We start from the raw sequence: 113,629 nt of genomic DNA on the forward strand, positions 1-113,629 counted from the left end.
ATGGTAGTGTGGGGTTTCCCCATGTGAGAGTAGGTCATCGTCAAGATTAAATTCCGAAACCCCTATCTGCGTATGCAGGTAGGGGTTTTGTTTTGCGCGCTAGAAAAGCACGATGTAGCTAAGGACAAATTTGCACAGTTATTTTCGATTCAGGACACTAGAATAGGTCCAACTTTTTCGGAGCCAGAGCCTTTATGCCAGATCCGGTTGACACCTCAGGGCTGTCAGAATTACCACTGGATGATTTGGTGGCGTGTCATGAGTGCGACTTGCTGATGAGCAAGCCTGAACTCGCCCATGGCGAGAAAGCTTTATGTCCGCGTTGCGGTTACGAGCTCTATGCCCATCGATACAACGTCGTGCAGCGCAGTCTCGCCTTAGTGATAGCGGCACTCTTGTTGTATGTGCCGGCGAACTTTTTGCCCATCATGCAGCTCAACTTACTCGGTCAGTCATCGCAGGATACTGTCTGGAGCGGTGTTGTCGGTCTTTTCAATTCGGACATGCAAAGCGTTTCCGTGATTGTGTTCCTGTGCAGCATGGGCATCCCGCTGCTCAAACTGCTCTGCCAACTCGTCGTCCTGCTGAGTATCCGTTTTGATATTGGACGCAGCTACGGCTTGCTGCTCTACCGTATTTATCACCATTTACGAGACTGGGGGATGCTTGAGGTTTACCTCATGGGCGTGCTGGTAGCGATCGTCAAACTGGCAGATATGGCCGCCATGACCGTAGGTCTCGGGCTTGCCTGCTTCATAGGGTTGTTATTGGTTCAGGTATTGCTGGAGGTTGTGATGTCGCCTCACCAGATCTGGCAGGCATTATCAGGAGAGGATGTCCATGCGGGCGATTGATGCGGGCATTCTGATTTGCACGGAATGCCATGAGTTGAACAGGCAGGAAGCCGATACCGACGAGCAGGTCTGCACTCGCTGTGGGGCACTGGTCCATGCTCGCCGCCCAAACAGTCTGATACGGACCTGGGCGTTGCTGATCACCGCGGCGATTCTCTACATACCGGCTAATGTGCTGCCGATCATGACGGTGAGTTCCCTGGGCAAAGGTGATCCGAGCACCATTATGTCCGGAGTGATTCAGCTGGTTCAGCACGGCATGTTTCCCATCGCGGCCGTGGTGTTCATCGCCAGTATCCTGGTGCCCACCTTCAAACTGGTAGGCATCGCACTGTTGTTGTATTCCGTGCAACGTCGCCAGCCACTCTCGGCCCGGCAGCGCATCTGGATGTACCGCTTTATCGAGTTCATCGGCCGTTGGTCGATGCTCGACATCTTTGTGATCGCCATCCTGGTGGCGGTCGTGAATTTTGGACGACTTGCCAGTGTCGAAGCCGATCTTGGTGCCATTGCGTTTGCCAGTGTGGTGATTCTGACAATGCTTGCCGCAGTAACTTTCGATCCCCGACTGATTTGGGATAACACGGAGTCGGACGACGACCATGACTGATTTGCCTGTAGCGAAAACCCGACCGGCCTCGAACTGGTCTGCCATTTGGGTGTTGCCCCTGATCGCGTTGATCATCGGCGGCTGGCTTGGCTGGCGTGCGTACAACGAGACCGGCATCGAAATTCAGGTGCGCTTCGAAAGCGGCGAAGGCATTCAGGCCAACAAGACCGAAGTGGTCTACAAAGGCATGTCGGTTGGCAAGGTGAAGGCGCTCAAGCTGGATGACGAAGGCGCCTCCAAAGGTGTGATTGCGACCATCGAAATGAACAAGGATGTGGAGCAGTACCTGCGCACCAGCACGCGTTTCTGGTTGGTCAAGCCGAGCGTGAGCCTGGCCGGTATCACGGGGCTGGAGACGCTGGTCTCGGGCAACTACGTGGCGATCAGTCCGGGCGAAGGCGAGCCTACCCGCAAGTTCAAGGCGCTCGCTCAAGAACCTCCACTGTCCGACGCCCAGCCTGGCCTGCATCTGACGATCAAGGCCGATCGACTGGGTTCGCTCAACCGTGGCAGCCCGGTGTTCTACAAGCAAATCAAGGTTGGCCAGATCAAGAGCTACGTGCTGTCCGAGGACCAAAGCACCGTTGAGCTCAAGGTGTTCATCGAGCCGACCTACGCCAAACTCGTGCGCAAGCACACGCGTTTCTGGAACGCCAGCGGCATCAGCATCGATGCCAATCTGTCTGGCGTGAAAGTCCGCAGTGAATCCCTGGCGAGTATCGTTGCCGGGGGGATTGCGTTCGCCACGCCGGAAAACCGCAAGGACAGCCCGCCCACCGACCCGAGCCTGCCGTTCCGTCTTTACGAAGACTTCGATGCGGCCGCCGCCGGGATCAAGGTCAAGGTCAAGCTCAGTGATTTCGAAGGCTTGCAGGCCGGTCGCACGCCGGTGATGTACAAAGGTATCCAGGTGGGTACGCTCAAGGCGCTCAAGATTGACCCGGATCTGTCCGCCGCCAGCGCGGAGTTGACGCTGGACCCGCTGGCCGAAGACTACCTGGTCGAGGGCACCCAGTTCTGGGTGGTCAAACCTTCGATCTCCCTTGCCGGCATTACGGGCCTTGAGGCGCTGGTCAAAGGTAACTACATCGCCGTGCGTCCCGGAGACAAAGGCGCAGCGCCGCAACGGGAATTCGTGGCACGGCCCAAGGCGCCGCCGCTGGATCTGCGCTCGCCGGGACTGCACTTGGTGTTGTTTACCGAAAACCTCGGTTCACTGGAGGTTGGCAGCCCGGTTCTCTACAAGCAGGTCAAGGTGGGTTCGGTTCAGAGCTATCAGTTTTCGCGCAAGAGAAACCAATTGGTAATCGGTGTTCACATCGAGAAGGAATACGAAAACCTGGTCAACGCCTCGACACGGTTCTGGAACGCCAGCGGCATCACGCTGACAGGTGGGCTGACCGGCGGGATTCAAGTCAAGAGTGAGTCGTTGCAAAGCCTGATGGCGGGTGGCATTGCTTTCGAGACACCAGAGGCCAAGGCACCCTTGCAAAAGCGCATTCCTCGTTTCCGGTTGTTCGCCAGCCATGAAGATGCCACACAAAAGGGCGCGATGATCACGATCAAGGTTGACCGCGCCGATGGATTGCGCGCCGGGACGCCGATTCGCTTCAAGGGGCTGGATGTCGGCAAGATTGAAAACGTGGACCTCAGCGATGACTTGCAATCGGTATTGCTGACGGCACGCATCACTGAAGTGCCTGAGCGTATTGCGCGGGTCGGCAGCGAGTTCTGGGTGGTCAAGCCGGAGTTGGGGCTGATCAAGACGTCGAACCTTGAGACGTTGGTGACCGGGCAATACATCGAAGTGCAGCCCGCACCGAAGAATCTGGGTCCGCAGAAGAACTTTATCGCCCTGGTCAATCCGCCAGAAGCTGCAAAACAGGAAGCCGGGTTGAGCCTGGTCTTGAGCGCTCCCCGCCGGGGCTCGCTGAAGGCCGGGGTGCCGGTAACCTACCGCGAAATCACCGTGGGTAAGGTGACGGGATATGAGCTGGGCCAGACCGCGGACCGGGTGTTGATCCGCATTTTGATCGAACCGAAATATGCGCCCCTGGTGCGTAGCGGTACCCGCTTCTGGAACACCAGTGGTTTTGACTTTGATGTCGGCCTGTTCAAGGGCGCGACGATGCGTACCGAATCGCTGGAAACCATGATTCAGGGCGGCGTAGCGTTTGCCACACCGGACGGCGATCGCATGGGCAGTGCGGCACGGCCGGAGCAGACGTTCCCGTTGTTCGACAAGTTTGAAGAGGAATGGCTGACCTGGGCGCCGAAGATCTCCCTGGGTAAATAGCCGGACATTGAGGCTGTCTGTGGCGACGCCTTCGCTGGCAAGCCAGCTCCCACAGTGATCTGGGTGAATCACAGTCTTGTGATCAACCTGGAACCCTGTGGAAGCTGGCTTGCCTGCGAAGAGCCCCTGAAGTTCACCGCACCCCTGAAAGAATGCCCACAAAAAAGGCCGCGATCCCTATTGGATCGCGGCCTTTTTGTTGCCATCAACTAAAGCCAATCAAACCGCATCCAGCTCCGGTTCGTCCGCTTCGACATTGACCGTCGCTTTCACCTGGTCGTGACGACGAATGTACTTCCAGTCTGCTTCGTCGATGTAGATCCCGGCCGGGCCGCTGCCGCCTTCCAGGTCGATGGCGACACTGGCGCAGACTTGCGGCTTCACACTGGCCAGGATCGGCACGAAGCCCAGTTGGAGGCTGGTTTCCAGAAGGGCTGCCTGGTTCTTCTCGTCGATGTCCGCCGCCTCGTCGAGGTAGTACGGCAAGCGCACACGCCCGGCCAGGTCGCGATCCATCACGTGCAGCAACAAGTACATGTTGGTCAGTGCCTTGATGGTCATGGTGGTGCCGTTGGACGCCGCGCCATCGATGTCGGTATGGATCACCGGCTGACCGTTGACCTTGGTGATCTCGAACGCCAGTTCGAACAAGTCTTTGAGGCCGAGCTGGTTGTGGTTGGCGGCCACCAGTCGCGCCAGGTATTCCTTGGCCTCTTCATTCTTGTTGTCCTGCTCCGCGCTCTGACTCAGGTCGAACACCGACAGCGTCTCGCCTTCTTCGTACTGGCCGGCGCTGTGGATGATCTGGTCGATATGCTTGAGCGCTTCCTTGTTCGGTGCAAGGACGATGCGGAAACTCTGCAGGTTGGACACCTGACGCTTGTTGATCTCGCGGTTGAACAGCGCCAGTTGGTGTTCGAGGCTGTCGTAGTCGCTGCGGATGTTGCGCAGGGTCCGGGCGATGTCGGTCACAGCCGCGCGACGGGCCTTGCCCAGGGTCAGGGCTTCATCGGTGCGGTGTGCGTAAGCGTTGATCAACAGTTGCAGGCGACGCTCCATATCGTCTTCGCTGTCGAACTTGGCCACGCCCTTAAGGCGCACCTGAGCGTACAGCGCTTCGATCTGGCCGTCGGCACGCAGCAGGCCTTGCCAACTGTCCTGATAGTCGTTGAGCAGCGGCAGCAGGTTGTCCATGGAGTCGTCGACCGGGTCCATGAACGGCGTGCCGAACGGCAGGTCCGCCGGCAGCAGTTGACGGCGGCGCAGGGCGTCATCGAGGGTACGCTGCTTGGCTTCCATGTCCGCGATCTGCCGGCCAACCAGTTGCAGCTTGGCCGACAGTTGCTGGACGCGCTCGGTGAACGCATCGCTGGAGCGCTTCAACTCTTCCTGTGCGGCTTCCATCTGCGCCAGCTGTTCCAGCTTGTCGCCTTCCTCGGCGCTCAATGTTTGTGTGCGACGGAAATCTTCCAGCGCCTTTTGAGCATCCAGCACCTGCTGGTAGAGGGCTTCTGTCTGGGTCTTGCTCGCGGCACGGTCGGCGGCCACGGCCTGTTGGGTTTTCAGTTGCTTGAGTTCTTTGTCCAGGCGCTCTTTCTGGTCACGCAATGCCGCACGATCAGCCAGGGCTTGCAGGGCCGGTGGCTCAATGTGCGAGAGGTCGATGGACAGGCCCGGCACTTCGAAGCGCTCGCCCTTGAAGCCGTCGAGAATCAGCTCCACGGATTTGACCCAGTCGCCGTTGTCGTCCAGCGCAATACCGTGTTCGCCCAGGGGCAGGCTGAACAGGGCGCTGTTGAACAGGCGCATCAGGCGCTCGACGTCTTGCTGCGAGAACTCTTCGCGCAATCGGGCATAGCTGTTGTTGTCGGCGTGATCGAGTTGCTGCTTGACCGACTTCAGGCGTTTTTCCAAGTCCCGCAGGCGCTCTTCGAGGTCTTCTGCGCTGAACTGGCGCGACTGGGCCAGTGCGCCGGCCAGTTCATCGTGGGCGTCCTTGGCGGCAAGCAGTTGTTGCTCCAGCACCTTGACGTCATCGACCAGGGCGAAACGATGCTTGAGCACCGACAACTCGCCGAGCCAGCGCTGAATGCCGGTGATTTCCCGCTCCAGGCGCATCAGTTCCTGGGTGCCGCCACGCTGGTCGTTTTGCAGGTCGTCCTGCTCGCGACGGTAGTGTTCGGCCTGAATGGTCAGCTCTTCCTTGCGTGCACTGGCGTAGTCCGACCAAGTGCCGAGCAACGAGTCGAGCAGCGGCGACAGGCGATGCAGCTTGCCGCGCAGCACGTCACGCTGCTTCACGCCGTTGGCCAGTGCTTCGACCAACGGGCCGGCAGCGACCAGCGAGTTGTAGTCCTGCTCCATGCGTCGTACGTCACGGAAGGCTTCTTCGCACGCGGCGATGTAATCGACGCTACCGGAACGCAGGCTGTGCTCAAAGGCATCGAGGAACAACTGCTTGAGTTTGGCTGCGGTGATCTCGCGCATGTGCAGCAGGTTGATGAACAACGCCCGGAAGGTCTTCAGGCTCTGTTCGCTGGTGGAGCGCAGCGGGATCAGCGTCAAATCCAGCGGAATGGAGGTGTGACCACCGACCAGCAGACGGCGCAGTTCGTCCGGCTTCAGTTCATAGGCTTTCAGGCCTTCGCGCTCGAGGTTGGTGAACAACTCTTTCTGGCGCAGGCAGGTGTCGTTTTTCTGGTAATGGGCCAGGTCCAGTTTGCCGGCGTAGGCAAAGAACTGGTGACCGAAGCCGCCGCCGGGGCCGCGACCGACCACGCCGATCACGTGCGGACCGTGGGGCAGCGAGACCTCTACCAGGATGTAGCTGGTGTCCGAGGCGAAGTAGAAACGCCGGGATTGTTCCAGGCTGTACTTGCCGAAACTCATGTCCGACATGCGCGCCAGGATCGGGAATTGCAGCGCGTTGATCGACGCGGATTTACCGAGGTTGTTTGCGCCGTAGACCGACAGCGGCTCTTCCAGCGGAAACAGGCCGAGGCTGTAGCCGGCGGTGTTCAATAGGGCAAAGCGGCGGATGCCGTAGCGTTCCTTGCTCATGCGTCGAGCTCCTGTTCTTCGGCAATGGCACGGGCCAGGGCGTCTTCTTCGCTTTCACCTTCAAATTCACTGAGATCCAGCGGGTCGTCGGTTTCCAGCAGTTTTTCGTCACTGTCCTCGTCGATCAGCACGGGCGCCGGTAGCGGCAATACGCTGTGCAGGCTGGCGGCGAGGTCGCGGTCCTGCTGAACCGACAGGCAGACATCGAGGAAGCGGTGCATCGGCGGCAGGAAGCGGTAGATGCCATTTTCCTCGCTGGCAAAACCGAGCTGGGTCATGCGGCGCATGATCTTTTCTTCCAGCTCATCCTGGGTCTGCACTTCAGCCTGGATAAACAGGTCGCGGTACTTTTCCAGCAATGACGGCAACTCATCGCGGCCGAGGCTGCCGCCGTCGAGCACGGAGATCGGGTCGCGACCCTGGTCAGCCAGGTGCTCGACCAGGATGAAAGTGAACAGCGCCAGGCGCTGGGCGGTCTTGTTCACCGCGGCGGCGGCGAGGTCCGGCACGAAGTAGTAGAAACCACGGGTGTCGCATACCAGTTCAAAGCCCAAGGCTTTGAACAACGTGCGGTATTGGTCCTGAAAGTTCGACAACTGTGCGTACAGCTCCGGATCACGGCGGCTGACGTGGTAACCCTTGAACAGCTCGCGAAAGATCGGCGCCAGCTGGGACAGTTCGGATAGATCAAGATGCATGTGGTGTGCTCGCAGAATTCTCGGTGGTATCAGGACCGGCCGAGAGCAGGGCGAAGGAGCGCAGGCTGACCTGGTGCTCGTGTGTGAAGTAGTCGCGACGTTCCAGGCGCTCGCGCTTGAAGCGTTTTTCCCGGGACAGGCGCGAGAACCAGTACAGCAACTCGTCGGTGGCGCCGTCCGGCTCCTGCTCCAGCAGCCAGGTCATCAGGTCTGGCATCGGCAGGGCGTTTTCGCAACGGTCGAGCATCTCCCGAACCGTGCGTGGCGCGCGCGGGGCTTCGCCTTTCTGGGTCTTGTGGGCCTTGGGGAAACGCGCCGGTTTCGGTTCGAAACGGGCCAGGGCGTAAACGTAGGCCTCGACCTGACTGGCGCTGCCAAGAAAGGTGCTTTGCGGCCGGGTGAACATGGGCATTGCCGCTTGTGGCACGGCATCGATGCCCTTGCGACGAATCATCGACAGCGCCAGCGCCGCACCACGGGTCACCGCATTGTGGCGGCGCGCTTCTTCACGCAGCGGCAGCAACAGTTCGCGGGCGTGACGCAGGGTCAGTTGGGCGCTGGTCTGCATTTCAAGGATGCGCGCGTGGGTGCGCAACAGCATGTCGTCGTCGACCAGATGGCCGAGGCGCTGTTGTTCGCTGAGCATCTTCAGCAGAACCGTTTCGACCTTGCGCACGCCTTGCTCGAAGGCGCCGTCGGCGTTGACCAGGTCAATCATCGGTTCGACGTATTCATCCCAGGTCGCCAACACTTCAGCGTAACGCTGGCGCAAGGGGATCTGCCGGTCGCTGGTCTTGGCCCGTTCGGCCACGGCCACCAGCGCCTGTTCGTCATTGTCGAGTTTTTTCAGTACGTCACGTACGCGCATGTCCAGCAGGCGCAACTGGCGGGCCAGATCGTTGCCGTCGCGGATGTCGAAGGCGTCCTGGATGTAACCGGCCAGGCGCTCGAGATGGCGCAGGTAGGCTTCGATTTCCAGGCACAGGCCCAAGCGGTGTTCACGGCGCAGATAGGCGAGGAAGTCGTGAATCTGCGCATTGAGCTCGAAACGGTTCGGGCTTTTCGCCACGGGAACCAGAATGTCGAGGCGAATCCACACGTCCAGCAGGCTGGTGATGTCCTGTGGCGTACTGTCCAGTTGCTGGGCGGCCAACTGTGAACGCAATTCGTTGAGGCTCAGGGTGCCTTGGTCGAAGTGCTCGCACAGAGGCTCCAGAAGTGCCCAGTGTTCAGCGAGGGCGCGCAAGACGCGCTTGGGTTCGATCATCGGAATGGCCGGCTGGTTGGCGATTAAAAGCCGCGATTGTACTGCATCACGCAGGATGCGATTCACTCTCGGGACGGGCTGTCGCTTTTATTCAGGTCAAGTCTATCGATCAACTGCGGGCGATCTTGAGCGAAGGGCGGTAGAATCTCCGCACTTTAGTTATCCACAAGTGGCTGACCTTTGCTTATCGAGTCCCGTCGCCGCGCCTATCTGAGCGCCATGCAGGTAGTCAACTGGCTGCCGCGCACCGAATTGCCCTTTGCTGCGCCGTCGCGGCCCGAGCTGCTGGAGCCGCCTGAGCCATTGGTCGCCACCCCGATAGCGCCGGCGGCAGTAGTCGATGCGCCCGTACAACCGGTGGCCAAACCGGCCGAGCGTGTGAAGGTCGAAGTGCCGCGGCCATCGCTGGCAAGCACCCGCACCGGCGCCAAACCGGCGGATGAGGCCGAAGAGGCACCGGTCGTCGCCAGGGTCGCACCGGTGCCACCCCCGCGTTTTGCCCTGCAATTGCTGCGCGCCGGGCGTTGCCTGGTGCTGGTGGAGTTACCCACAGGCGAAGCCTTCCAGACCCGCGACCCCGCTTATTTACTGCTCAAGGACATGTTGCGCGCCGCCGGTCTGCCGGACAGCCCGCAGATTGTCGGCGAGCCGGTGCGCTGGCCGCTGCTGGTCCGAGGCACCATGGATCAAGGTCCGGAAGCCGCCCGCGACTTCGTGCAGGGATTTCTCTCGGCCCGGCTGGAGGATGCGCCGTGCGTCTGCCTGTGGCTGATCGGCCTGCCGGCGGTGCGTTTTGCCGGTGAGGCGAATGCCGAATCGTTTAATCGCGAACTCCAGGTCGAAGGCCTGGGTTCGGTCTGGGCCTTGCCGGGCCTGGAATTATTAATGGAAGAGCCACAGCGTAAAGCTGATGTCTGGCAAGCCATGCGTCGGCTGATGGCGCGCTGGAAAGAATCGAATGAGTGACGCTGTATCGTTCCGCCCGATGACCGAGGCGGACCTGGAAACCGTACTGAAAATCGAATACGCCGCCTATAGCCATCCCTGGACCCGCGGAATTTTTCTCGATGGCCTGGGCAAGTACCAGATCTGGTTGATGTTTGAAGGTCAGCAGCAGGTTGGCCACGGCGTGGTTCAGATTATTCTCGATGAAGCACATCTGCTGAACATCACCGTGAAACCGGAAAATCAGGGCCGTGGCCTGGGTCTGACGCTGTTGGAGCATTTGATGTCGATTGCCTATAAGGCCGATGCCCGGGAGTGTTTCCTGGAAGTGCGCGACAGCAATACCGCAGCGTTCAAGCTGTATGAGCGCTATGGCTTTAATGAGATCGGCCGGCGACGGGATTACTACCCGGCGGTGGGTGGGCGCGAAGATGCGGTGGTCATGGCCTGCACCTTGGTCGACTGAGCTTGAAAGCTTCGCGAGCAGGCTCGCTCCCACAGGGATTGTGATGAGTACACAAATACTGTGAGCAACCCAAGCCTTTGTGGGAGCGGGCTTGCTCGCGAAGGCGATCTGTCAGGCTCTGAAGATTAACGTTTTTTATCGAGCGGATCGCGCTGCGCCAGTTCCGCTTCATCCAGCCCCTTGCCGCCTCCGATATCCTCTTCATCGACAATGCTCAAGTCCCAATCAGCCCGACTGTCCGCACCGGCTTCATGGGCATCCCGTGCACCATCCTCACGGATCAGGGTTTCAGGGCTCATATCGTCGTCAGTGGATTCATGGTCAGCCGTTGAGCCACCGGTCATGCCCGCTTTACGAACACGCTCACGCGGCATCAATTGTTTGCGTTCACGCTTGGGCAGCTCATCGCCGATTTTTGCGCCGGGCAGTTCGTCGTCGAAATCCAGCTCATGCACCGAACCCATGCGGTCTTCGTTATCATCGATGGGCTCCGGTTGCACCGCATCGTATGGGCGTCGTGAATCAGTCATGGCCATTCCTCATGCTGTAGGCCTCATACTGTAGGCCTTACTACAGTGGACCCACCGGGCACACGAGAATTCCAACGAAAACACCTGCGATCCTTTGGTGACCCCGACGGGCGGTTGTCTGTCAAAGCAGCGAATCATTCTTGAGGCTTCCCAGCATGCACGACTTACAAGACCTGATTGATAACAACGAACGTTGGGCTGACGCGATCACCAAGGAAGATCCGGACTTCTTCGCCAAGCTGGCGCGCCAACAGACGCCGGAGTACTTGTGGATCGGCTGTTCCGATGCGCGGGTGCCGGCCAACGAAATCGTCGGCATGTTGCCGGGCGACCTGTTCGTACACCGCAACGTGGCCAACGTGGTGCTGCACACTGACCTCAACTGCCTGTCAGTGATTCAGTACGCGGTCGACGTGCTCAAGGTCAAACATATCCTCGTCACCGGCCACTATGGCTGCGGCGGTGTGCGCGCCTCGATGCAGGATCGCCAGTTCGGCCTGATCGATGGCTGGCTGCGGTCGATTCGCGATCTTTATTACGAAAAACGCGAAGAGCTCGCCCTGTTGGCCACAGAAGAAGAGCGGGTCGACCGCCTTTGCGAACTCAACGTGATCCAGCAAGTGGCTAACGTCGGCCACACCAGCATCGTGCAAAACGCCTGGCATCGCGGGCAGAGCCTGTCGATTCATGGCTGCATCTACGGCATCAAGGACGGTCGCTGGAAAAGCTTGAACACCACCATCAGCGGCTTCGAACAATTGCCGCCGCAGTACCGTTTGCGTCCGTTCGAGCCGTTGTAAAGCTTGTAGGCGCTGAGCGTGCTGAGTCCGCCTTCGCGCGCAAGCTTCGCTCCTACGGCCGACGCCAGTGTTGTAGAAAACGCTGGCCGTCGGCGTTCGGCGGTTCATCGTGGCCGGTGATCCAGCCCCGGCAGTTGTGTGAGCCACAGCGACACGCGAACTGACGCAGCAGTTTGTCTTCGCTGACGGTGTAATCCATTGTCAGCCGGTCGCCTTTCTGAATGTCCTTCAGCGCCCATAAACACAGATCGCTGAAATCGAGGTAGACATTGGGGTCGCAGGAATGCCACAGCAATCCGCAGAAGTTCGGATCGTAGGCATGTACGCCGGGCGCGAGTTGCCGGGTATGTCGGCAGCGATAAGTCAGCAAATGCCCTGAAACCCGACAGATTCGGCTGATTCGGGGAAACTCCCGTCGCGCTATGACAGCTACCGGCGTGCCCTCGTTGTTCGTGAGGATCTCGAAGTCGGCGAGGGAGGGAAATCCGTGCTGAAGAGACAATCGGGCAAAGGGATAAACACCCGCAGGTGGTGCAGCAAGCGGCTTGCGCCATGCATTGGCTTTCATAACGATCCTTGTCGGCTAGGTGCTGCGACGTCCATCGGCTGACGATCCTGTCAGCGCTGCAGCACATGTGGGCAGTACAAGCCTCTCGCAGATGGAACGGGTGGTCTACTGTCATATTTGACAGTGCGACACCCGTTCATCGTTTTATAGCGGTGGCACCGGGGTCGCGGTGGCAGGTGCTGGCGCCTTCAGTTGTTTGAGCTGGGGCGCGATAGCCGCTGACGCGCATTTGCCCGTGGCCTGTGCGGGCGTCAGGTTGCGGATCGAGGTGTAGAACAGCTCGCAGGTTTTCTCTTTCTGGGCAACTTGCCAGGTTTGCGTGCAAGTCTTCAGCTCAATGTCGGGATTGCTGTCCGGTTGACGGCCCATGGCGGCCTGCCAGCAGGCGACACTCAAGTCCTGACCCATGACTTTCAGACCCGCAGAATCGGCCTTGGCTTTTGCATCGTTGCCGGAATAGTTGGCCGGATCGGCGGCGTACCAGATGTAGCTCGGATGGTTGGAACCCAGCACTGGCACTTTTACCCCGGCATCAGGGCTGATGTTGACCAGGCTCAACACATTCACGGTCGGCCCGTATTGCCGTTTGACCCAGTCACGCACCGGTGCACCGAAAGCGACCATCGGTAGCGCCGCGCCACTGGCGCTCTGGCTGATTTCCTTGACCATCGCCGTCTGGTAATCCTTGAAGTAGTCGTAGACACCCTCCAAGTCCTTGCCGGCGTTGGACGGGGCGGCAATCGGGGCGATATCGATGATCGTCTGGTAGCCCGGCGTCTGCTCGGCCGGGATGCCGTTGATGGTCAACAGCGAGGCCCAGCGATCGGTTGTGGCGGACCTCAGGTAATCCTGGGCCTGGGTCAACGAATAGTCTGGCGGGAAGTGCAGCAGCTCGACGCTTTTACGGTTCTCCAGCGCCATGCCCAGCGGCAGGAACAGGTACCAGCTAAAGGCCCATTTGCCATCGGCATTCAGTTTGCTGGCGCCGTTGTAGGCCAGATCGCCCGCATCGAGCAGCGCGACCAACGGCTTTTCATAACCGTTGGGCACCCCGCTAATTTTCGTGAAGAGCTGACCGTTATCGGTTTTGACCAGCACCTTCGCGTCGCTGTAGCCGTCGCGCTGCACGCTTTGGGTCAGGTAATGTTCGACAGTTTGCTCCAGCGTCCAGTTGCGAAAGCAAATCACGTTGCAGTTGTTCGGATAGGAAAACAGGCGGGTGAGGCGTTCAGGGCTGCCCAGCACCAGGCTGACGTCCGCATGGGCAGTGGCACTCAGGGTAAGGGCCGCGAGGGCAAGTCCAGCAAGTTTGAGCATGCTCAGGTCCTTTTCAGCGTGTAGGTCCAATACCTATTGAAGCAGACATGACCAGACAACGAGTGGGGCCGATAAAAATATCGGCCCCTTTTGCTTCTACGGCATCACCGGTGCCGTATAGGCGAGCGTCGTCCCCAGTGCCCACAGCAGGAACAGCACCACTGGGGTATGCACCAGCAGTTGCACGAACGAAAATCCGATCAGGTCCCGCGCCTTCAGCCCCAGCACGCCCAGCAGCGGCAGCATGTAGAACGGGTTGATCAGGTTGGGCAAGGCTTCGGCGGCGTTATAGATCTGCACGGCCCAACCCAGGTGATATTTCAGGTCGTTGGCCACTTGCATCACGTACGGCGCTTCGATGATCCACTTGCCGCCCCCGGACGGAATGAAGAAGCCGAGAATCGCCGAGTACACGCCCATCAACAGTGCATAGGTGTCGTGGGAGGCGATGCTGACGAAAAAGGTCGAGATGTGGTGGGCCAGGGTCTGGGCATCGGCGCCTTTGACCGTGGTCATCAACGCCGCGATCGAGCCATACAGCGGGAACTGGATCAGCACGCCAGTGGTAGTCGGTACTGCACGGGCCACGGCATCGAGGAAGCTGCGCGGACGCCAGTGCAGCAAAGCTCCGAGCATGATGAACAGGAAGTTGTAGGTGTTCAGGCCGGAAATCGCGCTGATTGCCGGTTTGGTCGAGAACTCATGGAGCAGCCATCCGGCGGCCAGCAGCACCAACAGGATGATCAGTAGCGGGCTGTGCTCCAGCCATTCGCCGGGACGGGTGCGCGGTTGCAGGGGTGGCAGGTTGAAACTCGGGTCGACGCCGCAAGCTTTGGCATCACGTGCCGAATTCGGGCCCGGGGCGGTGGCGTAGGCAATGATCAGTGAGATAACGATCAATGCCAGCAACATCGCACCGGACTGCCAGAGAAAGATCGTCTGGGTGAACGGAATTACCCCGGTGATCGACAGAATCGACGGTGGCAGGCTCGCCGGGTTGGCCTGCAGTTGTGCCGCCGACGACGACAGGCCCAGCGCCCACACCGCCCCCAGCCCGAGGTAAGCCGCTGCACCTGCGGCGCGGTAATCCATCTTCAGGTCGGTACGGCGGGCGAGGGCGCGGACCAGCAAACCGCCGAAAACCAGCGACAAGCCCCAGTTCAGCAGCGACGCGACCATGGAAATCAAGGCGACCCAGGCCACGGCAGAGCGGCCGTTTTTCGGCAGTTTCGCCAAGCGATCGATCAGCTTCACCGCCGGTGGCGAGCTGGCGACCACATAACCGCCAATCACCACGAAAGCCATCTGCATGGTGAACGGGATAAGGCTCCAGAAACCATCACCAAACGCCATGGCGGCATCGGTGGGTTTGGCGCCCATGACCATGGTAGCCACGGCGACGATAATCACCGCCAGGGCGGCAAACACCCAGGAGTCGGGGAACCAGCGTTCGGCAAAGCTTGAACAGCGCAGGGCAAAGCGGGCGGAGCGGCTATCTTCGATATCAGCGGCCACGGGAGTACCTCGGATTTTTATGTTTGTTGTGGTCTTCGGGGCGGCAGAGGCCCGTCTGGACAGGCGTTAACAGTAAATCAAGCGGAGGTTTTTTGCGGGGCTGTTTTGTGGCTATGGGACTTTGGTCTAACGGGTTGTCCGCAGGCGCGTTTGCGTAGACCATGGGCGCCTTGGTTTTTGCCTGTGCCAGAGTTCTTTTCATGACTGTCGATATCGATTCGCGCCCGGCGCCGTTCAGCCGCTCGGACTACAAGACCCTCGGGCTCGCGGCCCTCGGCGGGGCGCTGGAAATCTACGATTTCATCATTTTCGTATTTTTTGCGCTGACCTTGAGCCAGCTGTTCTTCCCGCCGGAAATGCCCGAATGGCTTCGATTGTTGCAAAGCTTCGGCATCTTCGTCACCGGTTACCTGGCGCGACCGCTTGGCGGGATCCTGATGGCGCATTTCGCTGACAGGTTGGGGCGCAAGAGAGTCTTCAGCCTGAGCATTCTGATGATGGCGCTGCCGTGTCTGCTGATCGGGATCATGCCGACTTACGCCCAGATTGGCTATTTCGCACCGCTGTTGCTGTTGCTGCTACGCGTCCTGCAGGGCGCGGCGGTAGGCGGCGAGGTACCGAGCGCCTGGGTATTCGTTGCCGAGCATGCGCCGGTGGGGCATCGCGGTTACGCCCTGGGTTTTTTGCAGGCGGGATTGACCTTTGGCTACCTGCTCGGCGCCTTGACGGCAACGTTCCTGGCCCAGGCCTTTACCCCGGCGGAAATCCTCGATTACGCCTGGCGATACCCGTTCCTGCTGGGCGGTGTGTTCGGTGTGATTGGCGTCTGGTTGCGTCGCTGGCTCAGCGAAACCCCGGTGTTCATGGCCATGCAGGCCCGACGCGACGAGGCGGTCGAGTTGCCGCTGCGGGCGGTCCTGCGTGAACACCGGCTGGCCATGCTACCGGCGATGATTTTGACCTGCGTGCTGACCTCGGCGGTGGTGGTATTCGTGGTCATCACGCCGACCATGATGCAGAAAACCTTCGGCATGACCGCCAGCCACACGTTCGCCTTGAGTGCGCTGGGTATCGTTTTTCTGAACATTGGCTGCGTACTCGCCGGATTGCTGGTCGACCGCATCGGCGCCTGGCGCACTGTCATGCTGTACAGCCTGTTGCTGCCGCTGGGAATTGGCGTGCTCTATGCCTGCCTGATCGGTGGCGGTAACTGGATCGGCCTGGCCTATTCCGTGGCCGGCCTCGCCTGTGGTGTGGTCGGTGCGGTGCCGTCGGTGATGGTCAGTTTGTTCCCGGCACGGATTCGAGTTTCGGGCATTTCCTTTACCTACAACATTGCCTACGCCGCGTGGGCGAGTATCACACCGTTGCTGTTGATCGGTCTGATGCCCTGGAGCCCCTGGATCTGCGTGATGTTCTGCGCGGTGATGGGCGCGGTGGGTGTAGCCAGCGGGGCGTATTTCGGCGCGCGGATGCCGAGAATGGCCAACTGCTCGGCTGCTGGCGCGATGTAAGCAGAAGGGGCTGCTGGCGCGTCGCAATTATTTTTGTAGGACAAAGCTGAAACGCTCTTCAGAAAAGGCTCAAAGGGCCGATGGTTAGGCTGCATATCGCTTTCTATCCCAGTCCATCGGTGCACCCCATGTTCAATAAACGCTTGAAGCAGGAGCTGTCGGCTCTTCGCGAAGAACTCTCCAGCCTTCAGCAAGTGAAGGAAAGTCTGGAAAGCGAGATGCTCGTGCTGACCCTTGATGCTGATGGGCGGGTTCAATCGGTCAATCAGAACTTTCTCAGCGAGATGCACTACAAGAGCAACGAGCTGATCGGACGGCACATCGAAGACATCTTCCCGGATCACGTAAAAACGGACGAATTCCAGCTGCGTTTCAAAACTGCAATGAACCGTGGTGAGCACTTTGCGGGTGCTTTACGCCTGCTGCGGGGCACGGGTCAGGAGGCGTGGTTGCGCTCGATCTTGCAGCCCGTGCGCTCGGCAGACGGCCGGATCAAGCAATTCTCGATTTTCTCCAGCGACCTGACCCGTACCATCGAAGCCTCCCGCGAACATGAAAACCTGATCGGTGCCCTGGTGCGCTCGACCGCAGTGATCGAGTTCGACCTCAATGGCATCGTACTGACCGCCAATGATCGTTTTCTCTCCGGCATGGGTTACAGCCTGGCGCAGATCAAGGGCAAGCATCACCGCACCTTCTGCCTGCCGGAAGAGGCCAACAGTGCCGAGTACCAGAATTTCTGGCGCCGTCTGAACGCGGGTGAGTACGTGGCTGACCGTTTCAAACGTATCGATAGCCATGGTCGTACGGTTTGGCTGGAGGCTTCCTACAACCCGGTACTTGATGCCAACAACAAACTCTACAAAGTGGTGAAGTTCGCCACGGTGATCACCGATCAGGTCAATCAGGAACAAGCCGTTGCCGAAGCGGCGAATATCGCCTACGGCACTTCCCAGCAAACCGACCAAAGTGCCCAGCGTGGCAATGCCGTGGTGACGCAGGCGGTGGATGTAATGCGAAATCTGGCCAAGCACATGCAAACCGCCGGGGATGGCATCGAAGCCCTGAACGAGCAGTCGCTGGTGATCGGCACCATTGTCAAAACCATCAGCGGCATTGCCGAGCAAACCAACCTGCTGGCGCTCAATGCCGCCATCGAAGCGGCCCGCGCCGGCGAGCAGGGAAGAGGATTTGCCGTGGTGGCGGACGAGGTCCGGCAATTGGCCTCGCGCACCAGCCAGGCTACCGATGAGATCGTGCTGGTGGTGCGTCAAAACCAGGACATGGCCCGCAATGCCGTGGCCCTGATGACCGACGGCAAGCTCCAGGCGGAACAGGGCCTGGCGCTCGCGGCGGAGGCAGGCACGGTCATCGTCGAGATCCAGGACGGAGCCCAGAAGGTGGTGAACGCCGTAGGACAATTCGCCAATCAGTTGTCGACCTGAGGCGCTCCCCTGTAAGAGCGAGCTCGCTCGCGATGGTCTTCAACGATAACGCGAGCTGCCTGGGTGCCCGCGTAGTCCAAACGCCCATCGCGAGCAAGCATCGCTCCTACAGGTAGAAGGACCCGCTACAATCGGCTCCTTTCCCCAGGAGCAGACATCCATGAGCGTTTCCCACCGCCGTCCGGTCCCGTTGCCAAAGGCTTATCGTTTGCTCAATCACGGGCCGACCGTGCTGGTCAGCGCAGCCCATGGTGGCGAGCGCAATATCATGGCGGCAGCCTGGGCCATGCCGCTGGATTTCGAACCGCCGAAAATCGCCGTGGTGCTGGATAAATCCACCTGGACCCGGCAACTGCTGGAAGCCTCGGGCACCTTCGTGCTCAACGTTCCCTGCGCCGCGCAGGCGGATATCGTGCAAACCGTCGGTACGACGTCCGGGCTGGAACTGACTCGGGAGCAGGGACGTGACAAGTTCCAGACCTATGGCCTGCCGACCTTCGATGCCGAATTGATCGACGCACCGATGCTCGATGGCTGCGTCGCCTGGCTGGAATGCCGATTGCTGCCGGAGCCCGATAACCATCAACAGTACGACCTGTTTCTGGCTGAAGTGATTGCCGCCCAGGCCGACGAGCGCGTGTTCAGTGATGGGCGTTGGCACTTCGAAGGCCAGGACGCGTTGCGCACCTTGCATCATGTGGCGGGTGGGCACTTTTTAACCATCGGCGAGCCGGTGGACGGCCAGACCTTGCAGCCGTAAGGTGGCGAATACGCGAGCCATAAGCACATTCACATTGGGGGCAGGCAATGAGCAAATTGCGTGTAGGAATTATCTTTGGGGGCCGCTCCGCGGAGCATGAAGTGTCGCTGCAGTCGGCGAAAAACATCGTCGATGCCCTGGATCGTTCGCGTTTCGAACCGGTGCTGATCGGCATCGACAAACAAGGCCACTGGCACCTCAACGACCCTTCGAACTTCCTCTTGAACCAGGAAAATCCGGCCCTGATTGCGCTCAATCAATCCAATCGCGAGTTGGCGGTCGTGCCGGGCAAGGCCAGCCAGCAGTTAGTGGAAACTTCCAGTCAGGAGCTGTTGGGACATGTCGATGTCATTTTCCCGATTGTCCACGGCACTCTCGGTGAGGACGGCTGCCTGCAAGGCCTGCTGCGCATGGCGGATCTGCCGTTTGTCGGTTCCGATGTGCTCGGATCGGCAGTGTGCATGGACAAGGACATCAGCAAACGCTTGTTGAGGGATGCGGGGCTGGCGGTCACGCCGTTCGTAACCCTGACCCGCGCCAGCGCGGCACGCAGCCGATTCGACGAAGTGGTGGGGAAATTGGGGTTGCCTCTCTTCGTCAAACCGGCAAACCAGGGTTCATCCGTAGGGGTGAGCAAGGTCACCGACGAAGCCGAATACACGGCGGCGATCGAGCTGGCACTGGGGTTCGATGAAAAAGTGCTGGTCGAATCCGCCGTCAGTGGCCGCGAGATCGAATGCGCGGTGCTTGGCAATGAAAACGCCATCGCCAGCGGTTGCGGTGAGATCGTGGTGCACAGCGGGTTTTATTCCTACGACAGCAAGTACATCGACGACAAGGCCGCTGAAGTGGTGGTGCCGGCCAACATCAGCGTCGAGGCCAACGAGCGCATCCGTGCCATGGCGGTCGAAGCGTTTCAGGTGCTGGGGTGTTCCGGTCTGGCGCGGGTCGATGTGTTTTTGACCGACAGTGGCGAAGTGCTGATCAACGAAATCAACTCCCTGCCGGGGTTCACCCGCATCAGCATGTACCCGAAACTGTGGCAAGCCACCGGAATGACCTACAGTGAACTGGTCACGCGGCTGATCGAACTGGCCTTGGAAAAACACCAGGCTCGACGGGCTCTGAAAATCAGTCGATAGGCGGGTGCGACATTGCGTCATGCCCATTCGGACAGAATGATGCTGTGGGTTGTATACAAAAATAACCATCAGAGGCTACAAACCAATGAAAGTCAGCGCCCGCAACGTCTTCAAAGGCACCATCAGCCAAGTGCAATCCGGTGCCGTTAACGCGGAAATATCTCTGAAACTGCCCGGTGGCAATGAGCTGGTGGCGGTGGTCACGATGGAAAGCGTGAAGAACCTTGGCCTGGCGGTGGGCAAGGAAGCGGTCGCGCTGGTCAAGGCACCTTGGGTCATGCTGATGACCGACTCCAGCGACATACGCCTGTCGGCGCGCAACTGCCTTGAAGGCAAGGTCACCCACGTCACCGATGGCGCGGTGAACGCCGAGGTCGTCATCCAGCTCGACGGCGGCACCGAGGTCTACTCGATCGTCACGCGCGATGCCGTGGCTGAACTGGGCCTGGCCCCGGGTGTGAGTGCGACGGCGGTGATCAAGGCGTCGCACATCATTTTGGGTGTGCCGGCCTAATTTAAGATTTTCCATGAAAAAGGGCCTACCTCCCGGTAAGCCCTTTCTCACGCCTGCGTACGACTCAATCCCCCAACGCTTCCCCCTCACGCCGAGGGTCCGCGCCGCCAGCCAATGACGCTTTGCCCTGCGCATCCTTGACCCGAACGATTGCCTGGGTACCGCTGGTCATGTCGATCTCGCTCACGCTGTGCCCCTTGTCCTTCAACGCCTTGATCAGTGCGGGGCTGAACTGTCCGCGCTCCAGTTCGGTCGGGCCGTTGCGGCTGCCGAAGTTGGGCAGGTTGATGGCCGTTTGCGCATCCAGGTTCCAGTCGAGCAGGCCGACGGTGGTTTTGGCGACGTACTCGATGATTTGCGAGCCGCCGGGTGAGCCGACGCTGGCGACGAATTCACCGCTCTGGCGGTCGAAGATCAGCGTTGGGGCCATGGATGAGCGTGGGCGCTTGCCCGGCTCGACGCGATTGGCGACTTTTTTCCCGTTCTCTTCGGGGATGAACGAGAAGTCGGTCATCTCGTTATTGAGCAGGAAGCCCTGAACCATCAGGTGCGAGCCGAAGGCGGATTCGATGGTGGTGGTCATGGACACGGCGCCACCCTGGTCATCGACAGCCACCACTTGCGAGGTAGAGATTCGCAGCGGTGAACGATCCGTCGCGTAAGCCACCTGAATGCCCGGTGGCGTACCCGGTTGGGCCGTGCCCATGCTGCGCTTTCCGATCAGGGCGGCGCGGCCGGCCAGGTAGGTCGGCTCCACCAGGCCTTTGACGGGTACCGGCACGAAGTCCGTATCGGCCACGTATTGGGCGCGGTCGGCGTAGGCCAGGCGTTCGGCTTCCGATATCAAGTGCACAGCATCGGGAGACGGTTCGATGCCGGCGGGGGCGTTGGTCTTGACCGGTTTCATCGGCGCCAGGGCAAAGCGTTTGTCGCGTGTCTCCAAGGCCTGCAGGGTACCGAGGATCTGCGCCACGGCAATCCCTCCCGATGACGGTGGCGGCATGCCGCAAACCTGCCAGCGTTTGTAGTCAGTGCACAGGGGCGCGCGCTCCTTGGCGCTATAGCCCGCAAGGTCGTTCAGCGACAGGCTGCCCGGGTTGGCGTGGCCCTGAACCTTGGCCACGATCTCTTGGGCGATGGCGCCTTTGTACAGGGCATCCGGCCCTTCCTTGGCGATGCGCTGGAACACCGCGGCCAGTGCCGGGTTCTTCAGGCGTGTGCCAATGGCTTTCGGGCTGCCGTCGGCATTCAGGAAGTACGCGGCCATGTCGGGTGAAGTGCGCAAGGACGAATCCGAGGCGATCAACCCATACAGGCGCGGTGATATGGCGAAGCCTTGCGAGGCGAGTTCGATGGCCGGTTCGAACAGTTGCGCCCAAGGCAGGCGTCCGTGCTTTTGATGGGCCAGCTCAAGGGCGCGCAATACGCCAGGCGTCCCCACCGAGCGCCCGCCAATCTGCGCCTGGGTGAACGGCATCGGTTGCCCGTCGGCTTGCAGGAAAAGTCGCTCGGTGGCACCCGCCGGTGCCGTTTCTCGACCATCGTACGTGCGCACGGACTTGCCATCCCAGAGCACGATCAACGCGCCACCGCCGATGCCTGACGATTGTGGCTCGACCAGCGTCAGCACCGCCTGCATCGCAATCGCCGCATCGATGGCCGAGCCGCCGCGACGCAGCATCTCCCGTCCGGCCTCAGCCGCCAGCGGGTTGGCGGCAGCCGCCATGTGTTGTGTGGCGTGTCGGGTCTGCAGATCGGTGCGATAACCGGAAGCGCTTTCCGGTGCGAGTGGCAACGTCGACTGGGAAGGTGAAGAGGGCGGGGCGTTGCAGGCAGCCAACGTCAAGGCAGTGGCGATCAGCGACAACGCTGTCAGGCGAAAGCGGCTCAAGTGGAAGGCTGAAAACACGTTGGGCACTCCGTCCGTTGGATAAAGGTTCAGCGGACTTTATCGACCACCACGCAGTGACGCAAACCGGCGCCCGTGACAAAGACGTTTTTGCTCTTCATGAATGGGCGGAATGTCTGTAGGGTCGTTGCCAACAACCAGGCCAGAAAATCAACAAGAGGCAATCATGCACACCGAGTTCCCGACCCAGCCAAGCTACCGCTCCCAGCGTGAACAATTCCTCGCGGTGGCGACCGCGGCCGGGGCGACGCTCACCGAGTACCCACACCCGCTCAAAGGGCCGTTCGGCGAGGACTTGAGCACCGACGTGGCGGTTCTGGGCGATCCTGCGGCCAAACGCCTGCTGATTGCGCTGAGCGGTACCCATGGCGTCGAGGGCTACTATGGCTCGGGTTGTCAGATCAAATGGCTGCAGGAAATGGGCAAGCGCTCGTTGCCGGCGGATGTGGCCGTGGTGATGATCCATTCGATCAATCCCTGGGGCATGGCGTGGTTGCGGCGGGTCAACGAAGACAATATCGACCTGAACCGCAATCACCTGAACTTCGACGGTCCGTTGCCGGACAACCAGGCCTATGACGCGCTGCACGAAATCTATGCGTGCTCGCAGTTGCAAGGTCCCGAGCGTGATCGCGCGGATGCGCTGCTCGACGAGCAAGTCCGCCAACATGGCTGGCCGGCGGTGATGTCGATTGTCGAAGGTGGTCAACACCGGCATCCGGACGGATTGTTTTATGGTGGGCTGGCGCCGAGCTGGTCGAACCGGACGTTGCATCAGATCATTCAGAAGCATGTATCTCATGCCGATGTCGCCCTGTGCTTCGACTTGCACACCGGTGCCGGCGAGTACGGTCATCCGATGTTGCTGACGATTACCCAAACCGCCTATCCGGCGCTGGCCGATGCCCAGGCGATTTATGGCCCGTGGCTCTACACCTTGCAGACTGGCGCGCAGGCGCTGAGCGAAACCGGCGTGGCGGCCACCGCCACCGGCTACACCTCCCAGGCGTTGATCGATGCGCTGCCCCAGGTACGGTTGATGCCGTTCGTCATCGAATGCGGGACCTATCCGGGGGCGGATGTGCATCGTCATCTGCGCGACGACCACTGGCTGCATTTGCATGGCAATCCGAGTGATGCCGTGGGGCGTGAAATCAAACTGAATCTGCTTGAACAGTTCTATCCGGCTGATAGCGATTGGCAGGCGATGGTCTGGCTACGGACCTGGCAGATCTGGGAGCGGGCGTTGTCGGCGCTGCCAACCATTCGCACCTGATACCTGTAGGAGCGAGCCTGCTCGCGATGAACGAAAGGGCGCCGTGGGGCATCAGGCTGCCAGCGTCATCGTTCACGACCATCGCGAGCAGGCTCGCTCCTGCAATGCGGTCGCTTTTCTCGAGGCATAAAAAAACGGCCTACCTTTCGGTAAGCCGTTTTTAGTACTTGGTGGCTACACAGGGACTTGAACCCCGGACCCCAGCATTATGAATGCTATGCTCTAACCAACTGAGCTATGTAGCCAAGTGGCGCGCATTATTCACCGGGAATGCAGATGCGTCAAGCGTAAATCTAAAATATTTCTCTACACTATCAACCGTTTATCAAAATCCCTCGTTCAACAGCGGTGAAGGGCAGCGCTGAAACCAGCGAGTTGCCTGTTCATAAGCGTGGGCCAATTGCAGGACGGCGAAATCGGCCTGGTGCCTGCCGATGATTTGCAGGCCCATCGGCAAACCGTTCGAATTGAAGCCTGCCTGCACGTTTGCCACCGGGCAGCCGGACAAGGTGCCAGGAATCACCACCTCCATCCAGCGGTGATAGGTGTCCATGGCCACGCCTTCAATCGACGTGGGCCATGGCTGGGTTTTATCGAACGGGAACACCTGGGCACTGGGCAGTAGCAGATAATCGAAGTCTTCAAACAGCCGGGAGATCGCCCGGTACCAATTACTGCGATCCACGGAGGCGGCAAACACATCGCTGGCCGACAGTTTCAAGCCGTGTTCGATTTCCCAGCAGGCTTCGGGCTTCAGCAGTGCACGTTTTTGCGGGTCGGCATAGGTCGCCCCCAAAGAGCCGGCGACCATCCAGTGACGCAAAGTGCGCCAACTGCTCCACAGCTGCTGCGGGGCGAATTCGGGCTGCACCGCTTCGATGTGGCAACCGAGGCTCTCGAAGTCGGCGAAAGTCTTTTCGCAAAGTTCGAGAATGCCTTTCTCCATTGGCAGATAGCCGTTGAAATCCCCCAGCCAGCCCAGGCGAGTACCTTTGAAGTCGCGCTCCAGCGGTGCCGTGAAGGCGCTGCCGGATTCGGCGATGGACAGCGGCGCCCGGGCGTCGGCACCCGCCTGCACGGACAGCAGTAACGCGGCGTCGCGCACGCTGCGACCCATAGGGCCCTCGTAGCCAAGTTGATCAATGAACAGATCGGCACTGTCATCGAAGGGCACACGCCCCTGGGACGGGCGGAAGCCGAAGATGTTGTTGAACGCGGCCGGGTTGCGCAACGAGCCCATCATGTCGCTACCGTCGGCCACGGGCACCAGGTGCATGGCCAGCGCCGCCGCCGCGCCACCGCTGCTTCCGCCGGCGGTTTTACTCGGGTCAAAGGCGCAACCGGTGGCGCCGAACAGCGGGTTGTAACTCTGCGAGCCGAGGCCGAATTCCGGGGTATTGCTCTTGCCGATGATGATCGCGCCGGCCGCCTTGAGCCGCTCTACCATGATCCCGTCGCGATCGGGGATAAAGTCCTTGTACAGCGGCGAACCCAGCGTCGTACGGATGCCGCGGGTCAGCGACAGGTCTTTGACCGCATGGGGCAGGCCATGCATCCAGCCGCGGTAGTCACCCCTTGCCAGTTCGGCGTCACGCAGGTCGGCCTGAGCCAGCAAATCTTCCGGCGCTTGCAGGCTGATCAGCGCATTGACCCGCGGGTTGAATCGGTCGATATGGGCCAGGTAAGTCTGCATCACTTCCCGGCAGGAAACCTGGCGCAAGCGAATGCGCTCGGCGAGTTCATGGGCCTGCAGCAGGACCAGTTCGCTGATGTTATTAGAAGTCATTGCAACGCTGCCTTTCGGACGGCTGGAGAAACACCCCGTCACCGGACGGGGCGGTAGAAATCAACGCATCAGGCTGGTCCAGAGACGGTCGGCGAGGCGGATTGCACCTTCGCCGCAGGTCTTGCTGAACACCACCTGGGTGCCTTCGGGAATATGCAGCTCCGGGGCGTCCTTGAGGCTGGCGTCGAGGAATGGTTCCACACCCTTGATCGGGCTTTGGTGTTTGAGGAAGTTCTGGGTCATGGCGGCATTTTCAGGCTGGCTCAGGAACTCGATGAACGCCTTGGCGTTTGCCGGGTTCTTGCTGCCCGTCGGAATCACCATGTTGTCGACCCAGGCCAGTACGCCTTCTTTCGGGTAGAGGTATTTCAGGCCGGGTTTCATTTCCCGGGCGCGCATTGACGAACCGCCCCAGAACATCGACATGTCGACTTCGCCCGCGGCCAGGTTCTCGCGGATCGAGCCGGCCTTGGAGCTGTAGGTCTTGACGAACGGTTTCTGCGCCTTGAGCAGGCTCAGCACTTGCTGCATCTGCTTGGGGTCTTCACTGCACAACGGGATGTTCAGGTACAGGCTGGCCATGTCGATCTCATCGCTGACCGAATCGAACATGTTGATCCGCCCCTGCAACTCGGCCGGTGGCTCGTAAAGCACCTTGTAGCTGTCGGCCGGGCCCTTGTAGCGTTCGGTGTTCAGCACCACGCTGGTGGTGCCCCAGATGAATGGCACGGAATAGGCGCCTTCCGGGTCCCAGGAGGGTTTTTTCAGGTTATCGACGACGCTGGCGTAGTAGGGCTCTTTCGCCGGGTCGAAGCGTTCCAGCAGGTTTTCCTTGATCAGGATCGGAATGAACTGGTGCGACGGAATGGCCACGTCGTAACCCGCGCCGCCCTGTTTCAGCTTGGCCAGCAAGGTTTCGTTGGAGTCGTAGGAATCCACCGTGACTTCGATGCCGGTCTGTTTCTGGAACTTGGCGAGGATCTCCGGCGAGAAGTAACCGCTCCAGCTCACCACATTGAGCTTTTCCGCGGCCTGAACGCCGCCGGCCAAGGTCAACAACAACGAAGTCCCGATGCTTGCAATCAACTTGCTCATGCTATTTCCCCACGGTACGTAGAAGGTTCAGGTGTTCTTTTTGCCCAGCAGCCAGGAGAGGCTGACGAACAGCACCGAGACGCCCAGGATCAGGGTCGACACGGCGTTGACGTCGGGTGTCACGCCCATGCGCAACAGGCCGAAGATAAAGATCGGCAGGGTGGTGGTGCCGGCCTGGGAGACCATCATCGAGATCACGAAGTTATCCAGCGACACGATGAACGCCAGCATCAGCCCGGAGAAAATCCCCGGCATCAGCAGCGGCAGGGTGACCTTGCGAAAGGTTCGCCATGGACCGGCATAGAGGTCGGCCGAGGCTTGTTCCAGCGACAGGTCCATGTCGTTGAGCCGCGCCCGAATCGGCAAGTAGGCAAACGGGATGCAAAACACGGTGTGGGCGATGATCAGGTTGCCGTAGCCCAGGGACAGGCCGAGGGTGGAAAACAGCGCCAGCGTGGCGACGCCCACCACGATTTCCGGGAGTACCAAGGGCAGCATGATTGCGCCCATCGACAGTTGCAGGCCCTTGAATTTCGCGCCACGGGACGTGCCGAGGGCGGCGAGGGTGGCAATCGCCGTGGCGATCATGCTGGCGCATACGGCAATTAACAGGCTGTTGCCGGCCGCCTGGCGCAGGGCCTGATTGGCGAACGCCGCGCGGTACCAGTCCAGGCTGAACCCGGTCCACACCGTGGCAGACTGGTTGGCATTGAACGAGAACACCACCAGCACCACGATCGGCGCGTAGAGGTACAGGTAGAACAGGAAACTGAAGCCACCGAAGCCCGGAAAATCCTGCACACCCAGGCCGTTTCGTTTGAATGGACGCAGCATCATGCACCTCCCTTGGCAATGCGTTGACGTTCGGCGCGCAAGGCATACACCGTCAGGACCAGCATCACCGCAGCCATCAGCACCAGCGACAGCGCCGCGCCGAAAGGCCAGTTCCGTGCATCGCTGAACTGCCGGAAGATCAGGTTGCCGAGCATCATGCGCGTGCCGCCGCCCAACAGTTCCGGGGCGATCATCGCGCCCAGGCACGGCACGAAGGTGAGGATTGCGCCGGCGAAAATCCCCGGTCTGGCAATCGGCAGCACTACCTTGCGCAAGGTACGTACACGTCCGGCGTAGAGATCCTGGGCAGCCTCCAGCAGGCGGATGTCCATCTTTTCCAGCGTCGCGTAAATCGGCAGCACCACGAAGGGCGCGTAGGTGTAGACCAACCCCAGCAGCACTGCGCCGTCGGTGTAGAGCAGTTGCAACGGCTGGTCGATGACGCCAAGGCCTATCAGGCTGTTGTTGATCACGCCCGTGTTACGCAGCAACAGAATCCAGGCGTAGGTGCGGATCAACAGGTTGGCCCAGAACGGCACCGTGATCAGAAAGATCAGCAGGCCGCGCCGATGTGCCGGCTGCATTGCCAGCCACACCGCCACCGGAAAGCCGATCAGCAAGGTAATGAGGGTCGTCAGCCCGGCGATGCCAATGGAGCGCAGGGCGATCAACAGGTAAGAATCGGCGAAGGCCAGGCTGTCATCCAGTTGTCGTTCGAACAGCAACGAGGTGTAGGCGTCGCTGCTGAAGACTTTGTTCACCCCGCCGTAGGGGTTGGCTTCCATCAATGAATAGGCGATGACAATCAGGATCGGCACGATCAGAAACAGGCCGATGGCGATCAGCGCCGGGCTGACCCCGAGAAAGCTCTGGAACGCCCGACGACGCTCCAGGGTATTGGCGATCGGTATCGCGTGCATGGCAAATCCTCGTGCTCAATCGTGCAGGACGCTGGCGCTGCCGCTGTCAAACAACAGACCGGCCTGGGTGCCGACGGCGAAGCGCAGTTTGCGGTCGACGCAGTTGGGCGTACGCACGGTGAGGCGCGAGCCGTCGCTGAGGCTGACTTGATATTGCAGGTCGGTGCCCAGGTAAATCTGAGCATCGACCCGGCACGGCAATGCGCCTTCGGTGCTGGCAGGCGTCAGGTGCAGGCGCTCGGGACGCACGGAGAGCGCAACGCTGGCGCCGACCTGAACATCGCTGCAGGGCTGCGCCGGCAACGGATGCCCGGCGGGGCCGGCGAACCAGGCCAGGCCGTCTTCGACGCGAGTCACGGTGCCCTCGATGAAGTTGGTTTCGCCAATGAAGTCCGCCACGAAGCGATTGCGCGGCCGCTCGTAGATGTCTTCCGGGCGCCCGACCTGCTGCACTTCGCCTTCGGACAGCACGGCGATGCGGTCGGACATGGTCAGCGCTTCTTCCTGGTCATGGGTGACGAAGATGAAGGTGATGCCGGTCTTGGCCTGGATGGTTTTCAGCTCCTCGCGCATGGCCTGGCGCAGCTTGAGGTCGAGGGCCGAGAGTGGCTCATCGAGCAGCAAGACCTTGGGATGCGGCGCCAGCGCCCGTGCCAGTGCAACGCGCTGTTGCTGGCCGCCGGACAGTTGCGCCGGTTTGCGTGTGGCGAAGCGCTCCATCTGCACCAGCGCCAGCATTTCGCGTACGCGCTCGGCGACTTGGGCTTTGGTCATCACCTTGCCCATCGGGTGCGATTCGAGGCCGAAGGCCAGGTTCTCGGCGATGGTCATGTGCGGAAACAGCGCGTAGTGCTGAAACACCGTGTTGACCGGACGTTCGAAGGGCGGTCGATCGGCGATGTTTTCGCCGTAGAGCAGAATCTCGCCTTCGGTGGGAAATTCGAACCCGGCGATCATCCGCAGGAGGGTGGTTTTGCCGCAGCCGGAAGGGCCGAGCAGGGTGAAGAATTCGTTGTCGCGAATGTCCAGGTCGATGCTTTTCAGCGCCACCGGGCCGGTCTTCGGATCACCGTAGACTTTGCGCACCGAGCGGATGGACACCGCCAGTGTTTGCAGCGAATGCAGGGCATTCATGCGTTACCTCCGATTCCCCCATCGCCTGCGGATACGCTGAAATCAGCTGTGCCGTCGGGCCATGGATATTATTTTTTTGGGCAGGATCGAGATGTGTTCGGGTGTATTGAGCCAGCTGTTTTTTGTTTTGCTGTGCGTCGATTATCAGTGAGGGGTTGCGGGGGCGAAACTTCAATTTTAACATACGAGCTGTTAAATAATTTAACAGCAGAGGGTGCCCGCAACCATGCCTGATCACCGTTTACCGCCGCTGAACGCGGTGCGAGCCTTTGATGCGGCGGCCCGTCTCGGTAGCTATGTCGAAGCCTCCAGGGCGCTGCACGTGACCCAGCCTGCAATCGGTCGGCATGTGAAGTTGCTGGAGGAATGGCTGGGCACTCAACTGTTTGAGCGCACGTCCCGTGGCGTGACCCTGACGCTGGCAGGTGAGAAATATCACCGCAAGATTGCGGCGGCCCTGCAGCTGATTATCGAGGCGGGCAAGGAGGCGCGGCCCAAGGACGCCGAGCGATGGCTGCGCATCATGGTGGTGCCGGGGTTTGCCAAGCGCTGGCTGATGCCGCGCATTGAGGTCATGCGTCATTTGCGGCCCGGCCTGAAGTTCGCCATCGAGCCCAACTCCACCTTCACCGATGTCGACGGTAAAAGTGCCGACCTCGGCATTGTCTACGGCCTGGACGGACAATATGCCCATTCCCGCGCCAGCCTGATCCGCCCGCGGGTGTTCCCGATCTGCACCCCGGGTTATCTGGCCGGCATCGCCCCCATCAACAGTCCCGCTGACCTGGTGAAACACAACCTGATTCACGTCGATGATGGCGAGTGGTGGAACCTGTGGTTTGCCGCCCATGATCTGGATGTGCACCTCAACTCGGACATGCTGTACGTCAACAATGACCACGCGCTGTCGGTGGCCGAAAGCGGGCAGGGCATCGCGTTGGCCAACGAAGTGCTGGTGCGTGAAGAGCTCAGGAGTGGCGCGCTGGTGCGGGTGCTGGACGCGGAGGTCAAACTGGAAAGCTATCGCGTGTTGACGCCATCCGCCGAGCTCTCGGCGGACGTGTCGTGGTTTATCCAGTGGCTGAAGACCGAGCTGGAGCAGGACTTTCCGGAGGCGGTGATCTGAGGCCACCAGGCGTGAAGGTGCCTGGTTCCGCTTTTCCTGTAGGAGCAAAGCTTGCTCGCGATGGGGGTCCAGACGACGCGATCTTTAAGACAGGGCGCGTTATCGTTCACGATCATCGCGAGCAAGCATTGCTCCTACAGGGGAACAGGGCTTGCTCGCGATGGCTTCAACTCAGACGAAACCGCCCCGTATTTTCGCTCAACGCCTTGCTGCCCTGACTCAAGGTATCGGCTGCCTGATTCACTGCCCGTGCGCCTTCGAGCAAGCGGACCGCCGCCTGATCCACCTGCTGGATATTGCCGCTGACTTCATCGGCGGTGCTCGCTTGCTCGTCGACGGCCGTGGCGATTTGCGACAGGGTATCGGTGACACCCTGCACCGCAATGGCAATTTCCCCCAGGCGCTCACCGAGGCCGGTGACGGCTTGTGCATCGGATTGTGCCTGGCCGCAGGCGGCCTCCATCAGGCTAACCGCTTCGTTCACAGTACTGCGCAGGCTATCGACCGTGCCGGCGATCTGGGCGGTCGAGGACTGGGTGCGTTGCGACAGGCTGCGCACCTCGTCGGCCACCACCGCGAAACCGCGACCCTGCTCGCCCGCGCGAGCGGCCTCAATGGCGGCGTTGAGCGCCAGCAGATTGGTTTGCTCGGCGACGCCACGAATGGTGTCGACCACCAGTTGAATCTGCTGTCCTTGCTCACTGACCCGACCCAGGGCGGCTGCGGTATCGTTCAAGCGTTGGTTGAGCTGCTGGATACTCGCCGTCGTGATCTGGCTGTCACGGCTGCTGTCGGCGGCTATGCGTTGGGTGTGCTGAGCGCTTCCGGAGGCCCGCTCGCAGCTTTCGGCCACCCCTTGGGAAGTGGCGGCCAATTGCGTCGCCGCTGCGGCGATCTGGCTGATTTGCAGCTGCTGGGCTTCCACTTCACCGAGGGCATCGCTGGAGTGATGATTGAGGGTTTTCACCGCGTTGCTCAATTGCGACGTCTCGTGATCGACGTCCAGTAGACTGGTACGCAGTTGCACGACGGCGACATTGAGAGCGGTGCTGATGGCTGCCAGTTCGTCCCTTCCTTGTACCGGTACTTGCAGACTCAGATTGCCATCGCGCAGGGCTTCGGCCAACAGGGTGATGCCGCTGGCACTGCGGCGGATCGACGCCTGCAAACAGATGAACAGGTACAGCGCGGCCAGCAGCAGGCAACCAAAAATGCTCGCCACGACGATGAACTGGCGAATCGCCGACCCCTGGTAGTCATCCAGGCGGTGATCGAGCGACACCAGCGACTGCTGACGCAGCGCGGCGAGGTCGGTGAGCAGGGCGTCGAGACTGCGCTCGAAATCTTCCGGCTTGAGGGTGATGCTGCCGCCGAACACACCGTCATCGATGACTTTCAAGCCTGAATCAAGGCGTTTCAGGCTTTCGTGGTACTGCCCGGCCCAGGTTTGCAGGGCGCTGGGTAAACGCGATTCGAGCAGGCCAGCGGTTTTGACGAGCTGCTCCCGGGCATCGCCGATTCGACTGCGAAGGTCGCGCAATTGCAGACGGCTTTGCAGAGTGAATTGTCCTGACACCACGGATGCCTGGCCAACGGCTGCAAGGCGTCCGACCCGTTCGATCAGGTCCGGCGCATGCTGTGTGGAGATCTGTGTCAGCAGGTAGGTTTCCAGCCACGGTGCCAGTGTCAGGCGATTGTCCATGGCAATCTGCTCTCGCAAGGCTTGCAGGGCACTCAGGGCGCTGGTGAAGCGGTCGTAGCCGTCCGGCCACCAGCCGACGCTGCCCAGGCTCTTGGAGTCCAGACCGTTAAGGGCATTTTGCAGCGCCTGATAACGGGTCAGGGTTTGGCCCTCGGCGCCTTCCTGTTGCAGGGCGTTGTTCAACTCCGCGGTGGCTTGGGCGACCACAGGTTGAACGGCATCGAACGCGGCCATGGCGGCAAGGGTAGCGGGCGTCGGTTGGCGGTTGGTTTCGGTCGCGCGCCAACGCGCTGCGCGGTCACGTTGCGCAGCCAGCAGGTTATCGAGTGCATCGAGGGCAAGGAGTTGACGAACCCCGGCACGTTCGCCGGAGATCAAATTCAATTTGTCGCGATAGTCCTGACCGATCATCCACAGGCTGCCGGCCAGTGGCAGGATAAACAGCAAGAACAACAGCTGGAATTTACGCGCAAAACCAAAACGCCCCAGCAGTCCGATCCCCGGTGATAGAAAAGCCTGCATGCCCCATGACTCCTTTGGACACCACGCACTGTCGGCGTGCATCAGGGTGCGTATGACCCCGAATTGTGCCCCTTTAAAAGGCCTCGAAAGTTCACCCTCGCCAGCTCTGTAGGCCGACTCTGTGGCGAAACTTCCCATTCTCGGTCCCCTTTGTAAGGGGGCCGCGTTGAAGCGGATAAGCAAGGCAAGATTCAGACCATGGCTATGCGCTATCACTTATTTGGCGATGAACATCAAGGTCGTTAGCAGGCTAAGGGGATGGCGCGGCTGCACTGAAAAATGGCACATTGGCGAACCTGCCCGTGTGCACCCCTCTGTTGTCCGGAATTTCTCATGACTATCAGCAACGTTCAGTCCGCGCCTGCCACTTCACAAAGCAGTCCGCTGGTCATGCGCATCATCGGCGCAGTGGCGCTGGCGCATTTGATCAACGACCTGATTCAATCGGTACTGCCCTCGATTTACCCGATGCTCAAGGCCAGTTATGGCCTGACGTTCACCCAGGTCGGCCTCATTACTCTGACCTTTCAGTTGACGGCCTCATTGCTGCAGCCCTGGGTCGGTTATCACACCGACCGCCATCCAAAACCGTGGCTATTACCCGCTGGCACGATCTGCACCCTGGTCGGGATTGTGATGATGTCGGTGGTGGGCAGCTTCCCGCTGATTCTGTTGGCGGCAGGGCTGATTGGCATCGGTTCCTCGACCTTTCACCCGGAAGCTTCACGTGTGGCGCGACTGGCCTCGGGCGGACGTTTCGGGCTGGCGCAATCGACCTTTCAGGTCGGCGGCAATGCCGGCTCGGCTTTCGGTCCGTTGCTGGCGGCGGCGATCATCATTCCCTTCGGTCAGGGGCACGTGGCCTGGTTCGGCCTGTTTGCGGTTTTCGCGCTGTTCGTGCTTTACCGGATCAGCCGCTGGTACGCCAACCACTTGAACCTGTTCAAGCTCAAGCAAGGTCAGGCGGCGACCCACGGCTTGTCCAGGGGGCGGGTGATCAGCGCACTGGTGGTGCTTGGGCTGTTGGTGTTTTCCAAGTATTTCTACATGGCCAGTTTCACCAGTTACTTCACCTTTTACCTGATCGAAAAATTCGACCTGTCGGTGGCCAGTTCGCAGCTGCACCTGTTCCTGTTTCTCGGTGCGGTAGCGGCGGGGACCTTCTTTGGCGGGCCGATCGGCGACAAAATCGGGCGCAAGGCCGTGATCTGGTTCTCGATCCTCGGCGTCGCACCATTCACCCTGATTCTGCCGCACGTCGACCTGTTCTGGACCAGCATTCTCAGCGTGGTGATCGGCTTTATTCTGGCGTCGGCGTTCTCGGCCATTGTGGTGTACGCCCAAGAGCTGGTGCCGGGCAATGTCGGGATGATCGCCGGGGTGTTCTTCGGTCTGATGTTCGGCTTCGGCGGGATTGGCGCGGCACTGCTGGGGCATTTGGCGGATATTCACGGCATCGAATACGTGTACTTCCTGTGTTCGTTCCTGCCGTTGCTGGGCGTGCTGGCGATATTCTTGCCAAGAACCAAGAAAGCCTGACGATCCGCTACCCTGTAGGAGCAAAGCTTGCTCGCGATGGCCGTTACGCGTTTTGTCAGAAGCACCGCGTTATCGTTCATCGCGAGCAAGCTTTGCTCCTACAGGTTTTCATCATGTCTATTCATCAGGCACAAAAAAGCCGCGTATCAAACGCGGCTTTTTCTTGGGCGGGTGCTTCGTCTTGAAAAACTTAGACGTTGAAGCGGAAGTGCATCACGTCGCCGTCTTTAACGATGTAATCCTTGCCTTCCAGACGCCATTTACCGGCTTCCTTGGTACCGGCTTCACCCTTGTACTGGATGAAGTCGTTGTAGGCGATTACTTCGGCGCGGATGAAGCCTTTTTCGAAGTCGGTGTGGATCACGCCTGCGGCTTGCGGTGCGGTGGCACCGACGCGGACGGTCCAGGCGCGGACTTCTTCGACACCGGCGGTGAAGTAGGTCTGCAGGTGCAGCATTTCGTAACCGGCGCGGATCACGCGGTTCAGGCCAGGCTCTTCGAGGCCCAGGGCTTCGAGGAACATGTCTTTCTCTTCGCCGTCATCCAGCTCGGCGATTTCCGCTTCGATCTTGTTGCACACCGGAACAACCACGGCGCCTTCTTCTTCGGCGATGGCCTTGACCACGTCCAGGTGCGGGTTGTTTTCGAAACCGTCTTCAGCCACGTTGGCGATGTACATGACCGGTTTGGTGGTCAGCAGGTGGAAGCCCTTGATCACCGCTTTCTCGTCCGTGCCCATGTTCTTCATCAGGCTGCGCGCCGGCTTGCCTTCGGTGAAGTGAGCAATCAGTTGCTCCAGCAGCCCTTTCTGGACCACTGCGTCCTTGTCACCACCCTTGGCGTTACGCGCGACTTTCTGCAGTTGCTTCTCGCAGCTGTCGAGGTCGGCGAAGATCAGTTCCAGGTCGATGATTTCGATGTCGCGTTTCGGGTCGACGCTGTTGGAGACGTGAATCACGTTCTCGTCTTCGAAGCAGCGGACCACGTGGGCGATGGCATCGGTTTCACGGATGTTGGCCAGGAATTTGTTGCCCAGGCCTTCACCTTTCGACGCGCCGGCAACCAGGCCCGCGATGTCGACGAATTCCATGGTGGTCGGCAGGATGCGTTTTGGATTGACGATGGCAGCCAGGGCTTCCAGGCGCGGATCCGGCATCGGCACGATACCGCTGTTGGGCTCGATGGTGCAGAAGGGGAAGTTCTCGGCCGCGATACCGGATTTGGTCAGGGCGTTGAACAGGGTGGACTTGCCGACGTTAGGCAGGCCGACGATGCCGCAATTGAATCCCATGGTGTTTCCCCTCGGATAAGAGTCAGGCCTTCTGGCTGTGCAGGTTTTTCATCGCGCGGTTCCATTCACCGGCGAGGATATCCGGCAGCACGCCGAGGGCAAAGTCGATGCTGGCATCGAGTTTTTCCTGTTCGGCGCGTGGCGCACGACCCAGGACGAAATTTGAAACCATACTGGCGACGCCCGGGTGGCCAATGCCAAGCCGCAAGCGGTGAAAGGTATTCTGATTGCCCAGTTGCGCAATGATGTCGCGCAACCCGTTGTGACCGCCATGGCCACCGCCAACCTTGAGCTTGGCGACGCCCGGAGGCAGATCGAGTTCGTCGTGCGCCACGAGGATTTCTTCAGGCTTGATGCGGAAGAAACCGGCGAGTGCCGCCACGGCCTGGCCGCTGCGGTTCATGTACGTGGTGGGAATCAGCAGACGAACATCCTGACCCTGATGCGAATAGCGCCCGGTCAGGCCGAAATATTTGCGGTCCGCCACAAGGTTCACGCCTTGTGCGTTCGCGATGCGCTCAACAAAAAGGGCCCCTGCGTTATGCCGGGTCTGTTCGTATTCAGCGCCTGGATTTCCCAGGCCAACGATCAGTTTGATGGCAGTCACGATAGGGGCCCTTCATTGGAGTGGTGGAAAACATCGCCGCAATCAGGGAAAGCGGCGAAAGTGGACGAAAGTTGCTCATTTACCATGATGTAAACTCCGCGTTCTCGCCCGCTTTCTCGCTACGCTCTAGTCCGCGATGTTTCCGGTCACTCCGGCGTACAGAGTGAAATTACTCTGCAGCGCCTTCTGCAGCTTCTGGAGCAACACGTGGAGCGTGGACGTTGGCAACAGCCTTGTCATCGCCGTGTGCCAGAGCAACGAACTCAACGCCTTTAGGGGCGGTGATGTCGGACAGGTGAATGATCGAACCGATTTCGGCGTTAGCCAGGTCGACTTCGATGAATTCAGGCAGGTCTTTCGGCAGGCAGGAAACTTCGATCTCGGCAACAACGTGCGAGATTTCGCCGCCTTTCTTGACCGGTGCTTCTTCGTTGATGAAGTGCACTGGAACGATAGCGGTCAGTTTCTGGCCAGCGACTACGCGTACGAAGTCAGCGTGCATCACGTGGCCTTTGGCCGGGTGACGTTGCAGGGCTTTGATCACGACGTTTTGCTTGGTGCCGCCAACGTTCAGCTCGATGATGTGGCTGTAAGCCGCTTCGTTTTCGAGCAGTTTGGCAACTTCTTTGGCCAGCATGCTGATGGATTCAGGGGCTTTGTCGCCACCGTAAACTACAGCTGGAACCAGGCTTGCGAGACGACGCAGGCGGCGGCTCGCACCTTTCCCCAGGTCGGAACGCACTTCAGCATTCAGAGTAAAATCGTTCATGTTGTATCTCCAAAATAGCCATGACCGAGTGGCGTTTGCGACCAGCGCCGAACACGGTATGGGCAAAAAAGCCCCGCCCCGACAGGAATGCCGGGGCGGGGCGCTTTTCGTCAACGAGACATTTCGAGAAGGGCAGGGCCCTTAGCGGAACATCGCGCTGATCGATTCTTCATTGCTGATGCGGCGAACCGCCTCGGCAACTACCGGTGCGATATCCAGTTGACGGATACGCGCACAGGCTTGTGCTGCAGCGGACAGCGGGATGGTGTTGGTCACCACCAGCTCGTCCAGCACGGAATTTTCAATGTTTTCGATCGCCCGACCCGACAGCACAGGGTGCGTGCAGTAGGCGAAAACCTTGGCAGCGCCATGCTCTTTCAAGGCCTTGGCCGCATGGCACAGAGTGCCGGCGGTATCGACCATGTCATCGACCAGGATACAGGTACGCCCTTCGACATCACCGATGATATGCATCACTTCAGAGTGATTGGCTTTCTCACGGCGTTTGTCGATGATCCCGAGATCCACGCCCAGGGATTTGGCAACGGCACGTGCACGCACGACGCCACCAATGTCCGGGGACACGATCATCAGGTTTTCGAAGCGCTGATCTTCAATGTCATCCACCAGAACCGGGGAGCCGTAGATGTTATCTACCGGAATATCGAAGAAACCCTGAATCTGGTCAGCATGCAGATCAACCGTGAGAACACGGTCGATCCCGACTACGGTAAGCATGTCAGCAACGACTTTCGCGCTGATAGCCACACGTGCGGAACGCGGACGGCGATCCTGACGGGCATAACCAAAGTAAGGAATAACAGCAGTGATACGAGTAGCCGAGGAGCGGCGGAAGGCATCAGCCATCACAACCAGTTCCATCAGGTTATCGTTGGTCGGAGCGCAAGTCGGCTGAATAATGAAGACATCTTTACCGCGGACGTTTTCATTGATCTCGGCTGTAATTTCGCCGTCGGAGAATTTACCGACAGAGATGTCACCGAGAGGGATATGCAGCTGACGTACGACACGCCGAGCCAGATCGGGGTTAGCGTTCCCCGTAAAGACCATCATCTTGGACACGCGCAGTACCTGAAGGCTGAGGGTAACCTGGATGAGTATAGGAAAATGGCAGGGGCGGCTGGATTCGAACCAACGCATGGCAGGATCAAAACCTGCTGCCTTACCGCTTGGCGACGCCCCTGTATCTGTTGCAACGATTACCCTGTAATCGGTTCCTTTAGAGCAGACTTTGCAGCTTGCGATGCAACATCGAAATGTTGCTTCCTTTTGCTACAAACCCTGTAAGGGTCTCTGTAAGAAGGGCCGAGACTTTATCAGCTTCAGCTTTGCTTGGGAAGCCCCCAAACACACAACTTCCAGTTCCGGTGAGTTTTGCTTCGGTAAATTTACCTAACAAATTCAAAGCGTTACGTACCTCTGGATAACGCCTTGTTACCACCGGCAAGCAGTCATTACGACTGTTTCCCTTGGGAACGGGGCGCACTTTAATGGGAGGAGTGTTACGTGTCAACAACGGATCTGAAAAAATTTCTGCCGTACTTACAGAGACTTGCGGTACCAGCACGACATACCACGGTTCTTCGGGTTCCACCGGCGTCAGTTTCTCTCCCACGCCCTCCGCAAAAGCCGCGTGGCCACGCACGAAAACCGGGACGTCGGCGCCCAGGGTCAGGCCCAGAGTGGCGAGCCGATCGGCGTCCCAGCCCAGCTGCCAAAGATGATTCAGACCGAGCAGGGTTGTTGCGGCATTCGAACTTCCGCCGCCGATCCCGCCGCCCATGGGCAGGATTTTGTCGATCCAGATATCGATACCGAGCGAGCAGCCGGATTGCGCCTGAAGTTTTTTTGCGGCTTTTACGATCAGATTGCTGTCGTGGGGGACGCCTTCGAATTCGGTATGCAGACGAATGACGCCGTCATCGCGCACGGCGAATGTGATTTCGTCGCCGTAATCGAGAAACTGAAAAAGCGTCTGCAGCTCATGGTAGCCATCTTCACGGCGACCGAGAATGTGCAGCATCAAGTTGAGTTTGGCCGGGGAGGGCAACGTCAGGCGGTTGGCGTCCATGTCACATCCCCAGTTTGCGCGGTTGCCAGGCCTTGATCACCAGCGTGACATCAAGGTCGGTGCCGTGCAGCTTGATTCGCTCGGGCAACCAGTAACCGTTTTGCTCGGTATATGCGGTGTATTCGACCTGCCAGCCGTCTTGCTCGAGCGTGGCCAGGCGACTGTCGCCATCGAGCGTCAAACGGCTTTTGCTATCTGGTGCCGGGAGCCCGCGGACCCACCAGGCCAGATTGGAAACGGGGAGTTTCCAGCCCAACTGCTCTTCAAGCAGCACATCCGGGGACGGTGCTTCGTAGCGCCCCTGGTTGGCGACTTCCAGGGACACCTTGCCAGGCCGGCCGGTCAAGCGTGCGGCGCCGCGGCCCAGGGGGCCGGAGAGGCGAATGTCGTAGTAATCCTGGCGCTGCAACCAGAACAGCGTGCCGCTGCCCGAATCCTTTGGCGCTCGAATGCCAATCTTGCCGTCGATCTGCCAGCCGTCGAGGTTGGTGAGTTGCTGCTTGTGTTCGCGCCATTGGGCGGGGTTGCCCTGGCCTTCGACCGATTCACGGGCGCCAAAACCCGCGCAACCGGCGAGCAGGGCGATGAAGCTGAAAACAATGAGGTGGCGCAAAAACATAATCTTAAAGAGTCTCTGATCCGGTCAGGCGCTTGACGGTACTGCGCAGGGTAGGGCTGTCAGGTTGTTCCTTGAGGAACTTGCCCCAGATTTGTCGGGCTTCGCGTTGCTTGCCATTGGCCCACAGGACTTCGCCCAGGTGAGCGGCGACTTCCTGGTCGGGAAAACGCTCCAGCGCCTGGCGCAGCAGGCGTTCCGCTTCGTCCAGATTGCCCATGCGGAAATTCACCCAGCCGAGGCTGTCGAGTACCGCCGGGTCTTCCGGATTGATCTGATGAGCCTGTTCGATCAGGGCCTTGGCCTCGGCATAACGCGTCGTCCGGTCGGAGAGGGTGTAGCCGAGGGCGTTCAGTGCCATTGCATTGTCGGGGTCGCGTTTTATGATCGTTCGCAGGTCTTTTTCCATCTGCGCCAGGTCATTACGCTTTTCCGCCAGCATGGCCCGGGTGTAAAGCAGGTTGAGGTCGTCCGGGTATTGCTGCAGGGCTTTTTCCAGGACATTCCAGGCTTTGTCGCCCTGTTTGTTGGCAGACAGGGCTTCGGCTTCAATCAGGTACAGCTGGATCGCGTAGTCAGGTTGCTCGTCACGTTCGGCTGCGAGTTTGCGCTGGGCTTCGGCGGTCTTGCCGTTGTTCATCAGGATATCGGCCTGACGCAATTGTGCCGGCAGGTAGTCGTTACCCGGACCGACCTGGCCGTACTCGATCAACGCGCCTTGCGGATCGTTGCGCTCTTCGGCGATGCGCCCCAGGTTCAGGTGCGCCGAATCGACATGGCTTTCGCGGGCGATCAGGTCCTCCAGATAGCCTTTGGCTTCATTCCAGGCCTTGGCTTCCAGGCAGACCAGTGCCAGGGAATAACGCAGCTCGTCGTCTTCCGGGTATTGCTGGACCAGGCTTGAGAATTCGGCCTTGGCGTCGCCCATGCGGTCCTGTTCAACCAACATGCGCGCGTAGGTCAGGCGCAAGCGCTTGTCGTCCGGGTATTTCTTGATGCTTTTTTGCAGCAGCGGCAAGGCTTCATCGCCACGATCAAGGGTTTGCAGCAGGCGCGCGCGAAGCAGGATCGGAGCGATTTCGCCGTCGTCCGGGGGATTGTCTTCCAGTAGTTTCAGCGCGCTTCGGGAATCCCCATCCTGCTGCAGTAACAAGGCCTTGCCGAAAATCAGCTGGCCATTGTTCGGATGGCGCTGCAGCAAGCGGTCGAAACTCTTCATCAAACCGTTGCGTGTGTCCTGATCGGTGTCAGCCGCGGACAGGGCGAGGAAGTCGAAATGGGTGTCGCCCTTGCCTTGCAGGACTTTTTCCATATAGGCCATGGAGTCGTCATAGCGCCCGGCGCGCGCCAATTGCACGGCTGCGGCGCGTTGCGCCTCAAGGTCGTCCGGGGCGTTTTTCGCCCAGATCAGCGCGGTGTCCAGGGCAGCCTGATCGGCGCCCAGGTATTCGGCGATGCGGAATGCCCGTTCGGAGATGCCCGGATCCTGGGTATTGATGGCCTGGGTCACATAGTTATCCAGGGCAATGTCGAAACGATTGCGCTGGCCAGCCAGTTCGGCGCTCAACAGGCTGAAGATGGTGTCTTCACTGAATGAGCTGTAAACCTTGGGCTTTTCAGGTGCCGGGGTGCTGTCTTCGGCCGGCGGCGTACCGTCCGACGACCTCGGCATCAAAGCCTGGCAGCCGCTGAGGAAGACAAAAGCGAGAAGCAACGCGGAAGATCTATTCATATAGGAAGAGGACGACTAACCTGCGGTCGGATCATCATGACACAAGCCTTCGGCCAAACATAACCGGCCGGCCATTTTCCGGTTTATAGCGCCCTCCGTAGGCGCTGGCTTGCCAGCGAAGGCGCCCATTCGATCGCTACAGGACCTGAAACCTCTTCGCTGGCAAGCCAGCTCCTGCAGGTCTTTGCCCCTTTCATAGCCGTCAGCTACCAGGACAATAGTCAGCGGTAGTTGTTCTGAATCTGACGAAGTAGGACAATTGCCGGCTTCACGTCACCATCAGCGACTTTGAATGGCCTTCCTCGCACTCGGTATTAACCACAAGACTGCTTCAGTAGACGTCCGCGAGCGCGTGGCCTTTACCCCTGAGCAGCTGGTTGAGGCCCTGCAGCAGCTCTGCCGACTCACCGACAGCCGCGAAGCTGCGATCCTCTCCACCTGCAATCGCAGTGAACTCTATATAGAACAGGATCACCTGTCGGCGGATATCGTGCTGCGCTGGCTGGCCGAATATCATCATTTGAGCCTCGATGAACTGCGCGAAAGCGCTTATGTGCATGAAGACGATGCGGCAGTTCGTCACATGATGCGGGTCGCTTCAGGGCTCGATTCGCTGGTGTTGGGCGAGCCGCAGATTCTCGGCCAGATGAAGTCGGCCTACGCCGTGGCTCGCGAGGCGGGCACCATCGGTCCATTGCTCGGGCGGCTGTTCCAGGCCACGTTCAACGCGGCCAAGCAAGTGCGCACCGACACCGCCATCGGCGAGAACCCGGTGTCGGTGGCGTTTGCCGCGGTCAGCCTGGCAAAACAGATTTTCAGCGACCTGCAACGCAGTCAGGCTTTGTTGATCGGCGCCGGTGAGACCATCACCCTGGTCGCGCGTCACCTGCATGATTTGGGGGTCAAGCGCATTGTGGTGGCCAATCGCACGCTGGAGCGCGCGAGCACCCTGGCTGAACAGTTCGGTGCTCACGCGGTGCTGCTGTCGGATATTCCGGCCGAACTGGTGCGCAGTGACATCGTCATCAGTTCCACCGCCAGCCAATTGCCGATCCTCGGCAAGGGCGCCGTGGAAAGTGCCCTGAAGCTGCGCAAGCACAAGCCGATTTTCATGGTGGATATCGCCGTTCCGCGGGATATCGAACCCGAAGTCGGTGAGTTGGACGACGTTTACCTGTATAGCGTCGACGATCTCCACGAAGTGGTCGCCGAGAACCTCAAGAGCCGCCAGGGCGCAGCGCAGGCCGCTGAGGAAATGGTCTCGATCGGTGCCGAGGATTTCATGGTCCGCCTGCGCGAACTGGCGGCAGTGGACGTGCTCAAGGCCTATCGTCAACAAAGCGAGCGTTTGCGCGACGAAGAGTTGCAAAAGGCCCAGCGCATGCTGGCCAACGGCGGCAGCGCCGAAGAAGTGCTGGTGCAACTGGCCCGTGGCCTGACCAACAAACTGTTGCACGCACCGAGCGTGCAGTTGAAAAAGCTCTCTGCCGAAGGTCGCCTCGATGCGCTGGCGATGGCCCAGGAACTCTTTGCCCTCAATGAGGGCTCATCGGAAAGCTTTTCGGATAAGAAACCGCAATGAAAGCGTCACTGCTCAATAAGCTGGACATCCTCCAGGACCGTTTCGAGGAATTGACCGCCTTGCTTGGCGATGGCGAGGTCATTTCCGATCAAAACAAATTCCGCACCTATTCCAAGGAGTACGCGGAAGTCGAGCCGATTGTCGACACCTATAAACAGTTGCTCAAGGTCCAGGGCGACCTCGAAGGCGCCCAGGCCTTGCTCAAGGACAGCGACCCGGACATGCGTGAAATGGCCGTGGAAGAAGTCCGCGAAGCCAAGGAACGCCTGGTCGAACTGGAAGCCAGCCTGCAACGCATGCTGCTGCCCAAGGATCCGAACGACGGACGCAACGTGTTCCTCGAAATCCGCGCCGGCACCGGTGGTGACGAGGCGGCGATCTTCTCCGGCGATCTGTTCCGCATGTATTCGCGTTACGCCGAACGTCGTGGCTGGCGAGTGGAGATCCTTTCGGAAAACGAGGGCGAACATGGCGGCTATAAAGAAGTCATCGCCCGGGTCGAAGGCGAGAACGTCTACGGCAAGTTGAAATTCGAATCCGGCGCCCACCGCGTACAACGGGTGCCGGCGACAGAATCCCAAGGGCGTATCCACACCTCAGCCTGCACCGTGGCGGTATTGCCCGAGCCGGACGAGCAGGAAGCGATCGAAATCAACCCGGCGGACTTGCGGATCGACACCTACCGTTCCTCCGGTGCCGGCGGCCAGCACGTCAACAAGACCGACTCGGCGATCCGTATCACCCACTTGCCGTCCGGAATCGTGGTCGAGTGTCAGGAAGAGCGTTCGCAGCACAAGAACCGTGCGCGGGCGATGTCCTGGTTGTCGGCCAAGCTCAACGACCAGCAAACCAGCGCTGCCGCCAATGCAATCGCCAGCGAGCGCAAGCTGCTGGTCGGCTCCGGTGATCGCTCCGAGCGCATCCGTACCTACAACTTTGCCCAGGGGCGGGTGACCGATCACCGGGTCAACCTGACGCTGTACTCCCTCGACGAAATCCTCGCCGGTGGTGTCGATGCGGTGATCGAGCCGTTGCTGGCCGAATACCAGGCCGATCAATTGGCAGCAATAGGTGAGTAAATGACGATCATTGCCAGTTTGTTGCGCGCCGCCGATTTACCCGACTCGCCCACGGCGCGCCTGGATGCCGAATTGTTGCTGGCGGCGGCGTTGGGCAAGTCCCGCAGCTTTTTGCACACCTGGCCGGAGCGCATCGTCCCGAGCGAAGCGGCGTTGACCTTCGCCGAGTATTTGCAGCGTCGTCGCAGTGGTGAGCCGGTGGCCTACATTCTCGGTCAGCAAGGGTTCTGGAAGCTCGACCTGGAAGTGGCACCACACACGTTGATCCCGCGCCCCGACACCGAGTTGCTGGTGGAAACCGCACTCGAACTGTTGCCGGCCACGCCCGCAAAGGTGCTGGACCTTGGCACCGGTAGCGGCGCCATCGCCCTCGCGTTGGCCAGCGAACGTCCGGCGTGGAAGGTCACTGCGGTGGACCGTGTGCTCGAAGCCGTGGCCCTGGCCGAACGCAATCGTCAGCGCCTGCACTTGAACAACGCCACGGTGCTGAGCAGTCACTGGTTCAGCGCTCTGCAAAACCAGCGCTTTGAACTGATCATCAGCAATCCGCCCTACATCGCTGCAACCGATCCGCACCTGGTGGAAGGCGATGTGCGCTTCGAGCCTGTCAGTGCATTGGTAGCCGGTATCGACGGGCTCGACGATCTGCGCTTGATCGTCGCCCAGGCACCGGATCATCTGGAAGCCGGTGGCTGGTTGATGCTTGAACACGGTTACGATCAAGCCGAGGCTGTGCGCGATCTGCTGTTGACCCGTGGTTTTGAAGATGTCCACAGCCGCACGGATCTGGGCGGTCACCAACGCATCAGTCTGGGGCGCCTGCCATGCTGAATGATCAGGAATTGCTGCGCTATAGCCGACAGATTCTGTTGCACCACATCGATATCGACGGGCAATTGCGCTTGAAGCAAAGCCGCGTGCTGATCGTCGGTCTTGGCGGTCTCGGTGCGCCAGTGGCGCTGTACCTCGCGGCGGCGGGCATAGGTGAGTTGCATCTGGCGGACTTTGACACGGTCGATTTGACCAACCTGCAACGCCAGATCATTCACGACACCGACAGCGTCGGCATGAGCAAGGTCGATTCGGCGATCAAGCGCCTGACGGCCATCAATCCCGAGATTCAGCTTGTCGCCCATCGCGCGGCATTGGACGAAGACTCCCTGGCTGCTGCCGTGGCCGGAGTGGATCTGGTCCTCGACTGCTCCGACAACTTTGCCACCCGTGAAGCGGTCAATGCCGCTTGTGTAGTGGCCGCAAAACCGTTGGTCAGCGGCGCGGCGATTCGTCTCGAAGGGCAGTTGTCCGTGTTCGACCCGCGCCGCCCGGAGAGCCCGTGTTACCACTGTTTATATGGGCACGGAAGTGAAGCCGAATTGACCTGCAGCGAGGCCGGGGTGGTCGGCCCGTTGGTGGGGCTGGTCGGTAGTTTGCAGGCGCTCGAAGCGCTGAAGCTGTTGGCGGGATTTGGCGAACCTCTGGTCGGACGCCTGTTATTGGTCGATGCATTGGGCTCGCGCTTCCGTGAGTTGCGGGTCAAGCGTGATCCGGGTTGCAGCGTCTGTGGGCCGAAGGATGCGTGAAGCGCCGATTGGCGTGTTCGACTCCGGTGTCGGCGGACTTTCGGTGCTGGCCGAGATCCGGCGTTTATTGCCCAACGAATCCCTTTTATATGTCGCCGATTGCGGGAATATTCCCTACGGCGAGAAGACTCCGGGATTTATCCGACAGCGTTGCAGTGTCATGGCCGAGTTTTTTCAACAACAGGGCGCCAAGGCCTTGGTGCTGGCCTGCAATACAGCAACCGTCGCCGGCGTTGCAGACCTGCGGCACGATTACCCCGAGTGGCCCATCGTCGGCATGGAGCCCGCGGTCAAACCGGCAGCGGCCGCTACCCGCAGTGGCGTGGTTGGGGTGCTGGCCACGACCGGCACCTTGCAGAGTGCCAAGTTCGCGGCGTTACTCGACCGCTTCGCCACCGATGTGCGGGTGATTACCCAGCCATGTCCCGGGTTGGTGGAGTTGATCGAGGGGGGCGATCTGCACAGTCCCGCCCTGCGCCAGCTACTGGAAAGTTACGTTGGGCCGCTGCTCGGTGCTGGCGCTGACACCATTATTCTCGGGTGCACCCATTACCCCTTCCTCAAGCCGCTGCTCAAACAGATGATCCCCGACGACATCAGCCTGATCGATACTGGCGCTGCGGTCGCACGGCAACTTCAACGTTTGCTGGCAGAGCGTGAACTGCTCGCTGACGGACCTGCCTCTACGGCGCAGTTCTGGACCAGTGCCGATCCGGAGCATTTCAGAAATATATTGCCGATTTTGTGGAATAACGCTGGCGTTGTGCGAAGCTTCGAAGGGTAAGCAAGTTCCGGGGGGCGTTGTATTAATAGGGGTGAACTTCTGATAAATCGCCGACTTCTATAGCAGTGTGTGTCGAGCAACAAAAATTCCAATAGAAATCGTTTGGAAAAGGAAGTTTCTAATGAAGCGACTATTTTGCTTGGCCGCGATTGCGGCCGCACTTATGGGGCACAGTTTTACCGCACAGGCGGCAGGCGTGGAGTTCGGGATCGGCCAGACCAGCGATTCGACCATGACTTATCGACTGGGCATGCAATTCGATTGGGACAAGAGCTGGTGGCAGGCAGACGTCGGTCGTTTGACCGGTTACTGGAGCGGCGCTTACACCTATTGGCAGGGTGATAAAACCTCCAGCGATCACAGCCTGTCCTTTTCGCCCGTGTTTGTTTACGAGTTCGCCGGCCAGAACGTCAAGCCGTACGTCGAACTGGGCGTTGGCGTAGCGTTATTTTCCAGCACCGAAACCGAAAGCAACAGTCTAGGCAGCGCGTTTCAGTTCGAAGACCGCTTCGGTTTCGGTCTGCGCTTTGCGGGTGGACATGAAGTCGGAATACGGGCGACGCACTATTCCAACGCAGGGATGACCACGCCTAACGACGGTACGGAAAGTTACGCGCTTCACTACACAATGCCGTTGTAATCAACACTGCTCAGCAAGTTGCCAATGCCCCTGTAGGAGCGAGGTTGCTCGCGATATTGACCTCTAGTCCAACATTTATGTTGACTGGTAAATCGCAATCGCGAGCAAGCTTGTTCCTACAGGGGGAGAGGTGTTCCCGGGCTTAGCGATACGCCGTCGAAATACCTTGGCGCTCATCAATGCATTCCGGCGCGCCCATCTCGAACTCCCGGCAAATCAGTGGGCGTTTTTCATAGATGGTGCACATCATCGTGTCGCGATCCAGCGCGGCACACCAGCCGTCATCCAGGCGCAACATGACTTCCCCACCCCAATCATCGGTATCGATATACCGTTCGGGCACGCCTGTGTCGGTGATCAACATGACTTCGAGCTGGCAGCAGCAGGCGGCACAGGTCGAGCACGTGACGGCGGTCTCGGCGATTTGCAGATGGGGGATGGTTTTCATGCCGCGCAGTGTAAGGCAGTCGCCCGGTGCTGTGTAAAAGCTCGGACGGACGCTTTACCCCAAGTGCCAGGCTCTAATCGAGTGCTCGTCATCGCAATGCACCTGGTCAGTCCTTGTTTGGAGGACTGCTGCGTACCATGGGCTTGCCGATTGCCAACTTTACCTGGTCGGGCATTTGCGAGAGCGGCCATAGGGCAGCCATGAACAACCCCGAAAAGGCGATTTCCAGCGGACGCTCATTGAGTTTGGCGAAAATGTGCCGTGCGGCTTTATCAGCCGGCCAACTGAGCGGCATCTGGAAATCGCTATTCTCCGGCAATGGCGTGTGGACGAATCCCGGGCCGACGACGGTAACTTCGATACCGTCTGGTGCCAGTGCAATGCGCTGGGACTCGAAAAGACTTCGCATCCCGGCCTTCGAGGTGCCATAGGCTTCAGCCCGGGGCAGTGGCAGGTAGGTCACCGAACTGGCCATGCCAACCAGATGCGGGGCGATGCCGGCCCGCAAGAGCGGCAAGGCGGCATCGATGCAGTAGCTGCTGGCGAGCAGATTGGTGCGCACCACGTGCTCGATGATCGAGGCGTCGAACTGCTTGGCATCCACGTATTCACAGGTGCCGGCATTCAGGATCAATGTATCCAGCGAGCCCCATTGCTCGGCGATCTGTTCACCGATTTCACGCACGGTTTGACTGTTGGTCAGGTCACCGGCCATCACCAGTACTTGGCCTGGGTAGCGCTGCGACAAGATTTTCAGCGGCGCCTCCGAGCGTGAACTCACGGCCAGGTGGGCGCCGGTTTTCAGTATTTCTTCAGCCAATGCCGCGCCAATGCCACTGCCGGCGCCCGTCAGCCAATATCGTCGTGGAGGCGTAAGGCTCATTCCATTCTCCCTTTCAGCCAGAAATTCGTCCGGCTCAGCCAATTACTCATAGTCGCCCCCGGCGCTTTGCCGTGGTCGCAGGTTCTTGAACGCGGCGAGGGCCCGTGCACGTGAAGTGTGCAGGTCGACAATCGGGGACGGATAATCCGCCACGCCGAACAGTCCACCGAGACTCGCCGGATTGTGCACTTCTTTTTTATTCAGTCCTGCCAATTCCGGCAGCCAGTGCTTGATGAACACGCCCTCGGTATCGAATTTTTCCGACTGGCTCAGTGGATTGAAAATCCGGAAGTAGGGCGCCGAGTCCGTGCCGGTGGATGAACTCCATTGCCAGCCACCATTGTTCGCTGCCAGGTCGCCATCGATCAGGTGGCGCATGAAAAAACGTTCGCCTTCGCGCCAGTCGATCAACAGGTTCTTGGTCAAAAACATTGCAACAACCATGCGCAAGCGGTTGTGCATCCAGCCGGTTTCCAACAGTTGACGCATGGCGGCGTCGATGATCGGCAAACCGGTGCGGGCCTGTTGCCAGGCTGCGAGTTCGTCGGGCGCGTCGCGCCAGGCCAGCGCTTCGGTTTCCGCGCGGAAAGCGCGGTGGCGGGAAACCCTTGGGTAGCCCACCAGAATGTGTTTATAGAACTCACGCCACAGCAGTTCATTGATCCAGGTCACGGCGCCGACCTTGCCACTGTCGAACTCCCCCTGATTGCTTTGTAACGCGGCGTGCAGGCATTGGCGTGGGGAAATCACCCCGGCAGCGAGGTAAGCCGAAAGTTGGCTCGTACCGGGTTTCGCCGGGAAGTCCCGTTCGCTTTGGTAATAATCGATTTGTACGTCGGTAAAGGTGTCGAGGCGGCGCCGTGCTTCGGCTTCTCCGGCCGGCCACAGGGCGCGCAAATGCCCGGTGGGTGGGGCGAAGCACTCGATGTGGGTCGGGATCTCGTCGCTGGCGATGCTCAACGGCGCTTGCGCCATGGGGGTGCTGACCAGGCTGGGTAACGAGCGGTACAGACGTTCATGGCAGGCTTTGCGGAACTGACTGAAGACCTGGAAATACGTGCCGGTTTTGGTCAGTACGCTTCCAGGTTTGAACAGCAACTGATCCAGGTAGCGGTGAACGTCGATTCCCTGGGCCTTCAATGCTTCGGTCACCGCTGCGTCCCGACGGGTTTCATGAATGCCGTATTCCTCATTGAGGTGCACGGCATTGATGTTCAGCCGTTGGCAAATATCCAGTAGCACATTGGGCGCATCCTCCCAGCGCGGAGCATGGCGGATCAGCAGGGGAATATTCAGTTCACCCAGTGCCTGTTTCAGTTCATGAAGGTTGCGCAGCCAGAAGTCCACCTTGCACGGTGCATCGTCGTGTTCCAGCCATTGCTGCGGGCTCAACAAATACACCGCCACGCTCGGGCCGACCGCTGTGGCGGCGCAGAGGGCGGTGTTGTCGGTTACGCGTAAATCACTGCGCAGCCAGATCAATTGCATGGTGATGCCCATTAAATCAGCCCGCGCTGAACGAGTGCCTGGTGTGCCAACAGCGGATCTTCAGCCAGGTACAAATCAGCGATGACGAAGGTTCTTGCGGACAACTCGGTGTGGTGAATGCGCACCGTTGGCCCGACCATCATTTTTGGGCAACTGACGCCGTTCAAAAGTTTCGTCAGATGCGAAAGGTTTATGGCGTTGCTGGAATACAACAGTACGCCCCGGGGTTGCAGATAATCGACCGCCAGCGCCAGCTCGCCGGCAGGCAGCGGCCAGTCGAACACGTGCACTGGACAATCGGTACTGCTGATCAGCCACGCGGTAAGCCACAGATAAGGTTCCAGTGGCACGTCCGAGTGATTGATCAACAGCAGCGGCGCGGTGTGCAGCTGACGGTTGTTATGGTAGATGCGTGCGCCGAATTTGCTGCGTAGCCAGGAATAAAAAAACACTTGCTCCATGTGTGCACCGAATTGGCCCTGCCAGCGTAGCTCCAGTTCAGCCAGCAATGGCATCAGCAGTTGCTCGCACAAGGTCCGTGGCGGGTACAGCGCCATGGCCTGGTTGACAGTGTCGTCCAGCTCGCGCTCGTTCAGTAATGCGACCGCCTGCAGCAGCCTCTGGCATAGCGGTTGCCAGTCGTTTTCCACAGGTTCGCCAGAGGCCAGTGGCGTCTCGAGCAATTGTTTGACCTGGCTGACGGCAACACCGCGGTTCAGCCAGGTGAGGATCGTCAGGATTCGTTGCACATGTTCGGCCGAGAACAGTCGGTGCCCCTTGGGTGTGCGTTGCGGCACGATAAGGCCATAGCGCCGTTCCCAGGCGCGCAAGGTGATGGCGTTGACGCCGGTCTGCCGGGCCACTTCGCGAATCGGTAGCCAGCCCTCGTCGAGGGCTTTGCTGAAGTCCGTGCCGAGTCCTTCGCTGGCGCTGCTGTCGAGTCGGGCTTTCATTAGAGGGCGTTTCGCAAGCTGAGATTTTCCGGGTGCGGTTGCAGGTAAACCTGTTGCGCAATGTAAGGGGCGGGGTGCTGGCGAAAGTGGTGCTTGAGCAACGTCAGCGGCACCACCAGAGGCACGATGCCGTGGCGATACTGGCCGATAACCTGTTGCACTTCCTGCTTGTCTTCGGCGCTGATCGCCTGTTTGAGATAACCGCTCAGGTGCTGCAAGACGTTGGTGTGGGTGCGGCGTGTGGCGCATTTTTTCAGGGCGGTCATCAGTTCATGGAAATAACGCGGGCCGAGTTCCCGGGGATCGGTGCGGCCCATGCTGCCCAGCAGGTTGCCCAGGGCTTTGTATTGCACCGGGTTGTGAGCCATCAGCAGGTACTTGTAGCGCGAATGAAAATCCGTCAGGCCGCGCCGGCTCAGGCCTTCTTGCAGCAGTTGTTGCCAGGCGCTGTAGACGAATACGCGGGCGAGAAAATTTTCCCGCAGCACCGGGTCATTGAGTCGACCGTCTTCTTCCACGGGCAAATCAGGGTGCAAGGCGCAGAACGCCCGGGCGTAAATGCCCTGGCCGCCGCCGTCCACCGGTGCGCCGTTGGCGTGGTAGACCTTGACTCGCTCCAGGCCACAGGACGGAGACTTCTGCATAAAGATGTAGCCACAGATATCGACCAGATCCGCCGCCATCTGCTGGCCATACTCGGTCAGTGGCCGGGTGACGTCGAGCTGGTGATTGACCGTGCCGACGGCTTGAGGCTGTTCCGGATCGCCAACCAGCCGGATCGGCTCGCGAGGAGTGCCCAGGCCAATGGCGACTTCCGGGCAGACCGGCAGGAAATCGAAGTACTCGGTAAGAACGCGGCTGCACAGTTGCGATGCCTTGTGCCCGCCGTTGTAGCGCACCTGCTCACCCATCAGGCAAGCGCTGATGGCGATTTTCGGTTTGGTGGCGAGCGGAAGCATCAGAGCACCTCGAATCGGAACCTGTACAGAAATTTAAATCTGTACAACATAAGTTCATCTTAGATTCAAAGGTGTACAAGTCAAATTTTTTGTATAGGACTTATCGGTAGGGCTGAGCAGAATCCTGCGGGTGGGCTGCTGCCCAATTCGACAGCAGCAATTTTGCTCGGATGGATGCAATTCACTGCAAGTGTGCATGCAGGCGGCGGGCGGCTTCCTGACCGCTGAGCCAGGCCCCTTCGACACGTCCGGACAGGCACCAGTCGCCACAGGCATACAGCCCCAGGTCGGCATCGGCCAGCGTGCCCCATTCATGACTGCTGTTCGGGCGGGCATAGAGCCAGCGGTGGGCGAGGCTGAAGCTCGGCGCGGGCATGGAATCGTGCAACAGTTCGGCGAAGGCACCGTGCAATTGCTCGATGACCGCTTCCTTGGGCAAGTCGATGTGCTGCCGGCTCCAGGCGCTGGTGGCGTGCAATACCCAGGTGTCGAGCGTGTTGTCGCGTCCCGGTTTACTGCGGTTACGTGCCAGCCAGTCCAGCGGGCTGTCCTGCACGAAGCAACCTTCCATGGGCGTATCCAGCGGGGTTTCGAAACCCAGTGCGACAGCCCAGGTAGGGTCCATTTTCACGCCGGCGGCGGCGCCGGCGAGCTTCGGTGCAGAAGCCAGCAATGCAGTTGCTTGCGGTGCCGGCGTGGCAATCACCACGTGACTGAATGGCCCATGGGTGAAGCCTTCGGCGTCCTGCAGGTGCCAGTGCTCTTCACCGCGATAGACCTCGGTGATCCGGCAGGCGAAATGCACTTCGAGGTCGCCGATCAAGGCGCGGGTGATGGCACTCATGCGAGGCGTGCCCACCCAGCGCGTCTGCTCGTCCGGCGACATGCTGAGCTGGCCGCCATGGTAGGTGTACAACTGCGGGGTCCATTCGGCGACCCAGCCGTTGGCTTGCCAGCGCTGGACTTCGGTGACGAAGCGGCGGTCGCGGGCAGTGAAATATTGCGCGCCCATGTCCAGGGCACCCGCATCGCTGCGTTTGCTCGACATGCGTCCGCCACTGCCGCGGCTTTTATCGAAAAGTTGCACGACATGCCCCGCATCTGTCAGGGCTTGTGCGGCTGAGAGTCCGGCAATGCCGGTGCCGATGATTGCGATAGGTACAGTCATAAGGGCCTCGTTTACCTTTCTGTACAGACTACGCCGGGGTTGAAACCTGTACAATATTGTTTTTTGGTACAACTTTTAGCGTTCTTGTTCCGACAGCTTGGCCTATTGTTAAACACAGAGCCTGCCCGATATCAAAGATCCCTTGCTTATAAAAATAGACTAGTGATTAGGGTAAAACGCCACGCGAGGAAGAAGTCATGCACATATTGCTGACCGGCGGTACTGGTTTGATAGGACGTCAGCTCTGCCGGCACTGGTTGAGTCAGGGGCATCGCCTGACGGTCTGGAGCCGGACACCTGCAAAAGTCGCCAAAGTCTGCGGCGCTCAAGTGCGTGGTATCGCTCGTCTCGAAGACGTGGGACAGGAGCCCGTCGATGCCATCGTCAATCTCGCCGGTGCACCGATCGCCGATCGCCCCTGGACCTCCAGACGCAAAGCGCTGCTCTGGAGCAGTCGCATCACCCTGACTGAAACCCTGCTCGCCTGGCTCGAAAGTCGCGAGCAGAAACCACAGGTCATGATTTCCGGTTCTGCGGTCGGTTGGTACGGTGACGGCGGCGAACGTGAACTGACCGAGGACTCGCCACCGGTCATCGATGACTTCGCCAGCCAGTTGTGCATCGCCTGGGAGGAAACTGCCCAACGCGCCGAAGCCCTGGGCATTCGGGTGATACTCATCCGTACCGGGCTGGTGTTGTCTGCCGAGGGCGGCTTTTTGTCGCGGCTATTGCTGCCGTTCAAATGTGGGCTGGGCGGGCCTATCGGCAATGGTCGGCAGTGGATGCCGTGGATCCATATCAACGATCAAATCGCCCTGATTGATTTTCTTCTGCATCGCAATGAAGCCAGCGGTCCATATAATGCCTGCGCGCCGAAGCCGGTGCGCAATCGCGACTTTGCCAAAACGTTGGGCAGCGTGTTGCACCGCCCGGCGTTCATGCCGATGCCGGCACTGGTGTTGAAGGTCGGCCTGGGCGAATTGTCATTGTTGCTGCTGGGTGGCCAGCGGGCCATGCCGGCTCGTTTGCTTGATGCGGGTTTCACTTTCCAGTTCACTGATTTGCGCGCGGCCCTGGACGATTTGTCCAGCCGCCTCTGAAATAGGACGTTGCATGACCGATCACGCGTTGCTTCTGGTCAACCTGGGCTCACCTGCTTCCACCTCGGTGGCGGATGTGCGCAGTTACCTCAATCAGTTTCTGATGGACCCGTATGTGATCGACCTGCCATGGCCGGTGCGGCGTCTGTTGGTGTCTTTGATTCTGATCAAGCGCCCCGAACAGTCGGCCCATGCCTATGCCTCGATCTGGTGGGAGGAAGGCTCGCCACTGGTAGTGCTCAGTCGACGCCTGCAACAGGCCATGACTTCCCGATGGCATCACGGCCCGGTGGAGCTGGCGATGCGCTACGGCCAACCGTCCATTGAGTCGGCACTGCTGCGCCTGGTAGCCCAGGGCTACAAGCGGATCACCCTGGCGCCGCTTTATCCACAATTCGCCGACAGCACGACGACGACGGTGATTGAAGAGGCCAGGCGCGTATTGCGCGAGAAGAAACTCGACGTGCAGCTGTCGGTGCTCCAGCCTTTTTACGATCAGCCGGAATACCTCGATGCCCTGGTAGCGACGGCCAAACCCTACCTGCAACAGGATTACGATCACTTGTTGCTGAGCTTCCACGGACTGCCGGAGCGGCACCTGAAGAAACTCAACCCCGGCCACAGCTTCGAAGGCGGCGGCGATTGCTGCGCCGATGCGCCACCGGAAGTCGTGGCGACCTGTTATCGCGGCCAGTGCCTGCGTACCGCAAAGGAGTTTGCCAAGCGCTTGGGCTTGCCGGATGGCAAGTGGTCGGTGTCGTTCCAGTCGCGTCTGGGTCGCGCCAAATGGATAGAACCTTACACCGAAGCACGCCTCGATGAATTGGCCAAAAGCGGGGTGAAGAAAGTATTGGTGATGTGCCCGGCATTCGTTGCCGATTGCATCGAGACATTGGAAGAGATCGGTGATCGCGGGCTGGAGCAGTTCCGCGAAGCGGGAGGCGAGGAGTTGGTGTTGGTGCCGTGCCTTAACGATGATCCGCAGTGGGTGCGGGCGTTGAGCACTTTATGTGAAAGGGCACCGTTGGCCCTTTAAAAGCATCGCGGGCAAGCCTTGCTCCCACAGGATTTGTGCAATACCTGTGGGAGCAAGACTTGCCCGCGATGGCGTCTTCGAGACCTGCTTAGATCAGCGGCTCATCCGCTTTCTTGTGCTTCCAGCTGTCATTGCCCGGCAGGATCAGGTTCAGCGCAATCGCCACCACTGCGCACAGCGCGATACCTTTGAGGCCGAAGTCATCGGGGCCGGTGCCGGTACCGACGAGTACACCGCCAATCCCGAACACCAGGGTCACCGAAACGATCACCAGATTGCGCGCTTCACCCAGATCGATCTTGTGGCGAATCAGCGTGTTCATGCCGACTGCCGCGATCGAACCGAACAACAGGCAGAGAATCCCGCCCATCACCGGCACCGGAATGCTTTGCAGCAGCGCGCCGAACTTGCCGATGAACGCCAGGCTGATGGCGAAAATCGCCGCCCAGGTCATGATTTTCGGGTTGTAGTTTTTGGTCAGCATCACCGCGCCGGTCACTTCGGCGTAGGTGGTGTTGGGCGGACCGCCGAACAGGCCGGCTGCGGTCGTGGCAATACCATCGCCCAGCAAGGTGCGGTGCAGGCCGGGTTTCTTCAGGTAATCGCGACCGGTCACGCTACCCACGGCAATCACGCCGCCGATGTGCTCGATGGCTGGCGCCAGCGCCACCGGAACGATGAACAGAATCGCCTGCCAGTTGAATTCCGGCGCAGTGAAGTTCGGGATGGCGAACCAGGGTGCGGCGGCAATCTTCGCCGTGTCGACCACACCGAAGTAGAACGACATGCCAAAACCCACCAGCACGCCGGAAATGATCGGTACCAGGCGGAAAATGCCTTTGCCGAACACTGCGACGATCAGGGTGGTCAGCAATGCCGGCATCGAGATCATCATCGCCGTCTGGTAGTGAATCAGCTCGGAGCCGTCGCCAGCCTTACCCATCGCCATGTTGGCGGCAATCGGCGCCATGGCCAGGCCGATGGAAATAATCACCGGGCCGATCACCACCGGCGGCAGCAGACGGTCGATGAAACCGGTGCCTTTGATCTTCACCGCAAGGCCGAGGAAGGTGTAGACGAAGCCGGCCGCCATCACGCCGCCCATGGTCGCGGCCAGGCCGAACTGACCCTTGGCGAGAATGATCGGGGTGATGAAGGCGAAACTCGACGCCAGGAACACCGGCACCTGACGGCCGGTGACGATCTGGAACAGAATCGTCCCCAGGCCTGCGGTGAACAGCGCCACGTTCGGGTCGAGGCCGGTAATCAGCGGCATCAACACCAGGGCGCCGAAGGCCACGAACAGCATCTGTGCGCCAGACAGCACCGTGCGCCAGAGCGGATCGTTGAACTCATCCTGCATGGTCACGCGTCCTTCTGCTTGGTGCCGAAGATCTTGTCACCGGCATCGCCCAGGCCCGGGATAATGTAACCGTGTTCGTTGAGTTTTTGATCGATGGAAGCGGTGTAGATGGTCACGTCCGGGTGAGCTTTCTCGACCACGGCAATGCCTTCCGGCGCGGCGACCAGCACCATGGCGCGGATGTCCTTGCAGCCGGCTTTCTTCAACAGGTCGATGGTGGCGACCATTGAACCGCCGGTGGCGAGCATCGGGTCGATAATCATCGCCAGGCGTTCGTCGATTTCCGGTACCAGTTTTTCAAGGTAAGTGTGGGCTTCGAGGGTTTCCTCGTTGCGGGCCACGCCCACGGCGCTGACTTTGGCACCCGGGATCAGGCTGAGTACGCCTTCGAGCATGCCAATACCGGCACGCAGGATCGGTACGACGGTAATCTTCTTGCCGGCGATTTTTTCCACCGACACGGTGCCGCACCAACCTTCGATATCGTAGGTTTCCAGCGGCAGGTCTTTGGTGGCTTCATAGGTCAGCAGGGCGCCGACTTCCTGAGCGAGCTCACGGAAATTCTTCGTGCTGATGTCTGCGCGGCGCATAAGGCCGAGTTTGTGGCGGATCAGCGGATGGCGGATCTCGAGGATGGGCATGGGGAAAGGCTCCGGCGGCGGGCAAAAAAACCGGCCTAGATTAATCTATCCGAGGGTGTTGTCCTATAGACATAGAGTACGTTAGTCCACAAACGCTTGATCTGGCCGTGCGGGATGCGTACCTTTGCCCGCTTTTCCTGAACCGTACCCCCCTGGAGAGCGCCATGTCCGCTGATCTCGAGCATATCCGTCAAATCATGCGAGAGGCTGACTGCCTGTACACCGAAGCTGAAGTCGAGGCGGCCATCGCCCGCGTCGGTGCACAAATCAACGATCAACTGGCGGACAGCAACCCGGTGGTGTTCTGTGTGATGAACGGCGGGTTGATTTTCTCCGGCAAACTGCTGACCCATCTGCACTTCCCGCTGGAAGCGTCCTACCTGCACGCCACCCGCTATCGCAACGAAACCAGTGGCGGCGAGCTGTTCTGGAAAGCCAAGCCGGAAGTATCGTTCATCGACCGTGACGTGCTGATCATTGATGACATCCTCGATGAAGGTCACACCCTGGGCGCGATCATCGACTTCTGCAAACACGCCGGCGCGCGCAAGGTGCACACCGCCGTGTTGATCGACAAGGACCACGACCGTAAGGCTCGCCCGGACCTGAAAGCCGATTTCGTCGGTTTGCCGTGCATCGATCGTTACATCTTCGGTTACGGCATGGACTACAAAGGCTACTGGCGCAACGCTAACGGGATTTTTGCTGTTAAAGGCATGTAAGCAGGGTAGCTGTCTGGGGGCGGTTTTAGCCGCCAGACATGTTTATGCATGAAGGCAGATCTTCCACCCGAATGCGTGCGCAGTTCGCTTGAACCGCGCGCTCAGTCCTGCCCGACGAGCCAGCGTTCGCTTTTGCGTCGAGCCTGTTCCAGGTTGTTCACATAAGCCAACTGACGCTGTTCCCGATGGATGCCCGCGCGCCTGAGTTTCAGGCGCACGCGCGCAGCCGTCCCGACTAGAATCAGGCCGATGCCGTCGGTGCGGTAATCCCTGAGGATATTGTCGAAGGCTGCCAACGCCGTCATGTCCAGCATGGACACGGCGCTCATCTCGACAATCACCACTTTGACCTCCGGGCTGAATTTGCGCAGCACGCCCAGGGCCTTTTCCGCTGCACCGAAAAACAACGGCCCGCGTATCGCATAGCAACGAACATGCTCCGGCAAATCCTGTAAGGCTTGATGGAACTCTCGAGGCAGTTCGGCGGTGTCCGTTAGGTCGCTCATGCGCTTGACGAACAACCCGGCGGCCAGCAACAGGCCAACGGCAACGGCCAGCACCATGTCGAACAGCACTGTCAGGCTCAGGCAGGTCAGCAAGACCAACACATCGCTGCGTGGTGCAATGCGCAAGGTGTGTACGACATGCCGGGCCTCGCTCATGTTCCACGCCACCATCACAAGCAATGCCGCCAGCGCGGCCATTGGCAAGTAGCTGAACAGCGGGGCGAGGACGAGTATCGCCAGCAGCACCACCGCGCTGTGGATAATTGCCGCCAATGGCGAAAACGCCCCGCTGCGTACGTTGGTGGCGCTGCGGGCAATCGCCGCGGTGGCGGTAATACCGCCGAACAACGGTGCGACCAGGTTACCAATGCCTTGACCCAGGAGTTCGGCGTTGGGGTCATGTTTGCTGCCCGTCATGCCATCGGCCACCACTGCACACAACAACGATTCGATGGCACCGAGCATGGCAATGGCGAACGCTGGTGCCATTAATTGGCGGATCAGGTCGTAAGACAGATGCAGCGGCTGACCATTGGGCCCTGGCAGATTCCACGGCCAGTCGAAGCTCGGTAGAAACGGCGGAATGCCGGGGTGGCTGACGCCATCGACAATATAGCTGAAGCGCTCGCCCAGCGTCGCAATCGGTAACCCGCCGCTTTCCAGCGCCAGCCCCAACATTGCGCCGACGGCCAGCGCCACCAGATGCCCCGGAACCCTGGGCACAAACCGCGGCCAGACGATCAGAACCGCCAGGCACATGACACCGATGATTCCGTCCCCCAGGCGGGCGCTGGGCAATGCCTGGAGCAGCGCACCTAATTGCTCGATGTAATGTTCGGCATGCCCGGTGGTACTCAGGCCCAGCAAATCCTTTAGTTGGAGTGTAGCGATGACAATGCCGATCCCGGCGGTAAAGCCCAGGGTCACCGGATAAGGAATGTACTGAATCAGCCGCCCGGCCCGAATCAGCCCCAAGGCAATCAGGATTGCCCCGGCGAGCATGGTGCAAAGTAGCAGGCCACCGAGGCCATATTGTTGGGTGATCGGCAGCAGTATCACCACGAACGCGGCTGTCGGCCCGCTGACATTGAAGCGCGAGCCTCCCGTCAGGGCGATCAGCGGGGCCGCGATCAGCACCGTATACAAACCTTGCTGGGGCGCTACTCCCACCGCAATCGCCAGGGCCATGGCCAGGGGAATGGCGATAATCCCTACCGTCACCCCGGCACTGATGTCGCCGCGCAAGCGTCTGAGGCTATAACCTGCACGCAGAGTTTGACGCCAGGCGGCGAATAACGGGGGGATGGAGAATGGCATAGGGACTCCACAGTAGACGGCACGCCGTCGAGATAGGGCTGAAGGCTCTTTTAGTATGCCCAGCCTTGTCTTTGAGGGTATTGATCTGGATCGGTTATTCGCCCGATTGATCATCATGCTAGAGTGCTCGGCCTCGTCCCTGGAGCCTGTCATGAGTCTTTTGATCCGCAGCTGCGCCGCCCTGATGTTGGTCTTCAGCCTACCCCTGGCCGCTGCCCCGGCACCGATGCACGTGCAGTTTTTGCCCCCGGACGACTTGACTCTGCGTGACGCGGAACCCGAGCAACAGCAATTGCTGCAAGTCACTGAGTATTCGGTGGTGGTTGGCAGTCAGCGACAGTCCAACCAGCAGCCGATCCCGGTCACTTCGCCGCTGTTGATCCGCCTCAAGGGCAAATCCCTGAACAAGGGGGCGACAATCAATCAGGTGCTGGTCAACTTCGATGGCGAAAGCAAAAGCCTGAAAAAACCGGTCTACGACGGCCAGAGCAAAACCCTGACGCTTTATTACCCGCTGGTTCAGTACCGGGTGGTGATCGACTTGTTGCGCAATGACACGGTGTATTGCCAGTTCCTCAGTTTCGCCAACGGCCATGTCTGGGCCGACCTGCACACCGGCAGCGTTCGTCCGCGTTGAGTGCCGGGCCTGCGCAGGGGTAAACTGCCTGCCCCGTGAAATGTCTGCGAGCTGGAGTCGGCAATGCGTAAAGATAAGAAACAAGTGATTGGTGACGAGATTGGCGACGAGCAGATCAAGTTGTTCCTCGATTTCGAACCGGTCGACGCCACTTCGCCTTCGTTGCACAAGCTGATCAAGGCCTATCGTGGCCTGCGTATCGACGATTTCGAGCGTTTCCTGACGTTCTTCGTCGAGGCCGGTTACGACGTCAATGGCAAGGATGAGCACGGCAATGACTTCGTTGCCCTCATCCAGGATCAACGCAATGCGCCGGATTACATCGAGCTGATCCAGAAGGCTCGCGGTTAATCAGTTTCTGTAGGAGCAAGCTTTGCTCCTACAGAAAGGCAAAAAAAACGCCCCGCCCTCAATGAGGGCGGGGCGTTTTTTTGGCGCTGGATCAAGCGTAGCTTTCGGTTTCGCTACTGGCTTCAACCAGTTCCAGTGCGACGTTGTTCTGCGCGTTGATCTTGCGATACAGCGCAGCGTCGGTTTCCAGGACTTTCTCACGGGCCGGGAAAATTTCTGCCAGTTTGCCAGCCCACTCACCCTTGGCTTTGCCCGGGAAGCATTTTTCGATCAGTTCCAGCATGATCGAAACGGTCACCGATGCACCTGGCGAAGCACCCAGCAGGGCGGCAAGGGAACCGTCCTTGGCCGCGACCAATTCGGTACCGAACTGCAGGACGCCGCCTTTTTTCGGGTCTTTCTTGATGATCTGCACCCGTTGGCCGGCCACTTCCAGGCGCCAGTCCTCGGGTTTCGCCTGCGGGTAGAAGCGACGCAGGGAATCCAGGCGCTGCTCCATCGACTGCATCACTTCGCTGACCAGGTACTTGGTCAGGTCCATGTTGTTTTTCGCCACGGCCAACATCGGGCCGATGTTGCCGGCGCGAACCGACATCGGCAGGTCCATGAAGGAGCCGTGCTTGAGGAACTTGGTGGTGAAGCCTGCATACGGTCCGAACAGCAGGGATTTCTTGCCGTCGACGACGCGGGTGTCCAGGTGCGGCACGGACATCGGTGGCGAACCGACGGCGGCCTGGCTGTACACCTTGGCCTGGTGATGCTTGACCACTTCCGGATTGTCGCAACGCAGCCACTGGCCGCTGATCGGGAAGCCGCCGAAGCCTTTGCTCTCCTCGATGCCCGAAGCCTGCAACAGCGGCAATGCCGCGCCGCCAGCACCGAGGAAAACGAATTTGGCATCTACTTCGCGGGAGTTGCCGCTGTTGACGTCCTTGATGCTGACGGTCCAGCCGCCGTTGCTGCGCTTCAGGCCGGTCACGCGCTTGCAGTACTTGACCTGGGCATCGGGTGCGCTGGTCAGGTGCTTGAGCAACTGGTTGGTCAGGGCGCCGAAATTGACGTCGGTGCCATTGATCACGCGGGTGGCAGCCAGGACTTCATCGGCTGGACGGCCCGGCATCATCAGTGGCATCCAGTCGGCCAGTTTTGCCTTGTCTTCGGTGTATTCCATGTCGGCGAAGGCGTGATGCTTGCTCAGCACCTTGAAGCGTTCCTTGAGGAAGGACACGCCTTTATCGCCCTGCACGAAACTCAGGTGCGGCACCGGACTGATGAAGGACTTGCACGAACCGAAGGTGCCTTTTTTGGTCAGGTACGACCAGAATTGCTTCGACACCTCGAACTGGGTGTTGATGTGCACGGCTTTCTTGATGTCGACGGTGCCATCGGCAGCCTGCGGCGTGTAGTTCAGCTCGCACAGGCCGGCGTGACCGGTACCGGCGTTGTTCCAGGGGTTGGAACTCTCCGCGGCACCGGAATCCATCAGCTCGACGACTTCCAGCTTGATCGCGGGGTCGAGCTCTTTGAGCAGCACGGCGAGGGTGGCGCTCATGATGCCGGCCCCTACCAGTACTACGTCGACTGCTTCGTTATGCGCCATTTAACGCGTCTCCAAAATCTGCAGCACCAAATTGACGGCATGGCTGCCAGGCGTTCCGGGGCGTGTCTGTGATGCCCAGGTACCCATGGCAGGATCGCCATGTCCGAATCTTCGCAATTTATCGCAACTTCGACGGACGCTACCTGCCGGGCCTATGAGCCATATGAACTCATTTCAGCGCGCGGGAGGCAATTCGACTTATGGTCGATACATCCGTTTGTGCAACCAAATCCGTAGCGGACAGGCTTCAGGCTCCGGTGTTCGAGGAATACTCGGTCCTGTGTCGTCGGGCTGTTGTAGACGCTAATGGTGCATGTTCAGACGCAAAACTATTCATTTGCTCGCCACACTCTTGTGAAGTTGTGAAAACCCGTTTTTTTCACGCTCTTTTGAAGACGTGAACCTCAAAAAGGGCTGTCCCAGCCTGGCACCGTGCCCGGATGGATTGCCGCCATGGGATACAGGGCAGGCAAAACGGGCAAACAGCTCAGTGACCGAGCGTAATGACAGCTCTGCAGATTCGCGAAAAGTGGAGGTTTTGCTCAACAAAACAGCAAGCGCGCCAGCTTCACTCGATCTGTGTGGGCGGCTCTCTGTGGGCGGTGCGGGGTGTCAATACAAGCGCATTGACGATGCTGCGAGGCCCGATCAGGAGACGTCCTTATAATCGGGGGGAGATTGTATCTAAGAAACGCAGGGAAATGGTCGTGTTTAATGACTTTTATTAGGTGTTTGGTCAGGTCGTCATCAACTGCTGTGCACGCGAGCGTGGCTGATGCTGTTGCGAGACGACGCGGGCACCGGCCGGCAGCGGCTGATTCAGCCAATTCAGGCAGATCTCTTCGATCTCGACCCAACCATCGCCCATGGGCTGCAGGCTGCACTGCCTGAAGGCCTGGCAGTGGCCGTTGCGGTCGAGCAGGGCGAAGCAGCGGTGCAGTGGGCGTGGTGCGAACAGAGAGATCAGATGACGCATGGTGACGTACCGTGTGAGTGACTGCCGAAAAGATTGCCTGCAGGCCATGACGTACACGTGTATGAGCGGTGACATCTGTGTGACAGGAACCGCATTGCCAAGGGTGTGTCAGAGATTTCATCAAACACTGTGCGGTGCTGGTTACCCGCAGTGGCGCACCGCTATACTGCCGGCCTGTTTGTGCCTGATTCTGGAGAGAAGAGCATGTTGCAACGCCTGTTGTTCGGTTTGATCACTGTGACCAGCTTGACGCTGGTCGGCTGCGCCCACAGCCCGCAACAACTGAACCCGGAGCCCAAGCTGACGGCGCAACTGGCACCGATAGGCCACGGTCAGCCGGTGGTGGTGCGCGTTGTAGATGGTCGTCCGTCACCAACCCTGGGTACCCGTGGTGGCCTGTATCCGGAGACCAGCGCGATTACCGTACAGGGCGCGCAGATCCTGCCGAAGCTGCAGGCCCAGGCCGAAGCAGCCGTGCGTCTGTTGGGCTTCACCCCGACGGCCAATGCGATGAACGCTCCACAATTGACGGTGACCCTGGCCGAGCTGAAGTATCAGTCGCCTAAAGAAGGCATGTATGTGACCGAGGCGACCATCGGTGCGACATTCCGCTCCGATGTACAGAATGCCAACCGTCGCTACAGCGGTCGTTACGGCTCGTCCCTGGACCAGCGCTTCGGCATGGCGCCGAACCAGGAAACCAACACCAAGCTGGTCAGCGACGTATTGAGCGATGCGCTGACCCGTCTGTTCAAGGACCCGACCGTGGGTCAGATTCTCGGCGAATAACCCTTCGCCCAATACGAAAAAGCCCGGCGCCAGCAATGGCTCCGGGCTTTTTCCTGTACAGCGAATAACTGTGGGAGCAAAGCTTGCTCGCGATGGCGGCATCACATTCAACTGAGGTGTCGACTGACACCACGCTATCGCGAGCAAGCTTTGCTCCTACAGGATTCGGGGGTGTCAGGCAGCCTGTGAGTAAAAGTCCAGCATACTCACGCCCGTCAGCAAATCCGCTTCCGGCAAATCCGCGTGTTGATGACCGCCTAGTGCGCAATACACCAGCCAATGACGGTCCTGAACGTTGAAGGCGAGACTGTCGACGAGGATTTGTTGTTCGTCGCTGTGATTGATCAGATAGAGGCGATCCTGGTTTTCGGCGTGGAGCATGACGCAATCCCTGTCGGTTTCGAGGGGCGACAGACTGGCGCATTCAGATGACGAAGCCGTGACGCAGGACAGTCATTGGTCAATTGCTGCGTTTTTTGTCGGAAAGGGGGGGCATGCAGGGAAGCTTTCGGTAGAATCCGCGCCGCGGTCGTCGGTTCGGCGTCTGCCACACCTGTTTTGTTTGAGGCTAGTGATGTCGCTGCATTTGATGACGCTGTTAACCGCCCATCCCGCCAAATTGATCAACCTGCTGGCCTTGTTCTTTGCCTTCCCGGGCGGCTGGTTGCTGCACGCGACCCGGCGTCGCGAACAACGCGCGATGGCCAGCCTCCAGGCGCAGCGCAAGAGCAGCCCCAGCGTAGAGCCCACGCTGGATTGGGCGACCTTGCGCATGAACCGGTTTTTCTACCGCTTCGGCTTTGCCTGCCTCGGCTTGGCACTGCTTGTATCCTGGATCAGCACGCGCGTCTGACGGTAGACCTGTAGGAGCCGGCTTGCTGGCGTTGACGGCGCATCCAGCAACATTGATTGCGCCTGACATACCCCTATCGCCAGCAAGCCGGCTCTTACAGAGTCACTCGTGCATTTCTAATTAAAGCGCCAACCCCGCCTTAACTCGATACTGATTGCGCACCGGCGTCGCATATTGCAGCACCAGGAACGGGCGATGTTCTTCAGGGCAGGCGTCCAGGCGTTGCTGCCACTGCTCCTGGGCCTTGGCCAGTTCGTCGGCCGCGAACAGCTCGGCGGCGCTTGGCACCTGCAACTGCGGGTCGGCGTCTTTCCACTGCGCGTAAGCCAGGTAATGCACCGGGAACAGGCGGTAGCCGCCAAGAATCTGCCTGTCCATCTCGACCGCCAATTGCTTGGTATCTTCGAACAGTTCAGTAATCGGCGCGGCAAAGTTCACGTGCACCCGACCTTTATAGCCAGTGATGCCCTTGGCGATGCTCACGTCGTCTTCGCCGGGTGCCTTGGTGTAGCTGCCGGTGGTGGCGCGGATGTAGAGTTCGCGGGCCTTGGCCTGGTCGCACGGGTCGTATTCGTAGCTGATCGACACCGGTGTCAGGTTCAGCGAACGGATGACGTCGCCGAATGGCTCGTCCTTGCGGCTCATGTGGAACATCTTGAGAATCGCCGACTCGGTACGGTCATCGCCGTCCTTGGCCCGGCCTTCGGCCTGGGCGATCCAGATCGAGGCGCAATCGTTGCGGATCGAATGGTTGATGTAGGCCGAAAGCAACTGATAAGCGGCCATTTTTTCGCGGCGGCCGGTGATCGAACGGTGCACGATAAAGCTTTTGTTCAGGCGCATCAGGTCGCTGACGAAGGGCTTTTGCAGCAGGTTGTCACCGATGGCGATGCGCGGGGTCGGCAGGCCGGCGTGGTACACGGCGTAGTTGACGAAGGCCGGGTCCATCACGATGTCGCGGTGATTGGCGATGAACAGATAGGCGCTGCCGGACTTGAACTGCTCGACACCGGTGTAGGTCACCCCATCCGTGGCCCGCTCGATGGTGTGGTCGACGTAATACTCGACTTTGTCCTGCAAAGTGGCCACCGACGTGATGCCGGCGAACTCACGACGCAGACGATGAGCTATAAGAGGTTTGAGCGCCCAGCCTAAAGCGCCGGCAAAGCGCGGGAAGCGGAAGTGGGTGAGGATATCTAGAAACGCCTTGTCGCCGAGCAGTCTTGCCAGCACCGCTGGGACTTCGCTGTCGTCGTAAGGTCGGATGGCATCGAATTCGCCCATCATGCTCTCTTGTTAGAAACGGCTAGGGTAAGTAAAGGTTCGGATCGAAAACCGGCGGGGTACGGTCTGAAAAAGTAGCCAGACAAAAATAGCCCTGCAAATAGACCGGCGATTATACGCACAAGTCACCTGGGAGACCGCGATGCTGGAAGCCGCAGTGTATGAATGTCCGTATTGTGGAGAGGAAGTCGAGACCACTGTGGATCTGTCCGGTGGGGATCAGACCTATATTGAAGACTGCCAGGTGTGCTGCAAGCCGATAACCTTTGTTTTGCAGGTTCATGAACAAGAATGGCATCTCGAAGTGTTCAGTGAGAACGATTGAGGGCATCCATGCAGCGAATCTACGAACCGGAAAACCTCATGGAAGGCGAGTTACTGCAAAGCATGCTCGCCAGCGAGGGCATCGAGGCGCATCTGGTGGGGCGCGATCTGCTGGGCGGGACGGGAGAGCTGCCGATCTTCGGCCTGCTGGGTCTGTCTGTGGATAACGACCAGGCCGAATACGCCCGCGAGCTGATCAGGGCGTACAATGCCGCGCTGCCGCTTCCGGGAGATGAACCGGAAAGCTTTCCCGGCACGCTGGTCTGTTAGTCTGGCGGTTCGTTTGATCAAGAGTTGTGCTGCCCCATGTGTGGACGTTATGCCCTGTTTCGCTGGAATCCCGCCTTCGCGGCCCTGCCTGGCTTTCCCGCCGATCAGCAGGCCCAGTGGAATATTTCCCCCAATGATTCGGTGTTGATGCTGCGTGCCGGTGCGGATGGTCAGCGCGAGTTGGCGCGTGCGCGCTGGGGCCTGACGCCGCCGTGGCTGACCGATCTTTCGCGCACCCCCGCCCATGCCCGGGCCGAAACCGTGGCCGAACAGCCGATGTTTCGCCAGGCCCTTCGCGAACGGCGCTGTTTGTTACCGGCCAACGGTTTCTACGAATGGCGCGGCACCACGCGCAAGCGCCCGTACTGGCTGACGCCGGGGGAGGGCTCGTCGCTGTTTTTCGCGGCGATCTGGGAAGCGTATCCGGTGCAGGAGCAGGTGTGGCTGAGCACGGCGGTCATCACCCAGCCGGCGGCCAGTCAGCGTCGACCGTTGATTCTCGATGCGGCGGCACAGGAAATATGGCTCGATCCCGAAACGCCGTTACATGCCTTGCAGGCCTTGCTGGCCAGTGAACCCGCCGCTTTGCGCGAGCGGGTATTGGCCAATATGGTCAATGATCCGAAGCTCAATGGGCCGGAGTGCCTGACCCCGGGTTGAAGTCTTTGGTGTCAGTGCTGGCCCCATCGCTGGCAAGCCAGCTCCCACAGGTTTTGTGTACACCGCAAATCCCTGTGGGAGCTGGCTTGCCAGCGAAGAGGGCTTCGGATCAGACCTTGAACTGATTGATCAACCGCCGCTGCTGCTCGGCCAATTTGGTCAAATCCGCACTGGCCGCACTCGATTCATCCGCGCCGCCCGCCACTTCATTGGCCACTTGCCCGATATTGATCACGTTGCGGTTGATATCGTCCGCCACCGCGCTTTGCTCCTCGGCGGCGCTGGCGATCTGGGTGTTCATGTCGTTGATCACCGATACCGCCTGGGTGATGGTTTCCAGGGCCTCGGCCGCCTTGGCTGCATGCTGCACGCTTTCGTCGGTGCGGTTCTGGCTGTCTTCCATGACCCGCACCACATCCCGCGTGCCTTGTTGCAGCTGTTGAATCATGGTCTGGATTTCTTCCGTGGCCTTCTGGGTCTTCTGTGCCAGGTTGCGCACCTCGTCGGCCACCACCGCAAAACCGCGACCCTGTTCACCGGCCCGCGCCGCTTCGATGGCCGCGTTCAATGCCAGCAGGTTGGTCTGTTCGGCAATCCCACGAATGGCGGTGAGGATCGCATTGATGTTTTCGCTGTCCTTGGCCAGGGTTTGCACCACGCCGACGGCGCGACCGATTTCCACGGCCAGGGCACCGATGGCGTTCGAGGTGTCATGGACAATCTGTTTGCCCTGGCTGGCCGCCTGGTCGGCATGGCTGGCGGCTTGCGCAGCCTGGGTCGCGTTGCGGGCCACGTCCTGGGCGGTGGCGGTCATTTCCTGCACGGCCGTGGCCACTTGATCGATTTCAGCCATTTGCTTGTGCACGCCGGTGTTGGTGCGAATGGCGATGTCGGCGGTGTGCTCCGACGAATCGCTGACGCTCTGCACCGAGGTCACCACCTGGGTGATCATCACCTGCAACTTGGCCAGGAAGGTGTTGAATCCCTTGGCGATCGAGCCCAGTTCGTCGGAGCGGTCGCTGCTCAGGCGACGAGTCAGGTCGCCTTCGCCTTGAGCGATGTCGTCGAGCATGGCGACCATCTGCTTCAGCGGGCGGGCAATGCCATGGCCGACCAGCCAGATCACCAGCAAGCCGATACCGGCGATCAACAGGCCCACCATGGCCATGCCGAACGTGTCCGATTTGCGCTGGCTGTTCAGGTCGGCCTGAAGCTTTTGCAGGTCGGCCATCACTGCGTTCAACGGTAATTGCAGCATCAAGGTCCAGCGAGCGTCGGTCTGGCCGATGCCGAAAGGCAGATACAGCTCGATCCGGCCCTGGGCCTTGTCGACGGTGTAGGTGACTTCGCCGCGCTTGAGGTTGGCCATATTGGCAATCTGCTTGCTGTCGAGGATATCGCTGACCTTCTCCCCGAATTTGCTTGGGTCTTTGGTGTAGGCAACGATCCGGCCATTGCCGCCGATCAGGGCCATTTCCCCGGCACCGCTGTAGAGTTTCTGGTTGGCGCCCAGGAGCATTTCCTGGATGAAATTCACCGACAGGTCGGCGCCGACGATGCCCTGGAAGGCGCCGTTGAGCATGATCGGTTCAATAAAGGAGGCGAGCATGACGATTTTGTCGCCGACCTTGTAGGGCGCCGGATCGATCACGCAGGATTTTTTGGTCTCTTTCGAGCACAGGTAGTACTCGCTGGCGCGCACACCCGTGGACAAGGTTTTCTGGTCATCCACGTCCACCAGTTTGTCCAGGCCGAGGCTGCCGTCTTCGTTGCGGAACCACCAGGGCAGGAAGCGCCCGTTACTGGCGTCGATGCCCACTACTTTCGTGCCGATGTAGGCCGAATCGTTGTGATCCAGTGCGTCTTTTTCCCAGCCGATGTAGGTACCGAGAATTTTCGGGTTCCTGGCCACGTTTTCCTTGATCAGGCCGATCAATTGCTCGCGGCTGAGGCTCAGCGCAGGCTGGCCATCGGTCCCCGGCGTGCCGATCAGCGCGTTGACCCGTACCAGGCCCCCGGCAATCAGCAGCGGTGCTTCGAGTTCGCGTTGAATCTGGCTGACCTGGGTTTGCGCCAGGGACGTCAGGCGCTGTTCGATGACCTGCTCGAATTGCGTCTGGGTCCGCTCCTGAACCATGTCTTGCGTCCGTGCGCCGGAAAACAGTGCGTAGACCACCAGGGCTGCCACCACACTGAGCACGATGGCGCCGGCCAGGGCCGCCACGGAAAACTGGATTGATTTGAATTTCATGGGCACTCCGCACGCAAAAGGACGTCTGCGGAGGTGTATCGGCAAGGACCCCGATGGGCATGAGCGGGTGCCGAAGAAATGATTGTTTTTAAGGGATTGATGTCGTAATTGAATCAGCGCAGGCCGTTATCGATCGAGGCTCGCCGTGGTTTGTGAATTTTTTTCTACGGCGATGAGAGCTTTATCCGAATTGTACGTCTTACGCTCGTTGTATCTGGCACCGATGCATTTCCACGCCTAGGATACGCACATGTTTTGAGGGAGTTTTTTGATGAACAAGATATTGGTTTTATGTGGGCTGAGTGCAAGTTTGCTGCTCGCCGGCTGCCAATCGGTCAATACCACCAGCGGTGGCGCTGTAGGCGTTGAGCGCAAACAGTACATGTTCAGCATGTTGTCCTCGCAAGAGGTTGACCAGATGTATGCCCAGTCCTATCAGAAGACAGTGGGCGAAGCGTCCAGCAAAGGCGTGCTGGACAAGTCCAGCAGTGAAGCCAAACGGGTTCAGGCGATTGCCGACCGGCTGATTGCCCAGGCACCGAACTTCCGTCCGGACGCGGCCCAGTGGAAGTGGGAAGTCAATCTGATCAAGAGCGATGAACTCAACGCCAACTGCGGGCCGGGTGGCAAGATCATTTTTTACACCGGGCTGATTGACAAGCTGCAACTGACCGACGATGAAATCGCCGCGGTCATGGGCCATGAAATTGCCCACGCCCTGCGCGAGCACGGTCGCGAGGCGATGTCCAAGGCTTACGGTATCGAGATGGCCAAGCAGGGCGCCGGAGCCTTGTTCGGTCTGGGTCAGGACAGCCTGGCCCTGGCTGACGCCGTGACCAACTACGGCATGACGTTGCCCAACAGTCGTGAAAACGAAAACGAAGCGGACCTGATCGGTCTGGAGTTGGCCGCCCGCGCCGGTTACAACCCGAATGCCGCGATCACCCTGTGGAACAAGATGAGCAAGGCCTCGGAAGGTGCTCCACCGGAGTTCATGAGTACTCACCCGAACTCGTCGAGCCGTATTGCTTCGTTGCAGGCGGCGATTCCGAAGGTGATGCCCCTGTATGAGCAGGCGAAGAAGTAGTCATGTGGCGTAGCTGCTGACGCCATCGCGAGCAGGCTCGCTCCCACATTGGAACGCGGTCAAATGTGGGAGCGAGCCTGCTCGCGAAGAGCGATAACGCGGTCTAACGACCTACTGCGTCAAACCCACCCACTGCTCTGCATCGCCTTGTACACCGCGACAATCGCCAGAATGAAGAACGCCGACGCCGCCAGTCGACGGATCAGCGTGAGTGGCAATTTATCCGCCGCAAAGTTACCCGCCAGAACCACCGGTACGTTGGCAATCAGCATCCCGAGGGTGGTGCCAATGATCACCAGCCACAACTCTGGATACTGTGCAGCAAGCATCACGGTAGCGATCTGGGTCTTGTCACCGATTTCCGCCAGGAAAAACGCGATCAGCGTGGTCACGAATGGCCCGAACTTGCGAGCGGTGCTGGCCTCGTCGTCATCCATCTTGTCCGGCACCAGCGTCCACAGGGCGGTCGCGGCGAAGCTCGCGGCGAGGATCCAGTGCAGCATCGTGTCCGAGAAGAAACTGCCAACCCAGGCGCCGACTGCGCCGGCTGCCGCGTGGTTGGCCAGGGTCGCGGCAACGATGCCGGCGATGATCGGCCACGGCTTGCGGAAACGGGCAGCGAGAATGAGCGCGAGCAGCTGCGTCTTGTCGCCGATTTCGGCCAAGGCAACGATTGCGGTGGGAACGAGTAATGAATCCAGCATCAGGGGTTTTCCTAAGGGGCGGGTCGACACGGCTATGACACGTACAGCCTTCCCGCCCCGGGTAAGGTGTTCGTGTCATAGGTCTTGTCAAACCCTGCGATCCGTCTGATGCGGACGCTTGGGTCGCATGCGCCATGGTCTGAGGACCAAGTATGTTGACGCATGCCGGACGAGCATGGCGCTCGTGGGAGACTACTCCCCTAGGACGGAGCGGATTCTGCCTACGCAAATCCGTTTGAGCAAGAACAAATTTTCAGCCGCGTTTAGCCCTGTAGATCCGAAAACCCTGTCCTTCTGCCTTGATGGTGCACGCGCCCAAGTGCTCCTCGATGAGCGGTTGATACTTCAGGAAGCTATTGGCCACCAGGCGAAGTTCGCCACCGTTTTTCAGATGTTTTGCCGCTTTTCGCAGCAAGTTCTCGGTCGCGTAATAGTCGGTATGCACCCCGACATGGAACGGTGGATTGCTCAAAATCGCATTCAGACCCATGGGGGCGGCGTCGATACCGTCACCCGTAATCACCTCGGCTTCCAGACCGTTGGCAGCCAGGGTCAAACGGCTGCTGGCGGCGGCAAACGCATCAACGTCCAGCAAGGTGATCTGGTTGTGCGGGTAGCGACGTTTTACTGCCGCGCCCAAAACGCCGGCACCGCAACCGAAATCCAGCAAATGACCGCTTGGCAGTTTGTCCAGATGCTCGAGCAGCAGCGCGCTGCCGCGATCCAGTCGGCCATGGCTGAACACGCCCGGCAGGCTGATGACTTTGAGCGGGCCTTCGGCCAGCGGCAACTCGTATTCCTGGGCCAGGCTTTCCAATGATTTGGCCTGTGGCGCGTTCGCCACGGTGACTTGCCAGAGTTGGCAATGCCGCGCGCTGTCGAGCTTTCGCGGCTTGCCGAAGGGATTCAGTTGCTTGGCCGCGCCTTCAATGCCGCTTTTTTTCTCACCGACCAGAAATACCTCGCGACCTTCCAGGCGTGACGCCACGGCGTTGAGGATGTAATCGGTCAGATCCCTGGATTTGGGCAGAAACACCACGGCGGATTCGAACGCGAACTCAGGTGCATTCACGCCAAAATCGCTGCGGCCGGCAAAGCGGGCATCCAGCGCAGCTTGATCGCCGGCATGCCAGCACCAGCCACGAGCGGCGGGCAGGCGGCCGAGTAAATCGTCGGCGGGCAAACCGGCCAACAGCACTGGCCCCTGGAATAATTCAGCCTGACGAAGCAGTACTTCACTGCGCGGATCCATAACTGCTCCTGTGAAAAAAGTGCCGCAGTTTATCAACTGACGACCCGCAGCGCCTTACCGCTGAAGTATCCCAAGGCGTTTTCGGTGACCTGGCCAACGATTCGCTGCCGAGCTTCGCGACTGCCCCAGGCGTTGTGCGGGGTGACGATCAGCCGAGGGATGTCGTGGGCCAGCAACGGGTTGCCATTGATGGGTGGCTCCACGCTCAGCACATCGGTGGCGGCGCCGCCCAGATGCCCGTTGCGCAAGGCATCGGCCAGCGCTTGTTCATCGATCAGGCCGCCACGGGCGGTGTTGACCACGAACGCGCCGGGTTTCATCGAGGCCAGTTCACGGGCGCCGATGAAATGTCGGGTGTGTTCGTTCAGCGGGCAGTGCAGGGTCAGTGCGTCGATTTGCGGCAGCAGTTCGTCCAGCGGCAGACGGTCGGGCCGGGCAGGGCGCCCCGGGATCTGGCCCAACAGTACCCGCATGCCAAACGCTTCGGCCAGCCGCGCGACCGCGCCGCCCAGTTCGCCGTGACCGAGCAACCCCAGGGTTTTTCCTTCCAGCTCGACAATCGGGTAATCCAACAGGCAAAACTGCTTTGCCTGCTGCCAGCGCCCCTCGCCAACGGCTTTCTGATAGTCAGCCAGGCGCGTCGCCAGGTTGAGCAACAGCATGATCGTGTGTTGCGCCACGGACGGTGTGCCGTAACCCTGGCAGTTGCACACGGTAACGCCGTGGGCACGAGCGGCCACGAGGTCGACATTGTTGGTGCCGGTGGCGGTGATCAGAATCAGCTTCAGCTCGGGGCTGGCGGCGATGGCGGCGGCGTCGATCTGGATCTTGTTGGTGATGGCAACGGTGGCGCCCTTGAGGTGTTCGATCACTTGATCAGGCAAGGTCTGGGCGAACAGCTGCAATTCGCTGAAGCACCCGCGTAACGGGCCGAGGTCGAGATCACCCAGATCCAGGGACGGATGGTCGAGGAAAACGGCGCGGCGAATGTTCGTCATCAACTGTACCTTTTGTACAATGAACTGAAGGCGTAATCTGCCGAGCCTACCAGATGAAATGAATAGTTACGCTTGGCCTAAAGGAGCCCTCATGTACTGGACAGAGTTCTTGACCGTTGCCCTGATTCACCTGCTGGCCGTGGCCAGCCCCGGCCCGGACTTTGCCGTGGTGGTGCGTGAGAGCGTGACCCACGGTCGTCGCGCCGGTACCTGGACGGCGTTGGGCGTCGGCACGGCGATTTTCCTGCATGTCGGCTATTCGCTGCTGGGCATCGGCCTGATCGTGTCCCAGTCGATCGTATTGTTCAACGCCTTGAAATGGGCCGCCGCCGCTTACTTGCTGTACATCGGTTTCAAGGCGCTGCGGGCGCAACCGGCCAAGGCAGTGACGGACGATCTGCACAAGGAAGCCGGCGAGCGCACGGCACGCGGCGCTTTCACCTCGGGGTTCGTGACCAATGGCCTGAACCCGAAGGCCACGTTGTTCTTCCTGTCGTTGTTCACCGTGGTGATCAATCCGCATACACCGCTGGCGGTGCAGGCCGGCTACGGGATTTACCTCGCGGCAGCGACAGCAACCTGGTTCTGCCTGGTGGCCATGCTGTTCAGCCAGCAGCGCGTGCGTGCCGGGTTCGCCCGCATGGGTCACTGGTTCGACCGGACCATGGGCGCAGTACTGATCGCGATCGGTGTGAAGCTCGCGTTCACCGAGATGCACTGATCAAACATCTATCCCTGTAGGAGCTGCCGCAGTCTGCGATCTTTTGATCTTCATAAAGCAGGATCAAAAGATCGCAGCCTGCGGCAGCTCCTACATTCGGGTGATAGCCTCAAGAATGCTGGCGCAACGCTAGCATTCGTGTGGCTCTGCAAATCATTCCTTTGGCTGATTTGGCTGGCGAGCAGGGGCACTACAGTGCTTACTTTCAGCCACGACCGTGTAGTCAGAAAAGGGATTCTTATGTTGCAGACACGCGTTATCCCCCCAGCCGAAGGCGCTTACCAGTATCCGCTGCTGATCAAACGGCTTTTGATGTCCGGTACGCGTTATGAGAAAACCCGCGAAATCGTTTACCGCGACCAGTTGCGCTACAGCTATCCGACCCTGATCGAACGGGTCGCGCGGCTGTCCAACGTGTTGACGGCGGCCGGTGTCAAACCCGGGGACACCGTGGCGGTCATGGATTGGGACAGCCATCGTTATCTGGAATGCATGTTCGCCATTCCGATGATCGGCGCCGTGATCCACACCATCAACGTGCGCCTGTCGCCGGAGCAGATCCTCTACACCATGAATCATGCCGAGGACCGCTATGTGCTGGTCAACAGCGAATTCGTGGGGCTGTACAACGCGATTGCCGGGCACCTGACCACCGTCGAGAAAACCCTGCTGTTGACCGACCTGCCGGAAAAGACCGCTGACCTGCCGAATCTCGTCGGCGAGTACGAGCAGTTGCTGGCAGCTGCGAGCCCGCAGTACGACTTCCAGGACTTCGACGAGAACTCGGTCGCGACCACTTTCTACACCACCGGCACCACCGGTAATCCCAAGGGGGTGTATTTCACCCATCGGCAATTGGTCCTGCACACCATGGGCGTGTCGACCATCATGGGCGCAATTGACAGCGTGCGCCTGCTGGGCACCAACGACGTGTACATGCCGATCACCCCGATGTTTCACGTTCATGCCTGGGGGCTGCCGTATGTAGCGACCATGCTCGGGCTCAAGCAGGTTTATCCCGGTCGCTACGATCCGGAATTCCTGGTGGAGCTGTGGCGCAAGGAAAAGGTCTCCTTTTCGCACTGCGTGCCGACCATCCTGCAAATGGTCCTCAATTCCAAGGCAGCGCAAAACATCGACTTCGGTGGCTGGAAAATCGTCATCGGTGGCAGTGCGCTCAATCGTGCGCTGTACGAAGCCGCCAAGGCCAAAGGCATTCAGCTGACCGCCGCTTACGGCATGTCGGAAACCGGGCCGCTGGTATCGTGCGCGCACCTCAACGACGAACTGATGGCCGGCACCGAAGACGAACGCACCACCTATCGGATCAAGGCCGGCGTGCCGGGGCCATTGGTGGAGGCGGCAATCGTCGACACCGACGGCAACTTCCTCCCCGCCGACGGTGAAACCCAGGGCGAACTGGTGTTGCGCGCGCCGTGGCTCACCGAGGGTTATTTCAACGAGCCGCAAAAAGGCGTCGAACTCTGGGCCGGGGGCTGGTTGCACACCGGTGATGTCGCGACCCTGGACAGCATGGGCGTGATCGACATTCGTGACCGGATCAAGGACGTGATCAAGACCGGCGGCGAGTGGATCTCCTCCCTCGACCTCGAGGACCTGATCAGTCGCCACGTGGCGGTACGCGAAGTAGCAGTGGTGGGGATTGCCGATCCACAGTGGGGCGAGCGCCCGTTTGCCTTGCTGGTGCTGCGCGAAGGCCATGAGATCGGGGCCAGGGAACTCAAGGAACACCTCAAACCGTTCGTGGAGCTGGGGCACCTGAGCAAGTGGGCCATCCCGAGCCAGATCGCCCTTGTTACTGAAATTCCCAAGACCAGTGTCGGCAAACTCGACAAGAAGAAAATTCGCGTCGACATCTCCGAATGGCAAGCCACCAACAGCACCTTCCTCTCGACGCTTTAAGCCTCCTCTGGCGTGCCCGAAAGGGCACGCCAGCCCCACCAAGCAAGCGCTTGGCTTGTTAAATTCTTATTTTCAGCCATTCTTGCCGGGCCGACGGGTGTCGGACTGGCGAAAGGACTGTTCCAGAGTGGCTGGCAGGTGCAAATCACACTTTAGAGGGATCAAGCACTACTACCTGCTGGCTATAGTCCGCTCAAGGATTTTTAAGAACGGAGCAACCGCACAAACTGGGGCGATGCAACTTTGGAATGACTTTGGGATGCCTTGGCTCCCGGTTATCCACAGCGTTTTTAGAAGTGCTCACTGCCATAACAATAAAATGCACATGGAGTAGCGTCGATGACATCAGTAAACCAGTTCTGGCGCCGGGCTAAGTTACCCCTGGCCGTCAGCCTTGCCTCTACGCTCGCCGGACCTGCATTCGGCGTCAGTTTCAACGTTGGCGAAATCGAAGGTCAGTTCGACTCATCCCTGTCGATCGGTGCCAGTTGGTCTACCGAGCAGCCGAACAAGAACCTCATCGGCGTCAACAACGGCGGCCGCGGGCTGTCCCAGACTTCCGATGACGGTCACCTGAACTTCAAGAGCGGCGAAACCTTCTCGAAGATCTTCAAGGGCATTCACGACCTTGAATTGAAGTATGGCGATACCGGCGTTTTCGTCCGTGGCAAATACTGGTACGACTTTGAACTGAAAGACGAAAGCCGCCCGTTCAAGGACATCAGCGACGACGGCCGCAAGGAAGGCGCGAAGTCCGCCGGTTCCGAACTCCTCGATGCGTTTGTTTATCACAACTACTCCATCGCCGACTTGCCGGGTTCCGTGCGCTTGGGCAAGCAGGTGGTGAGCTGGGGTGAAAGTACCTTCATCGGCGGCGGCATCAACTCGATCAACCCGATCGACGTCTCCGCGTTCCGTCGACCAGGTGCCGAGATCAAGGAAGGCCTGATCCCGGTCAACATGTTCTACATCTCCCAGAGCCTCACCGACAATCTGTCGGCCGACGCCTTCTACCAGCTCGAATGGGACCAGACCGTTGTCGACAACTGCGGCACCTTCTTCTCTCAGCCCGACATCATCGCCGACGGTTGCAACAACAACCTGCGCGTGCTGAACAGCCGTTCGACGATTCCTGCCGCTGCGCTGCCGACGCTGACCGCGTTGGGTGTCGACGCCAACAACGAAGGTGTGCTGGTGCGCCGTGCCTCGGACCGCGATGCGCGTGACAGCGGTCAGTGGGGGGCGTCCTTCAAATACATGTTCGACCCGCTGGACACCGAGTTCGGTGCCTATTTCATGAACTACCACAGCCGTGCGCCGATCTTCAGTGCCACGGGTGCGTCACAAGCGACTTTCGCCCGAGTGGCGGCCTTGCCCGCACAATTGCGCGCTCTGGCGCCGCTGATCGTCGCGGGTAATTCGAGCTACTTCGTCGAGTATCCGGAAGACATCCGCCTCTACGGCTTGAGCTTCTCCACCACCCTGCCTACCGGCACGGCGTGGAGCGGTGAAGTCAGCTACCGTCCGAATGCACCGGTGCAGCTCAACTCCACCGACATCCTGTTCGCCGGTGTCCGTCCTCTGGGCGGCGCGCTGACCAACGCTTCGCTGCTTTCCGGCGTACCGGGCCAGGACTTGCACGGCTACCGCCGCAAGGAAGTCACCCAGTTCCAGACCACCCTGACGCACTTCTTCGATCAGGTCATGGGTGCCAGCCGTCTGACCCTGGTGGGCGAAGTGGGCGTAACCCACGTCGGCGGCCTGGAAAGCTCTTCTGATGTCCGTTATGGCCGTGACCCGGTCTTCGGCCCAGGCGAGTTGCCTGCCACAGGCGGCGTGAACACGTGCGTGGCACTCAACACCAGCACCATCAACGGCGCCGGTCCGGGTTCCCCGACCAACAACCTCAGCCGCAATTGCACCGACGAAGGCTTCACCACGCCGACTTCCTGGGGTTATCGCGGTCGTGCCATCTGGGAATACAACGACGTATTCGCCGGTGTGAACCTCAAGCCGAACGTGGCCTGGTCCCACGACGTGAGCGGCTACTCCCCTGGTCCTGGCGGCAACTTCGAGGAAGGCCGCAAGGCGGTCAGCCTGGGCGTCGATGCCGAGTACCAGAACACCTACACCGCAAGCCTGGCGTACACCAACTTCTTCGACGGCAAGTACACCACCGTGGATGATCGCGACTTCGTTGCGCTCAGCTTCGGCGTGAACTTCTAAGCACTTTATTTTCAGGACGAGTACACACATGAAAATAACAAAGAGTCTGTTCCATGCCGGTGTCCTGGGTCTTTCGCTGCTGGCGACCAGCGTAATGGCGGCGGTCCCGGCGGCCGAAGCGGACAAGCTGGGCAAGAGCCTGACCCCGATGGGCGCCGAGATGGCGGGTAACGCCGACGGTTCGATTCCAGCCTGGAAGCCGATGCCGAAAAATGCCGGTACAGCCGACAGCAAGGGCTTCCTGTCCGATCCGTACGCCAGCGAAAAGCCGTTGTTCACCATCACGGCGCAGAACGTCGACCAGTACAAGGACAAGCTCGCTCCGGGCCAGTACGCGATGTTCAAGCGCTACCCGGAAACCTTCAAGATGCCGGTTTACCCGTCCCATCGCGGTGCCACCGTGCCGGATGACGTGTTCGCCGCCATCAAGAAAAACGCCACCAACACGGAGCTGGTGTCCGGCGGCAACGGTCTGAAAAACTTTGAGACCGCGGTACCGTTCCCGATCCCGAAAAACGGCGTGGAAGTCATTTGGAACCACATCACCCGTTATCGCGGTGGCAGCGTGACCCGCCTGGTGACCCAGGCCACGCCGCAGGCGAACGGTTCGTTCAGTCTGGTGTACTTCCAGGACCAGTTCGTGTTCCGCGACAAGATGAAGGATTACGACGCGTCGAACCCGGGCAACATCCTGTTCTACTTCAAGCAGAAAGTGACCGCGCCGGCACGTCTGGCCGGTGGTGTGTTGCTGGTGCACGAAACTCTCGACCAGGTGGCGGAACCGCGTTCGGCGTGGGTCTACAACGCCGGTCAGCGTCGCGTGCGTCGTGCGCCACAAGTATCTTATGACGGCCCGGGTACTGCCGCCGACGGTCTGCGTACCTCCGACAACCTCGACATGTACAACGGTGCGCCGGATCGTTACGACTGGAAGCTCGAAGGCAAGAAAGAGATGTACATCGCCTCCGATGCCTACAAGCTCGACGATCCGAAGCTCAAGTACGCCGACATCATCAAGGCCGGCCACATCAACCAGGACCTGGCTCGCTACGAGCTGCGTCGGGTCTGGCATGTGGTGGCAACCTTGAAGGAAGGTCAGCGCCACATCTACGCCAAACGTGACTTCTACATCGACGAGGACACCTGGCAGGCGGCGGTGATCGACCACTACGACGGTCGCAATCAACTCTGGCGTGTGGCGGAAGCTCACTCCCAGAACTATTACAACGTCCAGGTGCCGTGGTACACCCTGGAGGCCCTGTACGACCTGCAATCGGGCCGTTACCTGGCACTGGGCATGAAGAACGAAGAGAAGTCGGCATATGACTTCGGCTTCACCGCCAGCACCGCGGACTTCACCCCGAACGCCTTGCGTCAGGATGGTATTCGCTAACTTCTGGAAACCGAGGCCGCATCCTCAGAAAACGCCCCGACTGGTTCGGGGCGTTTTTTTTGGGGGAATCGAAAGGGTCGTCAACGATAACGCGTAAAACCTGACAACCCGCGCAGCCCTCGGGTTTTTCGCGAGCAGGCTCGCTCCTACAGTTGGCGTGAGCACTTTTTGTTTAAACATGGGTTCGTAGTCTTTTTGTAGCCATTTGTAGCAATTATCTTCATTCCCTCATCGTTTACCGCTAGTCTGCGGACATCTGCAACGCCGCCACCCGCAATTCAAACAAGAGCCGGCCATGACTGATCTGACCCGACCACCAGGTCCTGCAAGCGTCGCTATCACCGCGCTGGACGGGCGCTTTTTCCGACCGCCATTGCCCGACGGCCATGTGCTGCGCCCGCGACTGTGCGAGCGCCTGAGTGCGGGGCTCGGCGGCAGGCTGCTGTTGGTGAGCGCTCCGGCGGGGTTCGGCAAGAGTTCATTGGCGGTGGAGTTCTGTCAGGCGCTGCCGGCGCATTGGCAAAGTCTGTGGCTGGGCTTGAGTCCGAGGGACAGCGACCCGGGCCGATTCCTCGAGCGATTGCTCGAAGGCCTTCAGGATTTTTATCCACAACTGGGCAGGCAGTCCCTCGGGCTACTGAAAATGCGTCAACGCCATCAGCCCTTCGCCTTCGAAGAATGGCTGGACGGATTGCTCGATGAACTGGCCGTGCACCTGTCGACGGCGACGCCGCTGTTGCTGGTGCTCGATGACTATCATCTGGCCCAGGGGCCGGTTCTGGATCGTTGCCTGCAATTTTTCCTCAACCACCTTCCCGATGGCCTGCTGGTGATGGTCACCAGTCGTCAGCGTCCCGATTGGCACCTGGCACGGCTTCGTCTGTCGCGGCAGCTGCTGGAATTGCACGAGCAGGACCTGCGCCTGACCCACGATGAGGCCCTGAGTCTGCTAGCCCGGCACAGCAGCTCCTTGCGCGGTGAGGCGCTGGAAAGCCTGATCCAGCGCAGCGAAGGCTGGGTGGCCGGGTTGCGTTTCTGGCTGTTGGCGGCGTCGGAAGCTGGCACGCAAGGCGCATTGCCCCAGGCGCTTCACGGCGGGGAAGGCCTGATCCGCGATTACCTGCTTGAAGAAGTGATCGATTGCCTGCCCGCCGAGGTGCAGGCCTTTCTCTACGACACCGCGCCCCAGGAGCGTTTCTGCAGCGAACTGTGCGATGCCGTGCGAGACGCCCATGACAGTGCCGAGATCCTGCGCTTTCTGGCGGCCCACCAGGTGTTTCTGGTGCCGCTGGACGAACATGGTCACTGGTATCGCTACCACCATCTGTTTTCCGACCTGCTGCGCTCGCGGCCCGCTGTCCAGTCGATGGTGCCGGCCGCCAGCCTGCACCTGCGCGCCTGTCGCTGGTTCAATGCCCAGGGGTTACTCGATGAAGCGGTAGAGCAGGCGTTGCGTGCCGGACATCTGGACGTCGCGGCGAACCTGGTGCAAAACCTGTCGGAGGAGCAACTGCTGGCCGAGCAGAATGTCGGTATGTTGCTGCGCTGGAAAATGGACTTGCCCGACAGTCTGCTGATCAGCACACCGCGACTGATTGTGCTCTACAGTTGGGCGCTGGGGCTGGCTTGTCAGCTGGATGCCGCCGAGGAACTGGCCAGTCATTTGAGCCGCTTCCTGCCGGCCCCGTCAGCCACCGCGCAAAAGTCGATGCTGGCGCAATGGCTGGCATTGAGCGGGATCATCGCCCGTGGGCGCGGTAACCGTGAGCTCACGTTGCGCTATTGCACCGAAGCGCTGGAGAGTCTTCCGTGCAAGCGTTACGGTCAGCGGCTGATGTGCCTCTCGACCCTGTCCAACCTGGCCATTGCCGATGGTGATTTGTGGCGTGCGCGTGGGCTGAACCGTGATTCACTGGAGCTGGCGCAACGGGTCGGCAATCCATTGTTCGAAGCGCTGGCCCATTACGACCGCGCGCGAGTGCTGCAAGCACGAGGGGAGATCCTGCGTTCGCTGAATGAAGTCCGGCAGGGGCTGCAACGCTTGCAAGGGCTGTCACCGCAACGACTCTATGCCGTACGCGCACGCCTGACGTTATACGAAGGTTTTCTGCTGGCGCTACGCCTGCAACCGCAAGCGGCTCGGGTGCGTTTACAGGTTGGCTTGAGCGAGGCCCGAGCCTGTCGCGACATCAGTGTACTGATCGGCCACTGTGTCATCGCCCGACTTGAAGGCAGCAGCGGCGAATTCGCCAAGGCCTTTGCAGAGCTGGCCGAAGCCGAACGTCTGATGCATATCTGGGACGTGCCGCCCATTTATTATCTGGCGATGATCACCCTGGTCAAATGCGAGCTCTGGCTGGCCCAGGGGCGTATCGATCTGGCCGAAGCCTGGCTGGCGCGACTGGGCCAGACCTATAACGGTGGACACCCGGCATCGCCCCCGGAGTTCCACCCGCAACTTCCCCTGCATATCGAACTGCAACAGGCCCTGCTGGAAGTCATTCAGGGGCAACCGATGTTGGCCGAAGGGCGTTTGAATGCGCTGCTTGAACAAGGGCAGCAAACTGGCCGACAGCTGCTCAGTGCGATGGCCCTGACTCAAAAAGTCTCTTTGTTGCTGGGCAACGGGCGCGAACCCGAGGCGCGCAAGGCACTGGCTCAGGCGCTGGATGCCGCTGCAGGGGGCGCGCTGCAACCGTTTGACGGATTGTTGGCCGAGCATCCGGAATGGCTTCGCGGGCAACTGCAAAGCTGTGCGGCGACCACCGTTTCACAGGACATTTCAGAAAAGTTGCCGGCACCGGCAAACCGTCCGGCGCTGGAGCCTGTCCTGCCGGCTGAACAACTGAGTACCCGGGAAATGGCCGTTTTGCGTTTGATCGCCCAAGGTTGCTCGAACCAGGAAATCAGCGATCAGCTGTTTATCTCCCTGCACACGGTTAAAACCCATGCCAGCCACATCAACAGCAAGCTTGGCGTTGAACGGCGTACGCAGGCTGTAGCACGGGCCAAGGAATTGGGGGTGTTGGGTTAAGGATTCTTCACGTTTCAGCGCAGGGTAAATCGCGGAATACTCAATTGTGCGAAAATCCCTCGTCCCCGTTTATCGAGCAGGCCCCGATGTCCCAGCAGCCCACCCTCATTCGCGAAACCTTCCCCGTCGGCCCTTTGCAGTGCAACTGCACGATCATCGGCGATCCGGTGACGAAAAAGGCTATCGTCGTTGATCCGGGGGGCAATCACGAACTGATCCTCGCCCGTCTCGATGCCTTGGGCTTGAAGGTCGTCAGCATCATTCACACCCATGCGCATCTCGACCACTTCCTGGCGTCGGGTCAGCTGAAGGAAAAAACCGGCGCGACCCTGCACCTGCACAAGGAAGATCAATTCCTCTGGGATAACCTGGAGATGCAGTGCCAGATGTTTGGTGTTCCCTATACGCCGGTGCCGTCGCCGGATCGCTGGCTGGCTGACGATGAAGAGTTGGCTTGCGGTTGCGGTGTGGCATTGCACACACCAGGTCATACACCGGGCTCCATGAGCTTTTGGTTTTCAGAGGCTAAGCTGCTGATTGCCGGTGACACCCTGTTTCGTCGCGGGGTGGGGCGTACGGATTTGTGGGGCGGCGATCAGGCGACTATCGTGCGCTCGATCAAGCAGCGTCTGTATACGCTCGACGAAGAGGCGACGGTGGTGACCGGGCATGGTCCGGACACCCGTCTGGGGGATGAAATGCGCGAAAATCCTTTTGTTCGTGCCTGATTTGTAACACGTGGAATTTTCACCTGCGGAAACGATCCAACGCCCGCAAAGGTTCGATGCTTATGTCCGCTGCACCACAGAATGTAAAAAAGTAGGAGCTCTACATGTTCACCACGCGTCGTTTGATTATTGTCGCTACGGCTGTGGCCGTTTTATCCGGTTGCGCCTCGCCTAACCCATACGGCGGTGGCCAGGCCCAGGGCCAGGCGGATAGCGGCTCCGAAGGCATGAGCAAAACCGCCAAATACGGCGGCCTCGGCGCTCTGGCCGGCGCGTTGGCCGGTGCCGCCATCAACCATGATAACCGTGGCAAGGGCGCGCTGATCGGCGCTGCGGTAGTGGGTGCTTCCGCTGCCGGTTATGGCTACTACGCGGATCAGCAGGAGAAAAAGCTGCGCGCCAGCATGGCCAACACCGGTGTTGAAGTGCAGCGTCAGGGCGATCAGATCAAGCTGATCATGCCGGGCAACATCACATTCGCCACCGATTCGGCGAATATCGCTTCCAGCTTCTACCAGCCGTTGAATAACCTGGCCGGCTCGCTGAAAGAGTTCAACCAGAACCAGATCGAAATCGTTGGCTACACCGACAGCACCGGCAGCCGTCAGCACAACATGGACCTGTCCCAGCGTCGGGCCCAGAGCGTTGCGACTTACCTGACCTCGCAAGGTGTGAGCGGTACGAACCTCAGCGCCCGTGGCGCCGGCCCGGACAGTCCGGTTGCCAGTAACGCAGACACCAACGGCCGGGCTCAGAACCGCCGTGTAGAGGTCAACCTCAAGGCGATTCCGGGCCAGCAGTATGGCGCCCAGCAATAAGGCACCGTGCAGCAATACCCTTGATCGCCTGACTGAACCCCAGGTGTAAAAAAACCGCCCGATCCTCAACAGATCGGGCGGTTTTTTTCTGTGTTCCTACAGGGGCTTGCTTACTTCTTCAGGCCGTAGTGCTCATCGAGCATGCCCGGGGAGTTCGGGGCTTTTGGTGCGTAGTCGCGCGGCGGTTCCTGATTGCGCGGTGGCGTCAGGCGTTCCCGTGGAGCCTGCGCCGCGTCGGCGTGCAGGGAGGCCAGCAAGCGTTGGCGGGTCTGCTCGTCCAGGGCCAGGCGGTTGGCACCCTCGGCGAGATGATCCTGCACTTCCTGATAGCTCTGAGTCAGTTTCTTGACCAGTGTCGCAGTGCTGTTGAAGTGGGTCACCACCTCGTTCTGATAACTGTCGAAACGTTCCTGAATATCGTCCAGCTGACGTTGCGTGCTGCTAGGCGCGGCATTCGGCGCAAGGCGAGCAATCAGGAATCCAATGGCGACACCCACAACCAGGGCAAGAGTCGGTAACAACCAAACTAAGAGCGAGTGTTCCACGAGTCCTTCCTCTATAAACGGCTTTGCTTTACGTTAACGGCTCGAACCTGCGCTGTATACCGCGATTCACTCGCAATAGACAGCCACAGACAATTTGCTAGACGAGTCGACCCGATTCAAGGTCACGGAGTTCCTTCCTTGCTTATGCGCGAACCCCCTGTAGTGATTGACGGCCCGGTAGGCCAATTGGAAGCACTGTACCTGGACAATGAGCAACCGCGCGGCCTGGCGCTGATCTGCCATCCGAACCCGGTGCAGGGCGGCACCATGCTCAACAAAGTGGTGTCGACCCTGCAACGCACCGCTCGCGATGCCGGGTTGATCACCCTGCGTTTCAACTACCGTGGCGTCGGTGCCAGCGAAGGTACTCACGATATGGGCACCGGCGAAGTCGATGATGCCCAGGCCGTGGCTGAATGGTTTCGGGCCAGACACCCGGAGTTGCCCCTGACCCTGTTCGGTTTTTCCTTCGGCGGTTTTGTTGCAGCAAGTCTCGGCGGGCGCCTGGAAGCGCAGGGCGAGCAGATCAAGCACCTGTTCATGGTCGCGCCGGCAGTCATGCGCCTGGGGGATCAGGATCAATTGCCGCAACACGGCGAACTGACCCTGATTCAGCCGGAAACCGACGAAGTCATCGATCCGCAAGTCGTTTATCAATGGTCCGACAAGCTCGAACGTCCCCATGAGCTGCTGAAAGTGGCAGAATGCGGACACTTTTTTCATGGCAAGCTGACCGATCTCAAGGATCTGATCCTGCCGCGTCTCTCGAATTGATTGCAGTCTGACAAGCGATTACCCATGACGACCCGTACCCGTATCCTCACCGGCATCACCACCACCGGCACGCCGCACCTGGGCAACTACGCCGGTGCCATCCGCCCGGCGATCGTCGCCAGCCGTGACAGCAATGCCGATTCGTTCTATTTCCTGGCCGACTACCACGCCCTGATCAAATGCGATGACCCGCTGCGCATCCAGCGCTCGCGTCTGGAAATCGCCGCGACCTGGCTGGCCGGTGGGCTGGATGTGGACCGCGTGACCTTCTACCGCCAGTCCGATATCCCGGAGATCCCCGAGCTGACGTGGCTGCTGACCTGTGTGGCGGCCAAGGGCCTGCTCAACCGTGCCCATGCCTACAAGGCCTCGGTGGACAAGAACGTCGAGACCGGTGAAGACCCGGACGCCGGCATCACCATGGGCCTGTACAGCTACCCGGTGCTGATGGCCGCGGACATCCTGATGTTCAACGCACACAAGGTGCCGGTCGGTCGTGACCAGATCCAGCACGTGGAAATGGCGCGGGACATCGGCCAACGCTTCAACCACCTGTTTGGCCAGGGCAAAGAGTTCTTCACCATGCCCGAGGCACTGATCGAAGAAAGCGTCGCCACGCTGCCGGGCCTCGACGGCCGCAAGATGTCGAAAAGCTACGACAACACCATTCCTCTGTTCAGCAGCGCCAAAGAGATGAAGGACGCGATTTCGCGGATCGTCACCGACTCCCGCGCGCCGGGCGAAGCGAAGGATCCGGACAATTCCCACCTGTTCACCCTGTTCCAGGCGTTTGCTACCCCGGCGCAGTCCGACGAGTTCCGCAGCGAATTGTTGCAGGGCCTGGGTTGGGGCGAAGCGAAGAATCGCCTGTTCCAGCTGCTGGACAACGAACTGGGTGAATCCCGCGAGCGCTATCACCAGTTGATCGAGCGTCCGGCAGATCTGGAGGACATCCTGCAACACGGTGCGAAAAAGGCCCGTACGGTGGCGACGCCGTTCCTTAACGAACTGCGAGAAGCAGTGGGTCTGCGTTCTTTCGTTGCACAGACGCAAGTGGCAGCGACCACCAAGAAGAAAGCCGCGAAGGCTGCGCGTTTCGTCAGCTTCCGTGAAGACGACGGTAGTTTCCGTTTCCGTCTGCTGGCCGCCGATGGCGTGCAACTGTTGCTGTCGCGCAACTTTGCCGATGGCAAAACCGCAGGCCAGGTGACCAAGCAGCTGCAATCGGGTCAGGCCCTGGATGTGCGCAGTGAAGACCTGAGCTTCAGTGTCTGGCTGGAAGGCGAGTGCGTTGGGGACAGCCCGGCGTTCGCTGACAGCGCCGCCCGGGATGCTGCGATCGAGACTTTGCGGATCGCGCTGACGCCGGTTCAGGAATAATCAACGGATCGGTCATACCAAGGGCCGATTGCCATTCCCACGGGCCGTCGCTACAGTGACGGCCCGTTTTTGTTGCCTTGCTAACGAATTATGACGCCCCTAGAACGATATCAAGCTGATCTGAAACGCCCGGAATTCTTCCATGACGCTGCGCAGGAAACCGCGGTGCGTCATCTGCAGCGCCTGTACGACGACCTGGTCGCGGCCGAGCAGAACAAACCGGGCCTGCTGGGCAAACTGTTTGGCAAGAAGGATCAGGCCCCGGTCAAGGGCCTGTACTTCTGGGGCGGCGTAGGTCGCGGCAAGACGTATCTGGTCGATACCTTCTTCGAAGCACTGCCGTTCAAGGAAAAGACCCGCACGCACTTCCACCGCTTCATGAAGCGTGTGCACGAAGAGATGAAGACCCTGGGTGGCGAGAAAAACCCGCTGACCATCATCGCCAAGCGTTTCTCCAACGAGTCGCGCGTGATCTGCTTCGATGAATTTTTCGTCTCCGACATCACCGACGCCATGATTCTCGGCACCCTGATGGAAGAGCTATTCAAAAACGGTGTGACCCTGGTCGCGACCTCGAACATCGTGCCCGACGGCCTCTATAAGGACGGTCTGCAACGCGCGCGTTTCTTGCCGGCCATCGCGCTGATCAAGCAGAACACCGAAATCGTCAACGTCGACAGCGGCGTCGATTATCGCCTGCGTCACCTCGAACAAGCCGAACTGTTCCACTTCCCGCTCGACGAAGCGTCCCACGAAAGCCTGCGCAAAAGCTTCCGCGCGCTGACGCCGGAATGCACGGCAGCGGTCGAGAACGATGTGCTGATGATCGAGAATCGTGAAATCCGCGCCCTGCGTACCTGCGATGACGTGGCCTGGTTCGACTTTCGCGAACTGTGCGACGGCCCGCGTAGCCAGAACGACTACATCGAACTGGGCAAGATCTTCCACGCCGTGCTGCTCAGCGGTGTCGAGCAGATGAGCGTCACCACTGACGACATCGCCCGACGCTTCATCAACATGGTCGACGAATTCTACGACCGCAACGTGAAACTGATCATTTCTGCCGAAGTCGAGCTGAAAGACCTCTACACCGGTGGCCGCTTGAACTTCGAGTTCCAGCGCACCCTGAGCCGTTTGCTGGAAATGCAGTCCCACGAATTCCTGTCCCGGGCGCATAAGCCGTAGGGTAATTCGGGAAATAATAAGGGCCTGCAGATGCAGGCCCTTTTTTTTATGCACTGAAGATCCCCTGTGGGAGCGGGCTTGCCCGCGATAGCAGAGTGTCAGCAAAGTAAATGTTGCCGGACACGACGCCATCGCGGGCAAGCCCGCTCCCACAGGGGTGTGTTTACTTAAAGTGCTACGCCGCCTGCTGAAACTGCTGCCGATACTGGTTCGGTGACAATTCGGTATGTTGGCGGAACAGCCGTGCAAAAAAGCTCGCATCGTCATAACCGACTTCGTAGCTGATGGTCTTGATGCTCTTGCGGCTGCCGGACAGCAGACCCTTGGCGGTTTCGATGCGCAGGCGTTGCAGGTAGTGCAGCGGCTTGTCGCCGGTGGCGGTCTGGAAGCGGCGCATGAAGTTGCGGATGCTCATGCCGTGTTCGCGGGCGACGTCTTCGAAGCGGAATTTGTCGGCGAAGTGCTCTTCGAGCCAGTGCTGGATCTGCAGGATGATGACGTCCTGGTGCAGTTTCTGCCCGCCGAAGCCGATACGTCCCGGCGAGTAGCTGCGCTGCACTTCATAGAGAATATCCCGGGCCACGGCCTGGGACACATTGGCGCCGCAGAACCGCTCGATCAAATAGATGTACAGATCGCAGGCCGAGGTGGTGCCGCCCGCACAGTACAGGTTATCGGCGTCGGTCAGGTGTTTGTCCTGATTGAGGTAGACCCGCGGGAAACGTTCGGCGAAGGCATTGAAAAAGCGCCAGTAGGTGGTCGCTTCCTTACCGTCGAGCAGCCCAGCCTCGGCCAGCCAGAACACACCTGTGGCCTCGCCACACAGAACCGCGCCGCGCGCATGTTGCTGGCGCAGCCAGGGCAGGACTTGAGGGTAGCGGCGGCACAAGGATTCGAAGTCATCCCAGAATGCGGGGAGGACGATGATGTCGGCGTTTTCCAGTCCGCCGTCCACCGGCATGATGACATCGCTGAAACTGTTTACCGGTTTTCCGTCGGGACTGACCAGTCGGGTTTCGAACGCGGGGACCAGGCCGTGACCCAGTTGTTTGCCGTAGCGCAGGCTCGCGAGGTGGAAGAAATCCTTGGCTTGCATGAGGGTGGAAGCGAAAACCCGGTCGATGGCCAGGATGCTGACGCGCCGCAAGGGCGTGGAGGCTTGGTTAGACATAATTCAACTTTATTCTTATAGGGGAAAGTGGTCACCAGACGGCTGGATCGTCTTATTTTTTGTCGGATGTGTCCAGTGTCCTGTATCGGACATGGGGCTTAGTCTCTGAAGGTCAATGACGACAAAAAACAACGACAGGTGCCGCATGATCCCCAGAACCTTGTTCAGTTCCGAGCACGAACTTTTCCGCGATAGCGTGCGAATGTTCCTCGAAAAAGAGGCCGTGCCGTTCCATGGACAATGGGAAAAACAAGGCTATATCGACCGCAAACTCTGGAACAAGGCGGGGGAGGCGGGGATGTTGTGCTCGCACCTGCCGGAAGAGTACGGCGGGCTGGGGGCGGACTTTCTCTACAGTGCGGTGGTGATCGAGGAAGTGGGGCGCCTGGGGCTGACCGGGATCGGTTTCTCGTTGCATTCGGACATCGTCGCGCCGTATATCCTGCATTACGGCAGTGAAACGCTGAAACACAAATACCTGCCGAAACTGGTCTCCGGAGAGATGGTCAGTGCCATCGCCATGACCGAGCCAGGTGCCGGCTCGGACCTGCAAGGTTTGAAGACCACGGCGGTGCTGGACGGTGACGAGTATGTGATCAACGGCTCCAAGACCTTCATCACCAACGGTTTTCTCGCTGATCTGGTGATTGTCGTGGCCAAGACCGATCCGAAGGCGGGCGCCAAGGGCACCAGCCTGTTTCTGGTGGAGGCCGATACGCCGGGCTTCGACAAGGGCAAGCGACTGGAGAAAGTCGGCATGAAGGCCCAGGACACGTCGGAATTGTTCTTTCAGGACGTCCGGGTGCCGAAGGAAAACCTGCTGGGCCAGGCCGGGATGGGGTTTGCCTACCTGATGCAGGAACTGCCTCAGGAGCGCCTCACCGTGGCCATCGGCGGCCTGGCTTCAGCCGAAGCGGCGTTGCAATGGACCCTGGATTACACCCGCGAACGCAAGGCATTCGGCAAGGCGATTGCCGATTTCCAGAACACCCGTTTCAAACTGGCGGAGATGGCGACCGAAATTCAGATCGGCCGGGTCTTTGTCGACCGTTGCCTGGAACTGCACCTGCAAGGCAAGCTCGACGTGCCCACGGCGGCGATGGCCAAGTACTGGGGCACGGACCTGCAATGCAAGGTTCTCGATGAGTGCGTGCAGTTGCACGGCGGCTACGGCTTCATGTGGGAATACCCGATCGCCCGGGCATGGGCTGACGCGAGGGTGCAGCGGATTTATGCGGGGACCAATGAAATCATGAAGGAGATCATTGCGCGGTCGCTTTGATCTGCGGTGACTGTTGAATCGCCATCGCGAGCAGGCTCGCTCCCACAGGTACGGCGCAATCCCTGTGGGAGCGAGCCTGCTCGCGAATGGGTCTATGAATCAATCAAGGGGCAGGGTTCGGATGATCCTTGTGAATCGCCTCGATCCCTTCCAGCACTTCCTCCGATAGTTTCAGATCAAAACTGCCAATATTGCTCTCCAATTGCTCAAGCGTCGTCGCCCCGATGATGTTGCTGGTCACGAACGGCTGTTGCGTGACGAATGCCAAGGCCATTTGCGCCGGGTCCAGGCCGTGCTCACGGGCCAGTGCCACATAGCGGCTGCACGCTGCTTCCGACTGTGGGTTGAAATAGCGGCTGAAGCGGCTGTAGAGGCTCAGGCGGCCTTTTGGCGGGCGGGCGCCACCTTCGTACTTGCCTGACAGGAAACCGAACGCCAGCGGCGAATAGGCCAGCAAGCCGCACTGCTCGCGAATGGCTACTTCCGCCAGGCCGACTTCGAAACTGCGGTTGAGCAGGTTGTAGGGGTTCTGGATCGATACGGCGCGCGGCCAGCCACGGGCTTCGGCGAGAGCGAGGAAGCGCATGGTGCCCCACGGGGTTTCGTTGGACAGCCCGATGTGGCGGATCTTGCCGGCCTTGACCTGCTCATCGAGGGCTTCGAGCGTGTCCTCCAGCGGCGTCAGATTGGCTTCGATCTTGTGCTTGTAGCCCAATTGCCCGAAGAAATTGGTGCTGCGCTCCGGCCAGTGCAGTTGGTACAGGTCGATGTAATCGGTCTGCAAGCGCTGGAGGCTCGCATTCACGGCCTCGGTGATGTGCTGTCGATTGTGCCGCAGGTTTTTGTCGCGGATGTAGTCGATGGTGTTGCCGGGGCCGGCGATCTTGCTGGCCAGGATCCAGTCGGCGCGATCGCCACGACTTTTGAAATAGTTGCCGATGTAGCGTTCGGTGGTGGCGTAGGTTTCGGCCTTGGGCGGCACCGGGTACATCTCGGCGGTATCGATGAAATTGATTCCGGCGCTCTTGGCCCGCTCAATCTGGGCGAAGGCTTCGGCTTCGCTGTTTTGCTCACCCCAGGTCATGGTGCCGAGGCAGATTGCACTCACGTTCAGATTGGTCCGGCCTAGCTGGCGATACTCCATCGGGGAGCTCCTTGGGCAAAACAATCATAAAAGCAGGTTGAAATATTTTTCGCAATCTGCATAATTGCGCACCTCTTTCTGCAGTGGAAGTGATGCGCCGCCGCCGAAGAATCTTGCCGTTGAACGGACGCGCCGACCCGAGCCCCCGAAAGCGTCTGTATCCGGCTGCCTTTGACTTGTCAAAGTACGCACTATTCAGTAAGATCCGCCGTCTAATTTACAGGGCGGCCCCTGAGGCTATAAAGAATGAAAACTTTTACTGCTAAACCGGAAACAGTAAAGCGCGACTGGTTTGTCGTCGACGCTGCTGGTCAGACCCTGGGTCGTCTGGCCACCGAAATCGCGAGCCGTCTGCGTGGCAAGCACAAGCCTGAGTACACTCCTCACGTTGACACCGGCGACTACATCGTCGTTATCAATGCCGAGCAGATCCGTGTTACCGGTGCTAAAACCACTGACAAAATGTACTACTCCCACTCCGGTTTCCCGGGCGGCATCAAGTCGATCAACTTTGAAAAGCTGATCGCCAAGGCCCCTGAGCGCGTGATCGAGACCGCGGTCAAAGGCATGCTGCCTAAGAACCCGCTGGGTCGCGACATGTACCGTAAGCTGAAAGTCTATGCGGGCGCTGCACACCCTCATACTGCTCAGCAGCCCCAAGAACTGAAGATTTAACGGAATAGTTCATTATGTCGGCGACTCAAAATTACGGCACTGGCCGTCGCAAGACCGCAACCGCACGCGTTTTCCTGCGTCCGGGTACTGGTAACATCTCCATCAACAACCGTTCGCTGGATAATTTCTTCGGCCGCGAAACTGCCCGCATGGTAGTTCGTCAGCCGCTGGAATTGACTGAGACTGTCGAGAAGTTCGACATCTACGTCACCGTGATCGGCGGTGGTGTAAGTGGTCAAGCTGGCGCAATCCGCCACGGCATCACCCGCGCTCTGATGGACTACGACGAAACTCTGCGCAGCGCTCTGCGTAAAGCTGGCTTCGTAACCCGCGATGCACGTGAAGTTGAACGTAAGAAAGTTGGTCTGCGTAAAGCGCGTAAGCGTCCGCAGTACTCGAAGCGTTAATTCGCTTCCACGTTCAAAAAAGAACGCCCAGTTTCCTCACGGAGCTGGGCGTTTTTTTGTGCCTGCGATTTATCAAAGAATTGCGCTGTGACAACTTGCCACATCCGTAGAAGCCCTATACTACAAGGCTTGGGAGGAGCGCCCCAGGGTAATTACCTTGTCAGAATTGGGGCTTTTCATTACCATTCGGCAAAATTTTTATAAGTGCATAGTTTTATTTAGTAGATGCCTGATTTAACAGGCCACAAAGCTGATGGGAGAGGACTGAATGAGCAATGACGGCGTGAATGCAGGCCGGCGTCGCTTCTTGGTAGCAGCCACATCCGTGGTGGGTGCTGCAGGAGCGGTGGGGGCTGCGGTCCCGTTCGTGGGGTCATGGTTTCCCAGTGCCAAGGCGAAAGCCGCAGGTGCACCGGTGAAAGTGAATGTCAGCAAGATCGAGCCAGGCCAGCAGATGATTGCTGAGTGGCGCGGTCAGCCGGTGTTCATCGTCCGCCGTACACAGGAAATCCTGGGGAATCTGAAGAAGATCGAGGGCCAGTTGTCTGACCCGACCTCCAAGAACTCGACACAACCGACCTATGTCGATCCGCAAACCCGATCGATCAAACCTGAAGTTCTGCTGCTGATCGGTATCTGCACGCACCTGGGTTGCTCGCCGACATTCCGTCCCGAAGTCGCCCCCGCTGATCTGGGCAAGGACTGGGTAGGTGGTTATTTCTGCCCTTGCCACGGCTCCCACTACGATCTGGCTGGCCGCGTCTACAAGTCGCAACCTGCGCCTTTGAACCTGCCAGTTCCCCCGCATTCCTATGAGACCGATGAGATCATTGTCATCGGCGTCGATACGGAGAAAGCGTGATGAACAAGTTCATGGATTGGGTTGATGCACGCTTTCCCGCGACCAAAATGTGGGAAGACCATCTCAGCAAGTACTACGCCCCGAAGAACTTCAACTTCTTCTACTTCTTTGGTTCCCTGGCGCTGCTCGTTCTGGTCAACCAGATCGTCACCGGTGTCTGGCTGACCATGAGCTACACCCCGTCGGCGGAAGAAGCCTTCGCTTCCGTCGAATACATCATGCGCGACGTCGAGTACGGCTCGATCCTGCGCCTGTTGCACTCCACCGGCGCTTCGGCGTTCTTCATCGTGGTCTATCTGCACATGTTCCGTGGCCTGCTCTACGGTTCGTATCAGAAGCCCCGTGAGCTGGTGTGGGTCTTCGGCATGCTGATTTATCTGGCGCTGATGGCTGAAGCCTTCATGGGTTATCTGCTGCCGTGGGGGCAGATGTCCTACTGGGGTGCCCAGGTGATCATCTCGCTGTTCGGTGCGATCCCGGTCATCGGTAACGACCTGACCCAGTGGATCCGTGGTGACTACCTGATTTCCGGTATTACCCTGAACCGCTTCTTTGCCCTGCATGTGGTTGCCTTGCCGATCGTCATTCTCGGCCTGGTGGTGTTGCACATTCTGGCACTGCACGAAGTCGGTTCGAACAACCCGGACGGCGTGGATATCAAGAAGTACAAGGACGAAAACGGCGTACCGCTGGACGGCATTGCCTTCCACCCGTACTACACCGTGAAAGATATTGTCGGCGTGGTGGTGTTCCTGTTCATCTTCTGTTCCATCGTGTTCTTCTTCCCGGAAATGGGTGGTTACTTCCTCGAGAAGCCGAACTTTGAAGTGGCAAACGCCTTCAAGACCCCAGAGCACATCGCTCCGGTCTGGTACTTCACTCCGTTCTACGCCATCTTGCGTGCGGTTCCGGACAAGCTCTTTGGTGTGATCGCCATGGGCGCGGCCATCGCTGTGCTGTTCGTCCTGCCATGGCTGGACCGCAGCCCGGTCAAGTCGATGCGCTACAAGGGTTGGCTGAGCAAGATCTGGCTCTGGGTGTTCTGCATCGCGTTCGTGATCCTGGGCGTGCTGGGCGTATTGGCCCCGACCCCTGAGCGTACGTTGCTGTCGCAGGTATGTACCTTCCTGTACTTCGCCTACTTCATTCTGATGCCGTTCTACACCAGGCTCGAGAAGACCAAACCGGTTCCGGAAAGGGTGACTGGCTGATGAAAAAACTATTTGCTGTATTGATGCTTGCTGCGCTGCCAGTGTTCGCTTTTGCTGCTGAACACGGTGGCCCGGAGCTGGAAAAAGTCGACATCGACGTTTCCGATAAAGCGGCCATGCAGGATGGCGCGCGTACGTTCGCCAACTATTGCATGGGCTGCCACAGTGCCAAGTTCCAGCGCTACGAGCGTGTTGCCGATGACCTGGGCATTCCCCACGAGTTGATGCTCGAGAAGCTGGTGTTCACCGGTGCCAAGATTGGCGACCACATGAGCATCGGCATGCAGCCGGCTGACGCCAAGACCTGGTTCGGTGCTGCACCGCCCGACCTGACTCTGGTTGCTCGCGTTCGTGGTACTGACTGGCTCTACGGTTACCTGAGGTCGTTCTATGAAGACCCTTCGCGCCCTTGGGGTGTGAATAACAAGGTCTTCCCGAACGTCGGCATGCCTAACGTCCTGGTCGGCCTGCAAGGTCGTCAGGTCGTCGGTTGCAAGCAGGTTCAGATCGTCGAGGACGGGAAGAAGCAATATGATCCGTTGACCGGCACGGCGCTGACTCATGAGGCGTGCGATCAGATGACCATCGTGCCGAAGAGCGGTTCTTTGACCGAAGAGCAGTTCGATGAGAAGGTCAAGAATCTGGTAACCTTCCTGGCTTACTCGGCTAACCCGGTTAAGCTGCAACATCAGCGCATCGGTACGTATGTATTGCTGTACCTGGCGTTCTTCTTCGTATTCGCTTACTTGCTCAAGCGTGAATACTGGAAAGACGTGCACTGATAAAGCTTCAAGCACTTGCTGTTAATCGCGCGCGCCCAAGGGCGTCTCTGAAGGTGTAACGAGCCTGGCTGGCCAGGCGTTACGGGAGGCGCCCTTTGGGCGCGCTCGTTTTTCCGCTTTCGATAATGTCTACAAGCGAGGAGGATCGCCATGGGCGTGACCAATCGGTTGGCCTGTTACTCCGACCCCGCCGACCACTATTCCCACCGAGTGCGAATCGTACTGGCAGAGAAGGGTGTCAGCGCCGAGATCATCTATGTGGAAGCTGGTCGTCAGCCGCCTAAACTGATCGAAGTGAACCCTTACGGCAGTTTGCCCACCCTGGTCGATCGTGACCTGGCGTTGTGGGAATCTACAGTGGTGATGGAATACCTGGATGAGCGTTACCCGCACCCGCCGCTCCTGCCGGTTTATCCTGTGGCGCGTGCCAATAGTCGTCTGCTGATGCATCGTATTCAGCGGGACTGGTGTGGGCTGGTGGATCTGATTCTGGATTCGCGGACCAAGGAAGCCGCTCGCGCGGTGGCGCGTAAAGAGTTGCGCGAAAGCCTGACCGGCGTCTCGCCTTTGTTCGCCGACAAGCCGTTTTTCCTCAGTGAGGAACAAAGCCTGGTGGATTGCTGCCTATTGCCAATACTCTGGCGATTGCCGATTCTGGGTATAGAACTGCCACGGCCTGCCAAGCCGTTGCTTGATTACATGGAGCGCCAGTTTGCGCGTGAGGCTTTCCAGGCGAGTCTGTCTGGTGTCGAACGCGATATGCGCTAAGGCTTAAGGAGCCGCTATGAACTCCAGTCGACCTTATCTGGTCCGCGCGCTCTACGAGTGGATTGTGGACAACGATTGCACCCCGCACATGCTGGTCAATTCCGAATATCCATCGGTCCAGGTGCCGCAAGGTTTTGCCAGTGACGGGCAAATTGTATTGAACGTATCGCCACAAGCCGTGCGCCATTTGCACATGGATAACGAGGCTGTGAGCTTCGAAGGCCGCTTCGGTGGTGTGCCGCATACGCTGTATGTACCTATCGCATCGATCCTGGGTATCTACGCCCGGGAGAATGGTCAGGGTATGGTGTTCGATCTGGAACCGCCGATGGGCGAGGATGAAGAGATCGAACCGGATGACGATCTTCCGCCACCGGACAGCGAGCCACCGCGCCCTAGCGGTCGGCCAAGTTTGAAAGTGGTGAAGTAATAAAAAAGGCGATCCGGATGGATCGCCTTTTTTATTACTGTAGGAGCCGGCTTGCCGGCTCCTACAGGAAGGGGTATCAGTCGATGTACTCAAACAGTTTTACAATCTTCTGCACACCGGAAACACCCTGCACCAGATTGGTCGCCTGAGCCGCTTCCTGCTTGGTCAGCAGGCCGAGCAGATAGACGATGCCATTTTCGGTGACAACCTTGATCCGGGATCCGGGGATATTCGGGTCGGTGAGCATCTGGGTCTTGATCTTGGTGGTCAGCCAGGTGTCGTTCTGGCGTGCCAGCAGCGAGGAGGGTGGCAGGACTTGCAGTTCGTTATGCACGGTCTTCACGCGCTGAACGGCAGCAGCGGCCTGCTCGGCCTTGGCCTTGAGGTCTGCGCGCGGGGTTTGTCCGGCGAGCAGCACGACGCCATTGAAGCTGGTAACGACGATGTGCGAATCCTTGTCCAGGGCCGGGTCGGCCTTGGCGACGTTAACGCCAACCTTGGTGTCGATCAGGGAGTCGTCGATCTTGCTGCCCAGTGTGCGAGTACCGCGGTCATCTTCAATCGGTGCTTCACGGCTGGCAGTCACTACCGAGGTGCAGCCGCTGATGCCGAGGCACAGGGTCAAGGCCAGTAGGCCGAGGCGATTAGGGGTCATTCTTCACTCCCGAACAGTTGGCTGTCGATCAAGTCGCAAAGGCAATGGATCGCCAGCAGGTGGACTTCCTGAATACGTGCGGTGACATTGGCCGGTACGCGAATCTCCACGTCTTCGGGCAGTAGCAGCGATGCCATGCCGCCGCCGTCACGACCGGTCAATGCTACGACAATCATTTCGCGATCATGTGCGGCCTGGATCGCTTGAATAATGTTCGCCGAGTTACCGCTGGTGGAAATCGCCAGCAAAACGTCGCCCGGCTGGCCGAGGGCGCGGATCTGCTTGGAGAAGACTTCGTTGTAGCTGTAATCGTTGGCGATCGAGGTGATTGTCGAGCTATCGGTGGTCAGCGCGATGGCGGGCAGGCTTGGGCGCTCACGCTCGAAGCGGTTGAGCAGCTCGGACGAGAAATGCTGGGCATCACCGGCAGAGCCGCCGTTGCCGCAGGAAAGCATTTTGCCTTCGTTGAGCAGGGCGTTGACCATGACCTGGCTGGCTTGCTCGATGTGCGGTGCAAGTACGTCCATCGCCTGTTGCTTGGTGTCGATACTGGCCTGAAAAAGCTGGCGAATTCGGGATTGCATGTCCATCTGTGTGACCTTAATGAGCGCGGCTGTCCGGCACGTGAATGTGCAGCCCGCAAAGCAAAGAGCAAAAGTGTTGGGTGTTGTCCGGTTTCGGGTGCAAGCGATCAGCTGTCAAAGGCATTCTGTAACCAGTTCAACTGATCGGGGTCGCTATCAATGGCAACCACGTCGAAACGGCAAGGGGAATTGGCCCAGCGCGACTCGCGCTGAAGAAAATACTGCGCGGCAAAAATCAGTTTCTGCCGTTTGCGCTCATCGATGCTGCCGAGCGCGCCACCCCATTGAGTGTTTTTCCTGTAGCGAACTTCAACGAATACTACTGTATCGCCATCTAGCATGACCAGATCAAGCTCGCCGCGTTTACACAGCCAGTTCTGCGCCAGCAACCGCAGACCTTGTTGTTGAAGATGCCCGAGCGCCTGGCGCTCGGCATCTTTACCGCTTTGCTGGCGTGACCTGTCAGGCATTAGCGCGATGTGTCCGGCAGGCGCTGAACCTGGCCATTGACGAACTCGGCCCACGGCAACTGCCGCACGACGCGCTGGTTCTGCGTCATGCCCAGGCTGCCCGATTCGCCTTCGATGCGGCTGTCCGGCAGGGCCTTGAGTTGCCCCAGGCGCGGCGCCAGGCGATAAGCGTCGACACCCATGGCGTACAAACGGCCCAGGCTGCCGGCTGCTTGTGGCCATTGAGCGGTGACTTGTTTGCGCAGCGGATCATTGGCGTCCAGCAACCACGGCGTTTCGCAGAAGCGGATGCCGTTCATGTCGTTGTACTGGTTCACATCGCCGCTGGCGCTGAACACGTGGGACGTGGCGTAAACCGGAACATCACCTGCGTACTGGAAGTTCAGGGTCGGTTTGATCTGTTGAGCCTGTTGCGGGGTGGCGGCCAGGAAGATGAATTCGATGTCCTGGCGACGGGAAGGCTGGGCGGCGACTTGCGAGCCGACGGTGCTTTGCAGGCTCTTGGCGCGACCTTCGCTCTGACGCAACTGGAACATGTCGGCAATCTGCTGGGCCAATTGAACCGGCTGGTCGACGCGTTCGGTGGCGACGATGCTGCCGCCGTTGGCCTGCCAGTCCTGGCTGAACGCTCGAAGTACGCGGTCGCCCCATTCGCCTTTCGGCACCATGATGGCAGCACGATGCAAGCCGTCGGCGCGAGCGCGGCGAGACACTTCGCGGGCTTCGTCTTCAGCGGCCAGACCAAACTGGAACAATTGGGCCGGGCCTTGCTCGCCTTCGCTGTAGTTAAGCGCCAAGGTGGTGATCGGCAATTGCGGGCGAGTGCTCAGCTGTTTGACCAGCGGCTTCTCCAGTGGGCCAACGACCAATTGCACGCCATCGGCCTGGGCCTTGCGATAGAACTCGTCGAGGGATGTCAGGCGCGAGCTGTCATAAAACTCGATGGCTGGCGGTTTCTGCCCGGCTTGCTGCGCCTGGTAGTGAGCGGCCATGAAGCCTTCGCGCAATGCTTTGCCGACCGAGGCCAGCGGACCATCCTGCGGCAGCAGCAGGGCGATCTTGCTCAGGGACTGGCCGGCCAGTTCCTTGAGTTTGGTCAGGGGCAGTGGCAACTGAATGGCGGCCGGATGTTTCGGGTGCTGTGCGCGCCAGTTATCGATGGCGGCCTGCTGCTGTTCCACGGTGCCGGCAGTTTTTACCGCCAGTGCCAGGGCCATCCAGCCGCCGAGATCGTCGGACGTGTTCGGCTGCAATTGGTCGGTCGGCAGTGAGGCGATCAGTGCCCAGATCGCTTCGTGGTTTTTGCCGGCGGCGTCACCGCTGAGCATCGGCGCAATGAAGATACGTTCCTTTGCGGCGGCCAGGGTCTGGCCATCGGCCTCAAGCGCGCGAGCGCGAACGGTGCCGGTGCGGACCTGTTGCTCTTGCGGCAATTCTGCCAGGCGCGCCATGCTCGGGTGGCTCAGGGCGGTCAGCGCGGCTTTCGGCTGGTTGCGGGTCAATGCCAATTCGGCGGCCAGTGTATTGGCGAAGACCTGCTGGCCGGGCTTGAGTTGCTCCACGGGCACTTGCTGCAGGATTTGCGCGGATTGGGCGGGATTGCCCTGGTGGTAAGCCAGGTCTGCAGCGCTCAGGCGCAACAGGGCGGCGTCCTCCGGCGATTTGCTTTGGGCGGCTTTCTCGAGCAGTTGCTCGATACTGGCATCCGGGGTCCGTGGTAGTTCACCAAGGCTGGAAGAGGGCGAGCTGGCGCAAGCCGCCAGCAAGGCAGCGAGGCAGAGGGCAGTGAACAGCCGCAGGCAAGCGATCATGTAAGTGTTCCTGATACTCGATCAAATTAGCGTGGAATTGTACCCAAGCGCTGGCCGGGGCGCGATGTTACTGGCGTGAATCGATCAATTTAGCTGGTGTAAATGTTGCGGTGCGGCACAAACCGCTGCAAAACCCGATGATGCTCGCGCATATCGCCAGCGTCGCTACGCGTTACAATGGCGGCTTTATCGATCATGAGGTGTGCGCTTTGACTGCTCCAGGTGCTTTGAATTCCGCTGCTGGCTCGCTTTATGTGGTGGCGACGCCCATCGGCAACCTGGACGACATCAGTGCGCGTGCGCTGAAAATCCTGCGCGAGGTCGCGTTGATCGCCGCCGAGGATACCCGGCACTCCCAGCGTTTGATGCAGCACTTCGGCATTCCTACGCCGCTGGCGGCTTGCCATGAGCACAATGAGCGTGATGAAGGCAGTCGCTTTATTACCCGCCTGCTCGCGGGCGACGATGTGGCGCTGATCTCCGATGCAGGCACGCCGTTGATTTCCGATCCGGGTTATCACCTGGTGCGCCAGGCTCGTGCAGCCGGGATCAATGTGGTGCCGGTTCCGGGCGCCTGTGCGTTGATTGCAGCATTGTCGGCAGCCGGCCTGCCCTCCGACCGTTTCATCTTTGAAGGTTTTCTGCCGGCCAAGGCTGTGGGAAGGCGTGCTCGTCTGGAGTCGATAAAGGAAGAGCCGCGCACATTGATTTTTTATGAGGCCCCGCACCGGATCCTCGAGTGCCTGCAAGACATGGAGCTGGTGTTCGGCGCCGACCGTCCCGCATTGCTGGCGCGGGAGATCACCAAGACGTTTGAAACCCTCAAGGGCTTGCCACTGGCCGAGTTGCGCCAGTTCGTCGAGTCGGACAGTAATCAGCAGCGTGGCGAGTGCGTGGTGCTGGTGGCGGGGTGGTCGGCACCCGAGAGCGAAGACGCGGTCAGCAGTGAGGCGATGCGCATCCTCAACCTGTTGCTTGAAGAAATGCCGCTCAAGCGTGCCGCGGCATTGGCAGCGCAAATTACCGGTGAGCGCAAGAATGTGCTCTATCAGGTTGCGCTGGATAAGCAGAAGGGCGAGTAAAAACCGACGCACTGGCATGGCCAAAGGCTTTTAGCGCTTGTTCTTCAAGCGCTCTGCCGTTAACCTTCGCGACGGAGAGTCGATCGGACAGTCGCTGCCCTCTATGAAAATTAGGGGGGGGAGGAAAGTCCGGGCTCCATAGGGCGAAGTGCCAGGTAATGCCTGGGAGGCGTGAGCCTACGGAAAGTGCCACAGAAAATAACCGCCTAAGCGCTTCGGCGCCGGTAAGGGTGAAAAGGTGCGGTAAGAGCGCACCGCACGTCTGGCAACAGTTCGTGGCTAGGTAAACCCCACTTGGAGCAAGACCAAATAGGGTCCCAAGGCGTGGCCCGCGCTGGGACCGGGTAGGTTGCTAAAGATGTCCAGTGATGGCCATCGTAGACGAATGACTGTTCAAGACAGAACCCGGCTTACAGATCGACTCTCCACCTTTTTTCTTCCCTCTGCTTAAATCATTGAGCAGGGTGGTGGTGATAGCAATTTCCCTCCTTTCAGAAACGTCGGCATTAACACTTTCGTAATACCAAAAAAATCTTACTCTTAATAAATTACTTTAACTTCCGAACGCAGCCCTCTGTGCTGATTCAAGTTATCGGGCAGGTGCATCTGCCGGATTCTCGTTACCCCTCCTTTTATGCTCCTAAATCTCAGTTCTGTAAGGGTTTTCCTTCAATCCGCGCCTTGACGGTGTGGTGGGCGCATTCCTATAGTGTGCGCAAGTGGCGGAAAGTGGCATGAAGTGGGTTTTTTGAGCGCAAAACGCTAATATTTGGAGAAACGCTGACGTGTTTCGCGGAGCCAACGCTATCAGTCTCGACGCAAAGGGCCGTCTCGCCATGCCGAGCCGGTACCGTGACGAGCTCGTTTCGCGTAGTTCCGGTCAGTTAATCGTCACAATTGATGCCGTTGATCCGTGTTTGTGTGTTTACCCCCTCGATGAGTGGGAAATTATTGAAACCAAACTGCGCGCACTGCCTTCGCTCCGTGAAGAGAACCGCCGCCTGCAACGTTTACTGATTGGTAATGCCGTCGACCTCGAGCTCGATGGCAGTGGTCGTTTCCTGGTTCCTCCGCGTCTTCGTGAATATGCCAAGTTGGATAAGCACGCGATGTTGGTAGGCCAACTGAACAAGTTCCAATTGTGGGACGAGGATGCCTGGAATGCGGTTTCTGCCGCTGACCTGGCTGCTATTCAACAACCGGGCGCCATGCCTGATGAACTGCGTGATTTGATCCTGTGACTATTGATAGCGGCTTTAACCACATCACCGTACTGCTTGACGAAGCCGTCGAGGCTCTCGCCGTACGCCCTGATGGCTGCTATCTGGATGGCACGTTCGGGCGCGGCGGACATAGCCGGTTGATCCTGAGCCAACTGGGTCCTGATGGGCGGTTGCTCGGGTTCGACAAAGATCCTCAAGCGATTGCCACCGGGCAGACGCTAGCGGCCGAAGACGGCCGCTTTGTCGTTGTGCAGCGCAGCTTTGCCGAGCTTGGATCCGAAGTCGCCGAACGCGGACTGCAAGGCAAGGTCAGCGGCATATTGCTTGACCTCGGCGTGTCTTCGCCGCAACTCGACGACCCTGAGCGCGGCTTCAGTTTCCTCAATGACGGCCCCCTGGACATGCGCATGGACCCGTCCCGCGGGATCAGTGCGGCCGAGTTCGTCAACACCGCACCGGTGGAAGAAATCGCCCGCGTGTTCAAGGAATACGGCGAAGAGCGTTTTTCCGGGCGCATGGCCCGTGCTGTGGCCGAGCGTCGCGACATCAAGCCGTTCGAGCGTACCGGCGATCTGGCTGAAGTATTGAAAGTCGCCAACCCAGCGTGGGAAAAGGGCAAGAACCCTGCTACCCGTGCGTTCCAGGGGCTGCGCATTCACGTCAACAACGAATTGGGTGATCTGGAAACCGGTCTTGAAGCCGCCCTGGAGTGCCTGGAAGTGGGCGGTCGCCTAGTGGTGATCAGCTTCCATTCGCTCGAAGACCGTATCGTCAAACTGTTCATGCGCAAGCTGGTGAAAGGCGAAGCCGACAACCTGCCGCGCAACCTGCCGGTTCGGCATGTCGCTTTCGAACCGAAAATCAAAGTCCATGGCAAAGCACAGACGGCCTCCGACGCCGAACTCAAAGCCAACCCCCGTTCCCGTAGCGCTGTCATGCGCGTGGCGGAGAAGCTGCGGTGAGCAAGCTATTCGCCAAGCCACTGCCCGGCGGAAGCTTTTTCATGCTGCTGCTGTTCATTGGCGTGCTCGTGTCTGCCATCGGCGTGTCCTATAGCGCGCACTGGAATCGTCAGTTGCTCAACTCGCTGTACAACGAGTTGAGTGTGCGTGACAAAGCGCAAGCCGAATGGGGCCGGTTGATTCTCGAGCAGAGCACCTGGACTGCCCATAGCCGCATCGAAGTCCTGGCCACCGAACAACTGAAAATGCGCATTCCCGGTGCCGCCGAAGTGCAGATGGTGGCGCCATGATGAAACTCGAAGGCGCGCTCTTTCCCTGGCGGTTTCGCCTGGTGCTGGGTTTGCTCGGCGTCATGGTGGTGGCGATCGCCTGGCGCATCATCGATCTGCAAGTGGTCGACCGTGACTTCCTCAAAGGCCAGGGTGACGCGCGCAGCGTTCGTCATATCCCGATTCCGGCTCACCGTGGTCTGATTACCGACCGTAACGGCGAGCCTCTGGCCGTCAGTACGCCGGTCACTACCCTATGGGCCAATGCCAAGGAAATGCAGCTGGCCAAGGAAAAGTGGCCAGCACTGGCCGCCGCGCTGGGGCAAGATCCGAAAGCCCTGGCCGAGCGTCTCGAAGCTCAAGCCAATAAAGAATTCATTTACCTGGTGCGCGGGCTGACCCCCGAGCAGGGTCAGGCTGTGCTCGACCTGAAAGTGCCGGGTGTCTACGGAATCGAAGAATTTCGTCGTTTCTACCCCGCCGGAGAAGTCACCGCCCACATGGTTGGTTTTACCGACATCGACGACCATGGTCGAGAAGGTGTCGAGTTGGCCTATGACGAATGGCTGGCCGGGGTCCCCGGCAAGCGACAGGTCATCAAGGACCGGCGTGGCCGGCTGATCAAGGATGTCCAGGTCACCAAAAACGCCAAGGCCGGAAAGCCCTTGGCGTTGTCCATTGACCTGCGCCTGCAATATCTGGCCAACCGCGAATTGCGCAACGCGATCATCGAAAATGGTGCCAAGGCCGGCAGCCTGGTGATCATGGACGTGAAGACCGGCGAAATCCTCGCGATGGTCAACCAGCCGACCTACAACCCGAACAACCGTCGCAACCTGCAACCGGCGATGATGCGCAACCGCGCGATGATCGACGTGTTCGAACCGGGCTCGACCATGAAGGCGATCTCCATGAGCGCCGCCATCGAAACCGGACGCTGGAAACCGAGCGATACCGTCGAGGTGTACCCGGGCTCCTTGCAGATTGGCAAGTACACCATCAAGGACGTCTCCAAGACCGAAGGTCCGGTGCTGGATATGACGGGCATTCTGATCAATTCCAGTAACGTCGGCATGAGTAAGGTCGCGTTCGATATTGGTGGCGAAACCATTTTCCGCCTGGCACAAAAACTCGGTCTCGGCCAGGACACGGGTCTCGGCTTCCCGGGCGAACGTGTCGGCAACTTGCCGAACTACCGCGAATGGCGCAAGGCCGAGACGGCCACGCTGTCCTACGGCTACGGGGTCTCGGTGACGGCGATCCAGTTGGTCCACGCCTTCTCGGCGCTGGCAAACAACGGTCGCCTTGCGCCGCTGACACTGATCAAAACCGACAAGGCGCCGCAAACCACCCAGGTGCTGCCGGAAGCAGTGGCGAAAACCATGCATGGCATGCTGCAGCAAGTGATTGAAGCGCCGCGCGGTGTATTCCGTGCGCAAGTGCCGGCGTATCACGTTGGCGGCAAATCCGGTACTGCGCGTAAAACCTCGGTCGGCACCAAAGGCTATGCCGAGAACTCCTACCGCTCGCTGTTCGCCGGTTTCGGCCCGATGAACGATCCGCGTTATGCCATCGTGGTCGTCATCGATGAGCCAACCAAGGCCGGTTACTTCGGTGGCCTGGTCTCGGCACCGGTGTTCAGTCGCGTGATGTCCGGCACCCTGCGCCTGATGAACGTCACACCGGACAACCTGCCACCTGTTCAACAAGCCAACGCCACCCCGGTCGTTCCGCTGAAAGCCAATGGAGGGCGCGGCTGATGTCATTGAGTCTGAACAAGATTTTCCCCCACGCCGGCCACGATCTGTTGATCCGTGAATTGGCGCTCGATAGCCGTAATGTGCGCGCCGGTGACCTGTTTCTCGCGGTGCCGGGCGGCAAGTTCGACGGTCGTGCGCACATTGGCGATGCGCTGCAGCGCGGTGCCGCTGCCGTGGCGTACGAAGTGGAAGGCGCTACCGTGCTGCCGATTACCGACGTGCCGTTGATTCCGGTCAAGGGCCTGGCGGCGCAACTGTCGGATATCGCCGGACGTTTTTATGGCGAGCCGAGCCATCACCTGAACCTGATCGGCGTGACCGGCACCAACGGCAAGACTAGCGTGACCCAGCTGGTGGCCCAGGCGCTGGACCTGCTCGGCCAGCACTGCGGCATCGTCGGCACCCTGGGCTCCGGTTTCTACGGTGCCCTGGAAAGCGGCCTGCACACCACGCCGAATCCGATTGCCGTGCAAGCGACCCTTGGTGATCTGAAAAAGGCCGGTGCCAAAGCCGTGGCCATGGAAGTCTCGTCCCATGGCCTGGATCAGGGGCGGGTCACCGCGCTGGCGTTCGACGTGGCGGTGATGACCAATCTTTCCCGCGATCATCTGGATTACCACGGCACCATGCAGGCCTATGGCGAAGCCAAGGCCAAGCTGTTCGCCTGGACCGATTTGAAATGCCGGGTGGTCAACCTCGACGACGATTTCGGTCGGCAATTGGCCGCCGATAAACGCGAGTCGCGGCTGATTACCTACAGCCTGCTCGACAGCAACGCCTACCTGTATTGCCGCGAAGCGCAGTTCGGCGACGAAGGCGTGCGTGCCACGCTGGTCACGCCGCAGGGCGAGCACCACTTGCGCAGCACCCTGCTCGGTCGTTTCAACCTGAGCAACGTGCTGGCTGCCGTCGGCGCCTTGCTCGGTCTGGACTACGCCCTCGACGAAATTCTCAAGGTGCTGCCGAAGCTCGAAGGCCCCGCCGGTCGCATGCAACGCCTTGGTGGCGGCGCTCAGCCGCTGGTGGTGGTCGATTATGCCCACACCCCGGATGCCCTGGAAAAAGTCCTGACCGCGCTGCGTCCGCACGTCAAGGGTCGCTTGTTGTGCCTGTTCGGCTGCGGCGGCGACCGTGATCGCGGCAAGCGTCCACTGATGGCTGAAGTGGTCGAACGGTTGGCCGACGGCGTGCTGGTCACCGACGACAACCCGCGTACCGAAGATCCGGCGATTATTTTCGATGACATCCGCGCCGGTTTCACGGCTGTGGACAAAGTGACGTTCGTCGCTGGCCGTGGCCAGGCGATTGCCCAGTTGATCGCCGGCGCTTCGGCGGATGACGTGATCGTGCTGGCCGGTAAAGGTCATGAGGACTATCAGGAAATCAACGGCGAGCGCCATGCCTTCTCTGATCTGGTCGAGGCCGATCACGCCTTGACCGCGTGGGAGGTGGCCCATGCTTAAAGCCTTGAAACTCAGCGAACTGACCGGCGCATTGAGTGGCCGCCTGATCGGCGCCGATGCCAGCTTCGACGGCGTCAGCATCGACAGTCGCGCGATCAAGCCGGGTCAGTTGTTTATTGCCTTGGCCGGTCCGCGCTTCGATGGCCATGACTATCTCAATGACGTGGCGGCCAAAGGCGCCGTTGCGGCATTGGTCGAGCGCGAAGTCGCCGACAGCACACTGCCGCAATTGCTGGTCAGCGATACCCGTCAGGCATTGGGGCAATTGGGCGCACTGAACCGTGCAGCCTATAGCCATCCGGTCGCTGCGGTCACCGGCTCCAGTGGCAAGACCACGGTCAAGGAAATGCTCGCGAGCATTTTGCGCACCCGGGGCCCGGTGCTGGCGACCCGTGGCAACCTGAACAACGACCTCGGCGTTCCGCTGACCCTGCTCGAACTGGCGCCGGAACACACCGCCGCCGTGATCGAGCTCGGAGCCTCACGCCTGGGTGAAATTGCCTATACGGTCGCCATGACCAAGCCCCACGTGGCCATTCTCAACAATGCCGGGACCGCCCACGTGGGCGAGTTCGGCGGGCCGGAAAAAATCGTTGAAGCCAAGGGTGAGATTATTGAAGGGCTGGATGCCGATGGCGTCGCCGTTCTCAATCTGGATGACAAGGCGTTCGACATCTGGAAGAAGCGCGCAGCCGGTCGCAAGGTACTGACCTTCGCCCTGACCAACAGCAGTGCGGACTTTCATGCCAGCGACCTGGCCACCGATGCCCGCGGATGCCCGGCGTTCAACCTGCACACACCCGAAGGTGTGGAGCGTGTTCAATTGAACCTGCTCGGCACCCATAACGTCGCCAATGCCATGGCCGCTGCAGCCGCCGCCCATGCACTGGGTGTATCGCTGTTCGGCATCGCCACCGGTTTGGGCGCGGTGCAACCGGTCAAGGGTCGCACCGTCGCACAACTGGCCAGCAACGGCATGCGCGTGATCGATGACACTTACAACGCGAACCCCACCTCCATGTGCGCCGCCGTTGATATACTCGCCGGCTTTTCCGGCCGCACCGTCCTGGTGCTCGGGGATATCGGCGAGTTGGGCGATTGGGCGGAGCAGGGGCACCGCGACGTGGGCGAATACGCCCGTGGCAAGGTTTCTGCGCTGTACGCCGTCGGGCCGATGATGCTTCACGCCGTCAACGCCTTCGGTCCACAGGCCTTTCATTTCAGCACGCAGGCTGAACTGATCAAGGCCCTGGGCGCCGAGCAAGACACAAACACCACCATTTTGATCAAGGGCTCGCGCAGCGCTGCGATGGAAAACATCGTCGCCGCTTTGTGCGGGACCAGTCTGGAGAAACATTAATGCTGCTGCTGCTAGCGGAGTATCTGCAACAGTTCTACAAAGGCTTCGCGGTCTTCCAGTACCTGACCCTGCGCGGGATTCTCGGTGTGCTGACCGCGCTGGTTTTGTCGCTGTGCTATGGCCCGTGGATGATCCGCACCCTGCAGAACCGTCAGATCGGACAATCCGTTCGCAATGACGGCCCGCAATCGCACCTGTCCAAGTCCGGCACCCCGACCATGGGTGGTGCGCTGATTCTGTCGTCCATTGGTGTCAGCACCCTGCTATGGGCAGACCTGACCAACCGTTATGTCTGGGTCGTATTGCTGGTAACGCTGCTGTTCGGCGCCATCGGCTGGGTCGACGACTACCGCAAGGTGATCGAGAAGAACTCCCGTGGCTTGCCGAGCCGCTGGAAATACTTCTGGCAGTCGGTGTTCGGCCTGGGTGCAGCGATCTTCCTTTATATGACCGCCGCGACTCCGGTGGAAACCACCCTGATCCTGCCGATGCTCAAGGACTACAGCATTCCGTTGGGTGCGGGCTTCATCGTCCTGACCTATTTCGTGATTGTCGGTTCGAGCAACGCGGTCAACCTGACCGACGGCCTCGATGGCCTGGCGATCATGCCGACCGTGATGGTGGGCGGTGGCCTGGGTATTTTCTGCTACCTGTCGGGTAACGTGAAATTCGCCGAATACCTGTTGATCCCGTACGTACCGGGCGCGGGCGAGCTGATCGTGTTCTGCGGCGCATTGATCGGTGCCGGCCTCGGGTTCCTCTGGTTCAACACCTATCCGGCACAAGTCTTCATGGGCGACGTCGGCGCACTGGCGCTGGGCGCGGCCCTGGGCACCATCGCGGTGATCGTCCGTCAGGAAATCGTCCTGTTCATCATGGGCGGTGTGTTCGTGATGGAGACGCTGTCAGTCGTCATTCAGGTTGCTTCCTTCAAGCTGACCGGTCGCCGCGTATTCCGCATGGCGCCGATTCACCACCACTTTGAACTCAAGGGCTGGCCCGAGCCGCGCGTGATCGTCCGTTTCTGGATCATCACCGTGATTCTCGTGCTGATCGGCCTTGCCACTCTGAAGCTGAGGTAGAAATTCGTGTCTCTGATCGCTTCTGACCACTTCCGCATCGTTGTCGGCCTCGGCAAGAGCGGCATGTCCCTGGTTCGCTTCCTGGCGAACCGGGGCGTGGCGTTTGCCGTGGCCGATACGCGGGAAAATCCACCGGAACTGGCCACGCTCAAGCGTGACTATCCGCACGTGGAAGTGCGTTGTGGCGAGCTGGATGTCGAGTTCCTGTGCCGTGCCGACGAGCTCTACGTGAGTCCCGGCCTGGCGCTGGCGACCCCGGCCCTGCAGGCTGCCGCTGCCCGTGGCGTGAAGCTGTCCGGCGACATCGAGCTGTTCGCGCGTAACGCGAAGGCGCCGATCGTGGCCATCAGTGGCTCCAACGCGAAAAGCACCGTGACCACCCTGGTCGGCGAGATGGCGGCTGCGGCCGGCAAGCGTGTCGCCGTCGGCGGCAACCTCGGAACGCCGGCACTGGATCTGCTCAGCGACGACGTCGAGTTGTATGTGATGGAACTGTCGAGCTTCCAGCTCGAAACCACCGATCAGCTCAACGCCGAAGTGGCGACCGTACTCAACATCAGCGAAGACCACATGGATCGCTACAGCGGTCTGCCGGCCTATCACCTGGCCAAGCACCGGATTTTCCGTGGTGCGAAGCAGTTCGTGGTCAACCGCCAGGATGCCTTGAGCCGTCCGCTGATGGGCGAGGGTCAGCCTTGCTGGACCTTCGGCCTGAACAAACCGGACTTCAAGGCTTTCGGTATCCGCGAAGAAGACGGCGAGAAGTACCTGGCTTTCGAGTTCCAGAACCTGATGCCGGTGCGCGAGCTGAAAATTCGCGGCGCCCATAACCAGTCCAACGCCCTGGCGGCATTGGCCCTTGGCCACGCCGTCGGCCTGCCGTTCGATGCCATGCTCTCGGCCCTGCGCAACTTCGCCGGGCTGGAACACCGTTGCCAGTGGGTGCGGGACCTGGAAGGCGTGGGCTATTACAACGATTCCAAAGCCACCAACGTCGGTGCTGCCCTGGCCGCCATCGAAGGCCTGGGCGCGGACATCGACGGCAAAATCGTGCTGATTGCCGGTGGCGACGGCAAGGGTGCCGAATTCAAGGATCTGCGTGCTCCGGTGGCAGCCAACTGCCGTGCCGTCATTCTGATGGGCCGTGATTCCGACAAGATCGGTGAGGCCATTGGCGACGCCGTCCCGTTGATTCGCGCCGGTTCGCTGGTCGAAGCCGTGGAACAGTGCCGCGCCGCTGCCCAGCCAGGTGACGTGGTGCTGCTGTCGCCGGCCTGTGCCAGCTTCGACATGTTCAAGAACTACGAAGACCGTGGTCACCAGTTCGTCCGCGCCGTGGAGGATCTGGCATGAGCCTCAAAGGCATTATCAAGCCATTCCCATCGCCACTCATCACCGGGCGCGGCATCGACCTCGACTTCCCGATGCTCGCCGGTTGCCTGGCGCTGCTGGGGCTGGGGCTGATCATGATTGCATCGGCCTCCACCGAAGTGGCGGCGGCACAGTCGGGCAGCCCGCTGTATTACATGATTCGCCACCTTATTTATGTGGTGCTGGGCTTGGGTGCCTGCGTTGTCACCATGATGATTCCGATCGCCACCTGGCAACGCCTGGGCTGGCTGATGCTGATCGGTGCCTTCGGTTTGCTGGTGATGGTGATCGTCCCGGGGATCGGCCGTGAAGTGAACGGTTCGATGCGCTGGATCGGTTTCAGCTTCTTCAACGTGCAGCCGTCCGAGATCGCCAAGGTGTTTGTGGTGATCTACCTCGCCGGTTATCTGGTGCGTCGCCAGAAGGAAGTGCGGGAAAGCTGGATGGGCTTCTTCAAGCCGTTCATCGTTCTGCTGCCAATGGCGGGCCTGCTGCTGATGGAGCCGGACTTCGGTGCCACCGTCGTGATGATGGGGGCTGCCGCGGCAATGCTGTTCCTCGGCGGCGTCGGGCTGTTCCGTTTTTCCCTGATGGTTGTGCTGGCGGTCGCGGCGGTGGTGTTGCTGATTCAAATGCAGCCGTATCGGATGGCGCGTCTGACCAACTTTGCCGATCCATGGGCCGACCAGTTCGGCGCCGGCTATCAGTTGTCTCAGGCATTGATCGCATTCGGTCGTGGCGAATGGCTGGGCGTTGGCCTGGGCAACAGCGTGCAGAAACAGTTCTACCTGCCGGAAGCCCACACCGACTTCGTGTTCTCGGTCCTGGCTGAAGAACTGGGTGCCGTGGGTTCTTTGTGCACGGTCGCGCTGTTCGTCTTCGTTTGTATTCGTGGCATGTACATCGGATTGTGGGCCGAGAAGGCCAAGCAGTTTTTTGCCGCCTATGTGGCGTACGGCCTGTCGTTCCTGTGGATTGGTCAATTCCTGATCAACATCGGGGTGAACGTCGGCCTGCTGCCGACCAAGGGCCTGACCCTGCCATTTCTCAGTTATGGCGGCAGTTCGTTGGTGATCTGCTGTGCCTGTCTCGGTTTGCTGCTGCGCATCGAGTGGGAGAGTCGAACTCATTTGGGCAGTGAAGAGATGGAGTTCCATGAGAGCGACTTCGCCGAGGAGCCGAACCATGGGCGCTAACGTATTGATCATGGCTGGTGGCACCGGTGGCCACGTGTTTCCGGCATTGTCCTGTGCCCGCGAGTTCCAGTCCCGCGGTTATACGGTGCACTGGCTCGGTACGCCGCGCGGCATCGAGAACGACCTGGTTCCGGCAGCCGGTATCGAGTTGCACCGGATCAACGCCAGCGGTGTGCGGGGCAAGGGCAAGTTGTCCTTGCTCAAGGCGCCGTTCATGGTTCTCAAGTCGGTCTGGCAGGCGCGGGCGATCATTCGTCGGTTGCGGCCGGTTTGTGTCGTTGGTTTCGGTGGTTTTGTGACCGGTCCTGGCGGCGTCGCTGCGAAATTGGCCGGCGTGCCGGTGATCGTTCATGAGCAGAACGCCGTGGCCGGTACCGCCAATCGGTTGCTGGTGCCGTTGGCCGCCCGGGTCTGTGAAGCGTTCCCCGACACCTTTACCCTGTCGAGCAGCCGACGGACCACCGGTAATCCGGTGCGCACCGAGCTGTTCCTCGAGACACCGCGACCTGCCCTGGGCGGTCGCAAGGCACGTTTGCTGATCCTGGGCGGAAGCCTGGGGGCAGAGCCGTTGAACAAGTTGCTGCCTGACGCCCTGTCGCAAGTCGCCGTCGACTTGCGTCCGGAAGTGTTCCATCAGGCCGGCAAAAATCACGATGAAGTGACTGCAGAGCGCTATCGCGCGGCTGGCGTCGAGGCGCAAGTGCAGCCCTTCATCAAAGACATGGCCCAAGCCTATGGCTGGGCCGACCTGGTGGTGTGTCGCGCCGGTGCGCTGACCATCAGTGAACTGGCTGCCGCCGGTCTGCCCTCGATGCTGGTGCCCTTGCCCCACGCGATCGACGATCACCAGACCCGCAACGCCGATTATTTGGCCCGCGAAGGCGCTGCCTTCCTGATGCCGCAAAGAACGACTGGCGCAGCGGATCTTGCCGCTCGCCTGACAGAGGTCCTGATGCAACCGCAACGACTCAATGATATGGCCACTGCGGCCCGCCGCCTGGCCAAACCCGATGCCACCCGAAATGTGGTCGATACCTGCCTGGAGGTGGCCCATGGTTGAGAATAAGAAAGCCATGCCACAACCGGAAATGCGCCGCATCCGTCGCATCCACTTCGTCGGGATCGGCGGTGTGGGCATGTGCGGGATTGCCGAAGTGTTGTTGAACCTGGGCTATGAAGTGTCCGGTTCCGACCTGAAAGCTTCGCCGGTCACCGAGCGCCTGGAATCCTTCGGCGCGCAGATCTTCATCGGTCACCGTGCCGAAAACGCTGCCTCTGCCGACGTGCTGGTGGTGTCGAGTGCCGTGAACACCTCCAACCCGGAAGTCGCCACCGCGCTGGAGCGC

The 113,629-nt window shown here is 59.7% G+C and carries 105 protein-coding genes, 2 tRNA genes, 1 other RNA gene, 3 pseudogenes and 1 riboswitch (1 of these 112 cut by a window edge); of the genes and pseudogenes, 63 read left to right on the plus strand and 48 right to left on the minus strand.

Going from position 1 to position 113,629, the window contains the following annotated elements; genetic code table 11:
• The first annotated feature begins 194 nt into the window (after positions 1-194).
• The 3 genes from BJ917_RS21060 to BJ917_RS21070 are packed head-to-tail and all read left to right on the plus strand — an operon-like array spanning position 195 to position 3,760.
• Positions 195-854, plus strand: a complete 660-nt coding sequence (locus tag BJ917_RS21060) for a paraquat-inducible protein A (protein ID WP_121104395.1) — start codon at positions 195-197, stop codon at positions 852-854.
• Entirely contained in the window at positions 841-1,464 is a 624-nt protein-coding gene (locus BJ917_RS21065) for a paraquat-inducible protein A (RefSeq protein ID WP_096515193.1), read from the plus strand. Before BJ917_RS21060 ends, BJ917_RS21065 begins: the two co-directional genes overlap by 14 nt.
• Positions 1,457-3,760 (plus strand): PqiB family protein, encoded by a 2,304-nt coding sequence (locus tag BJ917_RS21070; RefSeq protein WP_121104397.1) that lies wholly within the window; start codon positions 1,457-1,459, stop codon positions 3,758-3,760. Before BJ917_RS21065 ends, BJ917_RS21070 begins: the two co-directional genes overlap by 8 nt.
• A 219-nt stretch (positions 3,761-3,979) precedes the next feature.
• On the opposite strand, the gene mksF is transcribed toward BJ917_RS21070, so the two are convergent.
• The 3 genes from mksF to mksB are packed head-to-tail and all read right to left on the minus strand — an operon-like array spanning position 3,980 to position 8,785.
• Positions 3,980-6,820 carry an Mks condensin complex protein MksF gene (gene mksF, locus BJ917_RS21075; RefSeq protein WP_121104399.1) on the minus strand — a complete coding sequence of 947 codons (2,841 nt, stop codon included), beginning with the start codon at positions 6,818-6,820 and terminating at the stop codon, positions 3,980-3,982.
• Positions 6,817-7,518, minus strand: coding sequence for an Mks condensin complex protein MksE (mksE, locus tag BJ917_RS21080; RefSeq protein WP_121104401.1), 702 nt, complete (start codon positions 7,516-7,518; stop codon positions 6,817-6,819). The genes mksF and mksE overlap by 4 nt, the downstream gene beginning before the upstream one ends.
• Positions 7,508-8,785: an Mks condensin complex protein MksB gene (mksB, locus tag BJ917_RS21085; protein ID WP_172901563.1), complete on the minus strand. Its 1,278-nt coding sequence runs from the start codon at positions 8,783-8,785 to the stop codon at positions 7,508-7,510. Before mksB ends, mksE begins: the two co-directional genes overlap by 11 nt.
• 219 nt (positions 8,786-9,004) lie before the next feature.
• Between mksB and BJ917_RS21090 the strand changes: the two genes are divergently transcribed.
• Together BJ917_RS21090 and rimI are read left to right on the plus strand one after the other, a co-directional pair.
• Entirely contained in the window at positions 9,005-9,751 is a 747-nt protein-coding gene (locus BJ917_RS21090) for an energy transducer TonB (RefSeq protein WP_121104403.1), read from the plus strand.
• Positions 9,744-10,196, plus strand: a complete 453-nt coding sequence (gene rimI, locus BJ917_RS21095) for a ribosomal protein S18-alanine N-acetyltransferase (RefSeq protein WP_007978046.1) — start codon at positions 9,744-9,746, stop codon at positions 10,194-10,196. The genes BJ917_RS21090 and rimI overlap by 8 nt, the downstream gene beginning before the upstream one ends.
• Positions 10,197-10,321: 125 nt before the next feature.
• Here the strand turns inward: rimI and BJ917_RS21100 are convergent, their stop codons facing one another.
• A complete protein-coding gene (locus BJ917_RS21100; protein ID WP_121104405.1) occupies positions 10,322-10,726 on the minus strand; it encodes a serine kinase/phosphatase in 405 nt (134 codons plus the stop codon).
• Positions 10,727-10,881: 155 nt separating this feature from the next.
• On the opposite strand from BJ917_RS21100, the gene can reads away from it, so the two are divergent.
• Positions 10,882-11,526 (plus strand): carbonate dehydratase, encoded by a 645-nt coding sequence (gene can / locus BJ917_RS21105; RefSeq protein ID WP_096509071.1) that lies wholly within the window; start codon positions 10,882-10,884, stop codon positions 11,524-11,526.
• 52 nt (positions 11,527-11,578) lie between these two features.
• On the opposite strand, the gene BJ917_RS21110 is transcribed toward can, so the two are convergent.
• From BJ917_RS21110 to BJ917_RS21120, 3 genes are all read right to left on the minus strand, one after another.
• Positions 11,579-12,094 carry an SET domain-containing protein-lysine N-methyltransferase gene (locus BJ917_RS21110; RefSeq protein ID WP_121104407.1) on the minus strand — a complete coding sequence of 172 codons (516 nt, stop codon included), beginning with the start codon at positions 12,092-12,094 and terminating at the stop codon, positions 11,579-11,581.
• Positions 12,095-12,238: 144 nt separating this feature from the next.
• Positions 12,239-13,411, minus strand: a complete 1,173-nt coding sequence (locus tag BJ917_RS21115; protein ID WP_121104409.1) for a hypothetical protein — start codon at positions 13,409-13,411, stop codon at positions 12,239-12,241.
• 96 nt (positions 13,412-13,507) lie between these two features.
• Positions 13,508-14,926, minus strand: coding sequence for a short-chain fatty acid transporter (locus BJ917_RS21120; RefSeq protein ID WP_096509074.1), 1,419 nt, complete (start codon positions 14,924-14,926; stop codon positions 13,508-13,510).
• A 200-nt stretch (positions 14,927-15,126) separates the two neighbouring features.
• Here BJ917_RS21120 and BJ917_RS21125 point away from each other — a divergent pair, with 200 nt between their 5' ends.
• From BJ917_RS21125 to BJ917_RS21145, 6 genes and pseudogenes are all read left to right on the plus strand, one after another.
• Positions 15,127-16,440 carry an MFS transporter gene (locus BJ917_RS21125; RefSeq protein WP_121104411.1) on the plus strand — a complete coding sequence of 438 codons (1,314 nt, stop codon included), beginning with the start codon at positions 15,127-15,129 and terminating at the stop codon, positions 16,438-16,440.
• Between the two features lie 218 nt (positions 16,441-16,658).
• Positions 16,659-17,345: pseudogene (locus BJ917_RS32795) on the plus strand (PAS domain-containing protein); the annotation flags it as partial.
• A gap of 105 nt (positions 17,346-17,450) precedes the next feature.
• Positions 17,451-17,885: pseudogene (locus tag BJ917_RS32800) on the plus strand (methyl-accepting chemotaxis protein); the annotation flags it as partial.
• Positions 17,886-18,045: 160 nt separating this feature from the next.
• Positions 18,046-18,645 carry a flavin reductase family protein gene (locus BJ917_RS21135; protein ID WP_096509077.1) on the plus strand — a complete coding sequence of 200 codons (600 nt, stop codon included), beginning with the start codon at positions 18,046-18,048 and terminating at the stop codon, positions 18,643-18,645.
• A gap of 47 nt (positions 18,646-18,692) precedes the next feature.
• Positions 18,693-19,787, plus strand: a complete 1,095-nt coding sequence (gene ddlA / locus BJ917_RS21140; protein WP_121104413.1) for a D-alanine--D-alanine ligase — start codon at positions 18,693-18,695, stop codon at positions 19,785-19,787.
• A gap of 85 nt (positions 19,788-19,872) precedes the next feature.
• On the plus strand, positions 19,873-20,301 hold the full coding sequence (locus BJ917_RS21145) for a molybdopterin-binding protein (RefSeq protein ID WP_096509079.1): 429 nt from the start codon (positions 19,873-19,875) through the stop codon (positions 20,299-20,301).
• Positions 20,302-20,365: 64 nt separating this feature from the next.
• Here BJ917_RS21145 and ggt read toward each other — a convergent pair whose 3' ends face one another.
• Positions 20,366-22,210: a gamma-glutamyltransferase gene (gene ggt, locus BJ917_RS21150; protein WP_121104415.1), complete on the minus strand. Its 1,845-nt coding sequence runs from the start codon at positions 22,208-22,210 to the stop codon at positions 20,366-20,368.
• Between the two features lie 166 nt (positions 22,211-22,376).
• On the opposite strand from ggt, the gene BJ917_RS21155 reads away from it, so the two are divergent.
• A complete protein-coding gene (locus BJ917_RS21155; RefSeq protein WP_121104417.1) occupies positions 22,377-23,486 on the plus strand; it encodes a DUF2817 domain-containing protein in 1,110 nt (369 codons plus the stop codon).
• Positions 23,487-23,654: 168 nt separating this feature from the next.
• Here BJ917_RS21155 and BJ917_RS21160 read toward each other — a convergent pair.
• The 6 genes from BJ917_RS21160 to BJ917_RS21185 form a co-directional block, all read right to left on the minus strand.
• Positions 23,655-23,731, minus strand: a tRNA-Met gene (locus tag BJ917_RS21160).
• Positions 23,732-23,811: 80 nt separating this feature from the next.
• Positions 23,812-25,272 (minus strand): amidase, encoded by a 1,461-nt coding sequence (locus tag BJ917_RS21165; protein ID WP_121104418.1) that lies wholly within the window; start codon positions 25,270-25,272, stop codon positions 23,812-23,814.
• A 60-nt stretch (positions 25,273-25,332) separates the two neighbouring features.
• On the minus strand, positions 25,333-26,367 hold the full coding sequence (locus BJ917_RS21170; RefSeq protein WP_121104420.1) for an extracellular solute-binding protein: 1,035 nt from the start codon (positions 26,365-26,367) through the stop codon (positions 25,333-25,335).
• A 27-nt stretch (positions 26,368-26,394) separates the two neighbouring features.
• A complete protein-coding gene (locus BJ917_RS21175) occupies positions 26,395-27,201 on the minus strand; it encodes an ABC transporter permease (protein ID WP_372237747.1) in 807 nt (268 codons plus the stop codon).
• Complete coding sequence (locus BJ917_RS21180; RefSeq protein ID WP_096509085.1) at positions 27,201-28,121, minus strand: ABC transporter permease; 921 nt, start codon at positions 28,119-28,121, stop codon at positions 27,201-27,203. The genes BJ917_RS21175 and BJ917_RS21180 overlap by 1 nt, the downstream gene beginning before the upstream one ends.
• 15 nt (positions 28,122-28,136) lie before the next feature.
• Positions 28,137-29,255, minus strand: coding sequence for an ABC transporter ATP-binding protein (locus BJ917_RS21185; protein WP_096509086.1), 1,119 nt, complete (start codon positions 29,253-29,255; stop codon positions 28,137-28,139).
• Positions 29,256-29,481: 226 nt separating this feature from the next.
• On the opposite strand from BJ917_RS21185, the gene BJ917_RS21190 reads away from it, so the two are divergent.
• Complete coding sequence (locus tag BJ917_RS21190) at positions 29,482-30,381, plus strand: LysR substrate-binding domain-containing protein (RefSeq protein WP_096509087.1); 900 nt, start codon at positions 29,482-29,484, stop codon at positions 30,379-30,381.
• A 166-nt stretch (positions 30,382-30,547) separates the two neighbouring features.
• Here BJ917_RS21190 and BJ917_RS21200 read toward each other — a convergent pair whose 3' ends face one another.
• A complete protein-coding gene (locus tag BJ917_RS21200; RefSeq protein ID WP_121104424.1) occupies positions 30,548-32,605 on the minus strand; it encodes a methyl-accepting chemotaxis protein in 2,058 nt (685 codons plus the stop codon).
• 333 nt (positions 32,606-32,938) lie between these two features.
• Between BJ917_RS21200 and BJ917_RS21205 the strand changes: the two genes are divergently transcribed.
• Positions 32,939-34,144 (plus strand): MFS transporter, encoded by a 1,206-nt coding sequence (locus tag BJ917_RS21205; RefSeq protein ID WP_096509089.1) that lies wholly within the window; start codon positions 32,939-32,941, stop codon positions 34,142-34,144.
• A gap of 190 nt (positions 34,145-34,334) precedes the next feature.
• Here BJ917_RS21205 and ychF read toward each other — a convergent pair whose 3' ends face one another.
• The 8 genes from ychF to BJ917_RS21245 all read right to left on the minus strand — a co-directional run bounded on the left by ychF (position 34,335) and on the right by BJ917_RS21245 (position 41,251).
• Entirely contained in the window at positions 34,335-35,435 is a 1,101-nt protein-coding gene (gene ychF, locus BJ917_RS21210) for a redox-regulated ATPase YchF (protein ID WP_096509090.1), read from the minus strand.
• Between the two features lie 22 nt (positions 35,436-35,457).
• On the minus strand, positions 35,458-36,042 hold the full coding sequence (gene pth / locus BJ917_RS21215; protein ID WP_007973893.1) for an aminoacyl-tRNA hydrolase: 585 nt from the start codon (positions 36,040-36,042) through the stop codon (positions 35,458-35,460).
• A 169-nt stretch (positions 36,043-36,211) separates the two neighbouring features.
• The gene (locus tag BJ917_RS21220; RefSeq protein WP_096509092.1) at positions 36,212-36,811 is read right to left on the minus strand and encodes a 50S ribosomal protein L25/general stress protein Ctc; all 600 of its coding nucleotides are present in this window, start codon (positions 36,809-36,811) and stop codon (positions 36,212-36,214) included.
• Positions 36,812-36,952: 141 nt separating this feature from the next.
• On the minus strand, positions 36,953-37,894 hold the full coding sequence (locus BJ917_RS21225; protein ID WP_003171603.1) for a ribose-phosphate pyrophosphokinase: 942 nt from the start codon (positions 37,892-37,894) through the stop codon (positions 36,953-36,955).
• A gap of 46 nt (positions 37,895-37,940) precedes the next feature.
• Positions 37,941-38,015: transfer RNA gene (locus BJ917_RS21230), tRNA-Gln, on the minus strand.
• A gap of 36 nt (positions 38,016-38,051) precedes the next feature.
• Positions 38,052-38,903: a 4-(cytidine 5'-diphospho)-2-C-methyl-D-erythritol kinase gene (gene ispE, locus BJ917_RS21235; protein WP_096509093.1), complete on the minus strand. Its 852-nt coding sequence runs from the start codon at positions 38,901-38,903 to the stop codon at positions 38,052-38,054.
• Position 38,904: 1 nt separating this feature from the next.
• Positions 38,905-39,522, minus strand: a complete 618-nt coding sequence (gene lolB / locus BJ917_RS21240; protein ID WP_121104426.1) for a lipoprotein insertase outer membrane protein LolB — start codon at positions 39,520-39,522, stop codon at positions 38,905-38,907.
• Positions 39,523-39,526: 4 nt separating this feature from the next.
• Entirely contained in the window at positions 39,527-41,251 is a 1,725-nt protein-coding gene (locus BJ917_RS21245) for a tetratricopeptide repeat protein (protein ID WP_096509095.1), read from the minus strand.
• Positions 41,252-41,543: 292 nt separating this feature from the next.
• On the opposite strand from BJ917_RS21245, the gene hemA reads away from it, so the two are divergent.
• The 6 genes from hemA to BJ917_RS21275 all read left to right on the plus strand — a co-directional run bounded on the left by hemA (position 41,544) and on the right by BJ917_RS21275 (position 46,916).
• Positions 41,544-42,833, plus strand: a complete 1,290-nt coding sequence (gene hemA, locus BJ917_RS21250) for a glutamyl-tRNA reductase (RefSeq protein ID WP_096509096.1) — start codon at positions 41,544-41,546, stop codon at positions 42,831-42,833.
• A complete protein-coding gene (gene prfA, locus BJ917_RS21255; protein WP_096509097.1) occupies positions 42,830-43,912 on the plus strand; it encodes a peptide chain release factor 1 in 1,083 nt (360 codons plus the stop codon). The genes hemA and prfA overlap by 4 nt, the downstream gene beginning before the upstream one ends.
• Positions 43,913-44,743: a peptide chain release factor N(5)-glutamine methyltransferase gene (gene prmC, locus BJ917_RS21260; RefSeq protein WP_121104428.1), complete on the plus strand. Its 831-nt coding sequence runs from the start codon at positions 43,913-43,915 to the stop codon at positions 44,741-44,743.
• Positions 44,737-45,492, plus strand: a complete 756-nt coding sequence (locus BJ917_RS21265) for a molybdopterin-synthase adenylyltransferase MoeB (protein WP_096509099.1) — start codon at positions 44,737-44,739, stop codon at positions 45,490-45,492. Before prmC ends, BJ917_RS21265 begins: the two co-directional genes overlap by 7 nt.
• Complete coding sequence (murI, locus tag BJ917_RS21270; RefSeq protein ID WP_096509100.1) at positions 45,485-46,276, plus strand: glutamate racemase; 792 nt, start codon at positions 45,485-45,487, stop codon at positions 46,274-46,276. The genes BJ917_RS21265 and murI overlap by 8 nt, the downstream gene beginning before the upstream one ends.
• A gap of 121 nt (positions 46,277-46,397) precedes the next feature.
• Positions 46,398-46,916, plus strand: a complete 519-nt coding sequence (locus BJ917_RS21275; RefSeq protein ID WP_121104430.1) for an acyloxyacyl hydrolase — start codon at positions 46,398-46,400, stop codon at positions 46,914-46,916.
• Between the two features lie 142 nt (positions 46,917-47,058).
• On the opposite strand, the gene BJ917_RS21280 is transcribed toward BJ917_RS21275, so the two are convergent.
• The 6 genes from BJ917_RS21280 to BJ917_RS21305 form a co-directional block, all read right to left on the minus strand.
• Entirely contained in the window at positions 47,059-47,364 is a 306-nt protein-coding gene (locus BJ917_RS21280; RefSeq protein WP_096509102.1) for a YkgJ family cysteine cluster protein, read from the minus strand.
• A 106-nt stretch (positions 47,365-47,470) separates the two neighbouring features.
• On the minus strand, positions 47,471-48,247 hold the full coding sequence (locus BJ917_RS21285) for an SDR family oxidoreductase (RefSeq protein ID WP_096509103.1): 777 nt from the start codon (positions 48,245-48,247) through the stop codon (positions 47,471-47,473).
• Positions 48,248-48,289: 42 nt separating this feature from the next.
• The gene (phrB, locus tag BJ917_RS21290) at positions 48,290-49,735 is read right to left on the minus strand and encodes a deoxyribodipyrimidine photo-lyase (protein ID WP_121104857.1); all 1,446 of its coding nucleotides are present in this window, start codon (positions 49,733-49,735) and stop codon (positions 48,290-48,292) included.
• An 11-nt stretch (positions 49,736-49,746) separates the two neighbouring features.
• Positions 49,747-50,688: a MerR family transcriptional regulator gene (locus BJ917_RS21295; RefSeq protein ID WP_096509104.1), complete on the minus strand. Its 942-nt coding sequence runs from the start codon at positions 50,686-50,688 to the stop codon at positions 49,747-49,749.
• Positions 50,688-51,647: a DUF523 and DUF1722 domain-containing protein gene (locus BJ917_RS21300; RefSeq protein WP_121104432.1), complete on the minus strand. Its 960-nt coding sequence runs from the start codon at positions 51,645-51,647 to the stop codon at positions 50,688-50,690. The genes BJ917_RS21295 and BJ917_RS21300 overlap by 1 nt, the downstream gene beginning before the upstream one ends.
• A 181-nt stretch (positions 51,648-51,828) precedes the next feature.
• Entirely contained in the window at positions 51,829-52,815 is a 987-nt protein-coding gene (locus BJ917_RS21305; RefSeq protein ID WP_096509106.1) for an NAD(P)/FAD-dependent oxidoreductase, read from the minus strand.
• 197 nt (positions 52,816-53,012) lie between these two features.
• Between BJ917_RS21305 and BJ917_RS21310 the strand changes: the two genes are divergently transcribed.
• Both BJ917_RS21310 and hemH read left to right on the plus strand, forming a co-directional pair.
• The gene (locus BJ917_RS21310; protein ID WP_121104434.1) at positions 53,013-53,915 is read left to right on the plus strand and encodes a TIGR01777 family oxidoreductase; all 903 of its coding nucleotides are present in this window, start codon (positions 53,013-53,015) and stop codon (positions 53,913-53,915) included.
• Between the two features lie 13 nt (positions 53,916-53,928).
• Complete coding sequence (gene hemH / locus BJ917_RS21315) at positions 53,929-54,951, plus strand: ferrochelatase (RefSeq protein WP_096509108.1); 1,023 nt, start codon at positions 53,929-53,931, stop codon at positions 54,949-54,951.
• 88 nt (positions 54,952-55,039) lie between these two features.
• On the opposite strand, the gene BJ917_RS21320 is transcribed toward hemH, so the two are convergent.
• Both BJ917_RS21320 and upp read right to left on the minus strand, forming a co-directional pair.
• Entirely contained in the window at positions 55,040-56,314 is a 1,275-nt protein-coding gene (locus tag BJ917_RS21320; RefSeq protein WP_096509109.1) for a uracil-xanthine permease family protein, read from the minus strand.
• 2 nt (positions 56,315-56,316) lie between these two features.
• Positions 56,317-56,955: a uracil phosphoribosyltransferase gene (gene upp, locus BJ917_RS21325; RefSeq protein ID WP_096509110.1), complete on the minus strand. Its 639-nt coding sequence runs from the start codon at positions 56,953-56,955 to the stop codon at positions 56,317-56,319.
• A 164-nt stretch (positions 56,956-57,119) separates the two neighbouring features.
• Between upp and BJ917_RS21330 the strand changes: the two genes are divergently transcribed.
• Positions 57,120-57,677 carry a hypoxanthine-guanine phosphoribosyltransferase gene (locus BJ917_RS21330; RefSeq protein WP_095192937.1) on the plus strand — a complete coding sequence of 186 codons (558 nt, stop codon included), beginning with the start codon at positions 57,120-57,122 and terminating at the stop codon, positions 57,675-57,677.
• Between the two features lie 101 nt (positions 57,678-57,778).
• Here the strand turns inward: BJ917_RS21330 and dauA are convergent, their stop codons facing one another.
• Positions 57,779-59,500, minus strand: coding sequence for a C4-dicarboxylic acid transporter DauA (dauA, locus tag BJ917_RS21335; RefSeq protein ID WP_018929586.1), 1,722 nt, complete (start codon positions 59,498-59,500; stop codon positions 57,779-57,781).
• 151 nt (positions 59,501-59,651) lie between these two features.
• Here dauA and BJ917_RS21340 point away from each other — a divergent pair, with 151 nt between their 5' ends.
• Positions 59,652-60,137, plus strand: coding sequence for a hypothetical protein (locus BJ917_RS21340; RefSeq protein WP_096509112.1), 486 nt, complete (start codon positions 59,652-59,654; stop codon positions 60,135-60,137).
• Positions 60,138-60,200: 63 nt separating this feature from the next.
• Positions 60,201-60,488, plus strand: coding sequence for a PA4642 family protein (locus BJ917_RS21345; protein ID WP_121104436.1), 288 nt, complete (start codon positions 60,201-60,203; stop codon positions 60,486-60,488).
• Between the two features lie 91 nt (positions 60,489-60,579).
• Here the strand turns inward: BJ917_RS21345 and mqo are convergent, their stop codons facing one another.
• Together mqo and BJ917_RS21355 are read right to left on the minus strand one after the other, a co-directional pair.
• Positions 60,580-62,088: a malate dehydrogenase (quinone) gene (mqo, locus tag BJ917_RS21350; RefSeq protein WP_096509114.1), complete on the minus strand. Its 1,509-nt coding sequence runs from the start codon at positions 62,086-62,088 to the stop codon at positions 60,580-60,582.
• Between the two features lie 736 nt (positions 62,089-62,824).
• Positions 62,825-63,064 carry a hypothetical protein gene (locus tag BJ917_RS21355; RefSeq protein WP_096509115.1) on the minus strand — a complete coding sequence of 80 codons (240 nt, stop codon included), beginning with the start codon at positions 63,062-63,064 and terminating at the stop codon, positions 62,825-62,827.
• Positions 63,065-63,268: 204 nt separating this feature from the next.
• Between BJ917_RS21355 and BJ917_RS21360 the strand changes: the two genes are divergently transcribed.
• Positions 63,269-63,853 (plus strand): YajG family lipoprotein, encoded by a 585-nt coding sequence (locus BJ917_RS21360; RefSeq protein WP_096509116.1) that lies wholly within the window; start codon positions 63,269-63,271, stop codon positions 63,851-63,853.
• Positions 63,854-64,027: 174 nt separating this feature from the next.
• Here BJ917_RS21360 and BJ917_RS21365 read toward each other — a convergent pair whose 3' ends face one another.
• A complete protein-coding gene (locus BJ917_RS21365) occupies positions 64,028-64,234 on the minus strand; it encodes a hypothetical protein (RefSeq protein WP_096509117.1) in 207 nt (68 codons plus the stop codon).
• Positions 64,235-64,427: 193 nt separating this feature from the next.
• Here BJ917_RS21365 and BJ917_RS21370 point away from each other — a divergent pair, with 193 nt between their 5' ends.
• The gene (locus BJ917_RS21370; RefSeq protein WP_121104438.1) at positions 64,428-64,706 is read left to right on the plus strand and encodes a hypothetical protein; all 279 of its coding nucleotides are present in this window, start codon (positions 64,428-64,430) and stop codon (positions 64,704-64,706) included.
• A gap of 120 nt (positions 64,707-64,826) precedes the next feature.
• Here BJ917_RS21370 and BJ917_RS21375 read toward each other — a convergent pair whose 3' ends face one another.
• Entirely contained in the window at positions 64,827-65,993 is a 1,167-nt protein-coding gene (locus tag BJ917_RS21375) for a 1-acyl-sn-glycerol-3-phosphate acyltransferase (RefSeq protein WP_096509119.1), read from the minus strand.
• Positions 65,994-66,132: 139 nt separating this feature from the next.
• Here BJ917_RS21375 and BJ917_RS21380 point away from each other — a divergent pair, with 139 nt between their 5' ends.
• Genes BJ917_RS21380 through BJ917_RS21390 form a run of 3 tightly spaced genes read left to right on the plus strand, consistent with a single transcriptional unit; the run spans position 66,133 to position 67,244 of the window.
• Entirely contained in the window at positions 66,133-66,315 is a 183-nt protein-coding gene (locus BJ917_RS21380; protein ID WP_096509120.1) for a CPXCG motif-containing cysteine-rich protein, read from the plus strand.
• Positions 66,316-66,323: 8 nt separating this feature from the next.
• Complete coding sequence (locus BJ917_RS21385; RefSeq protein WP_121104440.1) at positions 66,324-66,584, plus strand: putative signal transducing protein; 261 nt, start codon at positions 66,324-66,326, stop codon at positions 66,582-66,584.
• Between the two features lie 36 nt (positions 66,585-66,620).
• Positions 66,621-67,244, plus strand: a complete 624-nt coding sequence (locus BJ917_RS21390) for an SOS response-associated peptidase (protein WP_096509122.1) — start codon at positions 66,621-66,623, stop codon at positions 67,242-67,244.
• Between the two features lie 109 nt (positions 67,245-67,353).
• Here BJ917_RS21390 and BJ917_RS32805 read toward each other — a convergent pair whose 3' ends face one another.
• A complete protein-coding gene (locus tag BJ917_RS32805; protein ID WP_372237753.1) occupies positions 67,354-68,196 on the minus strand; it encodes a methyl-accepting chemotaxis protein in 843 nt (280 codons plus the stop codon).
• A 15-nt stretch (positions 68,197-68,211) separates the two neighbouring features.
• Positions 68,212-69,495 (minus strand): annotated as a pseudogene (locus BJ917_RS32810) (HAMP domain-containing protein); the annotation flags it as partial.
• A gap of 271 nt (positions 69,496-69,766) precedes the next feature.
• Between BJ917_RS32810 and BJ917_RS21400 the strand changes: the two are divergent.
• The gene (locus tag BJ917_RS21400; protein WP_121104442.1) at positions 69,767-70,582 is read left to right on the plus strand and encodes a M48 family metallopeptidase; all 816 of its coding nucleotides are present in this window, start codon (positions 69,767-69,769) and stop codon (positions 70,580-70,582) included.
• Positions 70,583-70,701: 119 nt separating this feature from the next.
• Here the strand turns inward: BJ917_RS21400 and BJ917_RS21405 are convergent, their stop codons facing one another.
• The 3 genes from BJ917_RS21405 to BJ917_RS21415 all read right to left on the minus strand — a co-directional run bounded on the left by BJ917_RS21405 (position 70,702) and on the right by BJ917_RS21415 (position 73,536).
• A complete protein-coding gene (locus BJ917_RS21405; protein ID WP_096509125.1) occupies positions 70,702-71,286 on the minus strand; it encodes a TMEM165/GDT1 family protein in 585 nt (194 codons plus the stop codon).
• Between the two features lie 90 nt (positions 71,287-71,376).
• Positions 71,377-71,499: riboswitch (yybP-ykoY riboswitch) on the minus strand.
• 40 nt (positions 71,500-71,539) lie between these two features.
• Positions 71,540-72,538 carry a class I SAM-dependent methyltransferase gene (locus tag BJ917_RS21410; protein ID WP_121104445.1) on the minus strand — a complete coding sequence of 333 codons (999 nt, stop codon included), beginning with the start codon at positions 72,536-72,538 and terminating at the stop codon, positions 71,540-71,542.
• A 32-nt stretch (positions 72,539-72,570) separates the two neighbouring features.
• Entirely contained in the window at positions 72,571-73,536 is a 966-nt protein-coding gene (locus tag BJ917_RS21415; protein ID WP_121104447.1) for a 2-hydroxyacid dehydrogenase, read from the minus strand.
• Between the two features lie 91 nt (positions 73,537-73,627).
• Here BJ917_RS21415 and BJ917_RS21420 point away from each other — a divergent pair, with 91 nt between their 5' ends.
• The 7 genes from BJ917_RS21420 (at position 73,628) to BJ917_RS21450 (ending at position 84,379) form a co-directional block, all read left to right on the plus strand.
• A complete protein-coding gene (locus BJ917_RS21420; protein WP_096509128.1) occupies positions 73,628-74,257 on the plus strand; it encodes a LysE family translocator in 630 nt (209 codons plus the stop codon).
• 240 nt (positions 74,258-74,497) lie between these two features.
• Positions 74,498-76,180 carry a fatty acid--CoA ligase gene (locus tag BJ917_RS21425; RefSeq protein WP_121104449.1) on the plus strand — a complete coding sequence of 561 codons (1,683 nt, stop codon included), beginning with the start codon at positions 74,498-74,500 and terminating at the stop codon, positions 76,178-76,180.
• Between the two features lie 339 nt (positions 76,181-76,519).
• Positions 76,520-78,406 carry a DUF1302 domain-containing protein gene (locus BJ917_RS21430; protein ID WP_096509130.1) on the plus strand — a complete coding sequence of 629 codons (1,887 nt, stop codon included), beginning with the start codon at positions 76,520-76,522 and terminating at the stop codon, positions 78,404-78,406.
• 28 nt (positions 78,407-78,434) lie between these two features.
• Positions 78,435-79,799, plus strand: a complete 1,365-nt coding sequence (locus BJ917_RS21435) for a DUF1329 domain-containing protein (protein WP_096509131.1) — start codon at positions 78,435-78,437, stop codon at positions 79,797-79,799.
• A gap of 295 nt (positions 79,800-80,094) precedes the next feature.
• Positions 80,095-82,833 carry a LuxR C-terminal-related transcriptional regulator gene (locus BJ917_RS21440; RefSeq protein WP_121104451.1) on the plus strand — a complete coding sequence of 913 codons (2,739 nt, stop codon included), beginning with the start codon at positions 80,095-80,097 and terminating at the stop codon, positions 82,831-82,833.
• Between the two features lie 86 nt (positions 82,834-82,919).
• The gene (locus BJ917_RS21445; RefSeq protein WP_096509133.1) at positions 82,920-83,561 is read left to right on the plus strand and encodes an MBL fold metallo-hydrolase; all 642 of its coding nucleotides are present in this window, start codon (positions 82,920-82,922) and stop codon (positions 83,559-83,561) included.
• A 104-nt stretch (positions 83,562-83,665) separates the two neighbouring features.
• Complete coding sequence (locus BJ917_RS21450; protein ID WP_096509134.1) at positions 83,666-84,379, plus strand: OmpA family protein; 714 nt, start codon at positions 83,666-83,668, stop codon at positions 84,377-84,379.
• Positions 84,380-84,489: 110 nt separating this feature from the next.
• Here BJ917_RS21450 and BJ917_RS21455 read toward each other — a convergent pair whose 3' ends face one another.
• Complete coding sequence (locus BJ917_RS21455; RefSeq protein WP_096509135.1) at positions 84,490-84,924, minus strand: YhcB family protein; 435 nt, start codon at positions 84,922-84,924, stop codon at positions 84,490-84,492.
• Between the two features lie 144 nt (positions 84,925-85,068).
• Between BJ917_RS21455 and BJ917_RS21460 the strand changes: the two genes are divergently transcribed.
• From BJ917_RS21460 to zapE, 3 genes are all read left to right on the plus strand, one after another.
• Positions 85,069-85,698: an alpha/beta hydrolase gene (locus BJ917_RS21460; RefSeq protein ID WP_121104453.1), complete on the plus strand. Its 630-nt coding sequence runs from the start codon at positions 85,069-85,071 to the stop codon at positions 85,696-85,698.
• A gap of 24 nt (positions 85,699-85,722) precedes the next feature.
• Positions 85,723-87,078, plus strand: a complete 1,356-nt coding sequence (locus BJ917_RS21465) for a tryptophan--tRNA ligase (protein WP_096509137.1) — start codon at positions 85,723-85,725, stop codon at positions 87,076-87,078.
• A 90-nt stretch (positions 87,079-87,168) separates the two neighbouring features.
• Positions 87,169-88,263, plus strand: coding sequence for a cell division protein ZapE (gene zapE / locus BJ917_RS21470; protein WP_096509138.1), 1,095 nt, complete (start codon positions 87,169-87,171; stop codon positions 88,261-88,263).
• Between the two features lie 175 nt (positions 88,264-88,438).
• On the opposite strand, the gene BJ917_RS21475 is transcribed toward zapE, so the two are convergent.
• On the minus strand, positions 88,439-89,359 hold the full coding sequence (locus BJ917_RS21475) for a GlxA family transcriptional regulator (RefSeq protein ID WP_172901650.1): 921 nt from the start codon (positions 89,357-89,359) through the stop codon (positions 88,439-88,441).
• Between the two features lie 220 nt (positions 89,360-89,579).
• Between BJ917_RS21475 and BJ917_RS21480 the strand changes: the two genes are divergently transcribed.
• On the plus strand, positions 89,580-90,716 hold the full coding sequence (locus tag BJ917_RS21480; protein ID WP_121104455.1) for an acyl-CoA dehydrogenase family protein: 1,137 nt from the start codon (positions 89,580-89,582) through the stop codon (positions 90,714-90,716).
• Between the two features lie 103 nt (positions 90,717-90,819).
• Here BJ917_RS21480 and BJ917_RS21485 read toward each other — a convergent pair whose 3' ends face one another.
• The gene (locus BJ917_RS21485) at positions 90,820-91,860 is read right to left on the minus strand and encodes an NADP(H)-dependent aldo-keto reductase (RefSeq protein WP_096509141.1); all 1,041 of its coding nucleotides are present in this window, start codon (positions 91,858-91,860) and stop codon (positions 90,820-90,822) included.
• A gap of 246 nt (positions 91,861-92,106) precedes the next feature.
• Here BJ917_RS21485 and rplM point away from each other — a divergent pair, with 246 nt between their 5' ends.
• From rplM to BJ917_RS21520, 7 genes are all read left to right on the plus strand, one after another.
• On the plus strand, positions 92,107-92,535 hold the full coding sequence (gene rplM, locus BJ917_RS21490; RefSeq protein WP_003228062.1) for a 50S ribosomal protein L13: 429 nt from the start codon (positions 92,107-92,109) through the stop codon (positions 92,533-92,535).
• Between the two features lie 14 nt (positions 92,536-92,549).
• The gene (rpsI, locus tag BJ917_RS21495) at positions 92,550-92,942 is read left to right on the plus strand and encodes a 30S ribosomal protein S9 (protein WP_003228056.1); all 393 of its coding nucleotides are present in this window, start codon (positions 92,550-92,552) and stop codon (positions 92,940-92,942) included.
• Between the two features lie 268 nt (positions 92,943-93,210).
• The gene (gene petA / locus BJ917_RS21500) at positions 93,211-93,804 is read left to right on the plus strand and encodes a ubiquinol-cytochrome c reductase iron-sulfur subunit (RefSeq protein WP_096509142.1); all 594 of its coding nucleotides are present in this window, start codon (positions 93,211-93,213) and stop codon (positions 93,802-93,804) included.
• Positions 93,804-95,015, plus strand: coding sequence for a cytochrome bc complex cytochrome b subunit (locus BJ917_RS21505; protein ID WP_096509143.1), 1,212 nt, complete (start codon positions 93,804-93,806; stop codon positions 95,013-95,015). The genes petA and BJ917_RS21505 overlap by 1 nt, the downstream gene beginning before the upstream one ends.
• Positions 95,015-95,797 carry a cytochrome c1 gene (locus tag BJ917_RS21510; RefSeq protein WP_096509144.1) on the plus strand — a complete coding sequence of 261 codons (783 nt, stop codon included), beginning with the start codon at positions 95,015-95,017 and terminating at the stop codon, positions 95,795-95,797. The genes BJ917_RS21505 and BJ917_RS21510 overlap by 1 nt, the downstream gene beginning before the upstream one ends.
• A 150-nt stretch (positions 95,798-95,947) precedes the next feature.
• Entirely contained in the window at positions 95,948-96,565 is a 618-nt protein-coding gene (locus BJ917_RS21515; protein ID WP_007989864.1) for a glutathione S-transferase N-terminal domain-containing protein, read from the plus strand.
• Between the two features lie 16 nt (positions 96,566-96,581).
• Entirely contained in the window at positions 96,582-96,995 is a 414-nt protein-coding gene (locus BJ917_RS21520; RefSeq protein WP_096509145.1) for a ClpXP protease specificity-enhancing factor, read from the plus strand.
• Positions 96,996-97,071: 76 nt separating this feature from the next.
• Here the strand turns inward: BJ917_RS21520 and BJ917_RS21525 are convergent, their stop codons facing one another.
• The 4 genes from BJ917_RS21525 to BJ917_RS21540 form a co-directional block, all read right to left on the minus strand.
• Positions 97,072-97,650 carry a BON domain-containing protein gene (locus BJ917_RS21525; RefSeq protein ID WP_096509146.1) on the minus strand — a complete coding sequence of 193 codons (579 nt, stop codon included), beginning with the start codon at positions 97,648-97,650 and terminating at the stop codon, positions 97,072-97,074.
• Positions 97,647-98,240: a phosphoheptose isomerase gene (locus BJ917_RS21530; protein ID WP_007928463.1), complete on the minus strand. Its 594-nt coding sequence runs from the start codon at positions 98,238-98,240 to the stop codon at positions 97,647-97,649. Before BJ917_RS21530 ends, BJ917_RS21525 begins: the two co-directional genes overlap by 4 nt.
• A 101-nt stretch (positions 98,241-98,341) precedes the next feature.
• Positions 98,342-98,704: a YraN family protein gene (locus tag BJ917_RS21535; protein WP_096509147.1), complete on the minus strand. Its 363-nt coding sequence runs from the start codon at positions 98,702-98,704 to the stop codon at positions 98,342-98,344.
• Positions 98,704-100,515 (minus strand): penicillin-binding protein activator, encoded by a 1,812-nt coding sequence (locus BJ917_RS21540; RefSeq protein ID WP_096509148.1) that lies wholly within the window; start codon positions 100,513-100,515, stop codon positions 98,704-98,706. The genes BJ917_RS21535 and BJ917_RS21540 overlap by 1 nt, the downstream gene beginning before the upstream one ends.
• A gap of 209 nt (positions 100,516-100,724) precedes the next feature.
• Between BJ917_RS21540 and rsmI the strand changes: the two genes are divergently transcribed.
• The 13 genes from rsmI to murC form a co-directional block, all read left to right on the plus strand.
• On the plus strand, positions 100,725-101,597 hold the full coding sequence (gene rsmI, locus BJ917_RS21545; RefSeq protein ID WP_121104859.1) for a 16S rRNA (cytidine(1402)-2'-O)-methyltransferase: 873 nt from the start codon (positions 100,725-100,727) through the stop codon (positions 101,595-101,597).
• Positions 101,598-101,672: 75 nt separating this feature from the next.
• Positions 101,673-102,026, plus strand: an RNA gene (rnpB, locus tag BJ917_RS21550) — RNase P RNA component class A.
• Between the two features lie 356 nt (positions 102,027-102,382).
• Positions 102,383-102,838 (plus strand): division/cell wall cluster transcriptional repressor MraZ, encoded by a 456-nt coding sequence (gene mraZ, locus BJ917_RS21555; protein WP_007989875.1) that lies wholly within the window; start codon positions 102,383-102,385, stop codon positions 102,836-102,838.
• Complete coding sequence (gene rsmH / locus BJ917_RS21560; protein ID WP_372237749.1) at positions 102,835-103,782, plus strand: 16S rRNA (cytosine(1402)-N(4))-methyltransferase RsmH; 948 nt, start codon at positions 102,835-102,837, stop codon at positions 103,780-103,782. Before mraZ ends, rsmH begins: the two co-directional genes overlap by 4 nt.
• Positions 103,779-104,072, plus strand: a complete 294-nt coding sequence (ftsL, locus tag BJ917_RS21565) for a cell division protein FtsL (RefSeq protein WP_003205353.1) — start codon at positions 103,779-103,781, stop codon at positions 104,070-104,072. Before rsmH ends, ftsL begins: the two co-directional genes overlap by 4 nt.
• Entirely contained in the window at positions 104,072-105,811 is a 1,740-nt protein-coding gene (locus BJ917_RS21570) for a penicillin-binding protein 2 (RefSeq protein ID WP_177435607.1), read from the plus strand. Before ftsL ends, BJ917_RS21570 begins: the two co-directional genes overlap by 1 nt.
• Complete coding sequence (locus tag BJ917_RS21575; RefSeq protein ID WP_121104458.1) at positions 105,811-107,274, plus strand: UDP-N-acetylmuramoyl-L-alanyl-D-glutamate--2,6-diaminopimelate ligase; 1,464 nt, start codon at positions 105,811-105,813, stop codon at positions 107,272-107,274. The genes BJ917_RS21570 and BJ917_RS21575 overlap by 1 nt, the downstream gene beginning before the upstream one ends.
• Positions 107,267-108,634 (plus strand): UDP-N-acetylmuramoyl-tripeptide--D-alanyl-D-alanine ligase, encoded by a 1,368-nt coding sequence (gene murF, locus BJ917_RS21580; protein ID WP_121104459.1) that lies wholly within the window; start codon positions 107,267-107,269, stop codon positions 108,632-108,634. Before BJ917_RS21575 ends, murF begins: the two co-directional genes overlap by 8 nt.
• A complete protein-coding gene (mraY, locus tag BJ917_RS21585) occupies positions 108,634-109,716 on the plus strand; it encodes a phospho-N-acetylmuramoyl-pentapeptide-transferase (protein WP_008016698.1) in 1,083 nt (360 codons plus the stop codon). The genes murF and mraY overlap by 1 nt, the downstream gene beginning before the upstream one ends.
• A 6-nt stretch (positions 109,717-109,722) precedes the next feature.
• Complete coding sequence (gene murD, locus BJ917_RS21590; protein ID WP_096509152.1) at positions 109,723-111,069, plus strand: UDP-N-acetylmuramoyl-L-alanine--D-glutamate ligase; 1,347 nt, start codon at positions 109,723-109,725, stop codon at positions 111,067-111,069.
• Positions 111,066-112,283, plus strand: coding sequence for a putative lipid II flippase FtsW (gene ftsW / locus BJ917_RS21595; RefSeq protein WP_096509153.1), 1,218 nt, complete (start codon positions 111,066-111,068; stop codon positions 112,281-112,283). Before murD ends, ftsW begins: the two co-directional genes overlap by 4 nt.
• Entirely contained in the window at positions 112,273-113,343 is a 1,071-nt protein-coding gene (murG, locus tag BJ917_RS21600) for an undecaprenyldiphospho-muramoylpentapeptide beta-N-acetylglucosaminyltransferase (protein WP_096509154.1), read from the plus strand. Before ftsW ends, murG begins: the two co-directional genes overlap by 11 nt.
• A protein-coding gene (gene murC / locus BJ917_RS21605) for a UDP-N-acetylmuramate--L-alanine ligase (protein ID WP_121104461.1) crosses the window boundary here: on the plus strand, positions 113,336-113,629 show its 5' portion. The gene runs 1,167 nt beyond the window's last position; 294 of the gene's 1,461 nt are visible here — the first part of the coding sequence; its start codon is at positions 113,336-113,338; its stop codon lies off the right edge, out of view. Before murG ends, murC begins: the two co-directional genes overlap by 8 nt.

Origin of the sequence: Pseudomonas sp. WPR_5_2, from assembly GCF_003634475.1 — a bacterium.
In the GTDB taxonomy this organism is placed as follows: domain Bacteria; phylum Pseudomonadota; class Gammaproteobacteria; order Pseudomonadales; family Pseudomonadaceae; genus Aquipseudomonas; species Aquipseudomonas izuensis.

Coding starts and splice junctions, on each gene's coding strand:
- BJ917_RS21200 (WP_121104424.1), bottom strand. CDS start 32,605: ATGCAGGCTTTTCTATCACCGGGGATCGGACTGCTGGGGCGTTTTGGT.
- BJ917_RS21175 (WP_372237747.1), bottom strand. CDS start 27,201: ATGCTGCGTCCATTCAAACGAAACGGCCTGGGTGTGCAGGATTTTCCG.
- BJ917_RS21185 (WP_096509086.1), bottom strand. CDS start 29,255: ATGAATGCCCTGCATTCGCTGCAAACACTGGCGGTGTCCATCCGCTCG.
- BJ917_RS21330 (WP_095192937.1), top strand. CDS start 57,120: ATGTCCGCTGATCTCGAGCATATCCGTCAAATCATGCGAGAGGCTGAC.
- dauA (WP_018929586.1), bottom strand. CDS start 59,500: ATGCCATTCTCCATCCCCCCGTTATTCGCCGCCTGGCGTCAAACTCTG.
- BJ917_RS21245 (WP_096509095.1), bottom strand. CDS start 41,251: ATGAATAGATCTTCCGCGTTGCTTCTCGCTTTTGTCTTCCTCAGCGGC.
- BJ917_RS21180 (WP_096509085.1), bottom strand. CDS start 28,121: ATGCACGCGATACCGATCGCCAATACCCTGGAGCGTCGTCGGGCGTTC.
- BJ917_RS21390 (WP_096509122.1), top strand. CDS start 66,621: ATGTGTGGACGTTATGCCCTGTTTCGCTGGAATCCCGCCTTCGCGGCC.
- mksF (WP_121104399.1), bottom strand. CDS start 6,820: ATGAGCAAGGAACGCTACGGCATCCGCCGCTTTGCCCTATTGAACACC.
- BJ917_RS21460 (WP_121104453.1), top strand. CDS start 85,069: ATGCGCGAACCCCCTGTAGTGATTGACGGCCCGGTAGGCCAATTGGAA.
- BJ917_RS21295 (WP_096509104.1), bottom strand. CDS start 50,688: ATGAAAGCCCGACTCGACAGCAGCGCCAGCGAAGGACTCGGCACGGAC.
- BJ917_RS21525 (WP_096509146.1), bottom strand. CDS start 97,650: ATGACCCCTAATCGCCTCGGCCTACTGGCCTTGACCCTGTGCCTCGGC.
- BJ917_RS21450 (WP_096509134.1), top strand. CDS start 83,666: ATGTTCACCACGCGTCGTTTGATTATTGTCGCTACGGCTGTGGCCGTT.
- murF (WP_121104459.1), top strand. CDS start 107,267: ATGCTTAAAGCCTTGAAACTCAGCGAACTGACCGGCGCATTGAGTGGC.
- BJ917_RS21480 (WP_121104455.1), top strand. CDS start 89,580: ATGATCCCCAGAACCTTGTTCAGTTCCGAGCACGAACTTTTCCGCGAT.
- BJ917_RS21115 (WP_121104409.1), bottom strand. CDS start 13,411: ATGCTCAAACTTGCTGGACTTGCCCTCGCGGCCCTTACCCTGAGTGCC.
- BJ917_RS21410 (WP_121104445.1), bottom strand. CDS start 72,538: ATGGATCCGCGCAGTGAAGTACTGCTTCGTCAGGCTGAATTATTCCAG.
- BJ917_RS21475 (WP_172901650.1), bottom strand. CDS start 89,359: ATGCAAGCCAAGGATTTCTTCCACCTCGCGAGCCTGCGCTACGGCAAA.
- BJ917_RS21280 (WP_096509102.1), bottom strand. CDS start 47,364: ATGAAAACCATCCCCCATCTGCAAATCGCCGAGACCGCCGTCACGTGC.
- prfA (WP_096509097.1), top strand. CDS start 42,830: ATGAAAGCGTCACTGCTCAATAAGCTGGACATCCTCCAGGACCGTTTC.
- murG (WP_096509154.1), top strand. CDS start 112,273: ATGGGCGCTAACGTATTGATCATGGCTGGTGGCACCGGTGGCCACGTG.
- BJ917_RS21430 (WP_096509130.1), top strand. CDS start 76,520: ATGACATCAGTAAACCAGTTCTGGCGCCGGGCTAAGTTACCCCTGGCC.
- can (WP_096509071.1), top strand. CDS start 10,882: ATGCACGACTTACAAGACCTGATTGATAACAACGAACGTTGGGCTGAC.
- BJ917_RS21310 (WP_121104434.1), top strand. CDS start 53,013: ATGCACATATTGCTGACCGGCGGTACTGGTTTGATAGGACGTCAGCTC.
- BJ917_RS21065 (WP_096515193.1), top strand. CDS start 841: ATGCGGGCGATTGATGCGGGCATTCTGATTTGCACGGAATGCCATGAG.
- BJ917_RS21485 (WP_096509141.1), bottom strand. CDS start 91,860: ATGGAGTATCGCCAGCTAGGCCGGACCAATCTGAACGTGAGTGCAATC.
- BJ917_RS21305 (WP_096509106.1), bottom strand. CDS start 52,815: ATGACTGTACCTATCGCAATCATCGGCACCGGCATTGCCGGACTCTCA.
- BJ917_RS21155 (WP_121104417.1), top strand. CDS start 22,377: ATGCACACCGAGTTCCCGACCCAGCCAAGCTACCGCTCCCAGCGTGAA.
- ftsW (WP_096509153.1), top strand. CDS start 111,066: ATGAGCCTCAAAGGCATTATCAAGCCATTCCCATCGCCACTCATCACC.
- BJ917_RS21540 (WP_096509148.1), bottom strand. CDS start 100,515: ATGATCGCTTGCCTGCGGCTGTTCACTGCCCTCTGCCTCGCTGCCTTG.
- BJ917_RS21415 (WP_121104447.1), bottom strand. CDS start 73,536: ATGACGAACATTCGCCGCGCCGTTTTCCTCGACCATCCGTCCCTGGAT.
- BJ917_RS21190 (WP_096509087.1), top strand. CDS start 29,482: ATGCCTGATCACCGTTTACCGCCGCTGAACGCGGTGCGAGCCTTTGAT.
- BJ917_RS21445 (WP_096509133.1), top strand. CDS start 82,920: ATGTCCCAGCAGCCCACCCTCATTCGCGAAACCTTCCCCGTCGGCCCT.
- rpsI (WP_003228056.1), top strand. CDS start 92,550: ATGTCGGCGACTCAAAATTACGGCACTGGCCGTCGCAAGACCGCAACC.
- BJ917_RS32805 (WP_372237753.1), bottom strand. CDS start 68,196: ATGATCACCCAGGTGGTGACCTCGGTGCAGAGCGTCAGCGATTCGTCG.
- BJ917_RS21425 (WP_121104449.1), top strand. CDS start 74,498: ATGTTGCAGACACGCGTTATCCCCCCAGCCGAAGGCGCTTACCAGTAT.
- BJ917_RS21170 (WP_121104420.1), bottom strand. CDS start 26,367: ATGAGCAAGTTGATTGCAAGCATCGGGACTTCGTTGTTGTTGACCTTG.
- BJ917_RS21370 (WP_121104438.1), top strand. CDS start 64,428: ATGTCGCTGCATTTGATGACGCTGTTAACCGCCCATCCCGCCAAATTG.
- mksE (WP_121104401.1), bottom strand. CDS start 7,518: ATGCATCTTGATCTATCCGAACTGTCCCAGCTGGCGCCGATCTTTCGC.
- rplM (WP_003228062.1), top strand. CDS start 92,107: ATGAAAACTTTTACTGCTAAACCGGAAACAGTAAAGCGCGACTGGTTT.
- BJ917_RS21060 (WP_121104395.1), top strand. CDS start 195: ATGCCAGATCCGGTTGACACCTCAGGGCTGTCAGAATTACCACTGGAT.
- BJ917_RS21165 (WP_121104418.1), bottom strand. CDS start 25,272: ATGACTTCTAATAACATCAGCGAACTGGTCCTGCTGCAGGCCCATGAA.
- BJ917_RS21505 (WP_096509143.1), top strand. CDS start 93,804: ATGAACAAGTTCATGGATTGGGTTGATGCACGCTTTCCCGCGACCAAA.
- BJ917_RS21300 (WP_121104432.1), bottom strand. CDS start 51,647: ATGCTTCCGCTCGCCACCAAACCGAAAATCGCCATCAGCGCTTGCCTG.
- rimI (WP_007978046.1), top strand. CDS start 9,744: ATGAGTGACGCTGTATCGTTCCGCCCGATGACCGAGGCGGACCTGGAA.
- BJ917_RS21420 (WP_096509128.1), top strand. CDS start 73,628: ATGTACTGGACAGAGTTCTTGACCGTTGCCCTGATTCACCTGCTGGCC.
- phrB (WP_121104857.1), bottom strand. CDS start 49,735: ATGCAATTGATCTGGCTGCGCAGTGATTTACGCGTAACCGACAACACC.
- petA (WP_096509142.1), top strand. CDS start 93,211: ATGAGCAATGACGGCGTGAATGCAGGCCGGCGTCGCTTCTTGGTAGCA.
- murI (WP_096509100.1), top strand. CDS start 45,485: ATGCGTGAAGCGCCGATTGGCGTGTTCGACTCCGGTGTCGGCGGACTT.
- BJ917_RS21320 (WP_096509109.1), bottom strand. CDS start 56,314: ATGCAGGATGAGTTCAACGATCCGCTCTGGCGCACGGTGCTGTCTGGC.
- BJ917_RS21520 (WP_096509145.1), top strand. CDS start 96,582: ATGAACTCCAGTCGACCTTATCTGGTCCGCGCGCTCTACGAGTGGATT.
- BJ917_RS21090 (WP_121104403.1), top strand. CDS start 9,005: ATGCAGGTAGTCAACTGGCTGCCGCGCACCGAATTGCCCTTTGCTGCG.
- BJ917_RS21100 (WP_121104405.1), bottom strand. CDS start 10,726: ATGACTGATTCACGACGCCCATACGATGCGGTGCAACCGGAGCCCATC.
- BJ917_RS21405 (WP_096509125.1), bottom strand. CDS start 71,286: ATGCTGGATTCATTACTCGTTCCCACCGCAATCGTTGCCTTGGCCGAA.
- BJ917_RS21515 (WP_007989864.1), top strand. CDS start 95,948: ATGGGCGTGACCAATCGGTTGGCCTGTTACTCCGACCCCGCCGACCAC.
- BJ917_RS21125 (WP_121104411.1), top strand. CDS start 15,127: ATGACTGTCGATATCGATTCGCGCCCGGCGCCGTTCAGCCGCTCGGAC.
- BJ917_RS21400 (WP_121104442.1), top strand. CDS start 69,767: ATGAACAAGATATTGGTTTTATGTGGGCTGAGTGCAAGTTTGCTGCTC.
- BJ917_RS21135 (WP_096509077.1), top strand. CDS start 18,046: ATGAGCGTTTCCCACCGCCGTCCGGTCCCGTTGCCAAAGGCTTATCGT.
- mraY (WP_008016698.1), top strand. CDS start 108,634: ATGCTGCTGCTGCTAGCGGAGTATCTGCAACAGTTCTACAAAGGCTTC.
- BJ917_RS21205 (WP_096509089.1), top strand. CDS start 32,939: ATGACTATCAGCAACGTTCAGTCCGCGCCTGCCACTTCACAAAGCAGT.
- BJ917_RS21535 (WP_096509147.1), bottom strand. CDS start 98,704: ATGCCTGACAGGTCACGCCAGCAAAGCGGTAAAGATGCCGAGCGCCAG.
- BJ917_RS21265 (WP_096509099.1), top strand. CDS start 44,737: ATGCTGAATGATCAGGAATTGCTGCGCTATAGCCGACAGATTCTGTTG.
- BJ917_RS21340 (WP_096509112.1), top strand. CDS start 59,652: ATGAGTCTTTTGATCCGCAGCTGCGCCGCCCTGATGTTGGTCTTCAGC.
- BJ917_RS21570 (WP_177435607.1), top strand. CDS start 104,072: ATGAAACTCGAAGGCGCGCTCTTTCCCTGGCGGTTTCGCCTGGTGCTG.
- BJ917_RS21220 (WP_096509092.1), bottom strand. CDS start 36,811: ATGAACGATTTTACTCTGAATGCTGAAGTGCGTTCCGACCTGGGGAAA.
- mksB (WP_172901563.1), bottom strand. CDS start 8,785: ATGATCGAACCCAAGCGCGTCTTGCGCGCCCTCGCTGAACACTGGGCA.
- BJ917_RS21575 (WP_121104458.1), top strand. CDS start 105,811: ATGTCATTGAGTCTGAACAAGATTTTCCCCCACGCCGGCCACGATCTG.
- BJ917_RS21435 (WP_096509131.1), top strand. CDS start 78,435: ATGAAAATAACAAAGAGTCTGTTCCATGCCGGTGTCCTGGGTCTTTCG.
- BJ917_RS21385 (WP_121104440.1), top strand. CDS start 66,324: ATGCAGCGAATCTACGAACCGGAAAACCTCATGGAAGGCGAGTTACTG.
- prmC (WP_121104428.1), top strand. CDS start 43,913: ATGACGATCATTGCCAGTTTGTTGCGCGCCGCCGATTTACCCGACTCG.
- BJ917_RS21145 (WP_096509079.1), top strand. CDS start 19,873: ATGAAAGTCAGCGCCCGCAACGTCTTCAAAGGCACCATCAGCCAAGTG.
- BJ917_RS21070 (WP_121104397.1), top strand. CDS start 1,457: ATGACTGATTTGCCTGTAGCGAAAACCCGACCGGCCTCGAACTGGTCT.
- ychF (WP_096509090.1), bottom strand. CDS start 35,435: ATGGGATTCAATTGCGGCATCGTCGGCCTGCCTAACGTCGGCAAGTCC.
- BJ917_RS21510 (WP_096509144.1), top strand. CDS start 95,015: ATGAAAAAACTATTTGCTGTATTGATGCTTGCTGCGCTGCCAGTGTTC.
- ddlA (WP_121104413.1), top strand. CDS start 18,693: ATGAGCAAATTGCGTGTAGGAATTATCTTTGGGGGCCGCTCCGCGGAG.
- hemH (WP_096509108.1), top strand. CDS start 53,929: ATGACCGATCACGCGTTGCTTCTGGTCAACCTGGGCTCACCTGCTTCC.
- hemA (WP_096509096.1), top strand. CDS start 41,544: ATGGCCTTCCTCGCACTCGGTATTAACCACAAGACTGCTTCAGTAGAC.
- zapE (WP_096509138.1), top strand. CDS start 87,169: ATGACGCCCCTAGAACGATATCAAGCTGATCTGAAACGCCCGGAATTC.
- BJ917_RS21345 (WP_121104436.1), top strand. CDS start 60,201: ATGCGTAAAGATAAGAAACAAGTGATTGGTGACGAGATTGGCGACGAG.
- BJ917_RS21530 (WP_007928463.1), bottom strand. CDS start 98,240: ATGGACATGCAATCCCGAATTCGCCAGCTTTTTCAGGCCAGTATCGAC.
- upp (WP_096509110.1), bottom strand. CDS start 56,955: ATGCCCATCCTCGAGATCCGCCATCCGCTGATCCGCCACAAACTCGGC.
- BJ917_RS21355 (WP_096509115.1), bottom strand. CDS start 63,064: ATGCGTCATCTGATCTCTCTGTTCGCACCACGCCCACTGCACCGCTGC.
- BJ917_RS21380 (WP_096509120.1), top strand. CDS start 66,133: ATGCTGGAAGCCGCAGTGTATGAATGTCCGTATTGTGGAGAGGAAGTC.
- ispE (WP_096509093.1), bottom strand. CDS start 38,903: ATGGACGCCAACCGCCTGACGTTGCCCTCCCCGGCCAAACTCAACTTG.
- BJ917_RS21465 (WP_096509137.1), top strand. CDS start 85,723: ATGACGACCCGTACCCGTATCCTCACCGGCATCACCACCACCGGCACG.
- BJ917_RS21110 (WP_121104407.1), bottom strand. CDS start 12,094: ATGAAAGCCAATGCATGGCGCAAGCCGCTTGCTGCACCACCTGCGGGT.
- BJ917_RS21275 (WP_121104430.1), top strand. CDS start 46,398: ATGAAGCGACTATTTTGCTTGGCCGCGATTGCGGCCGCACTTATGGGG.
- BJ917_RS21375 (WP_096509119.1), bottom strand. CDS start 65,993: ATGATGGGCGAATTCGATGCCATCCGACCTTACGACGACAGCGAAGTC.
- lolB (WP_121104426.1), bottom strand. CDS start 39,522: ATGTTTTTGCGCCACCTCATTGTTTTCAGCTTCATCGCCCTGCTCGCC.
- BJ917_RS21365 (WP_096509117.1), bottom strand. CDS start 64,234: ATGCTCCACGCCGAAAACCAGGATCGCCTCTATCTGATCAATCACAGC.
- BJ917_RS21440 (WP_121104451.1), top strand. CDS start 80,095: ATGACTGATCTGACCCGACCACCAGGTCCTGCAAGCGTCGCTATCACC.
- BJ917_RS21285 (WP_096509103.1), bottom strand. CDS start 48,247: ATGAGCCTTACGCCTCCACGACGATATTGGCTGACGGGCGCCGGCAGT.
- BJ917_RS21360 (WP_096509116.1), top strand. CDS start 63,269: ATGTTGCAACGCCTGTTGTTCGGTTTGATCACTGTGACCAGCTTGACG.
- mqo (WP_096509114.1), bottom strand. CDS start 62,088: ATGGCGCATAACGAAGCAGTCGACGTAGTACTGGTAGGGGCCGGCATC.